At 57.7% G+C, this 115,343-nt stretch carries 101 protein-coding genes and 2 pseudogenes (1 of these 103 running past the window's edge); 48 read left to right on the top strand and 55 right to left on the bottom strand.

All coding sequences use genetic code 11. The features are described from left to right. Both H6G07_RS20900 and H6G07_RS20895 read right to left on the bottom strand, forming a co-directional pair. On the bottom strand, positions 1–636 hold the 5' portion of the coding sequence (locus H6G07_RS20900) for a pentapeptide repeat-containing protein (RefSeq protein ID WP_073610167.1). It extends 381 nt beyond the left edge of the window; the window shows 636 of its 1,017 coding nt (coding positions 1–636); it begins with the start codon at positions 634–636; the stop codon falls past the left edge of the window. 74 nt (positions 637–710) lie between these two features. Next, complete coding sequence (locus H6G07_RS20895; RefSeq protein ID WP_073610168.1) at positions 711–1,478, bottom strand: hypothetical protein; 768 nt, start codon at positions 1,476–1,478, stop codon at positions 711–713. 287 nt (positions 1,479–1,765) lie between these two features. On the opposite strand from H6G07_RS20895, the gene H6G07_RS20890 reads away from it, so the two are divergent. Continuing rightward, entirely contained in the window at positions 1,766–2,527 is a 762-nt protein-coding gene (locus tag H6G07_RS20890) for a pentapeptide repeat-containing protein (RefSeq protein WP_073610169.1), read from the top strand. A gap of 115 nt (positions 2,528–2,642) precedes the next feature. Here H6G07_RS20890 and tpiA read toward each other — a convergent pair whose 3' ends face one another. Together tpiA and H6G07_RS20880 are read right to left on the bottom strand one after the other, a co-directional pair. Continuing rightward, positions 2,643–3,374, bottom strand: coding sequence for a triose-phosphate isomerase (gene tpiA / locus H6G07_RS20885; protein ID WP_073610170.1), 732 nt, complete (start codon positions 3,372–3,374; stop codon positions 2,643–2,645). 189 nt (positions 3,375–3,563) lie between these two features. Next, the gene (locus H6G07_RS20880; RefSeq protein WP_073610171.1) at positions 3,564–5,714 is read right to left on the bottom strand and encodes a polyribonucleotide nucleotidyltransferase; all 2,151 of its coding nucleotides are present in this window, start codon (positions 5,712–5,714) and stop codon (positions 3,564–3,566) included. A gap of 194 nt (positions 5,715–5,908) precedes the next feature. Here H6G07_RS20880 and H6G07_RS20875 point away from each other — a divergent pair, with 194 nt between their 5' ends. Next, a complete protein-coding gene (locus H6G07_RS20875; protein ID WP_073610172.1) occupies positions 5,909–6,898 on the top strand; it encodes an NAD-dependent epimerase in 990 nt (329 codons plus the stop codon). Here the strand turns inward: H6G07_RS20875 and H6G07_RS20870 are convergent. The 9 genes and pseudogenes from H6G07_RS20870 to H6G07_RS20830 all read right to left on the bottom strand — a co-directional run bounded on the left by H6G07_RS20870 (position 6,895) and on the right by H6G07_RS20830 (position 19,311). Next, positions 6,895–7,095, bottom strand: a complete 201-nt coding sequence (locus H6G07_RS20870; RefSeq protein WP_073610173.1) for a hypothetical protein — start codon at positions 7,093–7,095, stop codon at positions 6,895–6,897. The genes H6G07_RS20875 and H6G07_RS20870 overlap by 4 nt on opposite strands. A 200-nt stretch (positions 7,096–7,295) precedes the next feature. Beyond that, positions 7,296–8,306, bottom strand: coding sequence for a low-complexity tail membrane protein (locus tag H6G07_RS20865; RefSeq protein WP_084173442.1), 1,011 nt, complete (start codon positions 8,304–8,306; stop codon positions 7,296–7,298). Between the two features lie 64 nt (positions 8,307–8,370). Next, positions 8,371–11,448, bottom strand: a complete 3,078-nt coding sequence (infB, locus tag H6G07_RS20860) for a translation initiation factor IF-2 (protein WP_342351402.1) — start codon at positions 11,446–11,448, stop codon at positions 8,371–8,373. A 334-nt stretch (positions 11,449–11,782) separates the two neighbouring features. After that, positions 11,783–12,055, bottom strand: coding sequence for a YlxR family protein (locus tag H6G07_RS20855; RefSeq protein WP_073610176.1), 273 nt, complete (start codon positions 12,053–12,055; stop codon positions 11,783–11,785). A gap of 273 nt (positions 12,056–12,328) precedes the next feature. After that, positions 12,329–13,567 (bottom strand): annotated as a pseudogene (gene nusA, locus H6G07_RS20850) (transcription termination factor NusA); the annotation flags it as partial. Between the two features lie 81 nt (positions 13,568–13,648). After that, a complete protein-coding gene (gene rimP / locus H6G07_RS20845) occupies positions 13,649–14,119 on the bottom strand; it encodes a ribosome maturation factor RimP (RefSeq protein ID WP_073610178.1) in 471 nt (156 codons plus the stop codon). A 225-nt stretch (positions 14,120–14,344) separates the two neighbouring features. Next, on the bottom strand, positions 14,345–15,925 hold the full coding sequence (locus tag H6G07_RS20840; protein ID WP_073610179.1) for an ArnT family glycosyltransferase: 1,581 nt from the start codon (positions 15,923–15,925) through the stop codon (positions 14,345–14,347). Next, positions 15,918–16,550: a hypothetical protein gene (locus tag H6G07_RS20835; RefSeq protein WP_073610180.1), complete on the bottom strand. Its 633-nt coding sequence runs from the start codon at positions 16,548–16,550 to the stop codon at positions 15,918–15,920. Before H6G07_RS20835 ends, H6G07_RS20840 begins: the two co-directional genes overlap by 8 nt. Positions 16,551–16,719: 169 nt before the next feature. Beyond that, positions 16,720–19,311 (bottom strand): U32 family peptidase, encoded by a 2,592-nt coding sequence (locus H6G07_RS20830; protein ID WP_073610181.1) that lies wholly within the window; start codon positions 19,309–19,311, stop codon positions 16,720–16,722. A gap of 230 nt (positions 19,312–19,541) precedes the next feature. On the opposite strand from H6G07_RS20830, the gene H6G07_RS20825 reads away from it, so the two are divergent. Then, the gene (locus H6G07_RS20825) at positions 19,542–20,483 is read left to right on the top strand and encodes a phosphoribulokinase (RefSeq protein WP_073610182.1); all 942 of its coding nucleotides are present in this window, start codon (positions 19,542–19,544) and stop codon (positions 20,481–20,483) included. 119 nt (positions 20,484–20,602) lie between these two features. Here H6G07_RS20825 and H6G07_RS20820 read toward each other — a convergent pair whose 3' ends face one another. Beyond that, positions 20,603–20,965, bottom strand: a complete 363-nt coding sequence (locus H6G07_RS20820) for a hypothetical protein (RefSeq protein ID WP_073610183.1) — start codon at positions 20,963–20,965, stop codon at positions 20,603–20,605. 347 nt (positions 20,966–21,312) lie between these two features. On the opposite strand from H6G07_RS20820, the gene larB reads away from it, so the two are divergent. Next, the gene (gene larB, locus H6G07_RS20815; RefSeq protein ID WP_073610184.1) at positions 21,313–22,107 is read left to right on the top strand and encodes a nickel pincer cofactor biosynthesis protein LarB; all 795 of its coding nucleotides are present in this window, start codon (positions 21,313–21,315) and stop codon (positions 22,105–22,107) included. A gap of 63 nt (positions 22,108–22,170) precedes the next feature. Here the strand turns inward: larB and H6G07_RS20810 are convergent, their stop codons facing one another. After that, complete coding sequence (locus H6G07_RS20810; RefSeq protein WP_073610185.1) at positions 22,171–23,424, bottom strand: HhoA/HhoB/HtrA family serine endopeptidase; 1,254 nt, start codon at positions 23,422–23,424, stop codon at positions 22,171–22,173. A gap of 307 nt (positions 23,425–23,731) precedes the next feature. On the opposite strand from H6G07_RS20810, the gene H6G07_RS20805 reads away from it, so the two are divergent. From H6G07_RS20805 to H6G07_RS20770, 8 genes are all read left to right on the top strand, one after another. Continuing rightward, positions 23,732–24,673 carry a M23 family metallopeptidase gene (locus H6G07_RS20805; RefSeq protein WP_084173444.1) on the top strand — a complete coding sequence of 314 codons (942 nt, stop codon included), beginning with the start codon at positions 23,732–23,734 and terminating at the stop codon, positions 24,671–24,673. Positions 24,674–24,821: 148 nt separating this feature from the next. Next, entirely contained in the window at positions 24,822–25,628 is an 807-nt protein-coding gene (locus tag H6G07_RS20800; protein WP_073610186.1) for a hypothetical protein, read from the top strand. 20 nt (positions 25,629–25,648) lie between these two features. After that, the gene (locus tag H6G07_RS20795; protein ID WP_073610187.1) at positions 25,649–26,569 is read left to right on the top strand and encodes a histone deacetylase family protein; all 921 of its coding nucleotides are present in this window, start codon (positions 25,649–25,651) and stop codon (positions 26,567–26,569) included. Between the two features lie 26 nt (positions 26,570–26,595). Then, the gene (gene trhO / locus H6G07_RS20790; protein ID WP_073610188.1) at positions 26,596–27,465 is read left to right on the top strand and encodes an oxygen-dependent tRNA uridine(34) hydroxylase TrhO; all 870 of its coding nucleotides are present in this window, start codon (positions 26,596–26,598) and stop codon (positions 27,463–27,465) included. Positions 27,466–27,479: 14 nt separating this feature from the next. Beyond that, positions 27,480–28,148: an alpha/beta hydrolase gene (locus tag H6G07_RS20785; RefSeq protein WP_073610189.1), complete on the top strand. Its 669-nt coding sequence runs from the start codon at positions 27,480–27,482 to the stop codon at positions 28,146–28,148. Positions 28,149–28,235: 87 nt separating this feature from the next. Continuing rightward, entirely contained in the window at positions 28,236–28,448 is a 213-nt protein-coding gene (gene isiD / locus H6G07_RS20780; RefSeq protein ID WP_073610190.1) for a protein IsiD, read from the top strand. Between the two features lie 133 nt (positions 28,449–28,581). Next, positions 28,582–29,799, top strand: a complete 1,218-nt coding sequence (gene coaBC, locus H6G07_RS20775) for a bifunctional phosphopantothenoylcysteine decarboxylase/phosphopantothenate--cysteine ligase CoaBC (RefSeq protein WP_338420721.1) — start codon at positions 28,582–28,584, stop codon at positions 29,797–29,799. 72 nt (positions 29,800–29,871) lie between these two features. Continuing rightward, positions 29,872–30,873, top strand: a complete 1,002-nt coding sequence (locus tag H6G07_RS20770; RefSeq protein WP_073610191.1) for a class I SAM-dependent methyltransferase — start codon at positions 29,872–29,874, stop codon at positions 30,871–30,873. A gap of 71 nt (positions 30,874–30,944) precedes the next feature. Here the strand turns inward: H6G07_RS20770 and H6G07_RS26745 are convergent, their stop codons facing one another. Beyond that, the gene (locus tag H6G07_RS26745) at positions 30,945–31,070 is read right to left on the bottom strand and encodes a hypothetical protein (protein WP_277882094.1); all 126 of its coding nucleotides are present in this window, start codon (positions 31,068–31,070) and stop codon (positions 30,945–30,947) included. 121 nt (positions 31,071–31,191) lie between these two features. On the opposite strand from H6G07_RS26745, the gene H6G07_RS20765 reads away from it, so the two are divergent. The 4 genes from H6G07_RS20765 (at position 31,192) to gltX (ending at position 36,885) form a co-directional block, all read left to right on the top strand. After that, positions 31,192–31,551 (top strand): hypothetical protein, encoded by a 360-nt coding sequence (locus H6G07_RS20765; protein WP_073610192.1) that lies wholly within the window; start codon positions 31,192–31,194, stop codon positions 31,549–31,551. Positions 31,552–31,797: 246 nt separating this feature from the next. Next, a complete protein-coding gene (locus H6G07_RS20760) occupies positions 31,798–33,201 on the top strand; it encodes an LCP family protein (RefSeq protein WP_338420720.1) in 1,404 nt (467 codons plus the stop codon). 72 nt (positions 33,202–33,273) lie between these two features. After that, positions 33,274–35,046: an N-acetylmuramoyl-L-alanine amidase gene (locus tag H6G07_RS20755; RefSeq protein WP_073610194.1), complete on the top strand. Its 1,773-nt coding sequence runs from the start codon at positions 33,274–33,276 to the stop codon at positions 35,044–35,046. Between the two features lie 399 nt (positions 35,047–35,445). Continuing rightward, positions 35,446–36,885 (top strand): glutamate--tRNA ligase, encoded by a 1,440-nt coding sequence (gene gltX, locus H6G07_RS20750; protein WP_073610195.1) that lies wholly within the window; start codon positions 35,446–35,448, stop codon positions 36,883–36,885. On the opposite strand, the gene H6G07_RS20745 is transcribed toward gltX, so the two are convergent. Continuing rightward, the gene (locus tag H6G07_RS20745; RefSeq protein ID WP_073610196.1) at positions 36,859–38,061 is read right to left on the bottom strand and encodes an MFS transporter; all 1,203 of its coding nucleotides are present in this window, start codon (positions 38,059–38,061) and stop codon (positions 36,859–36,861) included. The genes gltX and H6G07_RS20745 overlap by 27 nt on opposite strands. A 317-nt stretch (positions 38,062–38,378) precedes the next feature. Here H6G07_RS20745 and ftsH2 point away from each other — a divergent pair, with 317 nt between their 5' ends. From ftsH2 to H6G07_RS20730, 3 genes are all read left to right on the top strand, one after another. Further along, a complete protein-coding gene (ftsH2, locus tag H6G07_RS20740; protein WP_073610197.1) occupies positions 38,379–40,265 on the top strand; it encodes an ATP-dependent zinc metalloprotease FtsH2 in 1,887 nt (628 codons plus the stop codon). 69 nt (positions 40,266–40,334) lie between these two features. After that, positions 40,335–41,414 (top strand): glycosyl transferase, encoded by a 1,080-nt coding sequence (locus H6G07_RS20735; RefSeq protein WP_073610198.1) that lies wholly within the window; start codon positions 40,335–40,337, stop codon positions 41,412–41,414. A gap of 264 nt (positions 41,415–41,678) precedes the next feature. Beyond that, positions 41,679–42,890 carry a PD40 domain-containing protein gene (locus H6G07_RS20730; protein WP_139297139.1) on the top strand — a complete coding sequence of 404 codons (1,212 nt, stop codon included), beginning with the start codon at positions 41,679–41,681 and terminating at the stop codon, positions 42,888–42,890. On the opposite strand, the gene dusA is transcribed toward H6G07_RS20730, so the two are convergent. Further along, positions 42,873–43,919, bottom strand: coding sequence for a tRNA dihydrouridine(20/20a) synthase DusA (gene dusA / locus H6G07_RS20725; RefSeq protein WP_073610200.1), 1,047 nt, complete (start codon positions 43,917–43,919; stop codon positions 42,873–42,875). The two genes, H6G07_RS20730 and dusA, sit on opposite strands and share 18 nt — an antisense overlap. A 190-nt stretch (positions 43,920–44,109) precedes the next feature. Here dusA and H6G07_RS20720 point away from each other — a divergent pair, with 190 nt between their 5' ends. Then, a complete protein-coding gene (locus tag H6G07_RS20720; RefSeq protein ID WP_073610201.1) occupies positions 44,110–44,397 on the top strand; it encodes a YkvA family protein in 288 nt (95 codons plus the stop codon). A gap of 172 nt (positions 44,398–44,569) precedes the next feature. Then, entirely contained in the window at positions 44,570–44,932 is a 363-nt protein-coding gene (locus H6G07_RS20715) for a DUF2237 family protein (protein WP_073610202.1), read from the top strand. An 88-nt stretch (positions 44,933–45,020) separates the two neighbouring features. Here H6G07_RS20715 and H6G07_RS20710 read toward each other — a convergent pair whose 3' ends face one another. Both H6G07_RS20710 and nadC read right to left on the bottom strand, forming a co-directional pair. Then, entirely contained in the window at positions 45,021–45,347 is a 327-nt protein-coding gene (locus tag H6G07_RS20710) for a heavy metal-binding domain-containing protein (RefSeq protein WP_073610203.1), read from the bottom strand. Between the two features lie 13 nt (positions 45,348–45,360). Beyond that, the gene (gene nadC / locus H6G07_RS20705) at positions 45,361–46,239 is read right to left on the bottom strand and encodes a carboxylating nicotinate-nucleotide diphosphorylase (RefSeq protein WP_073610204.1); all 879 of its coding nucleotides are present in this window, start codon (positions 46,237–46,239) and stop codon (positions 45,361–45,363) included. Positions 46,240–46,742: 503 nt separating this feature from the next. Here nadC and H6G07_RS20700 point away from each other — a divergent pair. The 3 genes from H6G07_RS20700 (at position 46,743) to H6G07_RS20690 (ending at position 50,818) form a co-directional block, all read left to right on the top strand. Further along, positions 46,743–47,024 (top strand): 4a-hydroxytetrahydrobiopterin dehydratase, encoded by a 282-nt coding sequence (locus H6G07_RS20700; protein WP_073610205.1) that lies wholly within the window; start codon positions 46,743–46,745, stop codon positions 47,022–47,024. Between the two features lie 435 nt (positions 47,025–47,459). Next, entirely contained in the window at positions 47,460–48,935 is a 1,476-nt protein-coding gene (locus H6G07_RS20695; protein WP_073610206.1) for an iron uptake porin, read from the top strand. Positions 48,936–49,330: 395 nt separating this feature from the next. After that, the gene (locus H6G07_RS20690) at positions 49,331–50,818 is read left to right on the top strand and encodes an iron uptake porin (protein ID WP_073610207.1); all 1,488 of its coding nucleotides are present in this window, start codon (positions 49,331–49,333) and stop codon (positions 50,816–50,818) included. A gap of 88 nt (positions 50,819–50,906) precedes the next feature. On the opposite strand, the gene H6G07_RS20685 is transcribed toward H6G07_RS20690, so the two are convergent. Then, positions 50,907–51,323, bottom strand: a complete 417-nt coding sequence (locus tag H6G07_RS20685; protein WP_073610208.1) for a gamma-glutamylcyclotransferase family protein — start codon at positions 51,321–51,323, stop codon at positions 50,907–50,909. 202 nt (positions 51,324–51,525) lie between these two features. Between H6G07_RS20685 and H6G07_RS20680 the strand changes: the two genes are divergently transcribed. From H6G07_RS20680 to H6G07_RS20670, 3 genes are all read left to right on the top strand, one after another. Continuing rightward, positions 51,526–52,503, top strand: coding sequence for a UDP-glucuronic acid decarboxylase family protein (locus H6G07_RS20680; RefSeq protein WP_073610209.1), 978 nt, complete (start codon positions 51,526–51,528; stop codon positions 52,501–52,503). Positions 52,504–52,628: 125 nt separating this feature from the next. Beyond that, a complete protein-coding gene (locus H6G07_RS20675; RefSeq protein ID WP_073610210.1) occupies positions 52,629–54,017 on the top strand; it encodes a UDP-glucose dehydrogenase family protein in 1,389 nt (462 codons plus the stop codon). A 233-nt stretch (positions 54,018–54,250) separates the two neighbouring features. After that, positions 54,251–55,081 carry an SWIM zinc finger family protein gene (locus H6G07_RS20670; RefSeq protein ID WP_073610211.1) on the top strand — a complete coding sequence of 277 codons (831 nt, stop codon included), beginning with the start codon at positions 54,251–54,253 and terminating at the stop codon, positions 55,079–55,081. Here H6G07_RS20670 and hpsJ-B read toward each other — a convergent pair. The 3 genes from hpsJ-B to H6G07_RS26525 form a co-directional block, all read right to left on the bottom strand. Next, positions 55,078–55,860, bottom strand: coding sequence for a hormogonium polysaccharide biosynthesis protein HpsJ (hpsJ-B, locus tag H6G07_RS20665; protein WP_073610212.1), 783 nt, complete (start codon positions 55,858–55,860; stop codon positions 55,078–55,080). The genes H6G07_RS20670 and hpsJ-B overlap by 4 nt on opposite strands. A 218-nt stretch (positions 55,861–56,078) precedes the next feature. After that, on the bottom strand, positions 56,079–57,848 hold the full coding sequence (locus tag H6G07_RS20660; RefSeq protein WP_073610213.1) for a peptide ABC transporter substrate-binding protein: 1,770 nt from the start codon (positions 57,846–57,848) through the stop codon (positions 56,079–56,081). A gap of 187 nt (positions 57,849–58,035) precedes the next feature. Beyond that, entirely contained in the window at positions 58,036–58,974 is a 939-nt protein-coding gene (locus tag H6G07_RS26525; RefSeq protein ID WP_073610214.1) for a DUF6492 family protein, read from the bottom strand. A gap of 275 nt (positions 58,975–59,249) precedes the next feature. Here H6G07_RS26525 and H6G07_RS20650 point away from each other — a divergent pair, with 275 nt between their 5' ends. After that, the gene (locus H6G07_RS20650) at positions 59,250–60,653 is read left to right on the top strand and encodes a hypothetical protein (RefSeq protein WP_139297140.1); all 1,404 of its coding nucleotides are present in this window, start codon (positions 59,250–59,252) and stop codon (positions 60,651–60,653) included. 109 nt (positions 60,654–60,762) lie between these two features. Here H6G07_RS20650 and hetR read toward each other — a convergent pair whose 3' ends face one another. Next, positions 60,763–61,701: a heterocyst differentiation master regulator HetR gene (gene hetR / locus H6G07_RS20645; RefSeq protein ID WP_242026909.1), complete on the bottom strand. Its 939-nt coding sequence runs from the start codon at positions 61,699–61,701 to the stop codon at positions 60,763–60,765. A 341-nt stretch (positions 61,702–62,042) separates the two neighbouring features. Continuing rightward, on the bottom strand, positions 62,043–62,333 hold the full coding sequence (locus H6G07_RS20640) for a hypothetical protein (protein ID WP_073610217.1): 291 nt from the start codon (positions 62,331–62,333) through the stop codon (positions 62,043–62,045). Between the two features lie 509 nt (positions 62,334–62,842). Here H6G07_RS20640 and H6G07_RS20635 point away from each other — a divergent pair. Then, positions 62,843–63,973, top strand: coding sequence for a pyridoxal phosphate-dependent aminotransferase (locus H6G07_RS20635; RefSeq protein WP_171973073.1), 1,131 nt, complete (start codon positions 62,843–62,845; stop codon positions 63,971–63,973). 102 nt (positions 63,974–64,075) lie between these two features. After that, entirely contained in the window at positions 64,076–67,120 is a 3,045-nt protein-coding gene (locus H6G07_RS20630) for a bifunctional diguanylate cyclase/phosphodiesterase (protein ID WP_073610219.1), read from the top strand. Here H6G07_RS20630 and H6G07_RS20625 read toward each other — a convergent pair. The 3 genes from H6G07_RS20625 to H6G07_RS20615 form a co-directional block, all read right to left on the bottom strand. Beyond that, a complete protein-coding gene (locus tag H6G07_RS20625; protein WP_073610220.1) occupies positions 67,086–67,328 on the bottom strand; it encodes a hypothetical protein in 243 nt (80 codons plus the stop codon). The two genes, H6G07_RS20630 and H6G07_RS20625, sit on opposite strands and share 35 nt — an antisense overlap. Before the next feature lie 117 nt (positions 67,329–67,445). Then, on the bottom strand, positions 67,446–68,045 hold the full coding sequence (locus tag H6G07_RS20620; RefSeq protein ID WP_073610221.1) for a superoxide dismutase: 600 nt from the start codon (positions 68,043–68,045) through the stop codon (positions 67,446–67,448). Positions 68,046–68,176: 131 nt separating this feature from the next. After that, positions 68,177–68,608: an FKBP-type peptidyl-prolyl cis-trans isomerase gene (locus H6G07_RS20615; protein WP_073610222.1), complete on the bottom strand. Its 432-nt coding sequence runs from the start codon at positions 68,606–68,608 to the stop codon at positions 68,177–68,179. A gap of 219 nt (positions 68,609–68,827) precedes the next feature. Between H6G07_RS20615 and H6G07_RS20610 the strand changes: the two genes are divergently transcribed. Genes H6G07_RS20610 through H6G07_RS20600 form a run of 3 tightly spaced genes read left to right on the top strand, consistent with a single transcriptional unit; the run spans position 68,828 to position 71,167 of the window. Then, positions 68,828–69,745 (top strand): TIGR02587 family membrane protein, encoded by a 918-nt coding sequence (locus tag H6G07_RS20610; RefSeq protein ID WP_073610223.1) that lies wholly within the window; start codon positions 68,828–68,830, stop codon positions 69,743–69,745. Then, the gene (locus H6G07_RS20605) at positions 69,745–70,176 is read left to right on the top strand and encodes a TIGR02588 family protein (RefSeq protein ID WP_073610224.1); all 432 of its coding nucleotides are present in this window, start codon (positions 69,745–69,747) and stop codon (positions 70,174–70,176) included. The genes H6G07_RS20610 and H6G07_RS20605 overlap by 1 nt, the downstream gene beginning before the upstream one ends. A gap of 58 nt (positions 70,177–70,234) precedes the next feature. After that, positions 70,235–71,167 (top strand): DMT family transporter, encoded by a 933-nt coding sequence (locus H6G07_RS20600; protein ID WP_073610225.1) that lies wholly within the window; start codon positions 70,235–70,237, stop codon positions 71,165–71,167. A gap of 60 nt (positions 71,168–71,227) precedes the next feature. Here H6G07_RS20600 and H6G07_RS20595 read toward each other — a convergent pair whose 3' ends face one another. The 5 genes from H6G07_RS20595 to rsmA form a co-directional block, all read right to left on the bottom strand. Continuing rightward, entirely contained in the window at positions 71,228–71,671 is a 444-nt protein-coding gene (locus H6G07_RS20595) for a DUF29 domain-containing protein (protein WP_073610226.1), read from the bottom strand. 56 nt (positions 71,672–71,727) lie between these two features. Continuing rightward, the gene (nth, locus tag H6G07_RS20590) at positions 71,728–72,447 is read right to left on the bottom strand and encodes an endonuclease III (RefSeq protein ID WP_073610227.1); all 720 of its coding nucleotides are present in this window, start codon (positions 72,445–72,447) and stop codon (positions 71,728–71,730) included. Positions 72,448–72,609: 162 nt separating this feature from the next. Next, entirely contained in the window at positions 72,610–73,701 is a 1,092-nt protein-coding gene (gene rseP, locus H6G07_RS20585; protein WP_073610228.1) for an RIP metalloprotease RseP, read from the bottom strand. Positions 73,702–73,801: 100 nt separating this feature from the next. Further along, positions 73,802–74,746: a 4-(cytidine 5'-diphospho)-2-C-methyl-D-erythritol kinase gene (gene ispE / locus H6G07_RS20580; protein WP_073610229.1), complete on the bottom strand. Its 945-nt coding sequence runs from the start codon at positions 74,744–74,746 to the stop codon at positions 73,802–73,804. Positions 74,747–74,752: 6 nt separating this feature from the next. Beyond that, complete coding sequence (gene rsmA / locus H6G07_RS20575) at positions 74,753–75,583, bottom strand: 16S rRNA (adenine(1518)-N(6)/adenine(1519)-N(6))-dimethyltransferase RsmA (protein WP_073610230.1); 831 nt, start codon at positions 75,581–75,583, stop codon at positions 74,753–74,755. 220 nt (positions 75,584–75,803) lie between these two features. Between rsmA and H6G07_RS27260 the strand changes: the two are divergent. The 4 genes and pseudogenes from H6G07_RS27260 to H6G07_RS20560 all read left to right on the top strand — a co-directional run. Continuing rightward, positions 75,804–75,935, top strand: a pseudogene (locus tag H6G07_RS27260) (cold-shock protein); the annotation flags it as partial. After that, complete coding sequence (locus H6G07_RS20570; RefSeq protein ID WP_244901955.1) at positions 75,915–76,388, top strand: sunset domain-containing protein; 474 nt, start codon at positions 75,915–75,917, stop codon at positions 76,386–76,388. The pseudogene H6G07_RS27260 and the gene H6G07_RS20570, both read left to right, overlap by 21 nt. Positions 76,389–76,443: 55 nt before the next feature. Beyond that, the gene (locus H6G07_RS20565) at positions 76,444–76,773 is read left to right on the top strand and encodes a DUF433 domain-containing protein (protein ID WP_073610231.1); all 330 of its coding nucleotides are present in this window, start codon (positions 76,444–76,446) and stop codon (positions 76,771–76,773) included. After that, the gene (locus H6G07_RS20560; protein ID WP_073610232.1) at positions 76,770–77,120 is read left to right on the top strand and encodes a DUF5615 family PIN-like protein; all 351 of its coding nucleotides are present in this window, start codon (positions 76,770–76,772) and stop codon (positions 77,118–77,120) included. The genes H6G07_RS20565 and H6G07_RS20560 overlap by 4 nt, the downstream gene beginning before the upstream one ends. A gap of 38 nt (positions 77,121–77,158) precedes the next feature. Here the strand turns inward: H6G07_RS20560 and H6G07_RS20555 are convergent, their stop codons facing one another. Both H6G07_RS20555 and H6G07_RS20550 read right to left on the bottom strand, forming a co-directional pair. Continuing rightward, complete coding sequence (locus tag H6G07_RS20555) at positions 77,159–78,625, bottom strand: DUF3747 domain-containing protein (RefSeq protein WP_242026908.1); 1,467 nt, start codon at positions 78,623–78,625, stop codon at positions 77,159–77,161. Positions 78,626–78,842: 217 nt separating this feature from the next. Then, positions 78,843–79,883, bottom strand: a complete 1,041-nt coding sequence (locus tag H6G07_RS20550; RefSeq protein ID WP_073610233.1) for a fatty acid desaturase — start codon at positions 79,881–79,883, stop codon at positions 78,843–78,845. 588 nt (positions 79,884–80,471) lie between these two features. Here H6G07_RS20550 and H6G07_RS20545 point away from each other — a divergent pair. Beyond that, entirely contained in the window at positions 80,472–80,999 is a 528-nt protein-coding gene (locus H6G07_RS20545; protein WP_073610234.1) for a pentapeptide repeat-containing protein, read from the top strand. Between the two features lie 251 nt (positions 81,000–81,250). Here the strand turns inward: H6G07_RS20545 and H6G07_RS20540 are convergent, their stop codons facing one another. The 3 genes from H6G07_RS20540 to H6G07_RS26740 all read right to left on the bottom strand — a co-directional run bounded on the left by H6G07_RS20540 (position 81,251) and on the right by H6G07_RS26740 (position 83,639). Further along, positions 81,251–81,715 (bottom strand): carboxypeptidase-like regulatory domain-containing protein, encoded by a 465-nt coding sequence (locus tag H6G07_RS20540; RefSeq protein ID WP_073610235.1) that lies wholly within the window; start codon positions 81,713–81,715, stop codon positions 81,251–81,253. A gap of 331 nt (positions 81,716–82,046) precedes the next feature. Then, on the bottom strand, positions 82,047–83,390 hold the full coding sequence (locus H6G07_RS20535) for an acetamidase/formamidase family protein (protein WP_073610236.1): 1,344 nt from the start codon (positions 83,388–83,390) through the stop codon (positions 82,047–82,049). Positions 83,391–83,516: 126 nt separating this feature from the next. Then, positions 83,517–83,639, bottom strand: a complete 123-nt coding sequence (locus H6G07_RS26740) for a hypothetical protein (protein ID WP_277882093.1) — start codon at positions 83,637–83,639, stop codon at positions 83,517–83,519. 224 nt (positions 83,640–83,863) lie between these two features. Between H6G07_RS26740 and H6G07_RS20530 the strand changes: the two genes are divergently transcribed. Then, on the top strand, positions 83,864–85,789 hold the full coding sequence (locus H6G07_RS20530) for an APC family permease (protein ID WP_073610253.1): 1,926 nt from the start codon (positions 83,864–83,866) through the stop codon (positions 85,787–85,789). A 29-nt stretch (positions 85,790–85,818) separates the two neighbouring features. On the opposite strand, the gene H6G07_RS20525 is transcribed toward H6G07_RS20530, so the two are convergent. The 8 genes from H6G07_RS20525 to H6G07_RS20490 form a co-directional block, all read right to left on the bottom strand. Beyond that, entirely contained in the window at positions 85,819–86,142 is a 324-nt protein-coding gene (locus H6G07_RS20525) for a YnfA family protein (RefSeq protein ID WP_073610254.1), read from the bottom strand. Further along, entirely contained in the window at positions 86,142–87,542 is a 1,401-nt protein-coding gene (locus tag H6G07_RS20520; RefSeq protein WP_073610237.1) for a cytochrome P450, read from the bottom strand. The genes H6G07_RS20525 and H6G07_RS20520 overlap by 1 nt, the downstream gene beginning before the upstream one ends. Before the next feature lie 151 nt (positions 87,543–87,693). After that, on the bottom strand, positions 87,694–87,897 hold the full coding sequence (locus H6G07_RS20515) for a heavy metal transport/detoxification protein (protein ID WP_073610238.1): 204 nt from the start codon (positions 87,895–87,897) through the stop codon (positions 87,694–87,696). Between the two features lie 191 nt (positions 87,898–88,088). Then, entirely contained in the window at positions 88,089–89,105 is a 1,017-nt protein-coding gene (locus H6G07_RS20510) for a formamidase (RefSeq protein ID WP_073610239.1), read from the bottom strand. 123 nt (positions 89,106–89,228) lie between these two features. Next, a complete protein-coding gene (locus tag H6G07_RS20505) occupies positions 89,229–89,714 on the bottom strand; it encodes a PIN domain-containing protein (protein ID WP_073610240.1) in 486 nt (161 codons plus the stop codon). Continuing rightward, positions 89,707–89,961, bottom strand: a complete 255-nt coding sequence (locus H6G07_RS20500; protein ID WP_073610241.1) for a UPF0175 family protein — start codon at positions 89,959–89,961, stop codon at positions 89,707–89,709. Before H6G07_RS20500 ends, H6G07_RS20505 begins: the two co-directional genes overlap by 8 nt. Before the next feature lie 48 nt (positions 89,962–90,009). Beyond that, a complete protein-coding gene (locus H6G07_RS20495; protein WP_073610242.1) occupies positions 90,010–90,330 on the bottom strand; it encodes a branched-chain amino acid transport AzlD family protein in 321 nt (106 codons plus the stop codon). Between the two features lie 45 nt (positions 90,331–90,375). Continuing rightward, positions 90,376–91,110, bottom strand: a complete 735-nt coding sequence (locus H6G07_RS20490) for an AzlC family ABC transporter permease (RefSeq protein WP_199312295.1) — start codon at positions 91,108–91,110, stop codon at positions 90,376–90,378. 75 nt (positions 91,111–91,185) lie between these two features. On the opposite strand from H6G07_RS20490, the gene H6G07_RS20485 reads away from it, so the two are divergent. Beyond that, positions 91,186–92,379 (top strand): NAD(P)/FAD-dependent oxidoreductase, encoded by a 1,194-nt coding sequence (locus tag H6G07_RS20485; RefSeq protein WP_073610243.1) that lies wholly within the window; start codon positions 91,186–91,188, stop codon positions 92,377–92,379. A 54-nt stretch (positions 92,380–92,433) separates the two neighbouring features. On the opposite strand, the gene H6G07_RS20480 is transcribed toward H6G07_RS20485, so the two are convergent. The 6 genes from H6G07_RS20480 to H6G07_RS20455 all read right to left on the bottom strand — a co-directional run bounded on the left by H6G07_RS20480 (position 92,434) and on the right by H6G07_RS20455 (position 100,523). After that, on the bottom strand, positions 92,434–93,942 hold the full coding sequence (locus tag H6G07_RS20480; RefSeq protein ID WP_073610244.1) for a diguanylate cyclase domain-containing protein: 1,509 nt from the start codon (positions 93,940–93,942) through the stop codon (positions 92,434–92,436). Next, entirely contained in the window at positions 93,935–97,069 is a 3,135-nt protein-coding gene (locus H6G07_RS20475; RefSeq protein ID WP_073610245.1) for an ATP-binding protein, read from the bottom strand. The genes H6G07_RS20480 and H6G07_RS20475 overlap by 8 nt, the downstream gene beginning before the upstream one ends. Positions 97,070–97,365: 296 nt before the next feature. Beyond that, positions 97,366–98,325: a sulfotransferase domain-containing protein gene (locus H6G07_RS20470; RefSeq protein WP_084173448.1), complete on the bottom strand. Its 960-nt coding sequence runs from the start codon at positions 98,323–98,325 to the stop codon at positions 97,366–97,368. 140 nt (positions 98,326–98,465) lie between these two features. Then, complete coding sequence (locus H6G07_RS20465; protein WP_084173450.1) at positions 98,466–99,179, bottom strand: DUF5602 domain-containing protein; 714 nt, start codon at positions 99,177–99,179, stop codon at positions 98,466–98,468. A gap of 276 nt (positions 99,180–99,455) precedes the next feature. After that, entirely contained in the window at positions 99,456–99,938 is a 483-nt protein-coding gene (locus tag H6G07_RS20460) for a hypothetical protein (RefSeq protein WP_073610246.1), read from the bottom strand. Between the two features lie 132 nt (positions 99,939–100,070). Continuing rightward, positions 100,071–100,523, bottom strand: a complete 453-nt coding sequence (locus tag H6G07_RS20455) for a cupin domain-containing protein (RefSeq protein WP_073610247.1) — start codon at positions 100,521–100,523, stop codon at positions 100,071–100,073. A 462-nt stretch (positions 100,524–100,985) separates the two neighbouring features. Here H6G07_RS20455 and H6G07_RS20450 point away from each other — a divergent pair, with 462 nt between their 5' ends. The 3 genes from H6G07_RS20450 (at position 100,986) to H6G07_RS20440 (ending at position 106,847) form a co-directional block, all read left to right on the top strand. Further along, on the top strand, positions 100,986–105,059 hold the full coding sequence (locus H6G07_RS20450; RefSeq protein WP_190740762.1) for a WD40 repeat domain-containing protein: 4,074 nt from the start codon (positions 100,986–100,988) through the stop codon (positions 105,057–105,059). Between the two features lie 73 nt (positions 105,060–105,132). Further along, positions 105,133–106,236, top strand: a complete 1,104-nt coding sequence (gene mtnA, locus H6G07_RS20445) for an S-methyl-5-thioribose-1-phosphate isomerase (protein ID WP_073611303.1) — start codon at positions 105,133–105,135, stop codon at positions 106,234–106,236. 11 nt (positions 106,237–106,247) lie between these two features. Continuing rightward, positions 106,248–106,847, top strand: coding sequence for a class II aldolase/adducin family protein (locus H6G07_RS20440; RefSeq protein WP_073611304.1), 600 nt, complete (start codon positions 106,248–106,250; stop codon positions 106,845–106,847). 172 nt (positions 106,848–107,019) lie between these two features. On the opposite strand, the gene H6G07_RS20435 is transcribed toward H6G07_RS20440, so the two are convergent. Then, positions 107,020–107,595 (bottom strand): HD domain-containing protein, encoded by a 576-nt coding sequence (locus H6G07_RS20435; protein ID WP_073611305.1) that lies wholly within the window; start codon positions 107,593–107,595, stop codon positions 107,020–107,022. Between the two features lie 399 nt (positions 107,596–107,994). Between H6G07_RS20435 and xdhA the strand changes: the two genes are divergently transcribed. From xdhA to H6G07_RS20410, 5 genes are all read left to right on the top strand, one after another. After that, positions 107,995–109,455, top strand: coding sequence for a xanthine dehydrogenase small subunit (gene xdhA, locus H6G07_RS20430; RefSeq protein ID WP_084173729.1), 1,461 nt, complete (start codon positions 107,995–107,997; stop codon positions 109,453–109,455). Between the two features lie 120 nt (positions 109,456–109,575). Continuing rightward, entirely contained in the window at positions 109,576–111,900 is a 2,325-nt protein-coding gene (gene xdhB / locus H6G07_RS20425; protein WP_073611306.1) for a xanthine dehydrogenase molybdopterin binding subunit, read from the top strand. Continuing rightward, positions 111,843–113,102, top strand: coding sequence for a DUF262 domain-containing protein (locus tag H6G07_RS20420; protein WP_139297230.1), 1,260 nt, complete (start codon positions 111,843–111,845; stop codon positions 113,100–113,102). Before xdhB ends, H6G07_RS20420 begins: the two co-directional genes overlap by 58 nt. 9 nt (positions 113,103–113,111) lie before the next feature. Further along, positions 113,112–113,687, top strand: coding sequence for a HEPN domain-containing protein (locus H6G07_RS20415; protein ID WP_073611307.1), 576 nt, complete (start codon positions 113,112–113,114; stop codon positions 113,685–113,687). A gap of 25 nt (positions 113,688–113,712) precedes the next feature. After that, entirely contained in the window at positions 113,713–114,696 is a 984-nt protein-coding gene (locus H6G07_RS20410; RefSeq protein WP_073611308.1) for an XdhC family protein, read from the top strand. Positions 114,697–115,038: 342 nt separating this feature from the next. On the opposite strand, the gene H6G07_RS20405 is transcribed toward H6G07_RS20410, so the two are convergent. Further along, a complete protein-coding gene (locus H6G07_RS20405) occupies positions 115,039–115,236 on the bottom strand; it encodes a ChaB family protein (protein WP_277882096.1) in 198 nt (65 codons plus the stop codon). Positions 115,237–115,343: the final 107 nt, after the last annotated feature.

Genomic DNA, 115,343 nt, shown 5'->3' with positions numbered 1-115,343 from the left:
GCGCAGATTGGCCCCGATCAGATTGGCCTGGCCCAGGTCGCTATGTCGCAGGTCTGACCCGCGCAGGTCGGCTAGCATCAGCGTGGCCTGACGCAGATCAGCGTAGCGCAGGTCGCTATCGCCAATCAGAGCGCTGAGCAGGTTGCTGCGTCTCAGCACCGCGCCAAACAGCTGGCTATTCACCAGTAGCGCCCCGCTGAGGTCAGCAGCGGTTAAGTCGGTGCCCCCCAGATCGCGCTCTCGCAAATCTTTGGTCGCCAGGGCAGCCCCCGGTGCTAGGCTCCACATCCGGGCCTGCCCAGGGTTAAACCCTTCAGGAAACTGGGTTTGAGCATTGTAGAGAGCACCTTCTAAACGCGCATTGTCAAGGTCGGCTCCGGTGAGCACAGCCTCCCGTAGATCGGCCCAACGGAGGTCGGCTCCCACCAGTTTGGCGTTAGAGAACTGGGTCTGCTTTAGGTTAGCCCGACGAAAGTTAGCCTGGGTGAGATTTGCCCCGCTAAAATCAGCCCCCCAGAAATCGACCCTGGCTAAACTCCAGTGGTTGAGGTCGGCTCCAGCTAGATTTATGCCGGTAAAGTCTCGCTCCCCCTCCACAAAGGCCGTCCAAAGATTTTCTAGCGTTTTGAGATTCATGCCTGCGTATTGCTCAACATTGCCTAGGAACATCGTTAGTGATCAACCGACTTTTGCCTATTGGGCTTGCACCCCTAGCTCGTGGCTAAACGCCCTAGCCAAGGAACGGCCTGCTGCGGTCGTTCGGACTGATGGATCCAAACCACATAGCCGTTGTCATCCCAGGTGGCAAGGGCGCGTTTGCCTTGCTGATGGAGTTGTTGTACCAAGGTTCGAGCTTTGTCTAAATCGGGGCGGTTGCGGTAATAGCGGTAGTACTCACCCTCAATGGCAAGGGCCAAACTGCGACACTGATCGGCACCTTGAATGTGGTAAAGCACCTGCTCATCCATAGGGCTAGACATCAGCTCCCCATTGGCCTGGACATCAGGGGTAGCCGACAGCAGACTATCCCAGTCAAGGGTTAGGGCCGCGTTAGCGGTAGTTGCAGTCAGCGCGGCGGCGTGGCTGACTGCAGCCGGGTCAGGAGAAGGCGATTGGATGGGATCGGCGGTAGGCAGGCGATCGCCCCCAAAGTCCTCCTGCTGGTCATCCGCTAGCAGAACCTGATCGAGCAACCCCTGATGGCGCTGCATTCGGCCCTGCCGAACACGCATGGCCTTAGCGGTACCGACTCCGATCGCAACGCTCGACAGGATGGCAAAGCCAATGTAGCGGATCGAAAATTCCTTGTGCTGATTGGTGATCAGAGCTGAGTCGACCCAGTAGCTGAGGGGCTGGGGTAGCTGCTCCGAGAGCTGGACGGCGCGATCGGAGGCCATCGGCCAGGTAAGCGCCGCAAACCCAGCACTAGAGGCTAGCAGCGCTGGCAAGACAATACGACGAAAGGGAGAGTTATTCATAACAGAGAACACACTGAGGTGAATAAATCACCCCCCAGGAGATCTCCTTCAGAATACGCAATAGACCAGCAAGGAACTGCGAATTCACCGATGGTACTCTGTGATACTTTGATGAAACCTTAGGACTATGTCCGTATAAATACGGACATGCTGGCTATCTGCTTGAAAAGCTAGGATCCTTTACAAGGAAAGGCTTAACTCCTATCAAAACTTGATGCGATCGCTCCTGATCGGTGCTTTTGCCTTTGAGTATTGGAACACCAATACCCAGCAACCCAGTTCAAACTATGCGGTGGAACATTTTTGTCAGCCTGCTCGTACTTTTAACCGCTGTAATCCCCACCGCCTGGCGTGTAGCAGATGAACAACTCAGCCGTTATCAAACCCTAGAAGCCGCAGGGGATGGCGGCACAGAGACCGCATCCACAGCCCAGACCGTGGACTCTCCGCGCGATCGCCGCTGTCAGCAGTGCGATTTAGCCGCCGCCGATCTCAGCAGTCAAGACCTCAGCCGCAGAAATTTTCGAGAGGCCAATATGACCAGAGCCAACTTGACCGGCACTCAATTGATCAACGCCGTCCTGCACAGAGCAAATCTCACCCAAGCCACCCTCCATCAGGCCAACCTTCAGGGGGCAGACCTTTCCGAAGCTAATCTGTTGCAAGCCGACCTCAGCCAAGCTCAAATGTTACACGCCAGCCTTGTTAAGGCTAACCTTACCAACGCGTCCCTCACCCAGGCGGAGTTGCGCGACGCCGCCCTCTGCTCAGCCCAAATGCACCAGGCTGATCTGTCAGAGGCCAGCCTCTACGGGGCCGTTTTGCGCCAGGCCGATCTGTCAAACGCCGATCTACGCGGGGCAGACCTCCGCTACGCCGACCTCTACGAAGCCGACTTAACCAACGCCAATCTCACCGGGGCGCACCTAGAGTTTGCCACCATGCCCGATGGCAGCACCTACAACCAGGGCTACGTGCAGCCCATCAACCCTTCCCAAGGCTGCGACCCCAACCCTTCTGAAAGCGTCGCTGATCAACCAGCAACCTAAAGCTATCGACCCAACCAATGCCCTATCTGACCAGAGATTGACTTAAGCTACCGCCAACCGTTCTCTGCCCAACTCCCAAACCTGTTTTTACCAGCATGACCGGAAAAAGCATGAGCTAAGGGCATTGAAAGTTGACAATACGGGCAAAGCTTTCGGGTTCTAAGCTAGCACCACCCACCAGGGCACCGTCAATCTCAGGCTGAGCCATCAGCTCATCGACGTTGCTGGGTTTGACCGAACCGCCATACTGAATAGTGATATTAGGATTTTTCAGCAGCTTGCGAATGCCCCCAATCACCTGGTTAGCATCAGCGGCTTCGCAGGTGTCGCCCGTGCCGATCGCCCAGATTGGTTCGTAGGCAATCACCAAATTGTTTTGGTCAACATCCACCAGGCCCTTCTCAATCTGGGTGGTAATCACCGCCTCAGTTTCGCCAGCATCACGCTGACTCTTGGTTTCACCGACGCACAAAATTGGGATCAGGCCGCACTTCTGTGCCGCTTGCAGGCGCAGGTTAACCGTTTCATCGGTGTCGCCAAAGTACTGGCGGCGCTCGCTGTGGCCCACAATCACGTAGCGCACCCCTAGCTCTCGCAGCATATCCCCCGAGATTTCGCCAGTAAAGGCTCCCTCCGGCAGCCAGTGAATGTTCTGAGCACCCACCCTAATTCTGGCTCCGTGCAGACTTTTAGACAGGGCTCCCAAGGCCGTAAAGGGCGCGCATAGAACTATTTCACGCCCATCGGGGGTATCGGCGAGTTGTCCAAGAAAATGACGCAGAAAGTCCAGGGTTTCGCCCTGGGTCTTGTACATTTTCCAGTTGCCAGCGATAACGATTTTGCGCACGGTGTTTTGAGGTTAAAGGCTAGATATACAAAATTGCATCCCTGCATCGTACTAAGAAAAGAACCCCCGAATCAATTGTTGCAGCGTACAACGTTTGATTCAGGGGGCAGGGGGAAGATAAGGGAGATAGAGAGGATAAACAGGAGAATCTCCCCTATCTTCTCCGTTCCCATCCCCTCATCTCGATCTTTACCGCAGCGCAGCAGCTTCACGAGCCGCAGCTGCTTCGTCGGGGTGAATGTTGAGGCGGGTCAGGTTGACACGACCACGACCATCAATTTCACGCACTTTGATGATCACCTCGTCGCCGACATTGATTTCGTCTTCGACCTTAGCTACCCGATAGTCGGCCAGTTGCGAAATGTGAACCATGCCCTCCTGGCCGGGCATAAATTCCACAAAAGCCCCAATGGGGATAACGCGGGTCACTTTGCCCACAAACACATCACCGGCAGCAGGCTTAAAGACGATCGATTCGATTAGGGCTTTAGCCTGAAGGGCTTTTTCACCTTCGATCGCCGAAACAGTCACGGTGCCATCGTCGTTGATGTCGACTTTAGCGCCGGTTTGCTCGGTAATCGCCTTGATCTTCTTACCGCCGGGGCCAATCACCATGCCGATCATCTCAGGATCGATCTTAAAGCTGATCAGGCGTGGGGCGTAGGGCGACAGCTCTGCCCTCGGCGTGTCGATGGTGGCCAGCATTTTCTCAAGAATATGCAGGCGGGCGGGCTTAGCCTGGTTGATGGCGTCGGCAATCACCGATAGGGGCAGGCCGGTGATTTTCATATCCATCTGTAGGGCGGTGATCCCTGTGTCGGTACCGGCGACTTTAAAGTCCATATCGCCTAAAAAGTCTTCGATACCCTGGATGTCGGTGAGAATACGCACCTCGTCGCCTTCTTTGATCAGGCCCATGGCTGCCCCACTGACGGGCTTAGTGATCGGCACGCCAGCATCCATCAGCGACAGGGTAGAACCACACACCGACCCCATAGAGGTCGAGCCGTTGGAAGACAACACCTCCGATACCACCCGAATCACGTAGGGGAAGTCTTCCTTGGAAGGTAGCACTGGCACCAGAGCACGCTCGGCGAGAGCGCCGTGGCCAATTTCGCGGCGACCGGGCGATCGCATTGGCCGCGTCTCACCCACCGAGTAGGGGGGGAAGTTGTAGTGGTGCAGATAGCGCTTCTCTTCATCGGGGTGAAGGTCATCCATCATTTGGGCATCGCCGGGGGTGCCCAGGGTGGCGACCGACATCACCTGGGTCAGGCCCCGCTGAAATAGCCCGGTACCATGCACCCGCTTGGGCAGCAGCCCTACTCGGCAAGAGATTGGCCGCACCTCATCGAGCTGACGACCATCGACCCGCACCTTGTCAGCGACGATTTGCTGACGCATCAGCTTTTTGGTGATCGATTTGTAGGTGTTACCCAGGGCTTTACCGTTCTCGGCCACCGCCACCTTGATCGGATTTTCGTCCTCTAGGGCGTCAACGGCAGTGGCTAGCTCAGCTTTAATGGCGTCGAGCTTTTCATCGCGCTCGGGCTTGGTGAGGCTAAACTGCTTCAGCACGTCTTTGATAGCGGCGGCAGTTTTTTCTTCGATGAAAGTAGCCAGGGTGGGGTCGGTCTCGGGCTCTTGCTCGGTGACGATCTCAATCCCTAGCTCTTTGATCAGCTCTAGCTGGGCTTTGATCAGGTCTTGGACAACTTCATAGCCAAAGTCGATGGCCTCAATCACATCGGCCTCGGGGAGCTGGTTAGCGCCCGCCTCTACCATGATCACGCCGTCAGGGGAGCCCGCCACGATTAGGTCGAGATCGCCGGTTTCGACCTCTTTATAGGTGGGGTTGATAATGAAATCGTCGCCCACTAGACCCACGCGCACAGCGGCCATGGGGCCGTAGAAGGGGATCTTGGCCAGCAGCACTGCGATCGACGCGCCGGTAGCGGCCAGCACATCGGGGGGTACCTGCTCATCCATAGCCAGGGTAGTGGCGACAATTTGAATGTCGTCGCGCAGCCACTGAGGAAACAGAGGTCGCATGGGGCGATCGATCAGGCGACAGATCAAAGTAGCCCGCTCAGGGGGACGGCCCTCCCGCCGCAAAAACCCGCCAGGAATACGTCCGGCAGCATAAAGTCGCTCTTCGTAATCAACCAGCAGAGGCAAAAAATCGATGCCTTGACGTCCTGCTGAGCGGGTTGCGGTCACCAAAACCGCAGTTTCACCCGACTGTACCAATACTGCGCCCCCCGCCTGGGGAGCCAACAGCCCACCCCTCAGGTGAATATCGCGACCACCGAAGGAGATTGTTTTTTCAAATTCTTGCATGTACGACTACGTCCTTTCTCTCTTACCATTCTTCTTGGTTTCTTTGGCATGATCCTAGCACCGATGACGGCAATGGCTTGTTGCCTGGGCCGCCAGAGGCACAATTAGGCAAAAGACTTAAGATTTTGGAGCGCTTTGGGTATCCTACTGGCGTTAGTTTGAATGCAAATTTCTGGCCCTAGGAGGCTACGGTCATCGCTGTACTGGTTACTGGGGTAGCGGGGTTTGTGGGCTCGTTTGTCGCCCGGCGGCTGTTGGAAAGCGGTCACCAGGTCTATGGCATTGACAACCTCAACGACTACTACGACGTTGGATTGAAACGCGATCGCCTCGCCCAGCTCACCTCCAACGATGGCTTTACTTTCGAACAGCTTGATCTGTTCGATCGCGTGGGTATGCTGGCCCTATTTCGCAGTCACCAATTTCAGTACGTCATTCACCTGGCGGCCCAGGCAGGGGTGCGCTACTCGCTGGAGAACCCCTTCGCCTACTCTGACAGCAACCTGTCGGGGTTTCTCAACCTGCTGGAGGGCTGCCGCATGATGGGGGTTAAGCACCTGGTGTTTGCCTCATCCAGCTCGGTGTATGGGGCTAATCGCAAGGTACCGTTCTCGGTGGACGATCGCGTTGACCATCCGGTATCGCTCTATGCCGCCACCAAAAAGGCCAACGAGTTGATGGCCCACGCCTACAGCAGCCTGTACCAAATCCCTACTACGGGTCTGCGTTTTTTTACGGTGTATGGCCCCTGGGGGCGGCCCGATATGGCCTACTTCAAGTTTGTGGAAGCAATTTTAGGCGATCGCCCCATTGAGGTGTTCAACCAGGGCCAGATGAAGCGCGACTTTACCTACATTGACGACGTAGTAGAGGGGGTTGTGCGAGTGATGACCCACATTCCTACCTCAAGTAAAGACCCTAACAGCGATAGCCAGGCTCCCTACAAAATTTACAACATTGGCAACCATCAGCCAGTGGAGCTGCTGCGCTTTATTCAGGTGATCGAAGCAGCCCTTGGCAAGACTGCCAAAACCGTTCTATGCGGCATGCAGCCTGGAGATGTGCCTGCCACCTATGCCGATGTCAGCGATCTGATGGCAAATGTGGGATTTGCCCCCAGTACCCCCATCGAAGTGGGCATCGAGCAGTTTGTGGCTTGGTACAAGCAGTACTACAGGGTTTAGTAGGCCAGGGTTTCTAAGGTTTCGCGCAAGTAGCGACGCACGAGCTGATCAAGCGGCGCGGTCTCGGCCTCAGCAGTAGGAAGCTCACCCTTCCAGCTCTTAAAGCCGGAGCTGCTGGCGATCGCAGACTTGAGGCTAAACCAAATGCGGGCGTGTTCAGAAAGCTGCATGGGGTTGACGGAGCGAGTTGCGGCCATAGCTGCCTCTAAAAAGTTCGAATAACTGTCAAAACCTTAGGTCTTTCTACCGCTCAGGGCCACTCGATCAGTCGGCGAGTCAGCAAAAACTCTGATCACTAGAAGACTAACTATAAGATAGCGCAATCGTCCCGCTGCGATTGTGCCAAGGGCCACAGTACTGGGAATTGACAGGAGTCTATGGTCGGCACGCCAAGGCCCTAACGAGCCTTAGGGTAGATGTCGGCGATCGCCGTCAAGGGCTGCGAATAGTCCGCATCCTCTAGGTGGGTTACGTTGTCGCTCAACTCCTCAACTTCTGGGTGGCTCAAGGGCCTGTCATCAACCATAGCGTCACTATCGACGAGGAAATCTACGGGCTCTACTGTAACGGAGTCATGGAGAGCTTCAAGGTCAACAGGGTCTGCGATCGCCTCTGAAGAGGCAGACACATCCGACGTATCGGCATGGGCCGAAGCTTCCGCTGGGTCTGCTTCAACCGCAGGCTTCAAAGGCACGTCGGTTTCAGCTATCGCTTCAGCAACGCCACGGCCATGCTCCGTATCTGATGGCTCAACAGGCAAAACTTGAGGAGGCTCAGCAGTTTCCACCATGGCTGGAGCAACAATCTTGGGCCTCGCCCGATTGGTTAAGTCGGGCAAAATCTTACCGACCGTCAGCCCAATCCAGGTGAAGTCAGCGGCAACGTTCTCAGCAGCATAGGGGGCAACCCTAGCCATGACCCGATCGGGCGTAGCCAAGACCTGAAATACGGCTACGGGGATCTGCAAGAACAGATTAGCCATCAGGAAGCTTAGGGCGGCGATCGCCACCCCACCCAGCCGTCCCCAATCGCTAAAGGGAGTTAAATCACGGGCCAAAAAGGCCAGCGGGTAGAGTTTTAGCAAAACCCACACCAGCGGCACCGGCACCAGCAGCGCTCCCAAACGCACTCGCCACCGCCGAAACTGGTTCAGCAAGCGACGCTGATCGTCTTGCAGCGCAGCGGGCTTCAACGCTAGCCCTGGCAAACTAAAAATATAAAACGGCTGCCGCAGCTGCATGATCAGCACCGGCAGCACACCTAACGCCACAATGACACCCAGCTCTAGTTCTGGCAGGGTGGGGTTACCCACCGCCAGCCCGAGCAGGCACAGGTCGATCCACAAAGGTACAGTAGCCAATCCGGCCAGGTGTACCCATAGGTACGGATCGCAGCGCCAGGATGCCATTGTCTACTCCGTTGTTCTACACTGCTGTCTCGCAGGGTTCCCAGTTAGGGAACCCTGCCCTTGCCTAGGCCATCGCCAAGGTGCGACGCTTCGTGACCATCTTGAAGGCATCGATAATGTCGCCTTCTTTCCAGTCGCTGAAGTTGTCGATGCCGATGCCGCACTCGAAGCCGGAGGCCACGTCTTTGGCATCTTCTTTCATGCGCTTGAGGGAGTCGAGCTTACCAGTATAAACAACCTCGCCACCGCGCACTACTCGGAGGTTGCAGTTGCGAGTCACCTTGCCCGAAAGCACGTAACAACCGGCAACCGCACCCTTGCGCACGGGGAATACCGCCCGCACTTCCACCTGACCCAGGGTCTCCTCGACCATTTCGGGGTCGAGTAGGCCTTCCATAGCGCCCTGGATATCATCGAGGAGGTTATAGATCACCTCGTAGTCGCGCACGTCTACACCCAGGCGATCGGCAGACTGCCGCGCTCCAGGCGCAAGAGTAGTGTTGAAGCCGACGATTACCGCGCCACTGGCAGCAGCCAGGTCGACGTCAGTTTCGCTGATTTCACCAGGGGCAGCCAACAATACCCGAATCTGCACCTCGTTCTGCGGTAGCTGCTGAAGCGCCGCCAAAATTGCTTCGATGGAACCCTGTACGTCGGCCTTGAGCAGCAGGTTGAGATCCTTAAGATCGCCCTCCTGAACCTGGGCAGAGATGGTGTTGAGGGTAACACGGCGGGAGGCCATCGACTGCTGTAGACGCGACTGGCGCTGCTCAAGCATGCGCTTGTCGGCCACTGCTCTAGCGGTCTTCTCATCGGAGTAGACCTCAAACTCATCGCCAGCAGCGGGGACATCGTTGAGACCTAGTACCTCAACTGCAAAGGAGGGGCCAGCAACTTGAACTCGCTTGAGGCGATCGTCGAGCATGGCCTTGACCTTGCCCAAGATCGGACCAGCCACCAGCGAATCGCCCACCCGCAGCGTACCGTTCTGGATCAGCAGGGTAGCCACTGGGCCACGGGCTTTGTCGAGGTTGGCCTCAATCACAGTACCGCGAGCTAGACGGTCAGGATTAGCTTGGAGATCCTCGATCTCAGCGACCAGCACAATCATCTCCAGCAGGCTGTCGAGATTTTCGCCTGACAGGGCACTCACCGGCACCATGATGGTGTCGCCGCCCCATTCCTCAGGCACCAGCCCATGCTCCATTAGCTCTTGCTTGACGCGATCGGGGTTGGCTGTCTCTTTATCAACCTTGTTGATGGCCACAATCAGCGGTACCTCGGCGGCCTTGGCGTGGCTAATGGCCTCAATAGTTTGGGGCCGCACACCGTCATCCGCCGCCACCACCAGAATGGCGATGTCGGTCACTCGGGTACCCCGCGCCCGCATGGCGGTAAATGCCTCGTGGCCAGGGGTGTCGAGGAACACGATCTGATGGGACGTGCCCGCATGATCGACATCGACATGGTATGCACCAATGTGCTGAGTGATGCCGCCAGCCTCGCCCTGAGCCACCTTTGTCTTGCGGATGGAGTCGAGCAACGTGGTTTTACCGTGGTCAACGTGACCCATGATGGTAACCACCGGAGGCCGCCGCTTAAGACTCTCAAAGTCGGCTTCGTCAATCATTTCAGTGACCTTTTTGGCCTCTGACTCGACTTCGCTGGTTTCGACCATGACCTCAAACTCTTCAGCCACCATTTTGGCGGTTTCGATATCGAGGGTTTGGTTAATATTGGCAGCGATGCCTTTGAAGAACAGAGACTTGATCAGCTCTGTCTCAGGCACCATAATTTGCTCGGCCAGCTCATGGACGGTTAGTCCTTCGGAGAGCACGATAAACTCGGGACGCTCCTGGGTGGGCTGAGCCTCACCCCGGCGACCGCGACGGGAGCGACCACCGCCACTACTACTGTCACGGTGCTGGGGCTTGTGGCTCTTCATCGTCGGTGACGACGGCCTACCACTACTGGGACTCTTGGGTTTGGGTGGACGCGCTAGTGAGATGCTCAGATTTTGGGCATCGGTAGCCTGCTCTCCATCTTCGTCAAGCTCATCGACTAGCACGTCGAGATCTTCATCGTCTTCACCCAGCACGCCTTGGCCTCGACGCTTGGTCTTGCCGACCTTGCTGGCTTTTTCGCGCATCTTTTGATCATCGTCTTCGTCTTCGCGCTCTTCGCGCTTATGACGAGGCGGCGAAGGACGACGCGGTTGATCGTCAAGACCACCGACCCCAAGCACGGAAATTGAGTCATTGCCGGGAGGGGTTTCGTTGCGGGCAGCCGTTTCGGCTCTGGCCGTTTCGGCGTCAGAATTGGGCCGCCGCAGCTTGGGTTTGGGCTTTAGACGGGTAACATCTTCGCCCGCATCGATTTCGCGGATGGGAATGGTGGGACGCGGGGCACCAGGGCCATCAGCCGAACGACTTTCGGGGCTACGGCTCTCGGGGCGGCGAATAACAGGGCGGGGCGGACGAGCGCCCTCTGGCACGATTACCTGGCGATCGTCACTGTCGGTACGACCCCGAGATACAGGCCCAATCAGCTCTGGTCTTGGCTTGACCGACGGTGGAGAGACCGCTACAACGGGCTCGACTGCAACCGTCTCAACCTCTTCGACAGGGGTTTCAACAGGAGCACTCACCCCAGGACGATTGAGGGATACTGGCGGCTTGGGTTTAACCTCTGCCTGATCGGCTCTAGGAGTTTCCCCAGGACGACTAGGAGGCTGAGAAAGACTATCAGGACGCGTTGGCCGACTGGCGCTAGGGGCAGGGGCACTCGGGGAGGCAACGTTAGGAGTAGGAGCGCCTGCCTCAGTGTCGGCCCTAGGAGTAACCCGGTGGCGACGAATTTCTAAAATTTGCTGTTTGCGTTCAGGTCGATCGCCATTTTTGACCGGGGCCGCTGGTCGAGGCCGACTGGCAGAGCGATCGGGCGCATTGGGCCGAGTGGCACCGCCACTGGCGCGAGACTGACGAGCCGCTGAACGAATTTGATCAGCTTCTGACTCTGCGATGGTGCTGCTGTGACTCTTCACGGCAATGTCGAGGCGACTTGCGATCGCCAAGATGTCTTTGTTATCCAAATCCAATTCCTTCGATAACTCGTAAATTCTCACTTTGCCGTTCATCCACATCTCCCTACGCTAGTCAAGCTTGTTACTTACATAAACCAACCTGCTTCGTCCAACAAAACGACATCAAACCATTCTGACGAATACGTTAGCCCTAGCATGGCATTGTAAACCAAGGCTAGGTGGACATGGGACCTCAAGCAAGTTTACTGACGCCCTAGGGGGGCCAGTCAGATACCCATACTATGAGTGTAATCAGTTGCTTCCCCAATGAACAGAATCTCAGAGGGATCGCGTCTAGAGACGATTCAGTTGCAAAAATTTTTGGTTAAGCCTCCTGATGGCACATTTCCCCTTTAATCCTCTTGACTCAAGCTTAGTAGCCAGGCACAAACGGTTATGTCGCGATGGAATCAGCCATTTTGCTCTCTAGCTGGTTCCAAAGGTTTTGGTAAATTTCCTCTGGCACGTTGGCTTTTAGAGCCCGCCCCAGTCGACTTTTTTTCTGCGCCTGGCGCAGACAGTCGGCCTGAGGGCAAAGGTAGGCCGATCGCCCCATGCCGTCGCTGAGCCGCACCGAGCGATCGGGATAAACCCGCACCACGCGCCAAAAATCGGCCTTGGGCCCAACCCGCCGACAGCTAACACAGCGCCGATAGTTGGGTTGCATGGAAGCTTTCTCCAGAATTTATTCCTCCTCTGCGATCGCCACTGGGCTCTCGTCTGCCAGGGGTTCTTCCTCTTCAAAATCGGTGGCTAGTTCAGCCGCCTCAGCTTCTTCAAAGTCGGGCTCTTCAGCAGCGGACTCTGGATTGGCGTCATATTCAGCATCGGCGAGAGGTGCAGCTTCTAATTCATCCTCCTCAAAAGGTGCTTCATCGACCTCTAGGCCCGCTGCTCTAGCCTCAGCCGCTGCCCGTTCTGCCGCCGCCTTCGCTTTCCATTCTGCTGCCTCAGCTTCCTCCGCTGCCAGCTCTGCGGCTTCGCGAGCGGCCTCTTCGCGAGCCGCCGCTATTTCGGCAATCTTGCGATCCTCATCATCATAGTCATACTTGCCCGAGTCTTTGATGTCGATCTTCCAGCCGGTGAGACGGGCCGCTAGGCGAACGTTTTGGCCCTCTTTGCCGATCGCCAAACTGAGCTGGTCTTCGGGCACCAGCACGTGTGCTTGGCGATCGTCGGGGTTGACTAGGCGCACCTCATCCACACGGGCCGGGCTTAGAGCGTTGGAGATGTAGGTGGCCGGGTCAGGCGACCAGCGAATGACGTCAATTTTTTCGCCCCGCAGCTCGTTGACCACCACCTGAATGCGCGATCCCCTGGCACCAATACAGGCACCGACTGGATCCACATCTCGCTCAAGAGTATCCACAGCGATCTTGGTGCGGGGGCCAACGGAACGCGAGGGGGGGTTTGCCTCCCTCGCGACGGCCACAATGCGGACAATTTCATCCTCAATCTCGGGCACTTCGTTGGTAAACAGCTCGACCACTAGCGCTGCGTCGGCCCGCGACACCAGCAGCTGCGGGCCACGGTGAGAGCCTTCGGAGACTTTTTTGAGCGCCACGCGGAAGGTGGCGTTAGCCCGGTAGTTGTCGTTGGGGAGCTGATCGCGCTTGAGCAGCTCAGCCTCAACCTCGGGCTGGCCCACACCGCTAACGACCGCCATGATCACCGACTGGCGCTCAAACCGCAGCACCCGCGCCGATAGAATACTGCCTTCGAGGTCTTGGAATTCTTCTTGAACCAGCTTGCGCTGCTGGTCGCGCAGCTTTTGGGCCAGCACCTGCTTGGTTTGAATGGCGGCCATGCGGCCAAAGTCGCGCTGGTCGGGGGTGACATCGAGCACCACGGTGTCACCAGCTTGAGCCTCGGGAGCGACTTCGCGCACTTCTGACAGGGAGATTTCGTGGTCTTGGCTAGTGACTTCGTCAACAATGGTCTTGGTGGCCAGCACCCGGAAGCCTTGGTCGTCGTAGTCGTCAACATCTAGCTCAATGTCGAAGTTATCGAAGTATTCTTCGTCGAAGTGGGTGTCGATTTCGCGGGTGCGGCGGTAGCGCTCGTAGCCCTTCAGCAGCGCCTCTCTCAGGGCATTTTCAACCGCGTGCTTGGGCAGGTTGCGCTCGTGGCTAATGACATCGATCATCTCCTGCAGCTTGGGCAAACTTACTAACGACATAACCACTCACCTCAGGACAACAAATCTTTTAAGTAACAAATCTGTGACGATCGCAAAACCTAAACGCAGCGCGTGTGCTCCCTAGTCGGGGCTTTGGTCACTCAACTCCACCGTCTGCACCAGGTTGCGAGGCAGGGAAATGGATTTTCCTTTTTGGCTGAGCACCACGGTCTCATCGTCGCGGCGCACTAGCTGGCCCACCCACTGTTTTTTGCCCTTGTGCGACTCAGTTAAGGCGACTTCGACCATGAACCCCTTAAACACCACAAAGTCGCGATCGCTTTCGAGGGCAGCAGAGACTCCTGGGCTTGACACTTCCAGAACGTAGGCATCGGGAATGATGTCGCTGGTATCGAGTACGGCTTCGAGGGCCTGGCTCATTTTTTCGCAGTCATCCAGGCCAGTGTCTTCATTTTCTAGACTGCGCACGTCGATGCGTAGCACGGGAGGAGACTGGTTGGTGTGAAAAACCGCTTCAACCACTTCTAGCCCTAGCTCTTGGGCAACAGGGGCCACCAGCTCAAGCACTTGGGGAATAAGGGGATGTACCATTTAACCCGCAAAAGAATGCCAATAAAAAAGTGGGCCTCGACCCACCTCCCAAAACATTGCTGCTAAAGGAGCCCAAACCCGAGGGCTTGAGCTTCCCCATTCTAGCTGATTGTGACGGCGATGGGGTAAGCAGAGGCTGCGATTGGCCCAGGGAAGGGGTTACGGGAGATTTACCTAAATGTTTTTGGACAAATGCAGGGAGCAAGATTGGGGGATGGATTCTGTCTACTCTGGGAGGCACTGTTCTCCGTTGCTGGTAAACGCCAGAGGATAGTCTGGGGTCAGGGGATAGCCCTCTGGCCCAGCCCTAAAGCCATAGCCCCGTACCATTTCATAGGTTTGCAGCACCTGGCCAAACCGACGCACTTCTAAAGTTGCTGGCGGGTCTACGCGATCGAACATGGCCAAATGGGTGGGGCAAATCGGGTGCCAGGTTTCGCCCAGTAGCACAGCGTCGCGTCCCTCTAGATCGGGAGCGTTGTACCAAAAGTCAAACTGATCGAGCCGACCTGAGATAGCTAGCACGTCCGGGTTGTTGAGAGCATAGGCCAAGGCCGAGGCCGAGCGATAGTCAGTGGTGAGCAGTAGGGGATCGTCGAGATCGTCAGCCTGGGTCGTTACGGCTTGGGCAACCTGGGGCCAGCCGTAGAGCGCGGCACCATCGGGATCCACTGAGCCAAAGAACGTTCCCAAGGGGATGACGGTGTAGTAGGCGACTAGGGCTGTGGCGGCGAATAGGCCCAAACCTTGGGCGATCGCCAACTGCCCAGCCCGCACTGGCTTTGACCACTGGGGCCGATAAAACTGATCGCTCAGCAGTGGGAACAGTAGCGGGTAAGCCAAGATATTCCAATAAAACAGCGCAACGGATACGGTGGACAGAGCTGTAAAAGCCGCAGTGGAAAGACCAAAAATCCAAATCGCCAAGGCCGGATAGCAGGAGGCGCGAGCCATAGCCGTCTTCCCCCGCTGCCTGAGCAGTCGAATAATGCTCCAGGACTGAATGGGGCCGAGAATCAGACCACACAGGGCCAAAAACACCACGGGCTGAAGCAAGTTGAGGTTAAGCCCACCTCCGGCGGTGCGATCGCGGTAAAACCGAAACGAAAAGAAGTCGTGCTGAACATTCCAAATCAAAATCGGCGAGAGCACCAGCAAGAGTAGGCCCAGGGCCAGGTAGAGACGGCGATCGCGCAGCACTTGCCAGCGTCGCCTATCCGCCAAAATCATCGCTAGAAACCCCAGCCCTACAAAGACTGCGTTGTACTTACACAACCCTGCCAGGCCGAGAAAAATGGCGGCACCGTAGAGATCCCGCCCGCTGCCTTGGCTGGGATTCTCAACTACGCTATCCACGTAGCGGACAAATAGAAAGCTGCTGACCACCGCCCAGGTCACCAGCCAGTGGTCGTGCCAGGCCAGCCCCAAATACCAAAAAAACAAGGGTGACGACAACCCCAGCAGGATGACTAGCCAGAAGCGATCCCTGGCTTGGTCGCCATAGAGATAGCGACAGATGTGGAAGACCGTGAATCCTAACACTCCGCTGCTGACTAGGTTAGGCAGGCGCAGAACAACCGCAGAGCGCCCTAGCCCTGAGGCAAATACCCCCTGTACCCAGGCGTGAAAAGGCGGGTGGTCGTAGTACGAAAAGCTCGGTCGTTGCCCCCACAACCAGTAGTAAGCTTCGTCGGGATTAGGGAAGGCTGTCAGCCAAAACACCACCCGCAGGGCCAAAAACCCCAGCAAAACCCAGCGTCCCCAAGCCCACACCGGAGACTGAAAGAAAGCCCAGCGCTTACTCATCGGGGGATTCTAGGGCGCTGGTGTCGATGTCGTTTAGCTCGGGAATGTCGCCAATGTCGAGGGTGCTGGGATCTTCCCCAACCAGTTCAGCCTCAACGTCAGAGGAGAGTAGCACGGTAGGCAAACCGGCTCCCCGCAGACCTTGAAGAATGTGCCCTGGCGTTTCAGGAAACACCACAAACAGGGGAAGGGTCTTGTCGGTGCCGTCGCTAAGCAGGTGCTCATAGCGCTGGGGCAGCAGCCACTCATAGCCGCGATCGACCAAAATCTGCGTGTGCCGCCAGCGCATCAGCAAGTCTGAGAAGTCCTCTTGGGGGCGGTGAATGTAGACAAAAATCTCAACCCCGGTCTTGATCTTCCACTCGGGATCGCACATCAGCAGGGCAACATCGCAGGGCAGCGTCACCACCGAACCGGGGGCGATGCTCTGGCTGTGGGGATTGAGGTGTACCCCGTCACGGACGCGCACGTTCGGCAGCGGCAGCGTAATTACACTCTCATCAGGGCGTCGCATGCTGGGCACGGCCTCGAGGTAGGGACGATGGTGCTTGAGCAACTCCAAAGCCCCTTCGTGGTCGGTACAGACCGAGAGCAGCGTTTCGTACTGAATAGGTTTAATCGCCATGCTGCCTACAGAGAACTACGGGTTAGGGTCAGTATGCCCTGCATTTTATCCAAACTGGGCGGGCGACACGGCAGGCTAATCGAACGCCTACCCGCGGTGGCCAGTTCTAAACAGCCGCAAAGAACCTCACACCCAGGACATCAGCTTTCTGTCGCATTAGCCTTGGCCACTAGCCTCGGGCTGAGCTGGTTTTAGAGTCTAAGGGACCACGGGTAACCCCGAGCTTACTCTGCAGGTGTAGGGTACGCCAAAGCTGGCTACCGCTGATGTCTCCTCTCAAAAGCTGACGATATTGAGCGATCGCCCTCTCCACCTGCTCCGGGCTTTCATCCAAAAACTCCAGCCGAAAGTGCCGCGCTCCCGCCTGCATGAGTCGCTGGGCGTACTCGGCTCCGGTCTGGGCGACGCCGTTGAACACCGTATTGCGGCAGCCCGCGTCGGCCAGCAGAAGGTGCTCGGTGCCAACCCGGTCGCGCAGTTTGACCTGCTGACTCTCACAGGGGCGGCCGCAGTCGCGAAAGTCTTTGCCATCGGAGAGAAAGGCGCAGAAGACGCAGTGCTCCATGTGAAACATGGGCATGTGCTGGTGCAGGGTAATCTCAAACCACGACGAGGGGGCCGATCCCAGCAACTCTACTAGCTGGTCAGCATTGAGATCGTAGGAGGCCGTCACTCGCTTTAGCCCATAGCGGCTCAGCAGATAGTCTGCTGTAAGCGCGTTGGCCACGTTTAGCGAAAAATCCCCTACACAGCGCTGGTCGGCAAAATAGGCCAGGTGGTCATAGTTGCGCACCAGGTAGCCGTCAGCTTCAGACCGCTTTACCTGATCAAGAATATAGGTTTCTAGCGGCTTGGTAATACGGGGCGGAGCTACCCAAATGGTCTGGGACTCGCTAACTCGATGGGATCGGAACCAATCCACAGCATCGCGGTAGGTGGCGGGGTTCTCGAACTCGCAGTAGACGGTTTCAATGCCGGCCTCGGTAGCAGCGGCGAGTTGGGGGCGAGTGCGAACGAGGACAGTTAGGGATGGGGAGATGGAGGGGTGGAGAGATGGGGAAGCTAGATTCTCGCTGGGGGGCGTCTTGGGGGTCGGCAGAATGTCTTGTAAGGCGGCGTCGACATTGAGGTGCCAAGGGTTGGGGCGTGAGCGCAGCTCCTCTAACCCTTCCACCAGCTCTCGCCGCAGCCGGTTTAGCTCGCTGACGGGGATCATCACATTCCCCTGGAGATGATTGCTCAGGTATTTGAGATGGAATGGGGTGTTGCCCAGACGGCCTAACTGCTGCTCTAGGCGATCGCCCGTCAGCGGCTTTGAATGAGCTTCTACCAAGGCCATAGTGGAAGTTGTCTGGGCAATGTGACCCTGACTGTCGCGAGCGATCGCCACCAGTTCCTGCCCCACCGCGCCATGCACCTCAATAGTGATGGGTCGCGTGAATTTGGGGCGATCGCCGCTGTAGGTCTGCTGAAGCTCTTTATCCAGGGCCGGATCGCTGGTTTTCCAAAGCTTGTCGCCGGGGTGGATGCGGCGCAGATTGAGCGCGTCGCGGCCAAACATGAGCCGAGTTTCTGAACCGACCTGATCCACCTGATAAATGCGGCCACCCTGCTCCTTTTCGGCAGGGTGGCCGTCGTCAAACACTACGCCGTCACCCGCCTTGATCGGAGCCTGGGCTTTCAGAAACACAGCATCGTCGGTGATGCGGGTGATGTCACCTAGATACACTCCGCGCTTTTTGCCAAAGCGAGCGTGGACGAGGGTTTGGTTATCGATGCCCTCGAACCAGCCGGTGTAGAGGCCACGGGAGAAGGCCATTTCGAGCTGGTAGCGTTCCTCCGATGATGGAGGAGTAGGGAGATGGGGAGATGGGGAGGATAGGTTAGATGCGGCGACAGCCAGGCGATCGAGGGCTTGGCGGTAGACGCGGGTGACGTTGGCGACGTATTCAGACGCTTTGAGTCGGCCTTCAATTTTGAGGCAGCTAACGCCGGTTTGCACCAGATCGGGCAAGACATCGAGGCCAGAGAGGTCTTGGGGGCTGAGTAGGTAAGCGCGATCGCCCAAATCTACCCGTTCCCCATCGGCTATGAGCTCGTAGGGCATGCGGCAGGCCTGGGCACATTCGCCTCGATTGGCCGATCTGCCGCCCAGGGCTTCGCTGGTGAGGCACTGGCCCGAGTAGGCCACACACAGTGCGCCATGGACGAAGACCTCTAGGGGGAGGGCGATGTTGCGATCGCCCATCTGCGCCTGAATTTTGGCAAGGTCTTTAATCGAGCACTCCCGCGCCAGCACCACCAGCTGACAGCCGAGATCGCGGGCAAACTCAACCCCAGCGACACTGGTCACCGTCATCTGCGTTGAGCCGTGGATGGGAAAATCGGGCGAAAGATGACGAATGAGCCGACAAATTCCAATATCCTGCACAATAACCGCATCGACCCCAGCCACAATCATCGTTTTGAGATATTGCGCGGCCTCTGCTAGCTCTGAGGGAAATACCAGCGTATTCAGCGTAACGTAGCCCTTCACCCCACGCCGATGGAGAAAGGCCATCAGGTCGGGTAGATCGGCCTCGGTAAAGTTCTCGGCTCGCATGCGGGCGTTGAAGCGATCGAGGCCAAAGTAAATGGCATCGGCCCCGTTTTCGACCGCAGCTTTGGCACAGTCCCAGTTGCCAGCTGGGGCCAGCAGCTCAGGCAGAGCGGGTGACGCGACGGGGGCATTAAGACTGGCAGCGGGGTCAAGGGCAGGCATAGACTTAGACTCGCAGGGCTAAATAGTGGCCCCCAAAAAGCGGCCAGCGACACCATTCTATTCTTACAAATTCCAGACGATTGAAAGCTTAGTTGGGCTATGAATTGCCGCAGGGGCGATCGCCCAATTGTTCTGAGGCCATTACACAGAGCAATAAATATTTGGTGATGATCCCGCTGGTTCCTACAATGGGGAAATTAACTACTGGTTGCAAAACCCTGGAGAAATCTATGAGTCGTCCGATAATCCTCGGCATTGTGGGTGACAGCGCGGCGGGTAAAACCACTCTGTCGCGGGGCATTGCGCAGATTTTAGGCGAAGACGACGTTACCATCATCTGCACGGACGACTACCACCGCTACGATCGCAAACAGCGCAAAGAAATGGGCATTTCGGCCCTGCACCCCGACTGCAACTACATCGATATCATTCAGCAGCACCTAGCACTGCTGCGCACTGGGCAGCCCATTCTCAAGCCTATCTACAACCACACGAGCGGCGAGTTTGACGCCCCCGAATACATTGAGCCTAAGCGCTTTGTCATCGTCGAAGGCTTGCTCGGTTACTCGACCCGTGCCTGTCGCGATGCCTACGACGTTAAAGTCTATCTGGCCCCGCCCGAAGATCTGCGCGCCAATTGGAAAATCAAGCGCGACACCCGCAAGCGCGGCTATACCCCCGAAGAGGTGATTGAGCAGATTAAAGCCCGTGAAGAGGACTCCGAAGCGTTCATTCGTCCCCAGCGGCAGTGGGCCGATGTGGTAGTTAGCTTTTACCCCCCAGATGGCAACAGCAGCGGCGACGAACTGCTGCTCAACGTGCGTCTGGTGATGCGGCCCACCATTCCCCACCCCGACTTTACCCACCTGCTAGAAGATAAAAACGGTGGCTCTCTAAGCGACGCGGTGCGCATGGGCCTCGATCGCGACATGGGCAAGCCCGTAGACGTGCTCGAAATCGACGGCCACGCTACTGAAAAACCCGTGCAAGAGCTAGAGCGTACCCTATGCAGCGAAGTCCCCTACCTGGGCAAGTTTTGCAGCATTGAAGGCAACACCGACATTGGCAAAGTGGTGGGCACCACGGGCGAAACGCTGCAAAGCTATCCCCTGGCCCTGACCCAGCTGCTAATTACCTACCACATGCTCAAGGCCGCCAAAGTTTCCGAGTAGGGGCAAAGGGCAGTTCGCCCACCCCGAGATCCCCAATTGCAGCAGCATAGGGGGTTGCCAAAAAACAGCCGATTGCTCTGCCTCTGCTTAGCGATCGGCTATTTTTTATCATGTGCAACCTACTGTTGCGATAGCGCTTCGCCCTGCGACAGTTCACCCAGCATCATTTGAATAAAGTTGGAGGCTATCTCTGCTGACTGGTCGTGGGTGGCAAACACGATCGCCAGACTATTGGTGTCTCCAGCTCCATAGCAGAGAACTCGAAAAGAGCCATCCTCGAAATAACCCGTGCGATCGATGCTGCCCTGGTCAGACTCGACCCCCAAGCTGTCAATCAGCTGGTCGGCCCGCGTCAGGCAGCCTGCCACATCGGTGTCGAGTAGCTGGTCACCGCTGGCAATTTCGGGGCGAGCATTGGCGGGCTGAATCAGAGCGGCCAAGCCAAGGCCGGTAAGGGCGATCGCATATAGATGCCGTTTCATAGGAATTAAAACTAGGGTTAAGTACAGCTGCCGCCCCGCTTGAGGGTGCTCCGCCGCCACCAGTGCTGGTGGCGGCAGATTGTTTCACGGCCTGATCAGTTATTACAGAGTGCCCTGCCCCTTTCCGGATGCGATCGCGCAAAAAAGCGCCGGAGCTAGTAGCTCCGGCGCTTGGGGTGTTGAGGAGTGAACGATTAATTAATAATGTAGGGGCCTGGTATGTCACCGAGGTAGCCGAGGTATGACAACCCTGTGACATTTTTCGCTCCCCTTTTTTAGCGCCATGGTCTAGGCTGATCTTTCCAGAGCCTTCTGGCCTTTGCCCTTTACCTTTCCCCGCTGCCTCCGTGACCCAGCCCGACGCCCTGCGCCATCTACTCAACGCCGTTTCCCAGGGGCAGCTCAGCCCCGATGCCGCCTTTGACCGGCTCAAGTACCTCGACTTTGAGCCGGTTGACGACTTTGCTAAGGTCGACCACCACCGCACCCTGCGCACCGGCTTTCCAGAAGTGATCTGGGGGCCAGGCAAAACCCCCCACCAAATTGTGCAGATCATGCGCAGCCTGCATCAGCACAACCCAGTGGTCATGGCTACCCGCATCGAACCTGAGGTTTTTGCCCAGGTGCAGCAGCAAATTCCGGCAGCGCGGTACTACGACATGGCCCGCATCTGCGCCCTAGTGCCCTTGGGTTGGGCAGCCCAACACCCCGGTACCATTGGCGTGCTGACGGCAGGAACTGCCGACCTGCCTGTGGCCGAAGAGGCTGCTGTTACCGCCGAACTGAGCGGGTTTATGGTCAAGCGCCTGTGGGATGTCGGAGTAGCCGGGCTACACCGCCTGCTGCGCCACCGCCACTTGATCCGTGACATGGATGTGCTGATTGTAGTAGCGGGCATGGAGGGCGCACTGCCTAGCGTCGTGGCGGGCCTAGCCGATTGCCCCATCATCGCAGTGCCCACCAGCATTGGCTACGGAGCCAGCTTTAATGGCCTCTCGGCCCTGCTCACCATGCTTAACTCCTGTGCAGCGGGCATTGGCGTGGTCAACATTGACAATGGCTTTGGCAGCGCGGTGCTAGCCGGGCAGATTTTGCGTACCGGGGCGAGGGTAGGGAGTGAGGGTGTAGGGGGAAAGTTTTGAAGTTTGAATTTTAAGGTTTGAATTTGCGCCCTCCACCAACTCAAAACTCAAAGCTCCCACTGACTAGCGCAAGTCGGGGGGCATAGCTGCGGGTTTGACATCAATGGTTTGGTCGCGGCCATCGCGGTGAATGTCGAGCTTGAGGGTGCCGCCAATTTCGGTCGCTTCTACCCGAGCCTGCACGTCTGGCGGGCTATCGACTGGGTCGCCCTCAATGGCGCAGATGACGTCCCCGATCTTCAAACCTGCGGCTTGGGCCGGGCTGTCGGGCAGCACCCCGACAATGAGAACGCCGGGCTCATCGTCGTTGTCGATTTTAAGATTGAGCTGCTCTTCTTCGTTGAGGCGATCGACCATCTCGGCGGAGAGTTCGACCATTTGAATGCCGAGGAAGGGGTGCAGCACTTCCCCGTTGGTGAAGAGCTGATCGGCGATGCGTTTGGCGGTTTCGATGGGAATGGCAAACCCTAAACCCTGGGCGTTGGCGCGAATAGCGGTGTTCATGCCGATCACTTCGCCCCGGTCATTGAGCAGGGGGCCGCCGGAGTTGCCGGGGTTAATGGCGGCATCGGTTTGAATAAACTGCACCCGCTTATCGGGAATGCCCACCTGGTTGCTGCTGCGCCCCAGGGCACTGATGATGCCAGCGGTGACGGTGTTGTCGAGGCCAAGGGGGTTGCCAATGGCGATCGCCCACTGCCCCGGAGCCAGGTCTTGGGTGCTGCCAATCTGCACGGTAGGCAGGTCGGCGGCTTCAATTTTGACCACAGCTACGTCGGTTACCGAGTCAACTCCAACCACCTTTCCTTCAAAGTCACGCCCGTCGCGCAGGGTGACCTGCACCGTTTTGGCTCCCTCAACCACGTGGGCATTAGTCAAAATCTGGCCATTAGCGCTAAGAATGAACCCTGACCCAGTCCCCTGCTCTAGGCGATCGGGCAGCTCGGGCGGGGGCATTTCTTGCTCGTCAAAGAAGCGGCGAAAGAAGGGGTTGTTGAAAGCATCGGGAGAAATTTCGGGCACGGTGCGCTCGGCGTCAATGCGCACGACTGCTGGCCCCACCTGCTCTACCGCCAGGGCAATAAAGTTTTGGTTGTCCCCCATCGGGTCGGCGACTCGGGGGTTGGGGGCGGCCTGGGCCACGGTCGTCAACGATGTCTTGACCGCTGGGGGAGTCTCAGCTGCGGCCTGCTGTGCTGTAGCCAAACTCGCCTGGCTGACGTAGTAGTGACCGGCCCAACCCGCACCACCACCTACGGCCAAAGCGACTGCCACCAACGCGAGCTGCTGAGAAAACTGCTTTGGTAACGAGTCCATGCTGAATGCCCTCTGCTACTGTGCCTGGTGTGTCTTACCGGGTACGACGAACTGGCCTTGCGGCGGCTGCGAGCCAACTCAAAATCACGTAACGCTGACGATAATTTGACTGTCTGGCTCTACTCTACCGAATATTCTACGGAGCAAATAATTTCCGGATGGGGTTACCTGCGGCTAGAAAACCCAGGTATGCCCCCTGAACAACCGGGGCTGTCCTGCCTATTATAGAGGCTGTACCCCTCAAGGATGGTCGGGTTCACCTGTAGAACCAAAATCAACGTTGACTACCTCGCCACATTTGCTTTTCATGGTGTTTTACGATTTGCTGAAACCTTCGGCCACCTGCCGGTTAGACACTGCCAACCAGCTGAGGCCATTCAAACGCCTCGCGGTACTGGTGGGGCTGGCCGTTGCCCTGCCGTTCGGAGGGCTAACAGCACCGGAGGCGATCGCCCAGACCGGCTCTGCCGCTTGCTCCCAACCCGCCCTATCGCGCTTAACCCGTCACCGGGTGGCCCAGGGTGAAACGCTGGCCGTCATTGCCCAACGCTACAGCCTGTTGCCAGCCACGATTATGGGGCTCAATCCTGCCGTTCAGGAGGGGACTGTCAGGCCTGGGCAAGAGCTGCTGATTCCGCCCTTCAATGGCATTCGGGTCAGCGTTGCCCCGGGCCAGACCTGGCAGCAGGTCGCCCGGGCCTACAACAGCCGACCCGATGTGCTGTTTGAGGTAAACGGCTGCGTCAGCACCATACCGGCCACCATTTTTCTGCCGGGGGTGAACTGGTTCCCTGGGGTGGCGACCACAGCGGCCACCGCCGCCCCAGCTACGCCACTTCAGGGATATCCGCTGCCCCAGCGATCGCAGGTAATCGTCAACTACGGCTGGCAGCCAGACTCAGCCCAGGGCAAGCTGGTGTTTAACACTGGGGTCGCCCTGGCTAGCGCCGCCAGCACCCCGGCCCTGGCCGTAGGGGCCGGCACCGTAGCCTTTGCCGGTACCGATGCCACCTACGGCAATCTGGTGGTCATCAACCATGCCCAAGGACTGCAAACCCGCTACGCCAATTTGGCAGCGCTGAACGTGCGGGCTGGACAGACGGTGCGCCAGGGCGATCGCCTCGGGGCGATCGCCACCCCTGAGGGCGGCGACGACGCGTTCCTGTTCTTTGAGGTGCGGCTTAACTCCACCGCAGGCTGGGTCGCCCAAGATCCCCAAGACTATGTGCCGACCATGGTGCTGCGCTAGAAAACCGCCTGGGGTGGGCAGGCTATGGCAATAGCATGATGCCAAGCTCACCCAAACCCTAGCGCCGACTGGCAAGAGCACCTACAATTGGCCGTAAGGGTGCACCGGCAACGCTGAGTTTTGTGCACCGATGGCCACCAGGTAACCTATGGCACAGCATTTTTCTGGACAGCCTTCGCCCCATTCTCCCCAACCCTTTTCTGAAGCCCGCGACCCTGCTGTCACGTCGGGGCTGTTTTGGTCAAGACTGCTAACCTACCGGCCCTTATTTTTGCTGGGCGGGCTCTGGTTGACCCTGGTGTGCGTGTCTGCGATCGCCTACCACGGCCTCATGTTCAACGAGCCCATCGAAGATGTCGCTCCCGAAGCGCCCCTAACGGTTTTGTCAGTTCCAGCCGACGATGCTGCCCCTGCCCCAGATATTGCGCTTGGGCAAGAAGCTTCGCCCCAGCCTGGGGTTGCCCTTTGGGGCCTGCTGAGCCTGGTGGGACTATGTGCCTTCGGCTCCTTTGTGCTCACCCAGCAAATCAAGGTCTCAGCTCGGGCCACCAAGCGCAAAAAAGCCCGTCCGCGCCCGATCGCTAAAGCGTCTACGCCGGTGCAGCCACCCCACCCCAAGCGTTTGGCCCCCTACTTGCCCCAGCGTGATGGGGTCGTAGCCCCCGGGGTTAGACTGGTAGAAACCCCCATGGTTGAGCCGCACTCAGCATCGGTACCAGCGCGACCTAGGGCTGGTACTGTGCCGCAGTTCAAAGCGGTGCCTCAGCCAGGGCGTTGGCGCGACCTCCCTCGAGGGGAATCGCCCCAGCCTTCGGCTCCTAAAGTTGCGCCATTGCCAACTGCCACTCCGGCGGTGGTGCCCCCCGAGGCTGACCTGCCCCTCGATTGGACTGAGGGCAGTGTGGCCCATGCTCTAGATATGCGGCAGCGGCGATCGCTGTCGTCCTTAATGTAAGCATTGTTTGCTTTGGGGCTTTGAGTCAGCTTCCGGTTATCTATCACTCTGACTATGTGGCTCCTCTGCCCGACGGGCATCGCTTTCCGATGCCCAAGTTTCGGCTGCTGCGCGATCGCCTGCTGCACGACGGCATCATCACCCCCAACCAAATCTACCAGCCCGGCGAGCCGCCTCAGACCTGGCTGGAGTTTGTCCACCATCCAAACTACGTCAACGCCTACCGCCAGGGCACGCTGGATGCCAAAGCCCAACGGCGCATTGGCTTGCCCTGGAGCGCCGCCCTGGTTAAGCGCACCTGCACGGCAGTAGGGGGCACCATTCTCACCGCCAAGCTGGCTTTGGAGCACGGGCTGGCCTGCAATACGGCGGGGGGCACCCACCACGCCTTTCCCGACTACGGCTCGGGGTTTTGCATTTTTAATGATCTGGCGATCGCCACCCGCGTGCTGCAAGCCCAGGGCCGCGTCAGTCGCGTGCTGATCCTCGATCTAGATGTGCATCAGGGCGACGGCACCGCCTGGATCTTCCGCGACGACGCCAGCGTTTTCACCTTTTCCATGCACTGCCAGGAGAACTTTCCGGCCCGCAAACAGAGCAGCGATTTAGATGTGCCCTTAGCCTTGGGCATGGAAGATGATGCCTACCTAAACTGCCTGGCGCGGCACGTTCCCGATTTGCTGGCCCAGGTGCAACCTGACCTCGTGTTTTACGACGCTGGGGCCGACCCCCACAAAGACGACCTGCTGGGTAAGCTGGCGCTGACCAACACCGGGATTTATCGGCGCGATCGCTTCGTACTCGATAGCTGTGTGCAAGCGGGCTATCCTGTCGCCTGCGTCATCGGCGGCGGCTACGGCCAATCCATGGATGACCTGATCTTTCGCCACTCGCTGCTGCACAGAGCCGCCGTCGAGGTGTACCAGGCCCACCGCCTATAATTGAAACTTTGTAGCGTTGTTAGGCCATGAATTGGGCGATCGCCACCTTCTACAAATTTGTCACCCTGAGTGAACCAGCGGCGCTGCGTCGGGAGCTTTTAGAGCTATGTCAGAGCTGGGGGCTGCGGGGCACAATTTTGCTGGCTTCAGAAGGACTGAACGCCACCGTAGCGGGCGATCGCCCCAGCATTGATGCCCTGCTAAACTGGCTCCGCTCACATCCCGAAATTGGCCCCTTCCCTCATCAAGAATCCACCACGGCAGACGCGCCCTTCGAGCGTATGAAGGTAAAGCTTAAGCGGGAAATCGTCACTTTAGGACATCCCGAAGTCAACCCTGCTCAGCAGAAGGTCGGCACCTATGTCGAGCCACGAGATTGGAACCAGCTCATTGCCGATCCTGAGGTGATGGTGATTGATGCTCGCAACAACTTTGAGGTCGAGCTGGGCACCTTTAAGGGCGCGGTGAATCCCCAAACCCACTCTTTTAGAGAACTACCAAATTATGTAGACACCCACCTCGACCCAGCTCAGCACAAAAAAGTAGCAATGTTCTGCACGGGCGGCATTCGCTGCGAAAAAGCTACCGCCTACCTGCTAGACCAGGGTTTCGAGCAGGTCTATCACCTCCAGGGCGGCATTCTCAACTACCTCAAAACAATACCGACGGCTGACAGCCTGTGGCAGGGCGACTGCTTTGTGTTTGACGAACGGGTGGCCGTTGACCACCGTCTGCAGCCCAGTGAATACGAGCTCTGCTTAGGCTGTGGCCATCCGGTAAGCGCGACGGAAAAAGCCTCATCCCATTACGAGGCGGGCATTAGCTGCCCCCACTGCTATGCTGCTCTTACCCCTGTCAAACGGGCTCGGCTAGAGGCTCGTCTGCGCGATCGCTAGCTCTAAGGAAATCTATGCTGCCCACAGACCAACCGCTTCAGGCCCTGACCTATGGCCCCACCGATGGCACCGCTGACTGGTGCCTGGTGGCTCTCCACGGCTGGGGGGCCAATGCCGCCGATCTGATCGGGTTAGCCCCCTATTTAGAGATAGCCAACTTCTCAATGGTCTTTCCCGATGCGCCCTGGCCCCATCCCCAGGCTCCAGGGGGCCGCATGTGGTACAGCTTCCCTAACGGCTATGATTTTCGTCGTCCCTACGATTTTGAGACGCAATCTGATTTAAAGACCAGTCGAGAGCGGCTCAAAATCTGGCTGTCAGTGCTGCCTCAAACCACCCAAATCCCCCTAGAGCGCACCATCTTGGCCGGGTTTTCCCAAGGGGGCGCAATGGCGCTAGACGTGGGGTCGCAGCTGCCTCTAGCCGGGCAGATTATTCTCAGCGGCTACCTGCACAGCGCCGCCCAAGCTCCAGTGAGCCCTCGGCCGGTGATGATGGTACACGGCACCTTTGATCCAGTAGTGCCGATCGCCAAGGCCCAGCAGGCTAGCGCGGCCCTCACCGCCCTCGGCCAACCCGTGACCTGGCAGGAAATGGCCATGGGGCATGAAATTCCACCCCAGGTAATGGGTCTAATTGCCGGGTTTTGCGAAGATTTGCGGCAGGCCAGCGGGAATCCCTAACCAAACCTTTATCCTAAAGGGAGAGTGAATTGACCCTGGCTGCACCCGCGCGGCTCTGAGGCAAACGTCACCAAGGGGGAAAAGACTATGCTGAGCCTACACGTTTCACCGCAAACCGTCTCAGATATGACACCGGACACGGTGGCTGAGCTGGCTACTCGCCTAGAGACCGATGCCTACGAGAATGCCTTTGAGGGGCTGCAAGACTGGCACCTACTTCGAGCGATCGCCTTTCAGCGACCCGAGCTAGTTGAATCCTACGTCTATTTGCTCGACCTCGAAGCCTACGATGAGTCGTAGACCATTGGCGGCTAAATCCTGCCTAGATTCCCCCACTCCATAGGGGCAAACGGTTGTTTGCCCCAGCAGAGGTGTCGTTCTTAAAATCGAGATGACTGGCGTCGGGTTTGGGATGGCAAGTAGTTCTACAGCCGTGGACGCTCCTCGCCGAGTGCTGATCGGCATTAGCGGCGGTATTGCTGCCTACAAGATCTGCTCGGTGATTTCGTCGCTAGCCAAGGCAGGCCTGGCGGTGCGTGTTGTGCTGACCCAGCAAGGGCAGGCCTTCATTCCGCCCCTGACGGTGGCAACGCTGGCTCGGCACCCCGCTTACACTGACGAAAATTTTTGGCAGGCAACCCAGGGACGGCCACTGCACATTGAGCTGGGCGAATGGGCTGAGCTGCTGGTGATTGCACCCCTGAGCGCCAACACTTTGGGTAAGCTGGCCTACGGCTTGGCCGATAACTTGCTAACGAATACCGTGCTGGCCTCGACCTGCCCAGTGCTGCTGGCTCCAGCGATGAATACCGACATGTGGCAGCAGCAGGCAGTGCAGCGCAACTGGCATCAGCTACTTCAGGATCCGCGCTACCACAGCCTTGAGCCAGGCAGTGGGATATTGGCCTGCGATCGCATTGGCACCGGGCGCATGGCCGAGCCTGAAGACATTCTCACCCACATTCACTCGCTGCTGCACAGCGGCGGACGGCGCGACCTGAGTGGCAAGCACCTGCTGATCAGTACCGGCAGCACGCGCGAGTTTTTGGACCCCGTGCGCTTTATTGGCAACCCCGCTAGCGGCAAAATGGGGGTGGCGTTGGCCCAGGCTGCCCTTCACCGTGGTGCTACCGTCACCCTCGTTCATGGGCCAATGGATGAATCCCTCAAAGCCCGCCTAGGCGGCATTCAAACCATAAGCATCACCACGGCTGAAGAAATGCACCGGGCGATGCTGACCAACCTACCCCAGGCCGACTGGATTGTGATGGCGGCAGCGGTGGCCGATGTGAAACCGGCAACCCAGGCATCCACCAAGCTTGCCAAGGCCGATCTACCCGAGGCACTGCCTCTGACCCAGGTGCCCGACATCGTGGCTGATCTGTCCCAAAAGCGATCGCCCCACCAGCGGCTGATTGGCTTTGCGGCCCAGACCGGCGATATTGTTTCCCCAGCGCTGGATAAGCTACAGCGCAAGGGGTTAGATGCGATCGTGGCGAACCCCGTCGATGTGGCCGGGAGTGGGTTTGGGGGCGATCGCAACCAGGCCGTCCTGCTAACTAAAACCGGCGATCAGCTCACCATTTCCCCCTGCACCAAGTTAGAGATGGCTCACCAAATCTGGGATGCCCTGCTTCAAGCCGGATTCTAGCTGCGCTAGATCCGGTGGATTCAGCTACCCCTCACCTTCTAAAATGGGGGCTGTTCTGACACTGCGGCTGCTATGACTGCTACCTCTGCCCCTAACCTGCTCTCTAGCGTGGTCAATCAGGTGCTCGCCGTTAAGCCCCTGTGGAACTTTGCCAAGGGTCGCGCCCGCCACATGATGGTGACGCGGGCCGAGACCATCGGCGTGCCCTGGCGAGAACGGGTGCAGGCATTGCGGAGCCGTCGTACCGGGGTTGGGGATGCCGAGGCTGGGCCATCGACGGTTGAAACCGGGGAACTGTCGCCCCTCTGGCAGGCCGATTTGGAGTCGATCCAAAATCCTCACCTCGTCTACCCCAGCTACTACACCACCAGCTTTCACGCCTACGACGAAGGCAACCTGGGCTGGCAACCCGCCATGGAAGTCGAGGTAGCGGCCCAGGCGGTGCATGCCAAAATTTGGCCCGAGGCCGGGGCGGCGGGCGACGATCGCCTTCGCCAGAGCTACCACGATGTCCTAATTGCCCAACTGCCCCAGGCCCCAGAGGCCGTTGTCGATATCGGCTGCGGCGTGGGCATGAGCACCGAAGCGTTTCAGACCACCTTTCCCCAGGCCCGCCTGACCGGGGTAGATTTATCGCCTTACTTTCTCGCCGTGGCCCAGTATCGGCAGCACGAGCGGCAGGTAACCGGGAAGGTTACCTCGACGACAACGCCGATCACCTGGCACCACGGGGCAGGCGAAGCAACTGGGCTCCCCGCTGCCGCCTATGATCTGGTTTCGATCTGCCTGGTCTGCCACGAGCTACCGCAGTCGGCAACCAAAGCCGTGATGCAGGAGGCGCGCCGGCTGTTGCGCCCCGGCGGCCACCTGGCGATTATGGATATGAACCCCCGCTCTGAGGCCATTCAAAAGCTGCCGCCCTTTGTCTTCACCCTGCTCAAAAGCACTGAGCCCTATCTGGATGACTACTTCACTCTAGATATGGAGGCAGCCTTTGAGGCCGCTGGGTTTGAGCGGCCTACGGTCACCTTTAACAGCCCCCGCCATCGCACATTCATTGGCAAGGCGCTTTAGGGCCATAGTGGGAAGGCTGAAGGTTCTGCACGGGCTAGCTTTCTAGCTGACCAACGACCTACCGTGCAGCCTCAAATCATCCATTCTGCCTGGCGAGGAGGATGGTCTGAGGGCGATCGCACCGGCAGACCTGCCCAGTACCCAGGGCAGTTAGGCAGAGGTTGATGCGATCGCAGCCCCAGCGTCAATATCCCCATGGTTGCGACCCAGTCAAAGCACTCGCTCTGCCCCAGGCAGGTACGCGTGTGCTGGTCGCTTGGGGCATAATCTGGACAGACCCTGCAACAATCCCTCCCTTCTGTCCAGGGCTCAGTACCTATGAAAAAAGCCAGTCCCGCCTCGGGGGAAACCCTTGAGCGCTTGAAATTGAGCCTCTACCTGGTGCCTATTTTTGGAGTCGTGCCCGCCCTCTACAGCCTGTGGCAAAAGCAGGGTAGCCGCCAAGAGCTAGCAGTCAGTCGGCTGGTGATTACTCTGGCCTTCACCTGGGTTATAACCTACGGTTTGCTCAGCGCTGGCAGCCATCTGGCACCGGGGCTGTCGCTGCGGCTGCTGATCAGCAACACCTTAGTGACTACTGGCTATACCCTGACCAATCTCATCTTGATGGTGCGTCTATTGCAGGGCAAATCGGTAAACCTGCCAGGGTTTAGCCAATGGAGTAAGCGACTGCCCTAGGGGCATGCGTATCGACGCGGCCTCCCCAGCGGCAAAATTTCTAGATCAGGAGAACGCGCCAGGCCTGATCCTCAGGGCCATCCCATGGGCCGACGAAAAATTAACCTAATTTGCTGGGTTCGTGCCATATTACGTGGGTCGCCTGACTAAATTGCTGTTAACATGCAGCTAAAAATTTCGCAGAGTCATCCCCCCACGGGGCTGTAATCTCCCACACCGTTCATTTTTATTGCCCCGAGGTCCCTGGTGTCTCAACGTCATCCCCAACATCTCAAAGCTCGTTCACCCCAGGGGCATCCACAAAAAATGCCGGTTCAACAGCGACGGCGCATGCCTCGCATCCTCAGCGTGGGCATTGCCCTGGCCTCAGTGGCGGGCATATCTGGGGTGGCTGGAGCGCTGCTGGCAGTTTCGCTGTCGGCATCACCACTGATGCAGCAAGAGCTAAGCGCTGAAGAATCGGGAGTGTTTAGCCAAGACGCCGCCATTGCGTCGAGCGGCAACCTGCGACTGCCGCGCCTGACTCGTCCGGTTAACATTCTGGTCTTGGGCGTTAAGGTGCTGACAACAGACGTCAACGAGGTGCCGCCAGAACTGCAAGACGTGGGCTACCACGCCCTGGTCAACTCCTTTGACGGGCTCTCAGACTCAATGCTGCTGCTGCGGTTTAACCCCCAAACCGAGCAGATGGTGGTGCTGTCGCTGCCCCGCGACACCCGCACCTACGTGCGCGGTCGGCTGACTAAGCTCAACGAAGCCAATCGCGATGGTGGCCCAGCCCTGGCCGCCGAGTCGGTCAGCGACCTGTTGGGGGGCGTAGCCGTCGATCGCTACGTGCGCATCAACGTGCAGGGGGTCGAAAAACTGATCGATGCCCTGGGCGGAGTCACGGTCAACGTGCCCGCCGACATGAAGTACCAGGACGATAGCCAGCACCTCTACATCAATCTGAAGGCGGGCGAACAAAAACTCAACGGCAACCAGGCGCTCCAGTTCTTGCGCTTTCGCTACGACTCCCAGGGCGATATTGGCCGCATCCAGCGCCAGCAAATGTTTATGCGGGCCCTAGCTGAGCAGACCCTCAACCCGGCGACCATTGCCCGGCTGCCCAAGATTTTGTCGGTGATTCAGGAAAACGTTGACACCAATCTGTCGGTGGAGGAACTGTTGGCTCTGGTGGGCTACGGCGCCCAGATCAACCGCTCCAACGTGCAAATGCTGATGCTGCCAGGCACCTTTAGCAGTCCCCAAGACTTTGCGGCCAGCTACTGGCTGCCCAGCTATAACGACATCGACGGCATGGTTGACCAGTACTTTGGCTTTGGCACCCAGCGGGTGGCCACCACCAGCGACCCCAGCCAGGTACGAGTCGCCATTCAAGACAGCACCAATGACCCGGTGGCGGTGCAAGCCCTCACCCGAGCGCTGCGTGAAAGCGGCTACTCCAATATCTTTATCGACGAAACCCTGAACGCCCCCCTGCCCATTAGCCGCATTGTGGCTCAACGGGGCGATGGCGCGACCGCCGAAATGGTGCACCGCTTTCTGGGGATTGGTGAAGTGCGGGTTGAGAGCACCGGTGCCCTCAATTCCGATATCACCATTCAGCTGGGCCAAGACTGGAACCAGGGGCTAGGCGAATCGCTCTAGGCGCGCCCAGGTTGGGAAAACGCCGCTGGCGGCGTAGACTGGCGGGGTAGCGATCGCATCGGATGAATACCTATGGCGCAGTGGGTTTGGGGCGCAGCCGCGCTAGCCGGTCTCAGCACAGTGAGCACTACCACCCTGGCTCAGGCCCAGACCACCCTCCAGGTGGTCTACCCCCCCGATGGCCACCAGACCACGGCCGAGCAGATCTTTTTTATTGGCACCGGTGCCCCCGATCAGCCCGTGCTGCTGAATGGTGAACCGATAGAAGGGCGCAGCGCAGCGGGCCACTTTGCCCCCTCTCGGCCCCTGACCCCTGGCCCCAACACCTTTACCCTCACCCAGGGCGAGCAAACCTTATCAATTATGGTTACGCGGGTGGCCAGCGGGCCAGTGCTGCCAGAAACCTTGGGCTTTGCCGAAGGGTCGCTGCTGCCAGGGGCAGATATTGCTCGCCAGCCAGGGGACTGGGTGTGTCTGGGGGCCGTGGCTCCTGCCAATGCCACGGTGACAGCTGCCCTGGCAGGGCAGCTGTATACCCTGCTGCCCCAGGGCGATCGCGCCGACCTGCCCCCCAACTCAGCCGTCCTCACCGACCAGGCTAGCCCCATTGCCACCGCTGGCCCCAGCCGCTACGAAAGCTGCTTCATGGCCGAAGAACCGGGCGATTTTGGACAGCCCGTCTACCGCCTCGCCCAGGGTACAGCCGTAGTGATGGATGCTGCCCCCGGTTCTGTGAGTATTTTGAATCCCAATGCGATCGAGGTTGTCGAAGTTACCGCCGCCGCAGGCGTGACCCGTACCGGCCCGACTACCGACTACTCGCGCCTCACCCCCCTGCCCCAGGGCACCCGCGCCAGAGTCACGGGCCGCGAGGGCGACTGGCTGCGCCTCGACTACGGCGGCTGGATCCGTGCCGCTGAGACTCAGCCGGTGGCGGGGGCGTCGGGGGTGCGATCGCTGATTCGCGGCGTCACCTCCCGTCAGATTCCCGGCTGGACAGAAATCTACTTCCCCCTGCAAGTTCCCGTCCCCGTCAGCGTCGAGCAAGGCACCGACACCTTCACCCTCACCCTGCACAACACCGTGCCCCAAACCGACACCATCTACGTCACCGACGACGGGCTGGTGGAGCGCCTAGACTGGAACCCCGTCCTGCCTGACCAGGTAGAGTACCGAATTCACCTTAAACCCGACCAGCAGTGGGGCTACAAGCTGCGCTACGAAGGCACCACCCTGGTGCTATCCCTCAAGCAGCCCCCCAGCCTGCAAGCGTCTGGCCCCCTGGCGGGCACCACCATTCTGGTAGACCCCGGCCACGGCGGCGACGAACCCGGCTCGCGCGGCCCCAACGGCACCCCCGAAAAAGATGTCAACCTGGCAGTCTCGCTACTGCTGCAAGCCGCCCTAGAAGCCCGAGGTGCCCAGGTGATTATGACCCGCACCGACGATCGCACCGTCGGCGTCAACGATCGCCCCGCCCAGATCGCCCAGGTCGAACCCACCCTCGCCCTCAGCATTCACTACAACGCCCTCCCCGACAGCGGCGACGCCCAAAACACCGCCGGCATCGGCGCCTTCTGGTTCCACACCCAGGCCCACAGCCTGGCCCAATTCCTCCACGACTACCTCGTCACCGAACTCGATCGCCCCTCCTACGGCGTCTTCTGGAACAACCTCGCCCTCACCCGCCCCCACGTCGCCCCCTCCGTACTGCTAGAGCTAGGCTTCATGATCAACCCCAATGAATTCGAGTGGGTGACGGATCCGCAGGAGCAGGCAAAATTGGCAGAAACCCTGGCTGAAGGAGTGGAGCTTTGGGTGCAGCAGACGGGGGGAGGGGAGTGAGTAGGCGAATAGGTGAGTGGATGGGTGGGCGAGTGGATGGGTGGATGGGTGGATGAAAGGTAATGAGGTGAAGAGATAAGGGGGGGGTGAGAGCATAGGGAAGAAGACAAGAGGGCTGAGCAACTCAGGATTGATTCGCTTCCAGACCCATTTGCAGAACAGGTGTTTAAACCGATGATCAGCCCATCCTTTCCGTGAGGTCAAGGACGACGGAACGTCCTTGTCGATGGGGGTCTGGGGCCAGCGAAATGGCCCCAGCGGTAGATCTGGCTTTCGCTCAAGGTTGTGCGCCGCGCCTCACCTATTGCCGAAGTTTAGGATCCCATTCTCAATGCGATCGCCCCACCCCCTAAAATAAGAGACTGTCCAGAAACCTTTGTCGAAAGTGCAGGAAACCCCATGACCGTCCGCGTTCGCCTTGCCCCCAGCCCCACGGGAACTCTGCACATTGGTACCGCCCGCACCGCTGTGTTCAACTGGCTCTTTGCCCGCCACGAAGGCGGCCAGTTCATTCTCCGCATCGAAGACACCGACGAAGAGCGATCCAAACCAGAATTCACCGACAACATTCTCGCCGGGCTCAAGTGGCTCGGCATGGAGTGGGATGAAGGCCCCTTCTTCCAGTCCCAGCGGCTCGACCTCTATCGTCAAGCCATTCAAACCCTGCTCGATAAGGGCCTCGCCTACCGCGCCTACGACACCCCCGACGAGCTAGACGCCATGCGCGAGACTCAAAAAGCCAGAGGCCATGCCCCTCGCTACGACAACCGCCACCGCGATCTCACCCCCGATCAGCAGGCCGCCTTTGAGGCCGAGGGCCGCCCCGCCGTCATCCGCTTCAAAATTGACGACAGCCGCACTATCACCTGGAACGACATGGTGCGCGGCCCCGTCACCTGGCAGGCCAGCGACCTAGGCGGCGACATGGTCGTCGCCCGCGCCTCCTCCGCCACCACCATTGGCCAGCCCCTATACAACCTAGCCGTGGTCGTCGATGACATCGACATGGCCATCACCCACGTCATTCGCGGCGAAGACCACATCGCCAACACCGCCAAGCAAATTCTGCTCTACGAAGCCCTCGAAGCCGCCGTGCCCGCCTTTGCCCACGCACCGCTAATTCTCAACCAGACCGGGCAGAAGCTCTCCAAGCGCGACGGCGTCACCTCCATTTCTGACTTCCAGAAGATGGGTTTTGTGGCTCCGGCCCTGGTCAACTACATGACCCTGCTGGGTTGGTCAGCCCCCGACGCCACCGAACAGTTCACCCTGGCCGAAGCCGCCCAGCAGTTCAGCTTCGATCGCGTCAACAAAGCCGGAGCCAAATTTGATTGGGATAAGCTCGACTGGCTCAACAGCCAGTACCTCCACGCGATGGAGCCTAACGCTCTGCTGGAGCTAGCCCTGCCCTATCTGCAAGAGGCTTACGCCCTTGATGCGGAGGCCGATCACAGCTGGCTGTTGCCCCTAGTGACAATGCTCGGCCCCAGCCTCACCCGCCTGACGGACGTTGTAGAGCAAAGCCGCTTTTTCTTCACCGAAACCGTGGAGTTCGCCGATGACGCCAAAGCCCAGGTGCAGCTCGACGGTGTATCCGCTGTGCTGGAGGGCATTCTGACGGGGCTCACCGAAAAATCCCCGGCCACTATCGACGAGCTAAAAGCGTTGGTGGATGAGGTCACCAAGGCCCAGGGCGTAAAGAAAGGACTGGTGATGAAATCGATGCGCGCAGCGCTGATGGGCGCACTTCAGGGGCCAGATCTGATGGAATCTTGGCTGATTCTGCGCCAGCGGGGATTTGACGTACCCCGCTTACAGGGGGCGATCGCGCTGGTCTAACCACCGCCAGTAGGCCATGATGCTCAGGGTAATGGCTCCCAGCGTTAGCATGAGCAGCCCGGCCAAGCCGTAGGTGGCCGCCAGACCAATTCGCTGACTCAGAGGCTGGCTCACCAGCGGCGACACAAACTGGCCTAGAAAAAAGCTAGTCGTCAAGCCACCCAAAATTCGCCCCCGCAGGGCAGCGGGGGTGAGTGAGGTCAAGCCAACCGTCATGTTGGGGGTAAAGAGGCCGAGGCCGAGACCGGCGATCGCCAGCCCCACCAGCACTCCCCCATAGCTCGATGCCTGGCTGATCAACAGGTAGCCCACCCCGATCAGCCCGAAGGCCAAAGCATAGAGTGCGATAAACGTGAACCGCGACTTGAGTGTTTGGTAGCTGAGCGAGCTACTGGCAGCGGCTAGGGTGGCCAGGGCGATCGCAAGCCCGCTCTGCGACCCACTGGCACCGCTCAGCTGCTGCAGGTAGAACGGTAGCTGCACCGGAATCATGTAAAACACGATTTGGGTCAGTAAGGCGATCGCAAAGGTCGTGATCAGCAACACCCACGGGACGGGTTCAGGGTTGGCCGCAGCCAGGGCCTTCGCCTGAGCGCGGCTGACCCGCACCGGTTCGGGCAGCACCAGCAGCACCAGCGGCAGCATCAGCCAGGCTGTCGCATAGATCAAGAACGGAAACCGCCAGCTAATATCGGCCAGGTAGCCACCCAGGGTGAGAAACAGCACGCCGCCCAGCGCCATAAACGCGGCCTGCACCCCCAAAAACTGGGCGCGCGCGGCTCCTAGGTAATAATCGGCAACCAGGGTGGTAGCGGTGGTCATAATGCCCGCCACGCTCAGGCCCAGCACCAGTCGCCCGACCAAAATCCACCCGATATCGTTTAGAAAAAAGCCCGAACTGCCCGCCAAACCGTAGGCAAACACCGACAGCGACAGCCAGCGCTTGCGGCCAAAGCGATCGATAATCGTGCCTGCGATTGGGGCGCCCAGAGCGATAAACAGGGCTGGCACCGTCAGGACCAACCTCACCCAATAGTCGGCGTTGGGCACCTCGGCAAAGTGCGATCGCATCGCGGGCAGGGAGGGGGCGATCGTAGCTCCTGCCATCACCGTCAGGGTACTGACTAGCAGCAGGGTAGCTTTCACCCCCAACGTCTCGGGATGACGGGGTTTCATCGCAGGGCTCCTCAGCCGCTAAACATTTCTCAACCCAATAACCAGTTAAAGTAACGATAGAGGAGAAGCCTAGCTAACGCTACGCACCTTAAGGTTAGTAGCCCTGGGACAATCAATTTGACCGGGGATTTGCCCGAGTCCCGTGGCTTACGTTACATTAAGTAAAGATTTATCTCATATTTCTTTTCCCGACTCGAGATTCCGCCCCCGGCAACACCCTGTTACCAGGCATGATAGACGTAGGGCCAAACTCGGTCACCATCCGTTAACTGAACATCCGTTAACACTGTGCACGTTAGTCAATAGAGGCCATAGGTATGAAATTTTCGTGGCGAGTCGCCTTACTGTGGACCCTGCCCCTGCTGGTAATTGGGTTTTTCTTGTGGCAAGGAGCATTTTCGTCGGCTCCGGCCGATATGGGTCGCAACGCGGCCAACACCCGCCTCACCTATGGTCGCTTTCTCGACTATCTTGATGCCGGGCGGGTGACAGCTGTAGATCTCTACGACGGCGGTCGAACCGCTATTGTCGAAGCCGTTGACCCTGACCTCGACAACCGCGTCATGCGCTGGCGGGTCGACCTACCGGGCAACTCCCCCGACCTAGTGAGCCGTCTGCGCACGGCCAACATCAGCCTTGACTCTCACCCCCCGCGTAACGACGGCGCTCTGGTGGGCGCCCTGGGCAACCTGCTGTTTCCGCTGCTGCTGATCGGCGGTCTGTTCTTTTTGTTTCGCCGCTCCAATGGGGCTATGGGTGGCCCGGGCCAGGCGATGAGCTTTGGCAAATCCAAGGCCCGCTTCATGATGGAGGCCAAAACCGGCGTCATGTTTGACGATGTGGCCGGCATTGACGAAGCCAAGGAAGAACTCGAAGAAGTTGTCACCTTCTTGAAGAAGCCTGAGCGCTTCACCGCCATTGGGGCTCGCATTCCCAAGGGTGTGCTGCTGGTCGGCCCTCCCGGTACCGGTAAAACCCTGCTGGCCAAGGCGATCGCAGGTGAAGCTGGCGTGCCCTTCTTCAGCATCTCCGGTTCTGAGTTTGTCGAAATGTTTGTCGGCGTCGGCGCATCCCGCGTGCGCGACCTGTTTAAGAAGGCCAAAGAAAACGCCCCCTGCATCATCTTTATCGATGAGATTGACGCTGTCGGTCGGCAGCGGGGTGCAGGTATCGGCGGTGGTAACGACGAGCGAGAGCAGACCCTCAACCAGCTGCTCACCGAGATGGATGGTTTCGAGGGCAATACCGGCATCATCATCATCGCTGCCACCAACCGGGCAGACGTGCTCGACTCAGCGCTGCTGCGCCCCGGTCGCTTTGACCGTCAGGTGATGGTCGATCCGCCCGACATCAAAGGCCGCATTGAAATCCTCGAAGTCCACGCTCGCAACAAAAAGCTGGCCGAAGACATTTCTCTAGAGACGATCGCCCGTCGCACCCCGGGCTTTACCGGGGCTGACCTGGCCAACCTGCTCAACGAGGCTGCCATTCTCACCGCTCGCCGTCGCAAAGAGGGCATGACCATGGCCGAGGTCGATGATGCCGTTGACCGCGTCATCGCCGGTATGGAAGGCACTCCCCTAGTTGATAGCAAGAGCAAGCGGCTGATTGCCTACCACGAGATTGGCCATGCGATCGTTGGCACCCTGGTCAAAGACCACGACCCCGTGCAAAAAGTCACCCTCATTCCTCGCGGTCAGGCTCAGGGTCTCACCTGGTTTACCCCCAGCGAAGAGCAGATGCTGATCTCTCGGGCTCAGATTCTGGCTCGAATTACCGGGGCACTGGGCGGTCGCGCCGCTGAGGACGTGATTTTTGGCGATGCTGAAGTCACCACCGGGGCCGGCAACGACCTCCAGCAGGTGAGCAACATGGCTCGGCAAATGGTCACCCGCTTTGGCATGTCCGACCTAGGGCCGCTGTCCCTTGAGAGTTCTCAGGGTGAAGTGTTCCTCGGTCGCGACTGGCTCTCTCGCTCAGAATATTCTGAGGAAGTGTCGTCTCGCATTGACGGCCAGGTGCGCACTATTGTGGATCACTGCTACACCAACGCTAAGCGCATCATGGAAGACCACCGCGCCCTGATCGATCGCCTCGTCGATCTGCTGGTCGAGCGTGAAACCATCGACGGCGAAGAGCTGCGCCAGATTGTCTCTGAGTACACGGTGGTGCCCGACAAACAGCAGTTTGTGCCCCAGCTTTAGGGTCTAGCTGTTGAGATGATTGAGGCTCGTCCCTAGGGACGAGCCTTTTTAGTTGGAGAAGAATTGTCTATGCCTCGCCCTGTGCTCTACGTAGCGATTACTAACCACGGCTTTGGCCATGCCACCCGGGCCGCCGCTGTTGCCGCTGCGGTCAAAGCGCTACAGCCCAAGGTGGATTTGGTACTGGCTACCACCGCTCCCCAATGGCTGCTCGACGAATACCTGCCAATGCCCTATGAGTATCGTCCGGTAGCCTTTGATATTGGCGTGATTCAGCCCGATAGTCTCACCATGGATTTGCCGGCCACGCTGGCTAAGCTCAAAGATATTCAGACTCACCAGCGGTCAACCGTAGCGACAGAGGCCGCCTACCTCAAGCAGCGCGGGGTAAATCTGGTGCTGGCCGATATTCCACCGCTGGCGACGGCGATCGCCCACGTCGCCAACATCCCCTGCTGGATGGTCAGCAACTTTGGCTGGGATTTTATCTACCGAGGCTTTGGCTCAAAGTTTGAGCCGATCGCCAGCTGGATTGGAGACTGTTTTGGTGAGTGCGATCGCCTCTTCCGCCTGCCCTTCCACGAACCGATGGCCGCCTTCCCTCTCGTGGAAGACGTCGGGCTAACTGGAGGAACCCCGCGCTATAGCGCTGAAGCGTTGAGGGCACAGTGGAACCTGTCTCATCCCAAAGAACGCACGGTTCTACTGACCTTCGGCGGGTTAAGCCTCCAGGCCATTCCCTACGATCGCCTCACCCAGTTCCCCGACTGGCAGTTTCTCACCTTTGAGCAAGACGCCCCTGCCTTGCCCAATCTGTTTAAGGTACCCAGGCAGGGCTACCGCCCAGTGGATGTCATGCCCCTGTGCAGCCGCATCGTCTCCAAGCCAGGGTTCAGCACATTCTCCGAAGCCTGCCGCCTCGATCTGCCCATTATTACCATCACCCGAGAAGACTTTGCGGAAGGCCCGGTGCTCGTCAACGGCCTGCAAGATCACAGCTGGCACCGAGTCCTCACCCCCGCCGAATTTTTCGACGGCGACTGGGCATTTTTAACCCAGCCCCTCGACCCACCCCGCACTACTCAATTCCTCGCCAAAGACGGCAACCATCAGATCGCCACAGCCATCGTCGATTACCTCATTGGCTAAATCGCTGGCTACAGGGAGAAGAGATCAAAAAAATGAAAAACAGGCTGATGACATTCATGAGCTGACGAATAAATACAGCACCGGAGTCAGAGCCCGCCTAGCTTGCCCAAGGGCAGCAGGCCCAACCACCCAACAATCAATCACCTCTGGCATCTTAAAAACGACCGATGCTGGGGGCGATCGCCCGGTGTGATTCTAGAATCTGGCTCCAAGCCTCCAGCCCATGGCTATGATGACGATGGGAACGCTCAAGGATATGAAACCGTGATTCAACCCTCTGTGGCTCTATTCACCACCGCAATTGTGGCGTTTGCCATCACAGCAGCGCCAGCGGCAGATCTCTCCTTTGCGACCCCCAACGGGCTGTTTCGCCTAGAGCCCGACAGCGGCGATCGCAAAGCCCTGCTGCCCGAGGGCGATCGCCCCTTCAATGCCTTGGCCTGGTCTGGTAACGGCGAGCGGCTCGCCATCGTCCAAAACTACGGCGAAGTCTATCGAATTGAACCAGGTGCAGCTTCCCCCACATTGGTGTTTTCTAGCGACTGTCAACGGCCACCCACGATCAATTTGGCCTGGCAGCCCGATGGCGAAACCCTGGTGATAAAGCAGCGCTGCCCCGCCCCCATCGCCGGTGCCCCCGCTGAGCTAGATCTATTCCTCAGCCGCCCCACCGGAGAGGTGACTGCCTTTAATTCCTTGCCCGACAGTCCAGAGTCAGACATTTTTTTAGCGCCCGATGGCAGCCAGATCGCCTACGTGACTGGCCAACACATCTTCATCGCCGGGCTAGACGGCAGCCGCCCTCGCCGCATCACCGAAACTCCCGGCATCTACGGTGCTGCCGGGAGTCCTTTGGCCTGGTCGCCCGATGGCACCCGGCTAGCTTTTTACGAGGGTAACTATCCCTTTCAGCGGCTCAATGTAGTGAGGGCTGACGGGGGCGATCGCCGCGTGCTCACCCCCGAAGCCAACTTCCAGATTTACCGCAGCATTGTGCTGTGGTCGCCTGACAGTCGCTACATCGCCCACTATCGACCCCACAACCCACCCCTTAGCAATCAAGAAATCATTGCCCTAGTCAACGTCAACACCGGGGAAACCCAATCCCTTACCCGGCCTGGTTTCTACGACGCCCTCAGCTGGGCTCCCGATGGTCAACAGCTCGCCTTCGCCTCAGGGGCTCAAGCCGGTCGGCAAACCCTGTTTCGCATGGATCTAGTCAGCCAAGAATTTACGGCTTTAACCAATCAGCCCCTGCAAAACATCCTCGATAGCCAGTGGTCTCCCGATGGCAACTGGATTGCCTTCACGGCCACCCCGCCAGATGACCCGCTAGGTACCCAAGTGCTGCACCGCGTTCACCCCGATGGCACAGCACTGTCTCCCCTAACCGCCATTGACGAATACGTTTACCCCTTCGCCTGGGTGCCCACCCCTGCCGAGACCAATACCCAAGGCCTAAACGAGGCTCCCTAGCTGGGCCTGAATTTCGCCCTGTCGCTGCACCGCCGTTAAAGCCTGCCGGACAACCTCAACCCCGGCTCCAGGCTTAGACGACTCCTCAGTTAGCGTTTGCTTCCACAGGCGGCTGCCGGGCTGCCCCGCAAACAGCATCAGCAGGTGGCGAGTAATTTTGTTGAGCTTCAGCCCCTGGCGCACCCAGTGGTCAATGTAGGGCAGCATCGCTTCGGCCACCTGCTGGCGGCTGAGGGGATCCTCACGGGCGGCAAAAAAGCCCTGATCGACCTGGCTAAAGAGGTAGGGATTGTCGTAGGCAGCCCGGCCAACCATGACCCCGTTAACCTGGGCAAGCTGTTCTGTCACCTGGTCAAGACTGGTCAAACCGCCATTGATCTCAATCCACAGGTGGGGAAAGTCTCGTTTGAGGCGGTGCACGTCGCCGTAGCGCAGGGGCGGCACCGTGCGGTTGTCCTTGGGGCTGAGCCCCTGAAGCCAGGCTTTGCGAGCGTGGACAGTAAAGTGGCGGCAGCCGGTCTGGGCCACGGTATTCACGAAAGTGGCCATGTCTTCATAGCGATCGCGATCGTCGATCCCAATCCGGTGTTTGACGCTGACGGGCAGCGGACTGGCGGCCATCATAGCTGCAACGCCCTCGGCAACGCGCTCAGGCTGGGCCATTAGACAGGCCCCAAAGTTGCCGCTGCGGACGCGATCGCTCGGGCAACCCACATTCAAATTGATGGCATCGTAGCCAAAGTCGGCGGCAGCGCGGGCCGAGATTGCCAGCATCTGCGGGTCGTCTCCCCCTACTTGCAGCACCAGCGGCGACTCACTGGGGGTAAAACCCAGCAGATGGTCGCGATCGCCATGCAAAATTGCTTGGGCCGTCACCATCTCGGTATAAAGCAGAGTGTGCCGAGTGATCTGCCGCATGAAGAAGCGGTAGTGGCGATCGGTGCGATCCATCATCGGCGCAATGCTGAGGGGCACCTCAATGATCGTCGCCCTTTCTGCTAGGTCGGTTGGTTTTGTCTCTACGGTCATAGAACCGCACATTGCTGTCGTTATTGCTCCCGTAGTCTAGCACTCTGTCTTTGCGTACCCAGAGTTGGCTGCGGCTAGGGCCAAGAATTTTGAGGGGCGGTTCTCCACTGTATTTAGATCAGTTTTCTACACTAGGGCATCGCCTGTTTTTTTGACACCATTTAAACATCCCGTTCAGGTAAATGGCTCAATGAACAATGCGATCGGCTCCTTTTATAACTGGTATAGAGCAACCCTGCGCAACACCAAATACCGCTGGCTCTTGGTTTTAGGAACCATCATTTACTTGGTTTCTCCCCTGGATATTGCCCCCGACTTTTTGCCAATTATCGGCTGGGTCGATGACGGTCTGTTGGCTACCCTACTCGTTACTGAGTTGTCTCAAATTGCGCTGGAGCACCTCAACAAGCGCAAGCAGTCTGGCACTAGCACAGCTAACGACACTACCGTTGAACCCATCACTACTATCGATGCGTAGGCTGAGTCAGGTCAGCCCCTGTCAAATTCTTTACCCTCAAACCTATCTCCCCGAGATGTCGCTAGCGACATCTCTTTTTTTTGGAAGCTTCACCAGGGCGAGTTTTGAGGTCTTGCGGTAAATTAAAAGCGAGTCACGATTCGCCTTCTAGCTTTTGAGGTTAAGCAATCCCATGACCACTGCTACCAATGTCTTGGGGACTCCCCTCGCCCCCTGCTGCACCTCACCCATGACCGGCTTTTATCGGGATGGCTGCTGCAACACTGGCGCGGGTGACATGGGAGTTCACGTGGTGTGCGCCCAAATGACCCCTGAGTTTTTGGCTTTCACCAAGGCCCAGGGCAACGATCTCTCAACGCCGATGCCCGCTTTTCAATTTCCAGGACTCAAGCCGGGCGATCGCTGGTGTCTGTGCGCCCCTCGCTGGCAAGAAGCCTTAGAGGCCGGAGTCGCACCCCCGGTGATCCTAGACGCCACCCACGCGAGTGCCGTTGAGCACGTTTCTTTGGCTGACTTGAAAAACTACGCCCTCTGAGGAACTAATCAGGCATCCAATCCTCAGTGCCGCTCTAGGCTAAACCTAAGGATGTAGTTAGGGATCAGGTGCTTAGGCCAAAAACGTCTCATCCCAAGCGCACGGCTGTACCGCTGGCAGCTACCATCAGCATGTTGCCGCCGTTGTTAATCTCCAACGATTCGTAGTCGATATCTACGGCAATAATGGCATCGGCTCCTAGCTCCTGAGCAGCCTGCATCATTTCCTTAATGGCGGTGTTGCGGGCCTGGCGCAGGGAATGTTCGTAGGCACCCGATCGCCCGCCGACCACATCGCGAATGCCCGCGAAAAAGTCCTTAAAAATATTTGCCCCCAAAATCGCCTCGCCATTCACCAGCCCGCAGTATTCAACTACGTGGCGACCGTCAACATTAGGCCCAGTAGTTAAGATCATGGGTTGCCTCGGGTTAAACCACTTCAGAACTTGTCACTTGCATACTAATATCTAGCCACGGAGCCCGGGTAACGGGGGCACTGCTGGAAATAAAATCTACCCCTGTCGCCGCGATCGCCCCTAAAGTCTCTAGTGTCACGTTGCCAGACGCCTCAATCTTGACCGCTGGCTTTTGCTCACGAATGCGCCCCACGGCTGTCTTCATCAGTTCTGGGGGCATGTTGTCGAGCATGATGATGTCTACGGGGCAGGCGATCGCTTCCTCGACCTGCTCCAAATTGCTCGTTTCCACCTCCACCATCATTGGGTAGGGAATTGCTGATCGAATCTGCGCCACAGCCGCCCGAATGCCCCCGGCGGCAGCGATATGGTTGTCTTTAATCATCACCGCATCATCCAGCCCCATGCGGTGGTTAATGGCTCCACCGACTCGGCTAGCGTACTTTTCGAACTGGCGGAGACCGGGGGTGGTCTTGCGGGTATCGACGAACTGGGTCGGGCTATGGGCCAGTTGCTCTACGTACTGCTGAGTAGCGGTGGCAATGCCGCTCAGACGCATCACCAGGTTTAAGGCCACCCGCTCTCCGCTCAGCAGCACCGCCAGAGAACCGCTGATTTTGGCCACAGTGGTGTCTTTGGGGCAGAGGTCGCCATCGTTCACCAAAGGCTCAAAGTTGACCTCACCATCTAGCTGCTGAAAGAGGCGGCGGGCAAAGGGCAGCCCAGCCATCACGCCGGGGGCGCGGGTAACCCAAACAGCCTGCCCTGGCCGCTGGGCAAAAGCTCCCAGTCCAGCGGTAGTCCAGTCACCACGGCCAATATCTTCTTGCAGCCAAGCTTGTAGGCACTGATCTAAGGCAATTTCAGGAATCGGAAGCGGGTTGAGGGACATAGGTTATGGACTCTGGAAGGGCGTTGAGGGCCAGCGCTGTTAGATTAGACCTCGACAAAGCTCGCAATTTCTGCCACAGCCAGAAATTATTGTGCTAACTTACGAGTAATGCCGCTGTTACGGCAGCAACTCTACAGATTTTACCGTTTAGGATTCAGGAGGTGATGCCCATGCAAGAGAGTAGTAAACGTGTGGGTCTTCAGGTTGAGATCAGCCGGCTGTGCGCCGGGGCTGTACTCTAGCTTCAGTGTTGGTTGCTTTGGCAACTAGCTAAGCTCTCGAAGCTGGCTGAGTAGGGTTCCTCCCGGCAGTCAGGTTCAACCTAAGATCCAACTAGACCGCCCCTGCTTAGGAAGACTTTCTTCCCCTGGCAGGGGCGGATAGCTTTTAAAGGGGCAAACCTTCACGAGACAACGCCGATCCTTCCTTGCAAGCATCACGGCATCTAGGGAATTGCCAATCCGCCCTTTAGAATCAGGGGGAAATTTATCTGGTTCATCACCGTGGCTACAGTGCTTAGCGATCGCGACATTCAAACCAAGCTCAGCGGACTCCCCGACTGGAGCCTCAGCGGCAAGACCATCACCTGTACCCGCACCTTCAAAGACTTTGTGGCGGCTGTTGCCTTCGTCAACCAATTAGTTGAACCCGCCGAGTCGGCTGGGCACCACCCCGACCTAGAAATTTCCTACAATCGCGTGGTCATCAGCCTCTCCACCCATGATGCCGGAGGGCTGACCGAAAAAGACTTTGCCCTGGCCCAGGTTATTTCTAACCTAGGCTAGCTCGGATCAGTGCTCAGGTATAGTGTCTCAATCGCACCTTCGAAGAGAGGATCCACGCACTTAGCTAACTAAGTACGTGGATCCTCTTTTTCGTTTTAGTTGATACCGCCCGATCGCGCATCCGTCGCCTTGTTCTAGGCTAAATCTTCTTCAGCAAAGCCAGTTTACCGCTGGTAAACGCTGCGATCGCCCCCCTCTACCGATCAATTTGTCCTAAATCAACCCAAAACCTCAGATTATTTCTCCTAAAGCGGCCCTAAACAGGCTCAGGTCACTTGCGCGTGATGAACGGACGCCCGCGTCAAATTTCTTCGATTTTGTATCGCCGTATATTTTGTTTATCCCGAACATAACGTTAAATAGTCCGGGGATCATGTTGCATTTGTAACAGATCCGCTTTTGCATATGCTTAACGGTGTGAGGAGAAAAGACTGAATGACTAAGTTATTTTGGCAATCTTTGCTAGCTGTGCCCGCTGCCCTAGGTGCAGCTGTGGCCGTCTCTGGTTCCGCGATCGCCGCTGAAGCCGCTACCCCCCTGGTCAGCGACTTCGACCAAGACTCTGTTCAACTGGCTCAAATCACCAGCGTTTCAGAACTGACCGATGTGCTGCCCTCCGACTGGGCCTTCCAGGCGCTACAAAGCCTGGTTGAAAACTACGGTTGTATTCAGGGCTACCCCGATCGCACCTTCCGTGGTCAGCGCAGCTTGACTCGCTTCGAGTTCGCTGCTGGTCTCAACTCTTGCCTAGACGTGATCGCCACCCTGATCGCCCAGTCCGGCATCAACCCTGAAGACCTCGCTACTATTCGTCGCCTGCAAGAAGAGTTCCAGGCTGAACTGGCTACCCTGCGCGGTCGCGTCGATGCTCTCGAAGCTGAAACCGCTACCCTCCGCGCTCAGCAGTTCTCTACTACCACTAAGCTTCGGGGTCAGGCCGACTTCCACCTAGTCACGCCCTTCGATACCATTCCGGGTCAAACCAGCACCAGCGTTGCCGCTCGGGCGCGTTTAAACTTCGACTCTAGCTTTACGGGGCGCGATCGCCTGCGCATTCGCCTGCAGTCCGGCAACGGCAACGCCATTCAGCCCCAACTACGGGGTCTAGCCAACGCTAGCACCAGCGGTGCTGACTACAACGTGGGCGTTGACGACTTCTACTACCGCTTCCCGTTGGGTAACCGCATCACTGTGACCGCGTCCGCTCGAGGTCTTCAAGGCGATGACTGGGTAACCAGCACCATCGTGCCCTTCGATGGCCCCGCTGTGGCCGACGCCGGTGGTCCTCAGTTCTACCAAAGTGGTGGGAGCAGCTCCAATGGTGCAGGTCTGGGTGTAAACGTCAACTTTACTGACAACATTGCCCTTGACTTAGGCTACACCGCTGGCGGCCCCGATGCTTTTGATCCCGCTGTCGGTGTTTTTGGGGCGCGCAACCAGAGCTACATCGCTCAACTCAACTTCCTCACCGATGGATTCTTTAACGCTGCGGTAGCCTACCTTCACAATGATCGGTCGGAAATCTTTGCGCTCAATAGCACGGGCTTAGCTGCCCCTCGGGGTGGTGTTGATACCTTTGCTGGCCTACTAAACCTGGACTTTGGCGGGTTCTTTATTGCTGGACACGGCGCTTACCAAAGCTTTAATGGCGGAAACGACTTTAGCTGGAACGCCGGGGTTGGCTTCAACGATTTCTTGGCTGAGGGCACCCAATTGGGTGTATACGCTGGCCAACTGCCCCAGTTGGCCAACAACACCAACAACCCCTTCATCGTTGAAGGCTATTACCGAATTCCCTTTAACCAGTTCTTGACCATCACTCCTGCGCTGATCTACGGCGATGCCAAGTTGAGCACCCAAACCGATAACACCGGTTTCTGGGGTGCTCTACGCGCTACCTTCACGTTCTAAAGCAGCTTGGGCTCTGGGGTTTTTAACATATCCCCAGAGCCCTTTAATTTCATCTAGTTACCAGGTTCCAAGGGTTTGTTGCTAGCCGAGCATTGCCCACTGATGAAAATTCTCTCCCCACTCTCTTTACAGGGGTTTATTCGCTCTATGGTTTGGGAACCTTAGAGCAGCAGCTAACGTCTCTGTGTTGGTAAGTTAATCTCGGTCATTCTGGCCAAAACTTATCTAGCCGACACAGAGTATATCTGCTATTGTTGGTTTTGGATGTACGTTAAGGTTAAGCTACCTTGGCCTGTTCATGGCCTAGGCAAGCACCTTATAGATAGGGATGGCTTTTGCCAAACCTGCTGGTAGGTACACAATAAGCCTTAATTAAGGTGTGAGGAGAATATCGAATGGCTAAGTTATTTTGGCAATCTTTGCTGGCTGTGCCCGCTGCCCTAGGTGCAGCTGTGGCCGTCTCTGGTTCCGCGATCGCCGCTGAAGCCGCTACCCCCCTGGTCAGCGACTTCGACCAAGACTCTGTTCAACTGGCTCAAATCACCAGCGTTTCAGAACTTACCGATGTGCTGCCCTCCGACTGGGCCTTCCAGGCACTACAAAGTCTAGTTGAGAACTACGGTTGTATTCAGGGCTACCCCGACCGCACCTTCCGTGGTCAGCGCAGCCTGACTCGCTTCGAGTTCGCTGCCGGTCTCAACTCCTGCCTAGACGTGATCGCCACCCTGATCGCCCAGTCCGGCATCAACCCCGAAGACCTCGCTACCATCCGTCGTCTGCAAGAAGAGTTCCAGGCTGAACTGGCTACCCTACGCGGTCGCGTCGATGCTCTCGAAGCTGAAACCGCTACCCTGCGCGCTCAGCAGTTCTCCACCACCACCAAGCTGGTTGGTCAGGCTGACATGCATCTGACTACCCCCATTGATATCGTAACTGGGGAATCAAGCACCAGCGTTGCTGCTCGGGCTCGCTTGAACTTTGACTCCAGCTTTACGGGCAACGACCGTTTGCGCATCCGCCTTCAGTCAGGCAATGGCAACGCGGTTTCCGAACCATTCCTGGGTGGTTTGGCCAACGCTGGCAACAGCGGTCCTGACTACAACGTGGGCATTGACGACTTCTACTACCAGTTCCCTGTTGGTAGCCGTTTGACCGTAACCGCTTCTGCCCGTGGCTTGGCTGGCGATGATTGGGTTACCAGCACTATCGTGCCCTTTGACGGTCCTTCCGTTGCTGATGCCGGCGGTCCTCGGTTCTACGACGTTGGTGGCGGTGGCACCAACGGCGCTGGTGTTGGTCTGAGCTTTGCTCTCACCGACAATATCGTTTTGGATGCGGGCTATACTGCTGGCGGTCAATCTGCTTTTAATCCTGCATCTGGTATTTTCTCGGGCGACGGCGCCAGCACGCAGAGCTACATCGCTCAGCTTAGCTTCCTGAGCGACGGCTTCCTAGATGCTGGTATTGCCTACCTGCACAATGACCGGTCTGATTCCTTTGCGCTTAACGGTACAGGCATAGCTGCTCCTCGTGGCGGTACTGATACCTTCGCCGGTCTGTTGAACCTTGACTTCGGCGGTTTCTTCGTTGCTGGTCATGGTGCCTACACTTCCTTCAACGGCGGCAACGACTTTAGTTGGACTGCTGGTGTAGGCGTAAACAATTTCCTGGCTGAGGGTGCTCAACTAGGTGTTTATGGCGGCCAATTGCCCCAGGTAGTTAATACCGCTAATAACCCCTTTATTGTTGAAGGCTATTATGAGATTCCCTTCAACCAGTTCTTGACCATCACCCCTGCTGTCATCTACGGCGACCTCAATTCCGCTGCTGCTGATGACGAGATCGGTCTCTGGGGTGCTCTGCGCGCCACCTTCCGTTTCTAAGTTCTCATAACTTAGTCACAACTTAGCTAGTTTTAACTAGCGTCAAGGCTCTGCCATATTATTGGCAGAGCCTTTTATTTTGAGACATTCACAAAATCAAGGCCTCTGTCCAGTAGCCCTGGGGTAACCACAGTCCTCCGGAGCTATTCACCTGTTCTAGGCTCATGGTGTAGACCCAGGCTCTCTCCAATCGGCACTGGTTCAAGTCATAAATTGTTTGCAAGCTGCGCTGATACTCACTACTCTGGGGGCGATCGGAGTAATATTCTTCAAAAGCATCTATGGCCACCAGAGCATCCGTGTTGCCCAACGTTAGCAAAACCCCTTGTACCCAACCAGGTTCTGTGGTCATAGCTGGGTAGCCTAGGGATAGATGGTAGAGCCGTCCTATTGTCTGCGCCGGTTGGGCTGCGATCGCAAAGGGTTCACAAAGGCTGGCAAACGCTCTTTCACCAGGTTTGAGGGTGCCATAAACAAACAAATAGCAAAGAGCATCACTAGACATAGAGTTATTCAAATGAGCGCACAGCTTGCTCAACCTGAGTTAGAGACAGCCGTTTAAAATAAAAAACTTTATAAAGCATTAGCAAACTAATCAAAATTAGAGCAATGGGGTTTTGATATCCGGATACTTTACCCTGGGAAAAGTAAGGGTAGATGCAAGCTACACCCCCTAGTTTATAAAATCTCTCTCTGGTTAATTGCCCATGAGAATTCTCGTAACCGGCGGAGCTGGGTTTATCGGCTCCCACTTAATTGACCGTTTGATGACCGAGGGTCACGAAGTCATCTGTCTAGATAATTTCTATACGGGTCACCGGCACAATCTACTGCACTGGCTCGATCACCCCTACTTCGAGGTCATTCGCCACGACGTAACTGAGCCGATTCGGCTTGAGGTTGACCAAATTTATCATCTGGCCTGCCCTGCCTCTCCGGTGCATTACCAGTACAACCCGGTCAAAACCATCAAAACCAACGTCATGGGCACCCTAAATATGCTGGGCTTAGCTAAGCGAGTTAAAGCTCGCTTTCTGCTAGCCTCGACCTCCGAGGTGTATGGCGACCCTGAAGTACATCCTCAAACCGAAGACTACCGGGGCAACGTCAACCCCATTGGCATTCGCAGCTGCTACGACGAGGGCAAGCGCGTCGCTGAAACCCTGTCCTTTGACTACCACCGTCAAAACAACGTCGATATTCGAGTGGCCCGAATTTTTAATACCTATGGGCCTCGCATGCTTGAAAACGATGGCCGTGTAGTCAGCAATTTCGTCGTTCAGGCCCTACAGGGTATTCCGCTGACTGTGTACGGTAGCGGTTCGCAAACGCGGAGTTTTTGCTATGTGTCTGATTTGGTGAACGGCTTGATGCGGCTGATGAATGGCGATTACATTGGCCCAGTCAATTTGGGCAACCCCGATGAGTACACCATTTTACAGCTAGCTCAAACCATCCAGGCTATGGTGAACCCAGACGCTGATTTGATTTACAAACCCCTGCCCCAGGATGACCCTCAGCGCCGCAAGCCGGATATCACTCGGGCTCAAACGTTCCTCGACTGGAGTCCTACGGTGCCTCTTCAGGAGGGACTCAAGCTCACCATCGACGATTTTCGCAGTCGTCAGAGCCCATCAGGAACAACTGCGGTTGTATCACCGACACTGCACTCTGTGACCAACTAGCCTTTGCAGGTTAGGCCACAGTTAGGAGGCCATAGTCTAGCTGTGGCCTCGGGTTCGTCAAGTCAAGAGCATTAAGCTGAGAGCTTAACGGTTATCGAGTGTTCATAAAGTAAGGGATATTTTTTATGCGGGTATGTGTAATTGGTACTGGTTATGTAGGCCTGGTTACCGGGGTGTGCTTGGCTAATGTTGGCCACGACGTAGTGTGTATTGATGTCAACGAGGAAAAGGTTAAGCTCATGCAGTCGGGGCAGTCGCCCATTTTTGAGCCAGGGCTGGCTGAGATTATGAAGTCGTCAATGGCGGCAGGCCATCTCCAATTTTCCACTGATCTAAAAGCTGGCGTCGAGCACGGCGACATTCTATTTATCGCGGTGGGCACCCCAGCACTGCCTACGGGAGAGAGTGATACCCGTTATGTGGAGGCAGTAGCTCGGGGCATTGGCACTCACCTCAACGGCGGCTACAAGGTGATTGTGAACAAATCTACGGTACCTATTGGTTCGGGCGACTGGGTACGCATGATTGTGTTGGATGGCGTAGCCGAGCGCCAGCCGGTATCCGTGCCTGCGGGGGGTATTCCTGAGACAACCCACCCTGAGGTCACCGCCGACTTCGATGTCGTTAGCAACCCAGAGTTTTTGCGCGAGGGCTCGGCGGTATACGACACCTTCAACCCCGATCGCATCGTGCTGGGCAGCAACAGCCCTCGGGCGATCGCCGTGATGAAAGAGCTCTACACTCCGATCATAGAACGGCGCTTTGCCGAAGACCCCAGTGCCGAACCGGTGCCTGTGCTGGTGACTGACATCAGTTCGGCTGAAATGGTCAAATATGCCTCTAATGCTTTTTTGGCGACCAAAATTAGCTTTATTAATGAAGTCGCCAATATCTGCGATCGCGTTGGGGCCGACGTGACCCAAGTCGCTCAGGGCATTGGTCTAGATTCTCGCATCGGCAAAAAGTTTTTGCAGGCGGGCATTGGCTGGGGCGGGTCGTGCTTTCCCAAAGATGTATCAGCCCTGATCCACACCGCTGATGACTACGGCTATGAGGCTCAGCTACTCAAAGCCGCTGTGGAGGTTAACAACCGCCAGCGTCAAATCACCCTCGAAAAACTTCAGCAAGTGCTCAAGATTCTCAAGGGAAAAACCGTCGGCCTGCTGGGGCTCACGTTCAAGCCTGATACCGATGACATGCGCGATGCGCCAGCGTTGATTTTGATTGAGCAGCTCAATCGCCTAGGCGCCAAAGTCAAAGCCTATGACCCCATTGTTTCCCAGAGCGGGCTGCGCCATGGGCTGACGGGTGTCATCGTTGAGACTGACGCTTCGCATCTAGCCGATCACTGCGATGCCCTAGTCTTAGTCACCGACTGGCAACAGTTCAAACAGCTCGACTACGCCGCCATGGCCCAGCGAATGAACAGCCCCATCGTCATTGATGGCCGCAACTTCCTCGACCGTGAGGCCATGGTACGAGCTGGGTTTCAGTACTTTGGCATCGGTCGCTAATGCGTAGCTGTCATGTCTATCGCTCTAGAAACTTAGAGCGATAGGCATGGCTTTAACGATGGCAGCTATTCCACAAATCAGTGAACTCTGGGGCACAAGACCTGAGGTTTTGGGGTTCCAGCAGCAGAACATCCCCAACAACCTACTCTCTCACAGTAGGTTGTTGGGTTAAGTCTGCGAGGCTAGCTCGACTGGCCTTAAGATGAACAGATAACCCATTATGCTGCCCTGTTATGACTGCCTACGCGTCTGCTTCAAGCTCTGCCTACGCTTTAGAAGACGAAGCCTGGTGGGTACAGCGCTGGGTGGAGTTGTTGAACACCTACCGCTTCAAGAAGCGCCTAGAGCGGGGACGCATCTACGCTCGAGAAGGCCACATTCTCAGCCTGGAGTACAAGGGGTCCAAGGTCACGGCCCTGGTGCAAGGCACCGCTGAAGAACCTTATAAGCTTTCGATCTGGCTCGACGCGTTTACTGACGAAGACTGGAACTACGTCATTGATTCACTTTCGGAGCAGGCAATTTATTCTGCTCAGCTGCTGGCGGGGGAAATGCCGGCTGAAATTGAGGCTGTTTTTACCGCCAACGGCCTCAGCCTCTACCCATTTAACCTGTCAGAGGTGCATTCTAAGTGCAGTTGCCCTGATCCTAAAAATCCTTGCAAGCACATTGCAGCGGTGTATTACCAGCTAGGAGACTTTTTTCGCGAGGACCCGTTTGTGCTGTTTCAACTGAGGGGTCGCAGTCGCGACAGTATTTTAGACGCGCTACGGCAGCGACGGCAGAGTACCGCTACGTCTACCGAAGTACTCACCCCTGATTCAGAATTGGGCACTCAGCCAGAGACTGGGAAGGCCACTAGTCAAATTGATCTCCAGAATTTTTGGGCCTATGCGGAACCCCTAGACTCAGAGCTGGTGGTGATTACCCCTGCCGAAACGACGGTTCTAGATGTGCTAGGTAAAATACCGCTTCCCCCTGAGGATGCGCCCGCAGTGATGGGCCACCTCAAGGAGATTTACCAGACCGTAGCTCAGCGGGCGATGATGAAGGCCCTAGGCTAGGCAGCCCGAGTCAGCGATAGCAGCCGTCGTAACCCCAGCCAGCCAATGATGGAGTAGCCAGCAGCTAGGAGCAGGCTAATCACTGAGACGCGAATGCCAGAGCGCCAGGCCTCAACCCTAACGCGCTGCTCGGCTTCCGCCCGGCGGGTGCCGATTTCGGTCTCAATTTGCTGCTGGGCTTGGTCGGCCCGCTGCTGCAAGAACTGGGTGAGCCCCTCTGGATCGTTGCGGTACTGCTCAATATCGGCAGGCAGCTGGCCGCTTTGAATCGCTTGGGATAAAAGTTCGTCGTTTTCGAACAGCGCCCCTAGCTGGGTCTGTTGCTGGCTAAGTTCGGTAGATAGCCGTTGTTGCAGCTGAGTTGCAGCTTCGCCAGCTTCGGTGCTGACCTGGGCTAGAGCCGCCTGACTGGAGAGGCGCACGGCGTTGAGGTGCAGTAGTATCAGCAACAAGTAGACCAAACCTAGCACGCTAGCCAAAGCACAGACCCAAAACCGTAGATCGGTGGTCAGATTCTTGCGCTGCCCCCCCTTACCCACAGAACTGTCGAGCCAAAACCCGGTCAGCAGCAGAGCCATGCCTATCAGGGGGACAATGCCGCGATCGACAAGCTGAGTGGTAGTGGCCAACTGCCACTGCACATTGGTGAGATTGGGCGGAATCAGCAAGATCAGAAAGTCGAGCAGGGCTGACAGAATGGCGATGGCACCGGCTACCTTAAGGGCGATCGCAGCCAGAGGAGACACCGTGGAGCTGGTGACAGCGGGTTCAGAGGTCATAGGAAGGGTCGGTCGCTTGTTACAGTTAACCATTCTGCCTTGACCCGGCCAGAAAACCACATATTCGCTATAAAACCTTGAGCTTTGCTGGCTTCAATCTATGCTCGTCTAGTCGTCTGACGGCCAAGGTAAGGCATCGAGTTCGATCGCGATCAGTTCCAATCACCGCGCAATCGAAGCATGGAGAAATCGATCGCTGCGATCGCGCCCGCTTCAGGCTATTGCTCTGGTTGCGCGGGCTTTGGGCTCCAGTCAGCGATCGCCCAGGTGCTGGCATCCCAGGGAGTGAATTCGACTCCGGTGAGGCGATCGCTGACCGCATTGGTCATCGCCCGGTGCACCACCGGAATAACAGCGACATCCTGGGCCAGCAGCTCATTCATCTGCTGAAACAGTGCGGCGCGGCGATCGGGGTCGAGTTCTTGGCGGGCTTCCTCCCAGAGGCGATCGTACTCCGGGTTGCAGTAGCGGGCGTTGTTGGGCTCCTGCCATTGGTTGGCCTGGGAAGCAATTTTGTCGCAGGTCCACCAACCCATATAGATGCTGGGGTCGGGGCTTTCGTTGCCAATGGAGTACACCTGCATGTCGGCATAGAAATGGTTGAGACTGCCGGTGTCCTCCGGGTTGCCTGAGAAAAATTCGTCCATGCGCACTCGCGCAATCTGCACATCTACCCCCAGCTCTTGCAGACTGTCGCTGACAATGGCCTGGGTCTTTTGACGCACAGGATTGACCGCCGCCTGAAATAGCACCTCTAGGGGAACGCCATCTTTTTCACGCAGGCCATCACCGTTGCTGTCAACCCAGCCCGCCTCATTGAGCAGTGCCTTGGCCTGCGCCAGATTGTAGCTATAACTGATGTCTGGCGATTGATAGTTGGCAGGGGCCACCAGCAGTTGGGCGGTTGGTTTGCCAGAGGTGCCGTAAAGCTCCTTGGCAATGGTGTTGCGGTCTACAGCTAGGTTAAGCGCCTGGCGCACTCGCACATCGCTGAAATAGGGGTGCGGAATCTCGGGGCTAGAACGCTCCCCATCCTCAGTGCGGGCAAAGGGATTGGAAAAATTCAGCATGATGCGCTCTACCTGGGAGCCAAACAGGTGAGTGACGTGACCACTGGCGTCGGTTTCTAGCTCGCTAAGGGCCTCCGCTTCAACCTGAAGGTTGTGGGCAAAGTCGGCGGTGCCAGCCTGCAATACCTCGCGCGCGGCGGCATAGGGGGCGAGACCGCCTAGCAGCTCTACGCGCTTGAAGGCAGGTCGTCCGCCCCAGTAGCTCGGATTGGGCTCGTACACCACGGTGCCCGACTCAAACCCCACCACCTGGTAGGGGCCGGTGCCCACGGGCTGGAGGTTAGCCAGTGCGTCGCGGGCGGTGGGGCCATTGAATTCTGCAAAGATATGGCGAGGCAAAATCAGCCCGGTTTGGCCAGTAAACGGAACCGACCAGGCTGGGGTAGGGGTGGCAAAGGTGACTTTTACGGTGTAGTCGTCGATCGCCTCTACGCTTTTTACACCGTCATAATATTGAGCGGTTGCTGCCGCCACCACAGGATTGCGAATAAATTCGAAGGTAAACACCACATCGGCAGCGGTGAAGGGTTCGCCATCGGCCCAGGTGATATCGGGGCGCAGCGTCCAGGTGACAGAGGTGCCATCGGCGGCTATGCCCCCGTTCTCGGCAGTCGGAATTTCGTCGGCCAGAAAGGGCACCAGCTCGCCTGCCTCGTTGTAGCTGGCTAGGGGTTCGTAGACGATGCGGGCCGCCTCAAAGTCTTGATAGCCACTGGCTAGGTGAGGGTTGAGGGTTAGCACCGAGCGACTGTAGAGCAGGCGCAGAGTTTCTGGGTCACGATTTGGCACGGCGTCATTTGCCTCGATCGCAGCGGGCGGAGCAGTGGCCAAGTCGGTAGATTGGCTAGTGACGGTGGCAGCTAGGGCGATGCCAGCGGCAACCACCAAAAGTGCAGTGCGAAACCCTGATCTGATCATTTATTTACGGTATGGAACCCCAAAACGACAGTGTTACCCATTACCCCCGCCCTTCATAGTAGACAATTTGGGTGGTGAGTCTGGGGGCGAGCGCGGCAGTAGAGAGCAATGTTTCGCCTCTATCTCTATGTCTATCAAAGGCGGGGGCAGAGTTCCCGGAAGCTTTAGCCCAATCTTGAGCAGAGCGTCAAACGGGGAAATCCAGAGCGAGGTTGGAGGGCAAATTCGGCTGGTCAGAGCAAGGCGTGGCGAGTGCGGTACTGTAGCGCTGCAGGTGGTGACGGTAGCGATCGGGAGCAATTTGCGCCTTCGCTGAGATCATCACGGCAACATGGTGGGCCTGCACAGCGGCAAAGAACTCGGCTAGCTGATGGTCATCTAGAGGGCAAGGCCGCCAGTATTCGTGACACAGGGGAGACCAGTCGTAGACGTGACCAGCCGCATCGCCCAGCACCTGATCGACAAATACCCCGTAGAGAATGTACTCCGACAGAGTTTTAGCTCGGGCCAAGGTTTCTAGCCAAGGGCGACCTCCCACTTGCTCTAGGCGATCGCACAGGGCGATCACGTTAGCCTGCCGCCAGCTAATCAAATTGCCAATATAGTTGGGGCGCGTGACCCCGTAGCGGTAACCCTCTAGCCCCAGCAGCCGGTAGGCCGCCTCGTACAGTGGTTCAAAGTCAGGGCTATAGAACTCGGGCACTCGAAACAGCCGCGTTTGGTTGGGCTGGGCAAAGTTTGTCAGATCAAAGGGGCGAACAAACACCACATCAGAGTCAACAAAAACCGTGACGGCCTCAGGGGCGCGTCGGGCAAAGGTTAGCTTGACCAACTGCTGTAGCACCCAGTTGCGAATCGGCGGGGTCTTTAAGCTCAACCAGGCGCGGCTGACCAGGGGAAAGCGACGAATCCAGGGGGGCAGCAGCGACTCAACCGTCAAAATTTCGGTGTTGGCGTTAGCCAACGACTTAAACATTGAATAATCTCGCTGATCGACAATCACGTAGTGGCGCATCGGGGTCTGACTAAGCTGACCAACACTGTCGACTAGCAGTTGGCAACGGGTGAAGTCAGGGCCGTAGCTGAGGGTAGCCAGGGCAAGGGATGGAGACACAGAGGTCGGCATTAGCAGATGCTCAAAAGGTCGACGCTAGCAGAGGGAACACAACCTTAGCGGTGCACCTAGGTAGAGCACAGCAGCATTTTTACCCAGCTCTAACTCTAGGGATAAAAGAAAAAGCGAAGGTAAAGGATAAACTGAAGTCATAAAAAGACATGTTGTAATTGAAGAGTCAATAAAAAAGTGAATAAATTGGCAGAATTAGCTACTCTTAGGGGTCAACAGCCCCCTAGTGGTTGAGTGTTGAATGTGAGACGACGCGACCAGGATCAGGCAACCTTATGACTGACACTACGGCTTCAAGCGCTTCCCCAGAGCCCCAGAGTAACCCTTTGCTCTATAACGCCGAGGAGGCTCTAGACCAGCCCTTCCCCCCAGCTAGCAATGAATGGGAAGCGGTCACCTTTCCTGGTCAAATGCCCTTAGACCATGCCGTAGAGCTGGCTGAGGTCTATGGTTTGTTTTCACCAACCGCAGCCGATAGCTCAACGGAAGCTGCGCCCCCTGCCGAGCCTGCTCCCGAAGATCTAGTGCAGCTAATTCAAGATCTCAACCAGTGTAATGATGCCCTTCTACTGCGCGTCACTGAACTCGAGGAAGCTTTGGAGCGATCGCAGGTGGCCCTTCAGGCTGAGATCGAGCGCACTCATCCACTGGGCGGTCTTCCGGTAGGGGCCACACCCGGCCCCGTACAACAGCAAATTGCCCAGCTGCTCAGCGAGCTTGACATCGCTAACGATGGCCTACGCCGCACCACAATTCACAACGAAACCCTCCAGGCTGAGCTGGAGTCTAACCAGCAGCGGGTCGCCCAGCTCGAACGAGAGTGCACCCTTTTGCAGCAGCGCTTCGGTGAAAAAAACACCGCCCTACACCAGGCGGAAGAAACCTGCCGCGATCTCAAGGCGCGGCTGCATCGGCAGCAGCGCTACACCCTCCAGTTTAAAGCGGCCCTGGAAAAGTGTTTGAATATGGCTCCGGCCACTGGCTCGGCCATTCCCAGCTCAACTGCGGTGCAAGGACAGCTACTAAGCCCTACTGTCCTTGAGGAAGCCAACCAACCAGTGGCTATGCCGCGATCGCAGCAGATTCAGCCCTGGTCAGCCAGTCAGGGCAGCGTTACCGACAATCCTAGCCTGACCCACCTACTGCGGGGGCTGCGCAGCGCTGGGCCTAGCTCAGTACCCGCTCCCACGGCAACCCAGCCCGAGCGGTTGCCGTCGCCCGAGCCGAGCACGGCGATCGCCCCAGATCCCCTGCCGACGGTTCCTGCGCCCCCATTGCCTTTAGCAGACCCCAACCCCGCCCCTGTGGCCCTTGACCCCTGGCTGGAGGCGGCTGACCTACCCACAACCACCACTGAGACAGAGGCCGCGTCTCTCTTTACCGAGCCATCGCCCTGGGGAGAGCCGGTGGCTGCGGTGCCGCAGCCCGCTCCCGCGTCTAGCCCCGCTGCCACAACTGTATCTGCAGAACCCGTGCAAACGCCGCAGCCCGCAGCCCCAGCCCCCAGCCCTAGCCAGCCAGCGGCTTCCAGCCTGCCTAGCTACAGCTATGCAGTGACTGCCCCCAAGGCGTCACCGTCACCCCTGGTCTACCCGCTGCGATCGCAGAAAAAGATTACCTCTATTTCCGCCGTCGAGTTACCTAGCTTTGGCCGGGCGGTGCGGCGACGTACGGTCTAACCCAATAAACAACCAAAAAGCGACCTAGTGTTAAGGACTAGGTCACTTTCTGGTTACACCTGGTGCTCAAGAATCTTGCGATCGCCGAGCAGGCTACTGGATGGACAAACTACTTAATATGGTGGCCAATCACCATTTGCAAGAGAGTGGGTTCACCGCCCGGCTGGTGATGCTTATCGGCCCAGGTGCGAATCACTTCGTCTAGCTCTTGGAGCGCGGTGTCGCGGGCGGCGGCGGGAATATCTAACTCTTCTAAAACCCGCATCGTGCCAGGAATGCCGTTGGCCCACTCGCGCATCATGCGAAAATACTGGGCTGTATCTTCGACCATGGCGTACATGCGCTCTTGGTCATCGACCGGGGCGTAGGAAGAGCGGGCCAGCCCATAGTACGAAGCTCCCCAGGAGGCATCAATGCGCGCCACGGTACCCGAATAGATCAGCCGCCGCCGAATGTGCTCGGCCAAAGCCTCACTCAGGGGTACACGATGAGCTACAGGCAGGTCATCCTGCGACTTTTCGTGGAGAATTTCAATCAGCTCTAGAAACTGAAACGAGTTGATAATCCGGGCATCGGGGCAGGGATTGGGCAGGCGGCTCTCCAACAGCGCTTTTTCGTCGCCGGTTAGAGAGGTGCCCGAGACCCGCGACTGCCCCGGCTGCCAGGGGTAGCGCCGCAGCCACATATAGGGAAATTGGATCAGATAGCGAGGTTCTTGGGAACCCAGCATTTTAAGCAGTTTGCCCTCGGTGAGAGCCTGGCGCATTTCTTCGACAATAGCCTTGACTCGTTTGGGCTCAATGTGGTGCAAGTGGCCTGTCATACGCAGGTTTTCACCCTGCTCTAGATAGGTCATATAGATGGCACATTTAGCCGCCGTGGCCGCCGCGTCTAGAAAGGCTCCGTGGCGATGTCCCCCGGTGCGCATAGCGCTAAAGGCGATGTATAGCAATATCTGATCGATGGCGCTGGGGCTGAGGCGGCGAATCAGGGCTTCGTCTTCTACCGCTAGGGCAGACAGAGACATAGAGACAAGAGGTTCGGCCATCGGACTTGGGAAACTCAGAACGACAGGCGGTATCGCAGCCCACGCTGTTAAGGGGGCAAAACCGCTAAAAATTGTCAGAAATAGCAGATACAGCTTAATTTAAATGCTCTGCAAAACGATGCACCATGAAAAAGGCAATATAAATATGTTTAATTGTTTGAAGCTTTGACGAGGGTCAACGGCTGAGCCGTCAGCCCGAGAAGTTACACCTGATTACGTTTAAGTGTGACTCAAAACCTGCCAAAGTGACCCTCATTACCAGGTTAAATTCATCGAGTCAGTGGAGCAGGGTTCACAGAAACCCAGCACATCACCTAGCAGTCTCTAGGTCGGCAAGAAAGCTAGGTAGTGCGAGCTTTAGTGATGCGGCCACTACCGCGATAGGCAACGGGGTTCTCTAAGCTAAAGGAAGGCTGGGGAGGGGTTGGGTCAACCCGACCACTGCCGCGAAAGCTGAGCCAGCCTGCGATCGCAGGCATCCGGCTAAGGCGACCGCTGCCGCGATCGTCCTCAGTCCGAGCTACGGCGCGCAGGCTAGCTCCAGAACTAGTTTCGAGCCCGGTGGTAGAGCCCAAAGGAACAGCAGTAGCCATAACTAGGCCCAGGCTAGCGGCGCAGGCCAGACGAGTCATCAAAGAACAGGGTAAGGAAGGGTGCATAGGACGTGGCCTTGTTAGCGCTTCTAGTCCTAGTTACAAACCTGTCCCGCCTCAGTCAGGAAAATCTTTATGCGTAAATCTGCGGATTTCTCAAATTTAGTAGTTTCTAGCACGACTTTGTTCTAAAGCAGGCGGTCTGTCGTGCCGTCCACAGTCATTTGAGCGGCGAGTTTGAGGCTCTAGACTAGGCCTAAAAACCGCTAGGGCGGTTGGCAGACGGGTTAACCGCCGCTGCTTTTTAAAGGCAGGAAGCAGCGGCAACGGTCGTCATGCTCCCCTTGCTTAGCGATCGCCCCAGCGGAAAAACCCTCGACAGCAATGGTCAGAACCGACCAAACGATCTACTCTATGGGGAATGTAATTATGTCCCGGTTAGAGGCCCAACGAACCACCGTTCTGGGGAAGCCGATAGCCATGTTCGTTGAGGTCTGGCCGTGCCCCGATTAGCCCTGGCAAACCGCGTAACCTGCGTCACCCCGTCAATGACCCTGGCCATTGCGGCCCGGGCCAAGGCCATGAAGGCCGAAGGCCTGCCGGTGTGCAGCTTTAGCGCTGGCGAACCCGACTTTGACACCCCTGACCACATCAAGGCAGCGGCTAAGGCCGCCCTCGATGCAGGCAAAACGCGCTACGGCCCGGCGGCGGGCGAACCGGCTCTGCGCCAGGCGATCGCCCAAAAACTTCAGCAGGACAACGCCCTCTGCTACGGCCCCGAGAACGTCATCGTCACCAACGGCGGCAAGCATTCGCTCTACGGCCTGATGATGGCCCTGATCGAACCCGGTGACGAGGTGATTATTCCGGCCCCCTACTGGCTGAGCTACCCCGAGATGGTGAAGCTAGCGGGGGGCACGCCGGTGATCGTGCCGACTACCGCCGAGCAAAACTACCGCATCACCCCTGAGCAGCTGCGTCAAGCGATTACCCCCCAAACCAAGCTGTTTATTCTCAACTCCCCCTCTAACCCCACGGGGATGGTCTATTCCCCCGCCGAAATTGCCGCCCTGGCGGCGGTGGTGGTCGAGGCCGATATTTGGGTGGTGTCAGACGAAATCTACGAAAAAATTCTCTACGACGGGGCGACTCACCTCAGCATTGGGGCCGTGTCGCCCGAGGCCTTTGAGCACACGATTATTAGCAACGGGTTCGCCAAAGCCTACTCAATGACCGGCTGGCGGGTGGGCTACCTGGCAGGGCCAGCGGAGCTGATCAAGGCAGTGGCCACGGTGCAGAGTCACAGCACGTCGAACGTGTGCACCTTTGCTCAGTACGGGGCGATCGCCGCCCTCGAAGGCCCCCAAGACTGCATTGCCACCATGGGCCACGCCTTTGCCGAGCGGCGGCAGGCCATCATTGAGCGATGCCGCACCATCAATGGCCTACGCTGCGGCGAGCCCGAGGGGGCTTTCTATCTCTATATCGATATCAGCGCGCTGGGCATTCCCTCCCTCGACTTTTGCACCGCCCTGCTCGACGAAAAATATGTAGCGGCCATTCCGGGGATCTCCTTTGGGGCGGAGGGCACCATTCGGGTGTCCTATGCCACCGACCTGGAAACCATTCTGGAGGGCATGGATCGGCTAGAGGCCTTTGTGGCAGGGCGCTTGGGCTAAGGGCATCGACCTCACACCTCACCCATTCGTAAATTGTGATGTCGATCGCTAGTTTTGTCCCCCGACAGGAATACTAATAGGACTGTTGGTAACACATGCTACATGGGGCGTCGTATTCCCGCATTGCCAAATCGAGGCACGTTTAGCCGCCTACCGCTGCGACTGCTGATTGTTGTGCCCTTTGTGCTGCAAGTTTCCGTAGCGGTGGGACTGACGGGTTGGCTTTCGTTACGTCACGGGCAGCGAGCGGTGAACGAGGTGGCCAGTCAACTGCGCTCCACGGTTTCCCATCACATTCAACATGAGATTGAAACACTGCTGGCCACCTCCCATTTGGTCAACCAGCTTAACTACGATGCCATTGCCCTCGGCCAGGTTGACCCCACCGACTCAGAGGCGCTGTTTCGTCACTTTATGCGGCAGTCTCGCAGCTTTCCCCACATCGATTCGATCATGTTTGGTAGCGCCAGCGGCGAGTTTGTGGGCCACACCAACCTGGGCCAGCAGGCCCACCAGCGGATGCAGGGCGGCCCTGCCCTCGGCAACCACATTCAGTTTGTGGAGGTCGATCAGGCCACCGGTCAGGCAACCCGCATTGTCTCATCTACGCCCAATTGGAATACTCAAACCCGGCCCTGGTATCGGGCGGCTGTGCAGGCCAAAGGCCCGGCCTGGGGAGAGATCTTTCCCTATCATGCCTACCCAGTGCTGGCGATATCGGCCTCTCGGCCCGTGTACGGCGATCGCGGCGAGCTGATTGGGGTACTAGGCAACAACTTCTTTCTCACCCATATCAGCCGCTTTCTACAGGAAATATCGATCGGTGAGCACGGTCAGGCTTTCATTATGGAGCGCTCTGGTCTGCTGATCGCCACCTCTAATGACGCCAAGGCTTACAAAATAGTGGACGGTCGGCCCCAGCGGGTCTACTCAGTTACCAGCCCAGACCCTCGCATTCGCGCTAGCGCACAGCTGCTGCTCAACCAATCGGGGGGTGACTGGCAGACAATTCAACCGCAGCAGACGGAGTTTTGGCTCGATCGCGAGCGGCAGTTTATGCAGGTGGTTCCCCTCAGCGATGGCTATGGCCTCGACTGGCTAATCGTGGTGATTATGCCTGAAAGCGACTTCATGGGGGAAATCGAGACCAGCCGCCGCAACACCATTGCTCTCTGTGCATTAGCGCTGGCTGGGGCGATCGCCTCGGGCCTCTACACTAGCCGCTGGATCACCCGCCCGCTGAAAGCCTTTAGCTCGGCCTCTCAGGCGATCGCTGAGGGCAACCTGCACCAAACCATTGGCCGCACCGGTCTGCAAGAGCTAGAGGGGCTGGCCGTAGCCTTTAACCGCATGGCGGCGCGGATGGAGTCATCTTTTAGCGCCCTGCAACGGTCAAAGGTTGAAGTCGAGCGGGCCAATGCCGAAATTCAGCAGCAGGCAGCGCTATTTCGCCTGATGGCCGAAAATATGAGCGATCTGATCTGTTTGCATGGGGTCGATGGCACCTACCTCTACGTCAGCCCGTCGGTGGAGTGGCTGCTGGGCTATAGTCCCGAGGCTCTGATCGGGCTACATCCCTGTAGCCTAGTGCACTCTGACGACCGCGTGAATTACCAAATGCACTTGCAAACCTCGCCCCTCGGGCAGACCTCAGACCCAGCCCCCGTGGTATATCGAATGCGCCATAATCAGGGCCACTACATCTGGCTAGAGACCTTTACACGCTCTATTGTCGATTCTACCGATGCGGTGGTGCAGCTCCAAACATCCTCCCGCAATGTCACTGACCAGGTGAGACTGCGCCGCCAGCTCGAGCACGATGCCTGCCACGACAGCCTTACCGGATTGCCTAACCGCAAGCAGCTGCAAGAACGCTTAGAGATGGCCTTGAAGCGGGCACACCAGCAGAGTGAGTACCGCTTTGCTCTACTGTTTTTAGATATTGACCATTTTAAGGTGGTCAACGATAGCCTAGGCCATCTGATCGGTGACGAGCTGCTAATGGAGGTGGCCAGCCGCCTCAAAGCGGTGCTGCGCCTTAGCGATCTGGCGGTACGTCTAGGGGGCGATGAGTTTATTGTGCTGTTGGAAGGTATTAGCCATGTTGAGATGGCCCAAGCCATAGCCGAGCAGCTATTAGAGACGCTGCGCCAGCCCTTTCAGCTCAGTAGCCACCAGATGTTTGCCACCGTTAGCCTGGGACTGGTCATGGGTGATGCCCGCTACCAGAGCGCCCTAGAGCTGATTCGCGATGCCGACACGGCCATGTATCGGGCCAAGGCGGGGGGCCGCGATGGCTATCAAACCTTTGACAGCGGTATGCACGATCGCGCGATCGCCCGCCTCACCCTCGAAACTGAGCTGCGCCGAGCTTTGCTCAACCACCCCGAAGAATTTGTGCTCTACTACCAGCCCATTGTCGATCTGCAAACCGCAGCGGTAACTGGGTTTGAGGCTCTGGTGCGGTGGCAACACCCCCAGCGGGGCCTGATCATGCCGGGAGAGTTTATTTCAGTCGCCGAAGAAACCGGCCTGATTGCGCCCCTGAGCTACTGGCTGCTAGAGCTAGCCTGCCGACAGATGGCCGTCTGGCAGAGCACCCACTATCAGGCCAAAGCCCTTACGGTCAGCGTCAATCTATCGGCGCTACAGCTGCACAATACCGGCCTGCTCGATCGGGTCGATGAGATCTTGAATAAAACGGGGCTTTTGGCGCACAGCCTGGTGCTAGAGATTACCGAAAGCATGCTAATCGACAATATCGACGACACTATTCGCGTGCTCAACGGCCTGCGGCAGCGGGGTATTGCCCTCAGCATCGACGACTTTGGTACCGGCTATTCTTCCTTGAGCTACCTGTACCGCTTTCCCATTAACAGTCTGAAGATCGATCGCTCCTTTGTCGGCCAGATGAACACCAGCCCGAGCCACGAAACCATCGTCCACACCATCATTAATCTGGGGCGACAGCTGGGCTTTCGGGCGATCGCCGAAGGTATCGAAACCCCCCAGCAGGTCAGCACCCTCAAGCGATTGGGCTGCGACTACGGCCAGGGCTACTGGTTTGGCAAACCCCAGTCCGCTACTGACCTAGAGGCTTGGCTGACCCAGTCTACTGCCCACTACCGCCCATACCCGGTGAGCTAAGCCGCCGATCAACCCACTGTCTGGCCTTGTAGATGGCCTCAGAGCGGCTGACGACCCCTGGCACCGCTACCGCACAGCCCGTGTCGTAGGTGGCCCATACTGCATAGAACGGCACGCCATCCTCGGTACTTTGGTCAAGCTCTAGGCGAAACCCCCGATAGTCAAAGGACAGCACCACGTGAGGAAAGTCTGGGTCGGCGAACAGCATAGGGAAGAGGGGGTTAGGGTGCAAGGGGTCAGATGCAAGGGGCCGACCTTAACAAAAAAGGAGGCGGGGTAACCCACCTCCCATGAGTCGCGGAGCACGACTGTAGTGTTGCCCCGTCTAGGCAGCAGCTAGGTTGCTGGCGGCAAAATCCCAGTTGACCACGTTCTTTAAGAAGCTATCGATATAGTCAGGGCGCTTGTTTTGATAGTCGAGATAGTAGGCATGTTCCCACACATCCATAGTGAGCAGGGGCACCTGCCCAGCGGTGAGGGGGTTGTCGGCGTTGAGGGTTTTGGTCACCTTAAGGGTGCCGTTGTCGAGCACTAGCCAGGCCCAGCCGCTGCCAAACTGGGTGGCCCCAGCATTCTTAAATTCTTCGACGAACTTATCGAAGCCGCCGAAGTCAGCGTCAATTTTGCTGGCCAGATCCCCAGCGGGAGTGCCGCCACCACCGGGCTTCATCGAGTTCCAGTAAAAGGTGTGGTTCCAGGCCTGAGCCCCGTTGTTAAACAACCCCTGCTGAGAACTGTCGCCCGCGATCGCCTTGATCACATCTTCGATCGGCTTGCTGTCGTGGTCAGTGCCTTTGACCGCATCGTTGTACTTGCTGACGTAGGCCGCGTGGTGCTTATCGTGGTGAAATTCGAGGGTGCTCTTAGAGACGTAGGGCTCTAGAGCGTCATAGGCGTAGGGGAGAGGGGGCAATTCGTAGGCCATGGGGGCTCCTGGTTAAAGGCCAGTGGCATGATAAATCGCCCCTCTGATAAAAACTATTCCCCCTAGGGTGGAGGGAGATAGCAATGGCCAAGCCTCTCAACTCGGTCTCAAGGCAGAAATTTATCTCCGGCTCAACCCTGAATTGCCACCAGCTCAATATCAAAGATTAGGGTTTCTCCCGCAAGAGGATGGTTGGCGTCGAGGGTGACATCGGCCTCAGACAGATCAGTCACCATCACCGGCACCATCTGCCCCTCAGGCCCCTGGAGCTGAAGCTGCTGACCCACATCGAGGGGAATCTCGGCAGGAATGTGGTGGCGCTCGACCACCATCACCATCTCGGGCTGGTGGGGGCCGTAAGCGCTTTCAGCCGGAATCACTTCGGTTTTGGCGTCGCCCGGGGCCATGCCCACCACCGCCGCCTCAAAGCCGGGAATCACCTCGCCGTTGCCAATGGAAAACTCTAGGGGGTCGCGATCGCGCGATGAATCAAACACAGTGCCGTCTTCGAGCCTGCCGGTATAGTGAATCGAGACGCTGTCGCCGGGTTTAGCCTGGGTCATAAAACCATCCTTGAATGAGAGCTTTTCTATAGGTCGCGGACTGTTCTCTTCACGCTAGCGGGCATTTTGTAGAACCCCAGCAATACTAGAGATTTTCCTAAGGTTTCAGGCAGAAAACCTTAAGCAGATAGACCTGATCTCAGCCATTTTGAAGCGTCAAACCCTTACTATGCTGTAGATAGGTCTGATCCATCTGGCCCGTATTGAGGACAACCCGCGATGGTCGAGTCTGTAGACGACACCACACATCTGCCCTCTGCCAACATCTGGCTTATAGAATTGCAGGCCATTCTCCAAGGGGCAGTGGGGGGCTTTTTGTTCGGCATTCCGCTGCTGTACACGGTGGAGGTATGGGTGATCGGGGCCGCCACCGGGCCTCGCTGGCTGCTGACGGTGCTCGCCACCACCCTAGTTGGTGTCGGGCTGCTCACCCAGGTCGAAGGGTTTCGCCAGACTCTCCACCTGCACCCCCTAGAAGCCTTACTCGAAAGCATTGAGGCCGTTGCTATTGGGGTAGTCTGCGCCGCCCTGGCCTTGGTGCTGCTGCGCCGCATCACCCTCGACATTCCCCTGTCGGAGGTATTGGGCAAGGTGGTGTTTGAGACCGTGCCGTTTGCTCTGGGGGTGGCTTTGGCGCGCTCCACCTTGCAGGGCAAGCAACGGCGCGATTCTGGTACGGATCGCGTGCGCCGCACGATCGCGCCCCTCTCTCGCCGGCTGGCCTCGCCTACCCTGGCCAACCTGCGCGATGCCCTAGTCGATTTTGACGCCGCCCTGATTGGCGCGGTGCTAATTGCTTTTAGCATTGCCCCTACCGAAGAAGTGCCTCTGCTGGCCGCCTCCCTGCCGCCTCTGTGGCTGCTGCTGATCATGGGCGCATCGCTGGGCCTCTCCTACGCCATTGTGTTTGCCTCGGGCTTTACCGATCGCGCCGAGCGGCGGCAGCGGGGTCTGCTGTTTAGCCCCGTTACCGAAACCCTGGTGGCCTATCTCGTGGCTCTACTGGCATCGATGGTGATGCTGGTGCTGTTTCAGCAGCTCAACCCCAGTGACCCTTGGTCAGAATGGTTGAGCAATACTCTGGTTTTGGGCCTGCCCGCCTCCATTGGCGGGGCCGCAGGGCGTATCCTGATCTAATGGATTTGCCCAACTACCCCGACCAACCACCTCCAGATACAACTGGGCGCTTTACCCAACGATCCGCAGCCGAGTGGGTGACGTTTATCGCGGCTTCCCTCATTTTGCTAGGGTTAGTGGGGCTAATTTTCTTCGACTGGCAGACTAACCAAAATCGCCCACCCGCCTTTTCGGTGGCGGTATCAGAGGCGGTGCGCGTCACCGATGGCCGCTACTACGTGCCCTTTGCCATTACCAATACCGGCGGACGGATTGCCCGCATGGTGCAGGTGACCGCCGAGCTACATGTCACCGGGGTTGACGACGAAACCGGCGAGCAGCAGATCGACTTTCTCTCGGGTCACGAAACCAAAGCGGGTAGTTTTGTTTTTACCCACAATCCCCAGGGGGGGGATCTGATGGTGCGGGTGGCCAGCTATCGACTACCGTAGAATGCGTGATTAAGGGCGCTGGCATTGGGTCATCCCTCAAGCGTGACTAGGGGGATGCATGCTCGGCTATGTCTTAATTTTGCTGGCGACCATTTGCTTTGGAGCCCAAAACCTGATCACTCGGGTTTTGTTTACTCCGTCTAACCTGTTTGGGGTGCTGGAGACCGGCGGTTTTGTGGAACCCACTCTGCCCAACTCATTTTTGCTGATGTTTATGCGTATGGCGGTGGGGGTGCCGCTGATGGCGGTGCTGCTGCCGCCAGTTTACCCGCCTATGTGGAGCGATCTGCGACGCTTAGGGTCGGCAGACTACCGCCGCGAACTCTATCTAGCCCTGGTAGGCGGGGTGCTGATGTTCTCGTATCTGGCGCTGCTCTACGTGTCGGTGGGGCGGATTGCAGCAGGCATTGCGCTAACGCTGTTTTTCACCTTTCCGGTCTATACGGCGGTGCTGGACTGGTACTGGTTTGGCCACCGCCCCAGCACTGGCCGCTGGGCAATTTTGGCGCTGATTTTGCTGGGTAGCGCGCTGACCATTCCCATGACGGGGGCAGCGATCGCAAGCTGGGTCGGCATCGTCTTTGGCCTGGCCTCGGGCGTCGTCTACGCTTTTTACACCGTAGTGGCTCAAAAAGCGTTTGAGACCTTTCACCCGGTGCCGTTTACGGGCATGAGCTTTGCGGTGACGCTGGTGCTGTCGGCGGCTAGCCTGCTGCTGTGGCCGGGAGATTTGGTGGGGCTGCTGTGGCCCGCGCTGTGGGTAGGGGGTCTGCTGTCGGCGATCGCCACCCTGACCGGCCACGTACTCAACAACCTCGGCATTCGCAGCGTGGGGGCCACCGCTGCCTCTATGCTCGGGGCTGCCAACCCAGCTCTCACTGCCGTGCTGGCCTGGGGCATGCTGCAAGAGCAGCTTTCTGTGGTGCAGGGGTTAGGGGTGCTGCTAGTCACCGTCAGCGTGGGTCTGCTCAGCCTGACTAAGCCTTCGTAACCAGGAAACTGATCGGACAACTAAAGGCAGCGATCGCCTCGGTACCACGGACTTCCTTACCTAGAGGAAATCTAGGTCGTCAGGAAATTGGTCATCCAAGAGTTGCTCTAGGGTAAAAGGGCATTGATCCGGTAGGGTTTTGGGATCGAGGGGTGTTTCTCTCCCAACCAACAGCAAACCCAGTTGATAGCCCTTGACAACAGCTTCGTCCTGAAAGCTTTTTAGGCTAGGGTTTTGGTCGAGCAAATCTAGAATTTGCAGCCGCTGCTCTTTGATCGTGTATCTCCAGCTTTTGCTGCGCTGGCTAGGCTGATACTGCCACTTCAACAGATGACCAAGGAGGACTCCCAACCGATTCTTGAGTTCTTGCTTTTGCTGTCTTCCCAAAGACTCGACTTCCTCAACTAAATTCGCCAGATCGAGGTGGTCAATCTTACCCAGCCGCAAAAAATTGGCCTGTTCCTGAGTCCAAGCGTAAAAGTCTGTGGTGTAGAGGTCAGCCATAATGAAACCTCCGAGGCCTGCATAGCACAATCTTGCCGCATCTAACCTCAAATATCCTAGGACTGAACCACCTCTTGTATAGGGCTGACTTGTACAGGGCCAACTTGGATAGAGCCAACAATCGGAACAACCTTGGCAGAGGGGCAGAGATCGGCCAGCTCGCACATGCTGCATTTGGGGTTGCGAGCATTGCACACCGCCCGCCCGTGGTACACCAGCCGAATTGACCAGTTTTCCCAGTCGGGTTGGGGCAGCAGCTTCATCAAGTCGCGCTCAATTTTGACCGGATCAGCGTGCTTGGTCAGTCCCAGAAGATTTGTGATGCGCTTGACGTGGGTGTCTACTGTCACCCCAGCATTGATGCCAAAACCGTGAGCCAGCACGACGTTGGCGGTTTTGCGAGCCACCCCCGGCAGGGTGACTAAATCATCCATGCGGGGAGGGACTTCGCCGTTGTACTCGGTAATGATCCGTTGGCAGGCGGCGCGAATGTTTTTGGCTTTGTTGCGATAAAAGCCGGTAGACTTCACCAGCTGCTCTAAATCAGCGATATCGGCCTCGGCAAAGGCGTAGACATCGGGATAAGCGGCAAACAGGGCCGGGGTGACCAGATTAACCCGCTCGTCAGTGCACTGGGCCGCCAGCATGGTAGCGATCATCAGCTGCAAGGGATTGGCAAAATCCAGGGAGCAAGGGGCCTCGGGATACAGCCGCTTGAGGCGTAGAAGAATTTCTAGCGCCCGCTGTTTCTTAGAGGCTCGCCGCTGGTTAGGCATAGGGCAATGGGGGAGGTGGAACGAAATATTGAATTTTGAGTTTTCGAAAATGAGGATTTCTTTGAGTCCCACGGTTTGCCGGGCTGAGAAGGCTGTCTCACTTGATCGAAAGTGAATAACTAATGCTCAACTCAAAACTTAGAACTCAAAACTCGACATTTTCTAGCGCAGGTTTTGGAAGATTTCGAGCTGGGTGGTGTCGCGGACGATGAGGAATACGCCGAGGCCGAGCAACAGGACTAAGCCGGTTTGCATGACGTTCTCTTGGAGGCGCTCGGGTAGGGGCTTGCCGCCGCGCAGGGCTTCAATCAGCAAAAACGCTAGCTGACCACCATCTAAAGCAGGCAGGGGCAGAATGTTGATAATTGCCAGGTTGATGCTGATAATGGCGGTGAAGGGGAACAGCATAGCGGCGCTGTTCTTAGCTAGCCCTGCCCCCTGCTCAACGATTTTGACTGGCCCAGCCACCTGACTAGCCATTTCGCCAAAGTTAGTTACCAGCTGCACAAAACCTTTCACGGTACGCACCAGGGTGTCTTGAAACTGCTGCGCCGCCAGACTAAACACTTCAAAGGGGTTTTTGGGACGACGGTAGCCGAAGTCGCCATTGGGCTGAAGCTGCACGCCGATTACAGCCGTGCCGTCAGGGCCAACTACGGGAGTGACTGAAACATCTAGTTCGCGATCGCCCCGCTGCACCGTAAGCTGTACGGGCTGGTTAGGGCTTTCCTTGATGAGCTGAATGAAGAAGGGAATGCTCTCTTCGCCGGAGGCCAGAGGTTCGCCGTTGGCCGCCACCAAAATATCCCCGGCGCGAATGCCCGCTTGACCGGCGGGGGAGCTTTCAGCAATCACCTGGGGCACCAGAATACCGGGTTGGGGATTGAAGGTTTCGGGAATGCCCACGGCGGAAAACTGGGCTACAAACACCAGGTAGGCAAACACCAGGTTGGCAATTACTCCGGCGCTGATTACGATCGCGCGATCGAGGATGGGACGGTTCTTGAGTAGGTCAGGATCGTTGGTGGGAATGTCGCTGTCGGGGTCGTCGTCGGGGAAGCCGACAAAGCCGCCCAGGGGAATGGCCCGCAGGGAGTATTCGGTTTCAGCGCCCTGGTATTTCCACAGGATGGGGCCAAAGCCAATGGCAAAGCGGTTGACGTGAATGCCCTGTAGCCGAGCGGCTGTGAAGTGCCCCGCCTCGTGAACGGCCACCAGTAGGGCTATGACCGCGATCGCAGCTAAAACCGACATAGACAAACCCGATAGGTTAAGAACAGTCTCCCTATTCTAGCGTTGCTTCTCCCCGCTCACGGTGGGCACCACCGCCGCCGCCCCATTCTCAGCCTTTTGGTTAGCTAACGAGCTGCACTCCGCTGGGCAGAAATTGAGCCGTCCAAACGCCCAAATCTGAGTCGGGCAATGCCGTCCGCAGCTTGGTCGCCAGCTCCTTGGCCTCGGCCTCAGACCCAGCCAGGGTAAAGACTGAGGGGCCAGATCCCGACATCAGGGTGCCCAGTCCACCGAGGTCGGCCATGGTGGCTTTGAGGGCAGCGGTTTTGGGGTGGGCCTCTAGCACGATTTTCTCGAAGTCATTGCAGAGGTGCTGACCTACAGCGATCGCATCTCGACGGGCCACCGCCCGCACCATCTCGCCCGATCGCACCTGGGCCTGCCGCTCTTGCCAGCCTTTGGCATCGGTAACATAGGTGTCGCCATATTCGGCCCGGTAGGTTTTGTAGGCCCAGGGGGTTGAGACAAACTCAGACTCGTACTTGGCGATCACCAGGTGCAGGTTGTCGATGCCAGGGAGCGCATCGAGCTGTTCACCCCGTCCGGTGGCGATCGCCGTCCCCCCCGACACGCAGAAAGGAATATCGGAGCCTAGTTCAGCCCCCAGCTCTTGCAGTTCGCTCTGGGTGAGGCCCAGGTTCCACAACAGGTCGAGCCCCACCAGCACCGCCGCCGCGTTGGATGAGCCACCTGCTAGCCCGGCCCCTACCGGGATCTGCTTCTCGATGGTGATTTCGACGCCGCCCAGCTTGGCCATGGCACCGGGATATTGCGACATCACCAGGGCCGCTGCCTTGTAAGCCAGGTTGGTTTCATCGGCGGGCACCAGGGGGTGATCGCAGCGCACGCGGATCTCATCGACACCAATGCTGCGCACGGTGATGCGATCGCACAAACTGACGCTCTGCATCACCATGATCAGCTCGTGAAAGCCGTCGGGGCGGCTGCCCACAATTTCGAGATAGAGGTTGATTTTGGCGGCGGCCAGCAGAGTGTAAGAGCGCATAGAAAATCAGCGGGGGTGCTTCAGGATTGTATTACTCAGCGCCACCCACTGTTCGACGCTGAGGTCTTCGGCGCGGGCGGTGGGCTCAATGGCTAGCGCCGTCATCATCGCTTCTAGGTCATCGCGATCGACTACACCCTTGAGGTTGTTGCGCAGCATTTTGCGCTTGCTGCCAAAGCCCAGCTTGACCAGGCGATCGAACCCAGCCAGATCATCCGATGGGGTAACGGGTGGGCGGGGAGTGAGTTTGACCACCGCCGAGTCTACCTGGGGCGGCGGCTGAAAGGCGCGGGCGGGCACCGGGCACACCAGTTCACAATCGGCCAAATACTGCACCCGCACCGACAGCGCCCCAAAGGCTTTGCGGCCAGGGCGAGCGTAGAGCCGTTCAGCGACTTCCTTCTGCACCAGCAGCACAATCACGTCATAGGGTGCCGGGTTCGGTGCAGCGAGAGTCCCTAGCAGCTTTTCCAAGATTGGCCCGGTGATGTAGTAGGGGATGTTGGCGACAACTTTGTTGGGCAAGCCAAAGTCAAAGTATTTGTCCCGCGAGGCGGCAGCGATGTCGAGTTCGAGAATATCGCTTGGCACCAGGCGAAAGTTATCGTGCTTGGCGAACTGATGGTTGAGTTTGCGGATCAGGTCGCGATCGATTTCTACCGCCACCACGGCGTTGGCCAGGGGCAGCAGCCAGCGGGTCAGCGCTCCGGTGCCAGGGCCAATTTCAAGCACGGTGTCTTGGCGGGTGACGGCGGCAGCCTCCAGCATGCGGTGGAGCACCTTCTCGTCGGTGAGCCAATGCTGACCAAAGCGCTTGCGAGTGGGTTGAGAGAACATGGCGTCTTGCAATAAATTGAACGGTCAGGTCGCTTATTCTCTCGGCAGAGACAGGCATGTAGACGTGAAAAACTGAACGCTATAAGTTCAACTGGCCCTAGGGCTGTCAGCCCAATCACCTACCTAGGGAAACCTACAAACTAAAGAACCCCGACGAGGTGATTGCATGGCACCTGTTCCTGACAAAGGGCAACTGACTTCTTGAAAGGATGACAGAGGCTTTGGCTTTATTAAACCTGAAGGTGGTGGCAAGGACGTTTTCTTACACATCAGCGCTCTGCCAAGAGACTGTCGCCGTCCACAGGTCGGAGATACGATCTTATACGAGAAAGTGACTCAACCCGACGGCAAGGTACGGGCTGCCAGAGCCTCGATCGCAGGTGTCGTGCCCGTCTTACAACTTACTATTAAACCAAGCCCAACAGCCCGCCCTCTGCCCACTAAGCGCAAGCCAAAACACAAAAGCTGGATTGAATCTCTCGCCGGTATTGTCGGGCTCGTGATTGTCGCAGCCTTTACCATCCCATCTGTGTATAAAAGCGTCTGGACTCAATTTGACGCCACTCCTCCTGGCTCACCCAATACGCCGTCAGAGACTACCACTCCTCCAAAACCCATTGAAGCGGTAATAAATCCTGATTGCATTGTCAAAGGTAATATCTCGATTTCAACGGGAGCCAAGCTGTATCACCTTCCTGGCATGGAGGATTATGAGGGGACAGAAATCCATCTCGATAAGGGAGAACGGTGGTTTTGCACCGAGGCGGAGGCGATCGCGGCAGGCTGGCGCAAAGCACCCAGGTAGGTTCGCACCTAAATAGCCCGGTTACACTTAAATCTAAGTGAAGTTCAAGAAGCCTATGCCAGTCGTTACGGCAAAATCTTACGTCGAGTATCGCAACGAAGCCTACTGGATCGAGGGCACTCGCATCTCTCTAGATTCTGTTGTCTACGCCTTCCGCGATGGCTTGGCACCCGAAAGCATTGTTCAGTCATTTCCGCTGCTGACTTTGGAGCAGGTGTACGGGGCGATCACCTTTTATTTGGCCAATCGTGCTGAGGTTGACGCCTACTTGGCGGTGGAGCAAGCTGCCTTTGATGCTATGCCCCAGCCCCTACAAGCTTCTGACCCTAGTTTGTACAACAAGCTCTTAGCAGCTAAAGCCTCGCAGCAGCAGGTAAATTCTTGACCGTTCGCTACCAAGCTGATGCCGATTTGAATCAAGCGATTGTGACTGGGGTGCTACGGCGAGAGCCTGCGATAGATTTTCAAAGCGCCTTTGCTGCTGAGCTGGATGGTGTCGTGGATGCAGAGGTATTACGATTCTCGGCGCAGCAAGGGCGGATTCTTGTTAGCCACGATCGCAGGACGATGCCCTTGGAGTTTGCTGCATTTGTCACCAATCAGCCAAGTGCTGGCGTGATTATCGTTTCCAGAAGACTACCGTTTGAAACGGTGATCGAGGAGTTGCTGCTGATTTGGGCCGCCTCCAATGCTGAGGAATGGGTCAACCGCATCGCCAAGCTACCCCTTTAAAGCGCCTTTCTCATCCCCCTCCCCGTCTCCACCTTCAATTACCGCCCCAAATAGTTCAGAATCCCCCGCGCGATGCCGTCGGCGATTCGATTCACCGCAGCGGGGTCGCGGAAGCGGGCGGCGTCTTGGGCTCCGGTGACAAAGCCGGTTTCGACCAGTACCGAGGGCATGGTGGTGTAGCGCAACACGTAGAAGCGGGCGGTGCGCACGCCGCGATCGCGCATATCCGTATTCCCCAAAACACTGGCGTGAATGCTGCGGGCCAGCCGTTCACCGCTGGAGAAGTAGTAGGTCTCTAGCCCGTTGACCTCGGGGCGGCTCATGCTGATGGCATTGGCGTGGATGCTGACAAATACGCTGGCTCCGGCCCGGTTGGCGTACTGGGCGCGGGCGTCTAGATCGACAAAGACATCGCTGCTGCGGGTCATCAGCACCGTAATACCGGCGGCGGCAAGCTGCTGCTGCACCCGGTTTGAGATGGCGGTGTTGATCTGCTTTTCTTGTAGGCCGCCAATACCCACGGCACCGGGGTCACGCCCGCCGTGGCCGGGGTCGATCACCACCACCACCGACCCCTGGGGAATTGGCGGCAGGGTGGGGGTAGAGGCCACCGCTGGGGCTGAGGCCCCAAGAATTTTGGCGGGTAGGCTAGCGGCGACCAGGGAGTTGTAGACTTCGTCGGCCCGCTGGCGATCGCGAAACACCCCCACCTGCACTACCTCTTGCCCCTCGGCGGTGGTGCGAAAGGCTTCGGGTTCTACGGCGCGCACCTGTTGTAGGGTGTTAGGTCCAGTAATCGGCACCACGACGCGAAAGTAGTTGCCAGTCGCCACTGTGCTGCTGGGCGGCGGCGATGTCATGGGCGGCGTGATAGGCCGGGCGGCGGGCAGCGTATTGGGGGTCTGGCTCAGGGGTGCGGCACCAGCGGCTAGTCGCACATCTAGCGGCGCGTCGTGGGTGAGGTAGATGTGGCCGACGGGCTGGCCGTTGTAGGTGCGGCGGGTCATTTGCCAGCCGGGGTTGAGCTGAATTTTGAGGAATCCGCTGGTGCGACCGTTGGTGCGGCCAATTTCAATGGGCGGGGCGGAACGATCGCGCGTCGGTCGAGCAAACAGCACCAGGTCATTCTGCCGGGGGGAAACCTCTAGGCGGTAGTGCACCCCCAGGTCTTGGCCGTTGATGCGCACTGAGTAGCCGTTGCCGTCGGTGCTGCGATCGCAAGCCCCGGTAAAGTCAAAGTTCAACAGCAGCGGGTCAACGGTGACGGGGCCACCCGCCTGCCCCTGCTCCTGCCAGCACTGCCGCTGGTTGGGCACCTGGGTCAAAATCATCAGGCTATAAAAGGCCCCATTGCGCACCGGGCTGGCGATCGCTACTGCCAAGTTGGGGTCGATGGGCTGCTGGTCAAACTGCTGGGCTCGCGCCATGGGGGCCGCAGCCAGCCCCGTGAGCACCACAGCAGCAGTAGTCAAAAACGTTTTTAGCGGGTGAGACAGCAGGGCCATAGCAGTTGGTGCAGCGGTGTGAGGAGTTAGGGGTTAGAGTCGAGCGTGGGCAAGACTCCTAATGCTACCCACGATTGTCGCGATCGCAACCACCTCCTGCGCGTTTGAGGTGTCGCAGTTTACCAATTGGCCCCACCCCAAACAAAACCGGCCCAGGAATGCTGAGCCGGTAACGCAGGGCTAAATTGCCCCGACAAACCTGGTTTTCATCAATTCTCTACTGCCCCAGCTCCCGAAACGTTTCGTAGGCCCGCTCGGGGTGGTAGATATGACAACGGCTGGTGATCGTCTGCATCAGCTCCCAAGAAAACCTAGTTTCCTTCATGAGGGGGCCCCAGTTTTCCTTTAGAGCTGCGTAGGCAGGTCGCAGGTTGTAGGACGGAATCCCGACCGAAACATGGTGGGGAACATGGACGTTAATGTCGTGGCACAGCACCTCAATCCACTTGGGATAATCGCAGTGCAGCGTGCCTGAGAGCTGCGACTCCACCTCATTCCAGGTGTCGCCGTAGCGAAACTGAATCTCAGGGATGGTGTGGTGTACCAGCGTAAACGTACTCATCCAGAAGTGGTAGCCGAGCCAGGGCATCAGCCAAAATTTCACGACGCCCCAGGGGCCAGCGAAGTAAAACAGCGTGGGAAAAAACACCAGGGCAAAGACCACCACCGCTGCGATCGAGCGCTTGACCTTGCCGTGGTCACGGGGTTCAAAATTGCGCAGATCAAAGTGCAGTGCTCCCCAGTGAGCCACCGACGCCAGCCACCACAGCCAGCTCCGCATAGACCGATATACGGCCTGCAAGAAGCCGCCCGCACCGGAGTATTCTTCCTTGCTCCACGGTGCCCAGGCGTTGTCGATTTCCATATCGTTGGTGTGGCGGTGGTGAATGTCGTGCAGCAGACGCCAGCTATGGAAGGGATAAATTAGCGGCAGAAACATGATGTGCCCCAGCCAGTTGTTGACCCAGCGGCGGTTAGCGAAGGAGCGGTGGCCGCAGTCGTGACCGACCACAAAAAAACCAGTCAGGGCAGTGCCGGTCAAAAACCAAGCAAACGGCAGCAAAAACCAGGGGGAAAAGGCGATCGCCCCATAGCTCAGGGTCACGGCTCCCACGCTGAGCGCTACAGCAGCCCAAGCTTTGCGTGGGTCTTTTTGAAAATAAGCTTTAGGAATAGTTTGAATAACCTGCTTTAGGGTCAGGTCGCTGTACGGGTTTACATCCGCAGCTCGAGCGGATGGCTCAAAAATTGCAGTCAAGGACTAGTCTCCACAAACGTTAAGGTGCGCACATCAGAGCTGGACTATTTTGCCCAAAAAAAATCTGTTCACCCCGTAGGGAACCGAACAGAGCCTAAGCTTGATTGCAAAATCGAGATATTAACAAGCCGAAACTGCAATAACTCTGATAACCGCCGCAAACAGCTTAATGGGGGCAAAGATTGGCCCTTGAGAATGCTTATAATTCCTTAACATTTATACCACATCCCGCTTCGCTTACTGATCCCGTCCTGCTTACCGATTGAATCTGAGGTGCGTTGGCGAGTCTGCCACCCAGGGGCGTTGCATTCTATAAACCAACCCGTCGAAGGCCTGGGCCTTGGGCGACAATAAAACTAGCCTTGACGGCTGGCGGCATCTGAGCTGGCGGCATTTTCAGGGGTGTGATGCAGAGTGCGATCGCCGTTGGCCGGTTCCGAGACTTACCCAAGCTTGCCCCATAGGAGCGCCAGGGTGAGCCGGGAGCCTACCCCATCTTGAGACAGACAAGGTCAGGCTGATCCACGCTTCACCCCGACAACGTGGGCCGTCAAAGCTTCTGTAGCCCAATTGTGGAGGCTGTGTTCTATGGATATTCAACAGTTTTTGCACGAATACAACCGAGGCGATCGCAACTTTTCAGGCGTTCGCCTCCATGGGGTCGACCTGCGCGGTGCCACCCTCAGCGGCATCGATCTCAGCGGGGCCGACTTATCTCAGGCTGACCTCAGCGGGGCCGACCTCTCGCGGGCCAACCTAGAGCGGGCCAACGTGACCGACGCCGACCTGGTGGGAGCCGACCTCAGTGGCGCCAATCTCAAGCACATCAATTTAATTGGGGCCGACCTAGAGCGGGCCAACCTGGTTGGGGCCGACCTCAGCTATGCTGACCTGCGCACGGCTGATTTAGAACAGGCCGATCTACAGGGCGCAACTCTGCGCGAGGTAGCCCTCAGCGGTGCTAACCTCTCCCACGCCAACCTAGCCAATGCCTGGGTTGAAAACACCGATCTCCCCTCAGCCGAACTGGATGATACCAGTGGCAATTGGGTCAGGTCATCCGACGCTGGCGATGCTGCGACAGGCTCTCGATGGGTCTCGTGGGGGCTGCACTAGCGACTGCCTCCAACTCAGTTGCCTTTTACTGCATAGAGATACTCAAAACAGAAACCGGGTTCCGGCGTCAGAGTTGATACTCTCTGGCAGAAACCCGGTTTTTCTGCCATCGCTCGTTGGCTCGTTACCTAGGGCTAGACGCTAGGTGGCATCCCGGAGCAAAAGCAGAAAAGGCCCATAGCAAAAACCTCCGATATCCCAAGGTTGAGGGATATCGGAGGCCAGTTGTTTTGAGTGTTTAAGGAAACGGTCTAGCGACGGCGGCGGGTAAACCCTAGCCAGGCCAGCGCTCCACCAATCGAAATCACCAGCGGCATAAAGGCAGCGGCAGCGCGGTAGTGCACATCTTCGGTCGAATCGAGGCTAATGCCATCGTAGATGATGCCCTTATCGCCCACAGGCACTGTCCAGTAGTCGGCGTGGCTCTGGGTGTCGTCTTCAATCGAGACTTCCCAATCGCCCGCGATCGACTCGTCAGGCAAAAAGGAGAATCGGCCCTCGCGATCGGTGGTGGTCGTCATCCAGGGTTCGTCGGGGTTGTTGGGGGCATAGATGTTGACCGTTGCCCCCACAAAGGGCTCGCCCGAGCTGAACAGCGACTGAAACTCTAGCTGATTGTCGAGGGTGTAAAAGGTTTCAACCTGGTGCGCATCGGCCTGGGCCGGAAACCCCACCAGCGCCAAACACATCACCAGAGCAACAAGCAACCGTTTCATAGCACAAGCAATCCGTAATTCGTGTGGCCTTTATTCTAGCGAGACTTATGGCGAGCTGAAGACCAAACGCCCAAGTCAGACAGACGACGACATCCAATACGCGGAGTTCAAAAGGCAACGTTCAAAATGGAAAAATCCTTAGGTACGGGTATTTCAGGCATTTTTGAATAGTAGAGGCATTTCTACTGCAGCGTACTAGGAGAGTCAAACCGCCAGGCGCAAATTAGGTGGAACGACAGGTAGCCCAACACCCAGTTTGGGCTGGCTGGACTGTGCCGCACCACCAATCTCCAGCTACGGTCATTGCACTCAGACTGAGTAGCGCTCGACCTTAGACACCGGGCAGCACCGCTTTTTTAATCACGCCGTGGACGCCCCAGTTGCCATCGACAATTTGGGTGACGCCAAAGTCGGTCGCTACCGACATCAGGCTAATCGCTTCGTCTTCGCCCATGCCCTGGGTGGTCATGAGAAAGTGGCGCATTTTGTGAAAGGCATCGCGCATGGCTTTGTCGATAGACGACTGGCCGAAGATGTCTTTTTGGGCCGTATCGCCCAGTTCTTCGAGGTAGTTGGCGTAGCTAAAGCCGTGAACAACGTACTCTTCGTCATTCTCTAGTAGAGGGTAGTAGAGGTCTTCGAGGATGGTGCCCGCCAGGTCGCTCTGCTTGTGTACCGTGACCTGAATTTTGCCGGTGAGGGAGGTTTCGATCGCCGTGCCCGCCAGCTCAGAGTCACCCTGGGCCGCGTGGGGGTCGCCCAGCGACAGCAGCGCCCCTTCGACGGCAATGGGGTAATACATGGTGGCCCCTTCGCCAATCCGCCAGTTGTCGATGTTGCCGCCAAAGTAGCTGGGGGGCACCGAGTCAACGAAGTCGGCCTCGCGGGGGGCCAGGCCAATCAGGCCAAAGTGGGGGCGAATGGGCACCTTGACGCCCTCTAGCACCTCGTAGTTTTTGTCGATGGTGGCCGGGTCAACGGGCACACCGGGGTAGTCGATGGTTTCGTGGACGACGCCAAAGGGATCGGTTTGGGGCGTCCAGCGAAAGTTGTAGAGGGCGGTGGCGTAGTCTTCGGCTTCGGTGGCGTCTAGCTCATAGATGGTGATCACTTCGCGGGGCTTGGGGTCTTCGATCATGTCGTTGTAGTGGAAGCCCCACCAGGCGGCGGCGTTGCTGCCAAAGGTGCGCCCCTGGTACTCGGGGTTGCCGCTGGGGCGCGGTGCCACGTCTAAAATTTTGACTTCGAGCACGTCGCCGGGTTCAGCTCCGTTGATGTAAATTGGCCCGGTCAGCACGTGTACACCCGCCCCTTCGCCCGCGCCCGTGGTGTAGACCTCGGGGTCGGTGGAGCCTGCGCCCCGGCGATCGACCCCTTTGCCCTCGGGCGTCCAGGCGAAGACGCTTTCGGCACCGGGGTCGCCCATGACCATGAGCGAGGCGTCGTCATTGGCGTGGTGGGTGAGGGTCTCGACGGTGACAATATCGCCGGAGTTAATGGTGAGCTTAGGCTCCAGAGATTGGCTGAAATAGCCCCAGTGCACGGTGTCGGCATTGGCGGCGAGGTAGTGCTCTTGGGGGGTCTGGGCGATCGCGCGATTGATCATCAGCCCACCCAAGCCCAGGGCCACGGCTAGGCCCAGCCCCAGCAGGCCAAAACGCCATTGTCTAATCATTCCAAAACTCCTCACTTGTGACCCGGAACAACTTAATCGACGTGGCTACGATGCTACGGGGGGGGATGGGCAGGGGTTGTAGTCTAGGGAACATTTCAAAGTAAAGAATTTAGGCGGGGGGCGGCATCAAGGGGCGATCGCAGAACCATCGCCCCCCAATTGGCCGATCGCACAGTAGAGTCTTACCGGATGGCGGGCTACGGGCGGCGGCGGCGGATTGCTGGCGATCGCCCTCACAACCATCGTCAAAACTAAGATCGGCGGAGGCGATCGCTCAAACCCCAGGCGTAACTGTCCCGAGGTTGAAGGGCTGGCATATCGGCGATCGCTAGTTTTTCTGAGCCGCCCTGGGCACCCCACTAGCGATCGCTACACCAGTAAACCCCCTATACCGTTGTTTAAGGGTACCTCTAAGCGGTTGACTGATAGTTAACAGATCAATGTCATGCCACTCTCCCGGAGGAATGCCGCAGATGGTTAAACGAGTGAGGCCATCGGTTAGATACCGTCGGCTGCTGCACTGGTTGGTTGAGGCCGATCGCTCCGGCAAAAACAGCCACGCTGTGAAACACCCCTGGTGGCAGGTTATGTGTCTGACCGGGGTTGATTACTTCTCCACGCTGGGCTACCAGCCCGGCATTGCGGCCCTGGCAGCGGGGGCGCTATCGCCCATCGCGACGTTGATTCTGGTGTTGTTGACACTGTTTGGGGCGCTGCCCATCTACCGGCGGGTGGCCTCCATGAGCCCCCACGGCGAGGGGTCGATCGCCATGCTAGAGCATCTGCTGCCCTGGTGGCAGGGCAAGCTGTTTGTGCTGTGCCTGCTGGGGTTTGTGGCGACTGACTTTATCATCACCATTACCCTCTCCGCTGCCGACGCCACGGCCCACATTGTCGAAAACCCCTTTGTCCACGATTTGCTGCACGGGTACGAAGTGCCACTGACCATCTGCCTGATTGCCTTCCTGGCCGCCGTCTTTTTGAAGGGGTTTCGGGAAGCGATTGGGCTAGCGGTTTTTCTAGTTGCGATCTATCTGCTGCTAAACCTGGTGATCATTAGCGTGGGGGGCTACCAGATTTTTACCCATCCCACAGCCATTAGCGACTGGTGGAGCCTAATGTTTTCCAGTCATGGCAATCCGGTGGTGCTCCTGGCCGTGTCCGCGCTGGTGTTCCCGAAATTGGCGCTCGGTCTGTCTGGGTTTGAAACGGGGGTAGCGGTGATGCCCTTGGTCGAAGGCGACCGCGGCGATACCGACACCGCGCCAACTGGCCGCATTCGCAACACTCACAAGCTGTTGACCACCGCAGCGGTAATCATGAGTTTTTTCCTGATTACTAGCAGCTTGGTCACGACGCTGCTGATTCCACCGCCGGAATTTCAGGCGGGAGGAGCCGCCAACGGACGAGCGCTGGCCTATCTAGCCCACGAATACCTGGGGGATGGGTTTGGCACCCTCTACGACCTGAGCACGATCTCCATTTTGTGGTTTGCCGGAGCCTCGGCCATGGCCGGGTTGCTCAGCATTGTGCCCCGCTATCTGCCCCGCTACGGCATGGCCCCTAGCTGGACCTTGGCCGCCCGACCGCTAGTGCTGATTTTTACGGCGATCGCCTTTGCGGTCACGATTATTTTTCGCGCCAGCGTTGAGGCCCAGGGTGGGGCTTATGCTACAGGGGTACTGGTGCTGATGAGTTCGGCGTCGTTGGCGGTGACGTTGGCGGCTCGACAGGCGCAATCGCGGCGAGGCATCGTCATCTTTGGCACCATTACCCTGGTGTTTTTCTACACCACCATTGTCAACATTTTTGAGCGCCCCGACGGGGTCAAAATCGCTGCCTTCTTTATTGGCACAATTATTTTTACCTCACTGATTTCGCGTGTTTGGCGCTCCACTGAGCTGCGGGTTGACCAGCTTGAAATGGATTCCATCGCTCAGCGCTTTATTCGAGAAGAAAGCGAACATACCATTCGCATCATTGCTAACCGCAAGCAGGCCGGGGATGAAAAAGAATATTCCCTCAAGGAAACCGAGGTGCGGGAAGACAATCATATTCCCTCGACCGAGCCGATTCTGTTTTTGGAAATTGAGGTTTCAGATGCCTCAGACTTTATGGAGACCGTGCAAGTAGAAGGGGTGCAGGTAGGCAATTACCGCATTTTGAGGGCCAAGGGATCGGCGGTGCCCAACACCATTGCCGCTATCTTGCTCCACATCCGCAATGAAACCGGCCATTTGCCCCACGCCTACTTCGGCTGGATTGAGGGCAACCCCATTCAGTATCTGCTGCGCTTCATTTTGTTTGGCGAAGGCGATATTGCCGTGGTCACTCGGGAGGTGCTGCGCAAAGCCGAACGATCCCCCAGACGCCGTCCGATCATCCATGTAGGGGGGTAGGGATCGCTGGATTGCAGATCGGATCGCTGCTAGCTGCGAGGGGCATACATCATCACTAAAACACCGAGCAGCACTACCCAGCCCCCCAACAGATCAAAGCGATCGGGTTTTACCTGATCAACCAGCCACCCCCAGGCGATGGAAAGCACAATAAATACGCCCCCGTAGGCGGCATAGGCCCGACCAAAATGTGTTGGTTGCAGGGTGGGCACTGCGCCATAGATGCCCAGGATGGCCACCCCAAGCACCGCTAACCAGGGGCTCTTGCCCTCGCGCAGCGCCAGCCACACCAAATAGCCCCCGCCGATTTCGCACAGGCCCGCGAGGATAAAAAACAATAGAGATTTCGCCATCATGGCTGGCGCTGCCCAGGTTGGTTGGCGGCAGTCTGCGTTAAAGCGGGGGCGCGTTTTTTGAACACAACCTTCAGCCCCGATCGCGGCCTCAGGGTTGGAATCGGCGTCATCTCTAGATTCTGACCGGGCACCACCTCCCAGGTGTAGTAGCGCAGCAGGTGAGCCGCCACCAGCTTGATTTTGAGCTGGGCGAAGGCCAGGCCCAGACAGATGCGGGGGCCACCGCCAAAGCCCACCAGGCTAAAGTCGGCCCGCTTGTGCTCGGCCCGCTCTGGGCTAAAGCGATCGGGGTCAAAGCGGTCGGGGTCGGTGTAGAGGGTGCGATCGCGGTGGGCAGCGTCGATTCTATACAGCGCCATCCAGCCTTTGGGCACGCGGTAGCCGTTAAACTCAAAGTCTTTGACCACACCACGAAAGCCTCCGGCTACGGGCGGGTACAGACGCTCCACCTCTTTGACAATCTGATCGAGGTAGGGCATCTGCCGAATCTGCTCTAGGGTGACGCGGTGGTCAAAGACCAACCCAGAAGGGCCATCACTCGCCTTCATCAGTCGCGCCTGTTCCTGCCGCGCCTGCTCCCACACCTCGGGGTGCTGGGCCAACGACATCACCAGCGAGGTCAGCATCGAGGTCGTCGTTTCGTGGCCCGCAAACAGCATCAGCAGGGCCTGGGCTTTAATTTCTTCTAGGCTGAGGCGGTTGCCGTCTTCGTCTTCGCTCTGCACTAGCAAGCCCAGAGCATCGTGGGTGGGATGGGCCTGGCGTTCTTTGACCACCTGCTCAATGTGGTTGAGCAACTTATCCCGTGCGCTAACGGCTCTGCCGAAGGGCGTCCAGCCCCAGCGAATCGGCGGGGCAAACAACCCGTTGGTTAACTCAGTAAACCATTTCGACAGTTGGGCGGTTTCGCTACCGGGTTCGCTACCCAACAGCAGGGTGCTAGCAATATCAAAGGTGAGCTGCTTAAGCTGATCAAACCAGGTAAACTGGCCCAGGTCTTCCCACCGCTGGGCGTAGCGATCGGTGAGAGACTGCATAGTGTCTACGTAACCAGCCAGGGCGAGGCCGTGGAAGGCGGGCATCAACAGCTTGCGGTTGCGGCGGTGCTCTTCACCCTCCTGCAAAAACAGCGACTCGCCCAAAAGTTGCTTAAACGTACCAGGCCACCCCTCCCGCCAGGAGAAGCTATCCATGTTGGTGGACAGCACAAACTGGTTGGCCTCTGCCCCCATTAACACCACTGTGGGACGGCCCAGTAGACGCGTCTTGAAGATAGCCCCGTACTTGGCCTGGCGCTTTTTGGCAAACTCGCGGTCAAACAAAAAATTGAGGGTTTCGCCCACCACCGGCAGGCCAAAACTTCCGGGGGGCAGCGGAGCGGGGGTAGAAGCAACCATGGGCAGCGGTGGAATGCAGTGGTCGAAGACCGATCGCGAAGACTGGAATCAAAAACCAGTCTCCAGGATCAACGCATCTAGAATAGCGCGGAGCTGCGATCGCACGCCCTAGGCCGTCTCTGTTATCACCCCAAACAGAACGCTTCCCGGCCTAGCTAGCAGACGTTATTTTGTGCCCAGCGGCAGTAATAAGTTGCTTAAAGGTTTCTTCTGAGGCAGCGGAGTCAATCGTGACGGTTTTAGCCTCGGGATTGATATCAACATTGGCCTCGGGTTCAGAGGTCAAAATCAGATCTTTTAGCTCTTGCGCCGATTTCTGATCGCCCAGCGTCGAAACTTGAAACTTCAAGGACATACTGATTTCTCCACTTTGCTTACGCACACACTGTAGGAGGCGCGTTGCCATACTGCCGTCTGTAGAAGGGCAGAAGTCGAGGGCTGAAGCGAGAGGGTTGAGTGAGGCGATCGGGGTGTGAGGTATTGAGTTTGTGGCAGACCTTGCGCCCTACACCTCACACCCTTTTGGGATAGAAATTGACCGCTGCCCTAGTTCAAGACCGGCGGCAATTCTTCACCCTTGTAGTCGCGCGTGGGCACCGGGAAGCCGCAGGAGGTGCCGTCCTGGTGCACCACCTCATCATCCCAGGGCAGACGGTAGCGCTCTTTGACCATGTCTTTCATATAGGTATAGGGGCAGTCTTGGGCACCGCCTTTGACCGCCACATAGCCGCGATGGCCAAACTGGTAGATGTTATTCTCCACGCCCCAGTGAATACGGGCCTCGCGCACCAGGTCGGGGCGCACTTCAGCGGTGATGATTTCGTCGGGGCGGTGGCTGCCCATGACGATGGGCGTGCCGTCAAAGTTGACGATCATGCCCTCGCCCATGGAGTCGAAGCTGCCGTCGCTGCCACACATGCACACCGAGGCCGTCACCATCAAATTGCAAAAAGCATTGGCCTGGTTAGTGATCTGCCACGAGTGGCGAATGGGGGCGGTATAGCCCGCCGTACGAATCATGATCTCGGCCCCTTTGTAAGCGCACTCACGGGCCATCTCGGGGAACATGCCGTCGTGGCAGATGATCAGCGCCAATTTGCTGCCGTTGGGGCCGTCACAGACAGGAATGCCCACGTTGCCAGGCTCCCACGGCTCCACAGGAATCCAGGGGTGCAGCTTGCGGTAGTAGAGCTTGATTGTCCCTTGGTTATCGATGATCAAGCCGCTGTTGTAGGGGTTGCCCTCGGGGTTGTACTCCATGATCGAGAAGCAGCCCCAAATGTCGTTGTCGATGCAGGCCTGGCGAAAGGCGGCGACTTCGGGGCCATCCAGGCTACACATGATGGCGGGGTTGGTGTCCATCGATAGCCCGTGGAGCGAATATTCGGGGAACACCACCAAATCCATCGAGGGCAGGTTGCGGCGGGCTTTGGCAACCATCTCACAAATGCGCTGGGTTTGGGCAGCGAGGTCGTCGGGGGTGACGACATTGGGCAGTTGCAGCTGCACCATGCCCAGCACGACGCCGTTGGGCGATTTATTTAAGCCGCCAAGTCCACTCATGTATTACCTCTCTGGAACAACCTGACTCGAAAGTCGAAGAGCACTATAGGGCGATCGTGTCAGGGCAATAGTGTTCGATATTACGCAATGACGGCCTTCTTTTTGCTGTCATTAGGTAGCTATCTAGCTCTCGTCAGCTAGGGCAAGCACCCGCTGTAGAATGTCTGCGGAGAGCCACATGCCAGCATCGCCAAGTCGATAGACAAAGGGCTTGATAGATTCGGTTAAGCCTTGAGATTTAGCTTCTAGCAAAATCTTGAGCGTTCCCCAGACTTGCAGCCCGTGAGCCTGAGCGGTGCGCCGGGCGAGGTTGTCATCCAGCAAAACGAATTTGTTTGGATGCTCTGCGGCCAAGGACATAGCGGCAAGTTCGCCCAAGCCTAAATCTAGGGCTTGCCAGTCAGCGGGTGTAGAGACAGGCTCCACCACTTGGAGCCAAGAGAAGTCCCTTGGAATTGGAACGTCATAGCCCTTCTCTTGGCCAGCTTTGAGTTCGAGCACCACTGCGCTTGGAATCCAAACCTCGTTGAAAAGCTGAGGCAGCCAGTTTAAGGCTTCTATGCGATAGAGATAGAGCAGAGGAGATGTATTGGAAATAGCTTCAGGCAAGGCTTTCCTCTAGGTCCAGTAGCTCAGATTCGAGCGGAAAAACCTTGTACTCCTTGAGGTTTAGCAAAAACTCAACCCGTGACATACCCGCTAGCTCGGCAGCTCGACCAGACGACAAACGCCCTTGTGCATAAAGCCTAACCGCCGCTAAAACCTTTAGCTCCTGGGCAAAGGTCGCCTCATCAAGGCCTTCATCCGACAGAAAAACTGCCTCGGGAATGTCAATCACGATCTGCCGAGTTGCCATAGCTGACGTTCCTGATCGACGCGCTGATCGCAGTGTTGAGCCTTAATTTTAGCTCACTAGCCATTGCCAACCCCAGAAGGTGGCCATGCCGCCCGCAATGGTCAGCAACAGGTTTTTGCGCCATAGGGCAAGGATAACGGAGGCGATCGCCCCTACCAACCGCGCATTCTGCCATCCCAGCGCTAGCGTTGAACCATCGGGGAAGACCACTGCGGGAACGACGATCGCCGTCAGCACCACCGGGGGCACGTAGCCCAAGGCATGCACCAGCGTCGGCGACAGTTGAATGCGCCCGCTAAAGGCCAGCAGCACGTAGCGAATTGCAAACGTTACCAGGGCCATGGAGGCGACGAGGAGCCAGTCATTCATAGAAAATTTTGGGTTTTGAATTTTTAGTTTTGAGTGGGGCGGGCGTTATCCGTTGCCCTGCGCCCTTGGCAGCCGGGTTTCGAGGTAGAAGCCGGTGGTGACGCCTGCGATCGCCGCCACCATTAATCCCAATTTATGCGGCAACCCGTTCGCCAGCACGGCCACGATCCCGGCGACGGCGATCGCCCCCACCATCGGTCGGGTCGTCGCGTAGGGCACGATCATGCCAATAAACGTCGCCACCATGGCAAAATCTAGCCCCCAGGCCGCCGCGTTGGGAATGAGCTGTCCCACCGTTAGCCCCAGCCAGGTGCAGAGAATCCAGTTGCCGTACATGGTCACGGCTGCGCCCAGATAGTACCAGTGCTTGTGGGGGCTGAGGTCGGGCTGCCCGTAGCGGCGAATGGCTACGGCAAAGGCTTCATCCGTTAAGAAAAAGCCAATCAACACCTTCCATCGCTGGGATGCCCCCTGTACGTAGGGCAGCAGGCTGGCGGCGTAGAGCATGTGGCGCAGGTTCACCACCACTGTAGTGAGCACAATCAGAGGCAGGGTACTGCCCGCCGCTAGCAGCCCTAGGGCAATAAACTGCGACGAACCGGCAAACACAAAGGCCGACATGCCCAGCGTCGCCCCAAAAGAGAGGCCGCTGCCCTGGGCCAGGGTGCCAAAGATAATGCCAAAGGGAATCGCTCCCACCACCAGGGGAATGATGTCTCGCGCCCCCGCGATCGCCTCTTGGCGGGGAGAGCGCACCCCAAAGTCTGACGCTATAGCCAAAAGAAATCTCCGCAAAGCAGGATGACTCTTTCCATTTTGAGTTAGAAGGTAGAGGAGGTATCACGGCTTTTGACTATGGCAGACGCTCCCCAGCAAATTTGTATTCTCGGCGGCGGCTTTGGCGGCCTCTACACCGCCTTGCGCCTCAGCAATCTGCCGTGGGAGGGCACCCCACCGACGATTACGCTGGTTGACCACCGCGATCGCTTCCTTTTCCTGCCCCTGCTCTACGAGCTGGTCACCGACGAACTGCAAACCTGGGAAGTCGCCCCGCCCTACACCGAGCTGCTGGCCGGGACTGCGGTGCAGTTTCGTCAGGCAGAAGTCACCGGCATTGACCTCGACCAACACCGCGTCAGCCTCAGCGACGGCATGACGCTCACTTACGATCGCCTCGTTCTGGCACTGGGTGGCACCACCCCTATGCACATGGCCCCCGGCGTGGCCGAGCACGCCCACGCCTTCCGCACCCTAGAAGACGCTTACCATCTGAAGGAAAGGCTGCGCCTGCTTGAAGCCTCCGACGCCGAGAAAATTCGCGTGGCGGTGGTGGGCGGCGGCTACAGCGGGGTTGAGCTAGCCTGCAAAGTGGCAGAACATTTAGGGGAACGGGGCAGGGTGCGCCTGGTCGAAAGCACCGACACGATTCTCCGCACCTCGCCTGAATACAACCGCGAGGTAGCCCAAAAGGCGCTCTCTGACCTGGGGGTGTGGATCGATCTCGAAACTACCGTAGACAACGTCACCGCCGACACCATCAGCCTCACCTTTCGGGAGCAAACCGACATTTTGCCGGTCGATCTGGTGCTGTGGACGGTGGGCACTCAGGTCAACTCCGTGATTGCCGACCTGCCCCTCAAGCACAACGATCGCCAGCAGGTGGTGGTGCAGCCCACCCTAGAGGCAGTGGATGCCCCCGGCGTCTACGCCCTAGGCGATGTGGCCGACTGCCGCGATGCCGACGGTCAGCAGGTGCCCACCACGGCCCAGGTCGCCCTACAACAGGCCGACTTTGTCGGGTGGAATATCTGGGCTGCAATCAGCGATCGCCCCCAACTCCCCTTCCGCTACCGCCACATGGGCGAAATGCTCACCCTCGGCACCAGCCGGGCCACCCTCACCGGGTTGGGCATTCAGCTCGATGGCGAACTGGCCCACGTCGCTCGCCGCCTGGCCTACCTCTATCGCATGCCCACCTTCTCGCACCAGGTGCGCGTCGGGCTGAACTGGATGAGCAAACCCCTGCGCGATGCGTTGGCAGCTAAATAGACCACAAATGTGGTGTAGCCGCTGGGCTATGGGGACATGAGCCTGCTCTAAGGTTCATGCATTGGAATGTTTGAAGCGAGGCAATGGCTCGATCGCACCAGCACCGACTACATTTGGGGCAATCACGTATTGGTCGCGCCCGGCTTGTTTGGCAGCATAGAGGGCCTGATCGGCCAGGGCGAGGGCGGTAGTAGCCTTGGTAGACTGCTGAGGCACTGCCGCATAGATGCCAAAGCTCAGGGTGAGTCGGTGCGTGGGGGCATCAGCGATCGCCAGGGTGGCGATCGCGCCCTGCATCTGCTCAACTACTTCAATGGCCCCCACCAGCTCAGTATTGGGCAAGAGCACCACAAACTCTTCGCCCCCGTAGCGCGCCGCCAGATCGGCGGGGCGTTTGAGGCAGCGCTTGAGGGCCTGGGCTACCGCCAGCAGACAGGTGTCGCCGCTGGGGTGGCCATAGGTGTCGTTAAACAGCTTAAAGTAGTCGATATCACAGAGAATCAGAGCCAAGGGTTGTTTTTCCCGCTGTAGGCGTCGCCATTCTCGTGATAGCTGCCGGTCAAAGCAGCGCCGATTGGCAATTTGCGTCAGGCTATCGGTGTTTGAGATGCGCTCTAGCTCCTGATTGGCCGCGCTCAAGCGCTGATGCAGCTCGGCATGTTGAATCGAGATTTCGAGCTGCTGCACAATTAGGGTCAAGGTTTCGACCTCTTGTTGGGCCCAGGAACGGGCGCAGGGGTCATTTTGCACCACCAGGCCACCCCACAACTGGCCCTGTTGGTGAATCGGCAGACACAGCTCTTGGGGAACGTTGGCTCGGCAGGCCGCCGCCCCGCTGGAGGGAATCAGCGGAGCCGCTTCAATCAGGCAAATCTGCTGCTCGGTGAGCGTAGGCAACACTCCCGCGCAGTGCTCTAAATAGGGGCAGCCTAACCCCTGGACGCAAAGCTCTGAGGCCAGACCGTCGCCCGAGAGCGCCAGCAGTTTGCAGCCGTGGGGATTACAGGAGCGGTAGACCATCACCCGACGCGCCGTCAGCAATTGCTGAATGGCCTTGACGGTGTTGTTGAGAATGTCTTGCAGATGGATCGAGGCATGAATGTCCTGCACAATCTGCCGAGAAATTGCCTCCCACTGGGCCTGAAACTGAGCCTGTTTGCGCAGCTGGCTCAGCTCTAGATGGGTGCGAATGCGGGCCAGCAGCTCGATCGCATTAAAGGGTTTGGTCACGTAGTCAACTGCGCCACACTCAAAGGCCTGGGCCAAATGCTCAATTTCGTGGCTGGCCGTCAAAAAAATAATCGGGATGTGGGCCGTCGCCGGGTTCTGCTGGAGCCGCTCGCACACGTCGATGCCGCTCATTTCTGGCATCATCAGATCGAGCAAAATCAGGTCGGGTTTGATGTCTTCTAGCCGGTCTAGCACCTGCTGCCCACGGGTGGCAAAGGTGGTGCGATAGCCCACCGCGTTGAGCACCTGCTGCAAAATTTTGAGATTGGCGGGCACGTCGTCGACGGCCATAATCAGGCACTGCTCGGGCTCAAACGCCGGGGGATTAATCATGCAAGGGAGCCTCACCGAAAGTCGCGACCTGTTGAGTTAGCGTCTCTAGCAGGGGCGCAAACGCATTCACGGTATGGGGTAAATGTTCCCAATCAAACTGTTCTAGCTGCATGGTCAGGGTGGTCAGGTAGTCAGACAGCGGTGGGTAGGGGTAAAGGGCGATCGCCCCTCGCAGCCGTTCGACAAAGGTTTCGAGCGATCGCGTTTCTAGGGTTTGCCGCAGCGGTTGCCAGCAGTCAGTGGCGATCGCCTGGAGCTGGATGTGCAACGCCAACAGGCGCTCTGGGGTCGGGGCCGTTGGCGCTGCCGCACCGGGGCCAGCGGCGATCGGGTTGGATGCGATCGCCGCCGACCCAGCACTAGCGCGATCTTCTACCCCTGGCAGCGCCCCAGCGCCCACCACGCGCTGCATCAACTCTAAGAGCTGCTGGCGCTTGACGGGCTTGTGCAGCAGTCCGTCGTACAGGTCGCTGGCGAGCATGGTCTCGCCCTCGTAGCTGAGCGAAGCCGTGATCAAAATAATTGGAATCGAGCGAGTCAGCTCATGCTGCTTGAGGGCCAGAGCCGCCGCCTGACCATCCATCAGCGGCATGCGCAGATCGAGCAAAATCAGGTCGGGCAGGTGGGTCTGCGCCATTTGCACCCCCTCCAGCCCGTTCTCGGCAAACAGCAGGCGATGGTGGGTATTGCGAAAGTAGCCCGCGATCAAATCTTGGTTTGAGCGGGCATCGTCTACCACCAAAATTTTGAGCGGTGCCCACTGGTTTAAGTCAGTTTCGGCCTCGATCGCCGTCGGCTGAGAGCTACCCTCCGGGGCGATCGCCACCCGATCAAACTCACAGGTAAACGTGCTGCCCCGCCCTAGCTGACTCTCGACGGCAATGGTGCCGCCCATGAGCTGGGTGAGCCGATAGGTGATCGCTAGCCCTAACCCCGTGCCGCCAAACTTGCGATCGCTCTGGCCGTAGCTCTGGGTAAAGGCATTAAAAATGCGCTGCTGATCGGCCTCGGCAATGCCAATGCCCGTATCGGCCACAGAAATTTTTAAATTGACCGAGGATTCACCCGGCACCGTCGGCAGCCTCGCACAGGCCACCTCGATATCGACATGGCCCTGCTCGGTAAATTTCAGCGCATTGCCCACCAAATTAAATAAAATTTGCCGCAGCCGCACCTCGTCCAGCCACAGCGCCTTGGGCAGCCCCGTACCCAAAATCATCCGCAGCCGAATGCCTTTCTGCGCCGCCTTCTGCTGAAAAATGTGCTGAATATCTTGGATCAGCAGGGTGATATCCGTCGGCTCCAGCTTGATATCCATCTGGCCCGCCTCGATCTTAGACAGGTCGAGAATGTCGTTAATCAGCGACATCAGAGTCTTGCCGCTAGACGAAATCGCCTCTAAATAGTCGAGCGCCACCGGGTTTTGAATAATGGTTTGCAGCAGATCGGTAAACCCCAGCACAGCATTCATCGGCGTGCGAATCTCATGGCTCATGTTGGCCAAAAACTCGCTCTTGGCCCGGTTGGCCACCTCAGCCCGTTCTGCCGCCTGCTCTAGGGCCACATTCGAAAAGTTCAGCACGGCCAGCATGAGGGTGCTGCGCAAATCGGCTGCCGCTTCAAGTTGCCGATTTGACCAGACCACCGATCGCCCCCGCACCAGCTCTTTCCACAGGTCAAACGAATGGCGGGGGCAGAGCATCGGTTCCCCCGCCTCATCAAGGGTGACGCTGGCGCTCAGCTCGCCCGCCCAGTGCACCGTTTCAATCTGCTCAGGGCGAAACAGCAAAATGTGGTATGACACAGGCCGAGGCTGCTGCAAAAAGATCGAGATCGCCAGCACTCCAGCCAGCTTTACCGACCACTGCTCGCTTGGAGGGTAGGCCTGCGCCAGCGCCTGGGTGGCAAACACCTGGTCTTCGCCCTGGCCGGCCAGCCAGTCAATTAGGGCTTTGACCTCAGCCTGGGCCGGAGCAGACCCCACCAGGGCATAGTCCTGATCTAAAACCAGAGCGACCCCCTCGGCCTCAAACATATCCAGCAGCAGGTTGGCGTTGGTGGTGAGGGTTTTAAGCACCGCGTCTTCGGTTTCGTTAATGGCGATGCCGAGCTGCCCTAGCAGGGTTTTGTTTTGGGCCTGATAATAGCTGCGCTCTTGCTCTTGGTGCCGCATCAGCTCCAGGCTGGCCACTTTGACCAGCATCGTAAACGCCATGCGGGTAATCTTGGGCACCGGCTTGGGCTGGTAGTGATGGCAGGCCACCAGCCCCCACAGTCGACGATCGTCGGTGAGCGAGAAGGTCATGGAGGTGCTGACGCCCATGCGGTGTAAATAGTCGATGTGCGGTGGCGATACCCCCCGTAGCTCGGCGGCACCCAGATCTAGAGGGCTTTGGGTCAGGGAGTTTGCCTCGGGCACCAGCGGCACAGGCACATAGTCAAGGTCGGGAATATAGCGAAGCGGGTTGGCGTAAAAGAGCGATCGCGCCTCGCGGGGAATATCGGTGGCCGGGTAGTGCAGCCCCAGATAGCTCTCGTGGTGGTTGCGGTTGACCTCCGCCACCACCACCCCGCTCTGATCGGGCTGAAAGCGATACACCATTACCCGATCAAACCCCGTCAACCGCTGAATTTCGCGGGCAAAAATCTCGACCAGTGACTGCAAATCTGAGGCAGTGCCAAAGGCGGCGATCGCCGTGTTGATTTGGCAGCACAGCTCCTCCGACGTGGGTTCATCGGCGGTCTGCGGCTCTAGCTCCATCAGCAGAGACTCTGACTGCCAGTGCAGGCTGACCGCAAACAACTGCCCGGTGGTCGGGTGGGTCAGGGTGAGGTAGGCCGCCGCCTGATTTTGGTCGAGGCAGTGGCGCAGCAGCTCTACATCGGTGGCCGCAAAGGCAACGGTTAAGGGCTGCCCCAGCAGCGCAGCCGGAGGTTGGTGCAGCAGATCCTCGACATTGGCGCTCACCTGCAAGATCGTCAGCTCTGGGTAGCTCAGGGAGAGCAACAGACCGTGGGGCTGAATGTTCTGGATAAAGCGAATCGGGTAGGGATTGCAGACCTCTAGGGCCAGCAAATCGTCATTGTTGAGCGATCGCGGGGGTCTACGGTCAAGAGTTTCAGCCATGCCATCTAGCCGAGAAAGTGCTAACAGCCAAAGGCCGTCAGCGTTTACATCGAGTCCAGCTGAGGGTTGCTAATGCCTAACCAACAGATCCTCGTTATACCGTTCATAATGCCCGTAACGAAGGTGCCACGGCGCTAAATTAACCCGCTTGAAGTAATTCGAATTGTTCGATCGCAGCGTTGACAATGGCACCTTTGTTGTACCCCAGGCGGTCTATCATCCCCACAGCAAAGCCACCCCAGCAGCATGCCTAGGGTGGCCTCGACCTCAAGACCTGAGTTGCTAGAGCATAGAGTCTAAACGACAGGCAGTTCACCGTTGGACAGCCAGTAGGCGCAATCGCCGCCGAGCTGAGTCTGGGCCACATCCTCATACCAGTCAATATCTTCAGCGGTGAGACTGTCGCGCCAGCGGCCATTGGTGCCCTGGTGGATAAAGGTGGTGGCCCCACCCACAAAGATCTGGCCGCCCAGGGGCGCGACCTGTTCAGCATGGCGCTTCATATAGTCAAAGGTGCAGTGCTCCACAACGCCGTCCCACTGAGCCTCGTCAATGGGAATGTCGAGAAATTCGGCAATGCGGCGCATTTCGCCGGGCAGATCGGCCTTGAGCTGAGCGTAGTGCACCAGCAGCACGTTGGGCAGGTGGCGCACCTGCCACCACGATCGCATGTTCTCCCACAGCGACCAGAAGGGGTAGCCATCGCCCTGCAACCAGTCCTGAAAGTACTGCCGAATCGAGCTAGTCGGTGGTTCTAGGGGTGGCCCCACCCGCCCAGGGGTGTTGTTTAACAGGTCGTAGAACAGGTCATTGGCGTTGGCGTGGTGGTTGTAGAGGCTCCAGAGCACGTCGCGGCCATCGCGGCCAATGTAGATATATTTCGCCTTGGGAGAAAAAACCAGGGCATCTACCGGCAAATGGGTCTTGAGAAAGCGGCGATGGGTCTGCGCTTCCACGGCGGCCATTTTCTCTGGCGCGGGCGGCACCCGCAGATCCATCCAGGGCGACATTTCGCCCACGCTCAGACCCTCCTGGCCGTTAAAAATCAGCTGGGAGACAATCTGCTGCATCCAGGTGGTGCCCGATTTGCCGTAGGTGGCAATCACAATGTCGTCGTCGCGGAACTGAAAGTCGTTCCAAATGGTGGAATCGAAGTGATGGCTATGCAGTTCGCGGGTCTTGACTGGCCAGTTTCCCCAGGCTCGATTGGGGTTGGCCACCGAGGGCTGAGCGGGCTCGCTGATCGCTGGGGTCATCACGGGTCTCCTAAAGGAAGCGGTGAAATGTAGTGGGTGTTACACAGCTCAAGTAGCTACAAGAGGCTGGGCAGGCTTTCCAGACAGGCAGTTATTTCGTTTGGGAAAGCCCGTAGCATTCTCAAACGAAATAACTGTTCCTATGGCTGCCAAAAATCGGTCAGCGCCACGGTGTAAGTCTGAGTGACTTCGTTGTAGGTGATGCGGTAGCGGGTGGGGTAAAGCCCTGGCTTGGCATAGCTTTGGGGGAGAGCGAAATCCCCTTCAAAGTCTTGCTGGCTGGCGAGAAAGTCGAAGGACACCATGGGCTCGATAAAGGCGATCGCTCCCTCATAAAACCCGTAGATCAGCGTGTGGTCAAAGCCGTGGGGGTGGCCCTGAAACTCCGCTGCCGTGGGGTCGGCCCAGTGGGCACCCATGCGGGGTTCAGCACTGTCGGGAGCCATCACGTAGCCTGCCGGAATATACTCTGGGGCCGGAGTTTTGTAGGCTTTCTCCAGGTCGGCCCCCTGGGCGGTAATGGCCTCGCGCTCTTCAGGGCTGATGGTGTAGGCGTGAATATCGAAGTGGGCATCGCCGTAGATGGGCTCAGGGGGGTGACCGTGGGGCCGCCAGTCAAGGGCAATGTGGTCGATCGCCGTCGATTCAGCCTGAAAGGGCAGCGGCAAGAGGAGTTCGGTGCCATCCTGGGGCAGCCCGGCCAGGGCCGCCGCCGTGAAGATCACCCCCACCTCTTGGGGATGGTTTTGGTCATCCAGCGCCACATAGGAGCGCACCGTGCCGTTGCCCAGGGGCTGGGGCTCGCCTTCGATCACAGCGGGCTGGGTGGTGTCGTCTTCAGAGGCCGAGGCCATGCCTGCGATCGGCTGGGGGTCGCGTTCCAGGGTTAGGCTTGAAACTTGAGAGTAGCCATTGGCGGAGAGCAGGACTAAAGCAGCAGCAGTGCTGTAGAGCAGAGTTTAAAAGGGACGCATGGGGGCTCCTTGGGGGTGGATGGGTGGGAGGGTGGATGGGTAGATGGGTGGATGGGTGGGGAGGGGATTTGCTGCTTGGGTTTGTAAGACATCGGCTCCTGGCAGACTCATCCACCCGTCTACACCATTTACCCTCCCACTCCCTCAATCGCTGGACTAGCGGGCCGTGGCGAGGGCGAACTGATCGACTAGGGCGGGCAGATGCTCGGGGCTGAAGACGGCCTGGTATTTGGCAGCCATGGCTGGGGTGAGCAGCTCTAGCATGAGCCGGTTTTCGACCCAAAATTCGACCACGTCAAATAGGCCGTCGCGGTCGGCAAAGAGCACCCGCCAGCCTTCGCGATCGCCAATTCGCTCAATTTCTTCAAGGCTCATGGGCACCGAAATAGCGGCGTGAAACGCGGAGTACTGAGACGACTGCGGATTTAGCTGAAACCCTGCCTGCCCCTGGTGACTGTCGGGGAAAATTTCGGATCCGGTGGGGTAGACCTCGATCGCGGTGCCAAAGTCATCCGCCGCCAAGGTGATGTAGCTGCCGGGGTTTGGCGGAAAGGGAATCACGTAGCCCTGAAAAATTTCGGCCATGACGGTGGCCACGTGGAGTGGGTCGTTAGCGCTGACAGAAATGTGGTGAATCATCGAAATCTCCTGGGTTTGTAGAGCAAAAGAACGAAAATTTAAGAACGAAAAATGAAGGCAATGCGCGGCAGGCTTGACATCTGACCTTTTGGGTCGTTCTCACTAGACTTCACCTGCTGAGCAGTGGGCGAGTTAGCGCAGTTGCAGGCCGTATTTGGCGCAGATTTCTTGCATGGTTTCCATGTCGGTTTCGAGGTCGGAGACGCGATCGCCCACTTCGAGATAAAACGCTTCGGCGGAGGCGGGGGCGATCAAAAGCAGGGCGCGCGCCACCGGGGAGAGAATCTTGAAGCTGTGCACCGCATTGGCTGGCACATGGGCCACACTGCCCACCGTGCAGACTTGCTGCTGGTTGCCAATTTGCACCTCTAGCTCCCCTTCGAGAATGTAGAAGGTCTCTTCCCAGGGGTGGCTGTGCAGAGGGGCACCCGATCCAGCGGTATCGGTAAGTTCAGCTAGGGCGTAGTAGCCGTTGGTGTCTACGGTCGTGACTTTGCGAACCACAGTGTGGGTCAGCATTTGATAGGCTCGACCCTCATCGGCACCTAAGAAAACCGGGCGTTGGCGTTGCAGGGTAATGGTCATGGGGGGTTCTCCTTACAGCAAGTCGTGAAGGCGGTTCTGCAACCTGGGCAGCGGCAGCACCGCCAGGGGCATTCCCGATCGGGAATGGGAAGCAAAGCATTGAGTCAGCCAGGGAAAGCAACCTTTTCACGGCCAGTTGCTAGCCCCTGGTTCACTCAACTTGGCTGGTGTTCAACCATGTCCCCAATATCGTCAGAAAGCCCCGCTGTCACCAGAGAAGATACGGATAGTTAGGCAACTACTTAGCCCCCTCAGTTAAGCGTCAGTTTTGAGTTAGTCGGGTTCGCCCAAGGGGCGGCTCATCCAGGGTGGTACGAGGGTCAAGACCGGCCCTAGGCCATCGCCCTAGCCCAGGCTTAACTCGAACTTATCTCGGTTAACTGACGTAAAATAAGTAACATTCTTGGGCTTGCTGTTGACCGTATTGCTGACCTGTCATTCTTTGACCCACCTTGACCCGCTATGCCCGCCAAAAAGAGCCGTCGCCGGGGAGTTGTTTTATCACTAACGGGCCAGCGCAAACTAGATGCAGCCCGCCGCCAACTGGAGGCCACCCTCAACAACGGCGATCGCTTCACCCTCGAAGAAATTAGCGATCGCACCCGCCTCGCCCTCAGCACCGTCACCCGCGTACTCGACCGCCAAAACGGCGTCGACAAACAAACCCTCGACCAATTTTTCGCCGCCTTCGACCTGCTCCTAGAGCGCACCGACTACCAACACCCCAACCCTGGCGAGCCCCTCCAATCCGAAAACCCAGCGCCATTCCACCCCCTCACCCCCTCACCCCCTACCCCTCACCCATCCACCCCTTCACCCCCCACCCCCCTCACCCTCGACTGGGGCGAAGCCATCGACGCCTCCCTCTTCTACGGACGCACTCGTGAACTAGATACCCTGGCGGAGTGGATCGGGCGCGATCGCTGCCGTCTAGTCGCTATCCTCGGCATGGGCGGCATTGGCAAGACCGCGCTGTCGGTGAAGCTGGCGCAGCGGTTGAGTGAGTGGGAGGGTGAATGGGTGAATGGGTGGGAGGGTAGATGGGTGGATGGGTGGATGAGTCAGCCAAAAGCCGATGCCTTAGAAAACCAGGCAGCAAATTCCCTCTCTACCTACCTACCCTCCCACTCGCCTACCCCCTTACCCTCCCACTCGCCTACCCCCTTACCCTCCCACCCATCCACCCCCTACCCATCCACCCTTCCCCCCTTCTCCGCCATCATCTGGCGCACCCTCCGCAACGCCCCACCCCTGGAGCTGCTGCTGAGCGATCTGATTCAGGTACTCTCGGGTCAGCAGGAAAGCCCTTCGACGCTGGCGATCGCGCCCCTGCTCTCTCGATTAATGCACTACCTGCGGCAGCAACGGTGTCTGCTGGTGCTCGACAACGGCGAAACCCTGCTGCAAGAGGGCAAATTGACCGGGGCATTTCGTGAAGGTTACGAAGCCTACGGTGAGCTGCTGCGCCAGGTGGGTGAGCTGCCCCACCAGAGCTGTGTGGTGCTAACCAGCCGCGAAAAGCCCTCAGTGCTGGCAGACATGGAGGGGGCGACGCTGCCGGTGCGATCGCTCACCCTGCCCGGCCTGCCACCAGCGGATACTGACCAGATTTTTGACGCGATTGGGCTGTCGCGATCGCCCCAGGGTCGCGATCGCCTGATCGACAGCTACAGCGGCAACCCGCTGGCGCTCAAGATCGTGGCCACCTCCATCCGCGAGCTGTTTGGCGGCGATGTCGATGCTTTTGTTCAGGAAGAAACCACCGTTTTTAACGGCATTCGCCGCCTGCTCGACCAGCAGTACCAGCGCCTTGCGCCCCTGGAGCAGCAGATCATGGCCTGGCTAGCGATCGCCCGTGACTGGGTGACGATCGCCGATTTGCAGACCGACATTGTGCCCGCCATTCCCAAGCAGCGCCTGCTCGAAACCCTGGAGTCGCTGGCCCGGCGCAGCCTGATCGAGCAAAAACAGGCCCGCTTTACCCAACAGCCCGTGGTGATGGAGTACGTGACCGAGCGCCTGATTGATCAAATCAGCGACGAGATCATCGCCATGCCCCAGATAGCCCCAGCAGAGGGGCTACTGATTGACCGCTACGCCCTGGTCAAAGCCACCGCCAAAGAATACATTCGCGACAGTCAAACCCGGCTGATTTTGCAGCCCATTGCCCAAAACCTCTGCGCCCGCTTCAACTCGACCGCTGCCCTCGATCGCCAGATGCGGCAGCTCTTGGCCCTGCTGCGGCAAACCTTTACCCAGAGCTATAGCTACGGGGTTGGCAACCTGCTCAACCTGATGTGCCACCTCAAGCTCGACCTCACTGGCTACGACCTCTCGGGGCTAACCATTCGCCAGGCCGGCCTGCAAAAGACGCCCCTGCACCGGGTTAACCTGGCCCACGCCAACCTGATGGCCTGCCGCTTTGCCGAGCCCGTGCCCCACCCCAACGCCTTAGTTGCCAGTGCCGACGGTGACTTCATTGCCATGGGCGGCGAAGACGGCATGGTGCAGGTGTGGCAAGCCTCTACCGGGCTGCCAGTCTTCATCATGCAGGCCCACAGCACCTACATCTTTGCCCTGGCCTTTAGCCCAGATGGGCAAGTGCTGGTCAGCGGCAGCATGGATACAGGCGTCAAATTTTGGAATATGGCCACTGGCCACTGCCTGCAAACCTGGCACTACGACCACCCCTGGGGGCTGGCCTTTAGCCCCGACGGCAATGTGCTAGCGGGCAGTTTGGGCGACACCAGTCGCTCCATTCTGCTGTGGAACTGGCGCACGGGGGAGGTGCTGCGATCGCTCACCGGCCACAGCGGCCCCGCCAACGGCATTGCCTTTGCCCCCCACCCCATCGCCCTGGCCCCCGGCGAACCGCCCCGCCACATCCTGGTCAGCTGCGGCCAGGACGGCCTGGCCAAAGTTTGGGATATCGACAGCGGTGAATGCCTGCACACCATGACCGAGCACATGGGCATGTGCTGGGCACTGGCCATGCACCCAGCGGGTGATCGCTTCGCCACCTCCAGCTTTGACCACACCGTCAAAATTTGGGATATCGCCACCGGCACCTGCCTCCACACCCTGCGCGGCCACACCGCCGAAGTCTGCGGTGTTCACTTCAGCCCCGACGGCCAGTTGGTCGCCACCGCCAGCAGCGATCGCACCCTCCGCCTCTGGGATGTCGCCACCGGCCAGTGCCTCACCGTCCTCACCGGCCACACCGACAGCGTCTGGGGCGTCGCCTTCATCAACGGCAACACCCCCGACGGCCAGTGGCTTCCCGGCCAAGCCCTCGTCAGCATCGGCATCGACCAAACCATCCGCTTCTGGGACGTCAGCCACCCGGTTTTTCCCACCACCACCATCCAAGCCCCCACTCCACTCACCTCCCCACCTCTTCCACCTTCCTCACCCCCCTCATCCTCCCCATCTCCCCCACCCCCTCACTCCCCCACCCCCTCACCCATCCACCCTCCCACCCTCCCACACCCCCACTCCCCCACCCCCTCCGGCCACTGCCTCAAAACCATCCAAGGCGGCAGCGCCGGTCTGCGCTCCATCGCCTGCCACCCCCACCGCCATCTGATCGCCAGCGGCGGCCTGGGCGGCAGCATTCGCCTGTGGAACGAGGCCGATGAATGCGTGCAAACCTTCACCGGCTACGAGGGCAGCGTTTGGAAGGTGGCCTTTCACCCCAGGGGCGACCTGCTGGCCGGCGCCAGCCTCAACGGCGAAGTGCGGATTTGGGAACTGGCCACGGGCCGCTGCCGCTACATCCTGCGCCGCGAAAACAACTCCTGGATTCAGGCCTTTGGCTACACGCCCCAGGGCTACCTGATCAGTGCCACCAGCTCCGACGCCACCATTCGCTACTGGGATAGCGACACGGGCGAATGCCTGCGCAGCATCGTGCTCAACCCCGACGCCTATCTTCTTGGTATGGCCATCGATCCCCAGGGTCAGTACTTCGTCACCGCGGGCAACGATGGCGCTCTGCGCTGGTGGGATGTAGAAACCGGGGCCAGCCTGCGGGTGGGCGGCGGCAAAGAGGGCCATACCTGGGGTGTGGCGATTCACCCCCACGAGCCGCTGCTGGCTACCGTGGGCAATCTGTTCGATATCAAGCTCTGGCATAGCGAAACCGGGGAATTTCTCCGCAAGCTGGAGGGGCACACCGGCATTCACGGCGGGCTAGTCTTTAGCCCCGACGGGTCGCTGCTGGTAAGCGGTCGCAGCGATCGCACCATCCGCGTCTGGGATGTCGCCACCTGGGATTGCCTGCGGGTGATCGAGGGCCACACCTCCATCGTCACCGCCGTTCTCTTTCTGCCGACCCCCGCCCCCGGTAGCCGCTACCCCATGCTGGCCAGTTGCAGCCTCGACGAAACCATTCGCCTGTGGAATATCGAAACTGGGGAATGCCTCGCCGTGCTGCGACCCGATCGCCTCTACGAAGCAATGAATATCACCGGCATCACCGGCCTCTCACCCAGCGAAATTGCCATCCTCAAAAGCCTGGGCGCGGTGGAAGGATGAGCCGTCCGCTACCATACCTACCGCTGCGGTCTGTCATAATAAACAGTGGAATTTTGGGGGCTAGAACGGGCCTGTGAAAATTAACGGCGAGCCGACAAGAAGCATTCGTTTACACCCAGATAATCCTCGCGTGGTGCAGGTGATTGACCAGCGTCAGTTGCCCCACCAGCTCACCTGGATGGATCTGGCTTCGGTGGATGAGGCGGCCTACGCCATCAAAGACATGGTGGTACGCGGTGCCCCGCTAATTGGGGCCACCGCCGCCATGGGCATGTATTTGGCGGCCCTCGACGCGGTTGCTGAGCCAGACTTTCGCGGCGTTTTGACCCAGGCCGCCCACAGCCTGGGCCAAACTCGCCCCACGGCGGTCAACCTGCACTGGGCGTTGACCTCTCAGATGGAGGCCCTAGAGCAGGTAGCAACAGCCTCAGAAGCAGTCGATCGCCTGCGGCAAAACGCCGAGGCCATCCTCACTGCCGACGAAGAACAGTGCCGCCAGATCGGGCTGCACGGGGTGCAACTGATCGAAGACATCTATGCCCGCACTGGGCAGCCCGTCAACATTTTGACCCACTGCAACGCGGGCTGGCTGGCCTGTGTCGACTGGGGCACCGCCACCTCTCCCATTTACCACGCCCACGATCGCGGCCTGCCCGTTCACGTTTGGGTCGATGAAACCCGCCCCCGCAACCAAGGGGCCAAGCTCACCGCCTGGGAACTAGGGCAGCATGGGGTGCCGCACACCGTCATCCCTGACAATGCCGGGGGCCATCTGATGCAGCACGGCCTGGTCGATCTGGCGATCGTGGGCACCGATCGCACCACCCGCCAGGGCGATGTCGCCAACAAAATTGGCACCTACCTTAAAGCTCTAGCCGCCCACGACAACGGCGTGCCCTTCTATGTGGCCCTGCCCTCCTCTACCATTGACTGGACCCTGCGAGATGGGGTGAAAGAGATTCCCATCGAGCAGCGCAGCCAGGATGAAGTGAAGTACATCGATGGGCTATCTCCCCACGGCGTCACCTCGGTGCTGATTTGCCCCGAGTCTTCCCCCGCCGCCAACTACGCCTTTGATGTCACCCCCGCTCGTCTAGTGACGGGCTTGATTACCGAACGGGGCATCTGTCCAGCCTCGGAGGCTGGGCTGCTGAGCCTGTTTCCAGAGATGGCCTAAGGGCGATCGCCATGACGTTTGACGAAGGGGTAATTAAGTACGTCAGCGACTGGACAATCGGTGCGCCCCTAGAAGCAGCGGAGCTGGCGGAATTGATAGAGTGGCGCGATCGCATCTGGCAGGCCCAACTCATTGGCCTTTACCCCAACGGCATTGGCTATGGAAATATCAGCGTCAGGCGATCGACCCGCAGCTTTGCCGTGTCGGGCACCCAAACCGGGCACCTGGCTCAAACCACTCCCCACCACTACACCCTCGTTGACGCCTGGGATATCGATCGCAACACCCTGCACTGCACCGGGCCAATTCAGGCCTCGTCTGAATCGCTCACCCACGCGGCCCTCTACGACTACAGCAGCGCTATTCAAGCAATCATTCACGTTCACAATCGCCCACTGTGGCAGCGTGGCCAGGCAGTACTGCCCACCACCGCCGCCAGCGTTCCCTACGGCACCCCGGCGATGGCCTACGAAATGATGCGGCTGTTGGATCATGACGACCTGATGCAAACCCGCATTTTGATCATGGCAGGGCACGAGGAGGGGGTGTTGGTATTTGGCCCCACCCTGGATGCTGCGGCCCAGGTGCTGTACCAGCATATAAACAACTAGTGTTTCGTCACATTTGAGGAGGTGAAGAGAGTCGGTGTGAGGCCGTTTGTAGGGTGCATTCGCGAAGCAATGCACCGCACGCAAGGAACAGGCTAGCAGTAGCCACGATCTCAGCTTCTAGTCTTAACAGACCACTAGCAGCCCCCGTCCCTTACTCCTCAGGCCGCTTGATCTACGCGGCCGCCGTTGCCAACGCCTGTCGTCCCTGAGCCATGATCTCGTCATAAACGGCTTCTAGGACTGGGTTGCAGCCCCGGCACCCGGCCACCACCCGATCGGCCCAGTCCAAATATTCGCGCTTCCGCTCTAGCGACCAGCCGTCGGGGGGCGAGGTGGTGATGTTTTGCACATTGGCGGCTTTGTCGGCAATTTTGAGCTGCTTGGCCTGGGGCGACAGGTGGGGAGAGTGCTCCACTTGCTGTTGTTTGCGCTCTGCCTTGGGCAAAGATTTATCGTCAGTGACTTCTTCCACCACTCGCCGCACCTCAGGGCCAAAGTGGCGCTCGATTTCCTCAGGGGTGGTGTCGGTGTCTTCTACCGTGTCGTGGAGAATGGCAGCCTGTAGGGTCACCAGATCGGTCACGCCGCCCTTGCTGGCTAGGAGTTGCGCGACCCGAATGGGATGGTTAATGTAGGGCGAGGCTGCTTTATCTTTGCGGCGCTGGTCGCTATGTTTGGTGGCTGAAAAGTGCAGGGCCTCTAGCAGAGCTGTGGTAGCAGGGGCGGAAGCCAAAGCAGATGAAGTCATGGTTGTGCAGAAAATCGCTTTTGTCTAGCATGACCGATCGCGATGGGCAACGACATCAATTTGGGATGTGGCCAGAGGGCTAGGCACTCGCAGAATTAGACAAGCGCACCTTACCGGGTTTGCTAATCGCCATTTTGGCATTGCGAGTCCTTGATTTAATCAACTCTACCCGCAGAAATCACAACGCCAACCAGTCGGCTGCGATTCCGGGACGGATCGCTCCGCGAATCGCCACCTGACGCACCGGTTCAATCCCCAGCTCACGCAATCAGGCTTCAGTCAGCGTCCGAAACTCAAATTAAATTTAGTCAATTTGTCATTTTGTCTACTAAATTGTCGCTAAGTTGAACACTAATCTCATGGCCCGTGGATATACGTTTTTAGCTGCCTAAAGCACCTGTGACTCAACAACTCGACATTCAACTCAGTTTTACGGTTAATGGAGAGCCTGTCTCTGTTAAAGACGTTTCGCCCGCAATGACGTTGCTGGAGTATCTGCGCCTGAGCGGGCGATCGGGCACCAAGGAAGGCTGCGGCGACGGCGACTGCGGTGCCTGCACTGTAGCCCTGATTGGCGAGGGGGCCAACGGCCAACCCCATTACCAAGCGGTGAATAGCTGCCTGATTCCCCTGGGGGCGATCGCGGGGCGGCAGGTCTTAACCGCCGACGGCATCACCCAAGGCCACATTCCTAAAAATGCCTTTGTTAAGGAGCCCGTCACCGCCGACCAGCTTCATCCTGTGCAGGCGGCTATGGTCGAAACGGGCGGCTCTCAGTGCGGCTACTGCACCCCCGGCTTCGTCATGAGCTTGTTTGCCGCCTACTACGATGGCACCCCCAACGACCTCTCGGTGGAGGGCAACCTCTGCCGCTGCACGGGCTACATCCCCATTCGTCGCGCCGCTCAACTGGTAGCCGCAGCGGCACCCCAGGATACCTTTGCGGAGCAGTTGGTGTCAGCATCCACCGTGCTTTCGCCCCTGGCCTACACCACCCAAAACAACGGCCCCAGCGAGCAGTTTTACCGGCCCACTCAACTGTCAGAGGTGCTGAATTTGTTGCAGCAGCATCCCGACGCCACCCTGGTCGCTGGAGCAACAGACCTGGGCTTGGAAATGAGCTGGCACCGGCAGCACTACCCCACATTGATCTCTTTGGAAGCGATCGCCGAACTGAAGCAGATCCACCAAACCGAAGACTATGTCGAAATTGGTGCGGCGGTGCCCCTTAGCCACATTGAGGCCAACCTACACAGCATCTTCCCCAGCCTGGATGAAATGATCCACTGGTTTGCGGCCCGACAGGTGCGCAACCGGGCCACCCTGGGCGGCAACATCGGCACCGCTTCCCCGATTGGCGACCTGCCTCCAGTACTCCTATCGCTGGATGCGGTTTTGAAGCTAGCTGGCCCTGGGGGCGAAAGAAGGCTGCCTTTAGCCAACTTCTTTACCGGCTACCGCCAAACCGAATTGCAGCCGGGAGAGGTCATTGTTTCAGTGCAAATTCCCAAAGCCCTTACTCTTGGGACAGAGCGCCGACTGAGCCAGTCCTACAAAATTGGCAAGCGCGGCACCGATGACATCAGCATTGTGGCGGCGGCTTTTGTGGTGGATGTGGATAGCGGCAATCAGATTCTCCATGCGCGGTTGGGCTATGGCGGGGTGGCGGCGACTCCGGCCAGGGCGATCGCCGCCGAATCCTTCCTAGTCGGCAAGCCCTGGAACGATGACACCATTCAGGCGGTAAAACCCATTCTTCAGGCGGCGTTTACCCCGCTCACCGACCTACGCGGCAGCGCTGAGTACCGCAAGCGCTTGGTGGTGAATCTGTTTGAAAAGTTTTTTGTGGAATTTTCTTAAGCCTGAGCATCTGCTGTGGTGCATCGCTTTGCGGATGCACCCTGCGGTTGACAGTTTTTTGCAGACGGAGACAGCCAAAATCCCCCATCTAAAATCCAAAGTTTCCAGCGAGGTATCACCATGAGCCCAGTCGGCAAGCCCAAAAGTCACGAAAGCGCCGTGGCTCACGTCAGCGGCACAGCCGTCTACACCGACGACCAGCGCCAACCAGCGGGGATGCTGTCGCTGTATCCGGTGCTCTCACCCCACGCGCGGGCGCGAATCACCAAGCTAGATGTGGCCCCAGCCATGGCGGTAGCGGGCTGCGTTACCGTGCTCACCGCTGCCGATGTGCCAGGGGAAAACAACACTGGCGTCATCGTCCCCGACGAAGTGCTGTTGCCAACGGATGAAATCAGCTACTACGGCCAGGTCGTCGCCTGGGCCGTAGGTGAAGACGAAGCCGCCGCTAGAGAAGGGGCAGCCAAGATTGTGGTGGAGTACGAGCCATTGCCCGCGATCAAGACGGTGAAGGAGGCGATCGCAGCCCACAGTTACCAAGACGCTCCCCAAGTCATTCGCCGGGGTGACCCCGATGCGGCGATCGCCGAGGCTGAGCATACCTTTAAGGGCGAAATTGAAATCGGCGGCCAAGACCATTTTTATCTCGAAACCCAGGTCAGTTGGGCCATTCCCGATGGCGAAGGCAACCTCCAGCTCTACACCTCCACCCAGCACCCCACCGAAACCCAGGAGATCGTCGCCCGCATTCTCGGCCTGCCCAAAAACCGGGTGGTTTGCACCTGCCTGCGCATGGGCGGTGGCTTTGGCGGCAAAGAATCCCAGTCGAACCCCTTTGCTGCAGCCGCAGCCCTGGCTACCTACAAGACAGGTCGCCCCGCCCGCTGCCGACTGCGCCGCCACCACGACATGCTGATCACCGGCAAGCGCCACGGCTTTTTGGGTGAGTATGAAGTCGGTTTCACCAGCGACGGTACCCTGACGGCGATGAAGGTGGTGCTCACCGCCGACGGCGGCTGGAGCCTTGATCTGTCGCCCCCGGTGCTGGGCCGGGCCATGCTGCATGTGGATAACGCTTACTACGTGCCCAACCTGGTGGTCGAAGGGCACATCGCCAAGACCCACCGCGTGTCGAACACTGCCTATCGCGGCTTTGGTGGCCCCCAGGGCATGATCGTGATTGAGGAGGTCGTGGACAGAATTGCCCGCACCCTCAACCTGCCCCCCGACGTGGTGCGCGATCGCAACTTTTACCACGGCGAGGGCGACACCAACCGCACCCACTACGACCAAGACATCGTTGACAACCGCATCGCCCGCGTTTGGCAAGAGGCCAAGGTGAATGCCAACTACGACGTGCGCCAGACCGAAATTGCTGCCTTTAACGAAACCAGCCTCTACAGTAAGCGTGGTCTGGCCATCACCCCAGTCAAATTCGGCATTTCCTTCAACAAAGTCACCTACAACCAGGCCGGGGCGCTGGTGCTGATCTACACCGACGGCAGCATTCAGCTCAACCACGGCGGCACCGAAATGGGTCAGGGGCTGCACACCAAAATGATTCAGGTAGCGGCCAAAGCCCTGGGGGTGACGAGCGATCGCCTACGCATGATGCCCACCAGCACCGACAAAGTGCCCAACACCTCAGCCACCGCCGCCTCCAGTGGCTCAGACCTAAATGGTCAGGCGGTCAAGAATGCCTGTGAGATTTTGCGCGATCGCCTCGCCGCCGTCGCCGTGCACATGCTGAATCTCGACGCCCCCGAAGACATGGTCTTCGAAGACGACTGGATCTATTGCCGCACCTACCCTAGCGCCCGCATTGCCTTCGACGAGGTGGTGCAGCAGGCCTACAGCGAACGGATCAGCCTCTCCGCCACCGGCTTCTACCGCACCCCCAACATTTTTTGGGATGCAAAGCTCGGTAAAGGTCGTCCTTTCTACTACTTCGCCTACGGCGCAGCGGTCTGTGAAGTCGAGGTCGATGGTTTCACCGGCACCTTCAAACTGCGCCAGGTTGACATTGTTCATGACGTGGGCGAATCCCTCAATCCTTTAGTAGATAAGGGCCAGATCGAAGGGGCGTTTGTGCAAGGCATGGGCTGGCTGACCATGGAAGAGCTGGTGTGGGACGCGGAAGGCCGCCTGCGCACCTTTGCCCCCAGCACTTACAAAATTCCTACCATCAGCGAAGTGCCCGAGCAGTTTACCGTACACCTGCTGGAGCGCGCCGCCCAGGATGGCGTGATCTACGGCAGCAAAGCCGTGGGCGAACCACCGTTTATGCTGGCGATCGCCGTGCGGGAAGCGATTCGCGCGGCGGTGGCCGCCTTCGGCAATGCCAACTATGTGCCTCTGGCGCTACCGGCAACCCCAGAGGCAACGTTGTGGGCGATCGAGGCGGTGAAGGCGACGGTGGGGCAGGGGCAATTGGTAGAATTATAAGTATGGTTTTAGCTGACAATAATAAACTAATGGCTCAAATGACTATGTTTGATGAAATAGAAAGTGTAGGGCAAGAAAATGAAGACGATGTGATTGTCAACTTGGCTGATTTTCAGCAAGCTGTAATCTGGGGGACAGATTGGACAACAGACACAATTGTCAATCAGTTAAACAAAGGGAATATAGATCTTGATCCTAAGTTTCAAAGACGAGAAGCATGGACACCTCCTCGCAAGAGCCGTTTCATTGAATCGCTTATCCTAGGACTTCCCATTCCTCAAATTATCCTTGCAGAAAGAAAGGACAAAAAAGGAACGTATATTGTTATTGATGGGAAACAGAGACTTATTAGCATTCGGCAATTTTTTTCTAAGCTGCATGATGAAGAGTTTCCCAGGCTGAAGCTAACAGGCCTTAATTCACTATCCATACTCAACCAGCTCTCATTCATTGACCTTGAGGGAAATCCTGTTCTTGAAGATTACGCTACTGCCATTGAAAATCAGACGATCAGGACAATTGTAATTAGAAACTGGCCAAATGAAGAATTTTTGTATAACGTTTTTTTAAGATTAAACACAGGTAGCTTACCTCTTGCCCCCCAGGAGCTAAGGCAAGCACTTCATCCTGGAAAATTTATTGACTTTGCTGATGAATTTTCGATTCAAAGCAATCAAATACAGAAAATTCTCAATATCAAGAAACCTGATTATAGGATGAGAGATGTCGAATTAGTGATCAGATATTTTGCCTTTAAATACTATGCTGAAGAGTATACTGGGAACCTGAAAAATTTCTTTGATACGACGGTTAAGAAACTCAACAAGTCTTGGAAAAAAAGAGAGAATGAAATTGAGAATCATGCGCAGGATTTAAATAGTGCAATCGACTTTACATATGCCATCTGGGATAAAAATGCTTTCAGGAAATGGAAGGATGGTAAATATCAAGGTCGATTCAATCGTGCAGTTTTCGATATCATGGTCTACTACTTCTCTGATCACGCTGTTAGATCTGCGGTAGAAGACTATACTAAGATCGAGTCAAAATTTAGAGATCTCTGTAAAGATGATGTTGAATTTTTGAACTCTTTTGAGACATCAACTAAGAACTTACAACCGACCAATAAGCGTTACGCTACTTGGGGGCAAGCGCTCCGAGAAGTAACAAATTATGACGTCATAATTCCCAAGATTGACTAGAGAGTCACGATGGCCAATTCGCAGAGATATATTCAACTTGAGAATCGCATTAGAGTGATCGAAACATTATATCTTCCTTCCGTAAGGCCTTCTGGTAATTACACAGCAAAAGAACAAGACGATATCAGAGCATATCTTCTCTTAGTACATGCAGAAATTGAATCTTATTTTGAAGAAATATCTGAAAAGAAGGCGAAAGAAGCATTTCGAAAGTGGAAAAACACCAGAGTGAAAAGCAATGTACTTCTTTCTCTAGTGTCTTTCCATGAAAATAAGATTTCAGAGCCTGATATAGAAACAAGGGTTAATAAAGCCCTCTCATCATTTATTCATGGGCTACGTCAAAACCACGGAATAAAGGAGGCTAATGTGCTAGCAATGCTATTGCCGGTCGGCTTTGAGTACTCAGAAATCGATACTACCTGGCTGAATACTATTACATCTTTTGCGACAAGCAGAGGAGAAATAGCTCATACTGCGGCGAGAGTTCAACAACCTCTAGATCCATCAACGCTAAAAGCTACTGTTCAACAGATATTAAGCGAAATAAAACTAATCGATGAAAAGCTCAAAAAACTAAGGTGACTTCCAATTTACAAGCTTTAACTTCATGCCCAACTGCTTTCAACAACTGGCGCAGGCTCTTGCCTATGGCCCGGCGGTTCTTGCCACCGTTACCAGCGTCAAGGGTTCCGTTCCCCGCGAAGTGGGAGCCAAGTTAGTCGTTGATGCTACTGGTCAGGCCTTTAACACCATTGGTGGCGGTGCCGGAGAAGCCAAAGTGATTCGTCAAGCCAAGGAGGTGCTGCAAACTGGCGAAAAGCAGTTTGTGGACATTGACCTTTCTGGCGCTCCCCAACGACAGACTCAAGGAATCTGTGGGGGCCACATGCGGGTGTGGCTCGAACGATGGCAGGGAGAAGCGGCAAAATCCTTAGTGCAAAGGATTTTGCACCGGCTCCATCAGGGGCAGTCGGCAACGCTGGTAACACCCTTAGACGGGGTTCACAATCCCTACCTAGAAGACAAGCGTGTTTCCATAGATGCGGCGATCGCCTTTGTCGAAACCCTCGAACCGCCGCCCACGCTGCTGATCGTCGGGGCCGGTCACGTGGGCATTCAACTCGCTAAAGTCGCTGCTCTAATCGGTTTTCAAATTGTGGTGCAAGACGATCGCCCCGATTGGGCCAACGCTAAACACTATCCCCAAGCCAACCAGGTTTTGATAGGAGAAATTGGGGCTGCGATCGCCACCCTCGCCGCCCACCAAAACCTCTACGCTGCCCTGGTCACACGCGGTTACACCTACGATCTCGACGCCCTTCAACAGTTGCTTCAGCGTTCTATTCCCTGCCGCTATATCGGCATGATCGGCAGCGAAAAGCGGGTGCGCCAGGTCTATGGGGCGATCGCACAGACCGGCATTGCTAAAGAAAAATTAGCCCATATCTATGGCCCCATTGGATTAGATATTGGAGCACTCACCCCCGAAGAAATTGCGGTCAGCATCGGCGCTGAGCTGATTTTGGTGCAGCGGGGAGGGACGGGGCGATCGCTCTCCGAACGACTACGCGAAAGCCTGCTTAACAACTGAAATCGATAAACCATAGATTGTATAAATTTTGTCCGGCTCGCCAAAGCCTACAGCACTAACGGCGATCATCTTTAATATGTTAGCTCTTTTTCAGCTCAGGAATGTCGAAGATATATTTGATAATTTAACCAGGAAAAATCCAAATCAGGACAGTCTAAAACGCCAGATTCATAGCTATGAAGCTCTTTTTATTTTCGTTCTTTTTCTCAAGATAAGTGGGCACTGCTACGAATTTAATCTTATTCACAGCAGTGCCCACTTTATGTTTAATAGCTCCAGCCAAACGCCGATTTAAAAGGTATCTACGCCACAATTAGTGCATAGCGCTAACCTTAAACCAGCTTAGTTGCCGGGCATTGTACCTGTTTGGCTTCTAGAGTCGCGGTCTTCAGCTCTGAAATACCACGCACCGTTGTTATCTTGAGCAAAGGTGTTTTTCACCGAACTCCAAGCCACGTCGCGGGCACCATCTTCGCTAAAACCATCACTCGAAGCAGCATTAAAAGCTGCCATAAAGATCTGCTTAGCCTCTTGGGGCAGCGACTTATACCAAATCCGAATAGCATACCCCCGAAATAATTAGGCTAGTCAAGCGGGCCACCAGTGATAGTTGGTCAAGGCTTTAATCTCGGCTTGCATCGACAGCA

Origin of the sequence: Phormidium tenue FACHB-1052 (assembly GCF_014696675.1) — a bacterium.
Classification (GTDB): Bacteria; Cyanobacteriota; Cyanobacteriia; order Phormidesmidales; family Phormidesmidaceae; genus Nodosilinea; species Nodosilinea tenuis_A.
Note: the sequence above shows the minus strand (reverse complement) of the source record. Positions and strands in the feature narration are given on the sequence as shown.

Excerpts from the sequence above, each read along its gene's own strand:
- H6G07_RS20895 (WP_073610168.1), bottom strand. The coding sequence starts at position 1,478 with ATGAATAACTCTCCCTTTCGTCGTATTGTCTTGCCAGCGCTGCTAGCC.
- H6G07_RS20890 (WP_073610169.1), top strand. The coding sequence starts at position 1,766 with ATGCGGTGGAACATTTTTGTCAGCCTGCTCGTACTTTTAACCGCTGTA.
- H6G07_RS20880 (WP_073610171.1), bottom strand. The coding sequence starts at position 5,714 with ATGCAAGAATTTGAAAAAACAATCTCCTTCGGTGGTCGCGATATTCAC.
- H6G07_RS20870 (WP_073610173.1), bottom strand. The coding sequence starts at position 7,095 with ATGGCCGCAACTCGCTCCGTCAACCCCATGCAGCTTTCTGAACACGCC.
- H6G07_RS20865 (WP_084173442.1), bottom strand. The coding sequence starts at position 8,306 with ATGGCATCCTGGCGCTGCGATCCGTACCTATGGGTACACCTGGCCGGA.
- infB (WP_342351402.1), bottom strand. The coding sequence starts at position 11,448 with ATGTGGATGAACGGCAAAGTGAGAATTTACGAGTTATCGAAGGAATTG.
- H6G07_RS20855 (WP_073610176.1), bottom strand. The coding sequence starts at position 12,055 with ATGCAACCCAACTATCGGCGCTGTGTTAGCTGTCGGCGGGTTGGGCCC.
- rimP (WP_073610178.1), bottom strand. The coding sequence starts at position 14,119 with ATGGTACATCCCCTTATTCCCCAAGTGCTTGAGCTGGTGGCCCCTGTT.
- H6G07_RS20840 (WP_073610179.1), bottom strand. The coding sequence starts at position 15,925 with ATGAGTAAGCGCTGGGCTTTCTTTCAGTCTCCGGTGTGGGCTTGGGGA.
- H6G07_RS20835 (WP_073610180.1), bottom strand. The coding sequence starts at position 16,550 with ATGGCGATTAAACCTATTCAGTACGAAACGCTGCTCTCGGTCTGTACC.
- H6G07_RS20830 (WP_073610181.1), bottom strand. The coding sequence starts at position 19,311 with ATGCCTGCCCTTGACCCCGCTGCCAGTCTTAATGCCCCCGTCGCGTCA.
- H6G07_RS20825 (WP_073610182.1), top strand. The coding sequence starts at position 19,542 with ATGAGTCGTCCGATAATCCTCGGCATTGTGGGTGACAGCGCGGCGGGT.
- H6G07_RS20820 (WP_073610183.1), bottom strand. The coding sequence starts at position 20,965 with ATGAAACGGCATCTATATGCGATCGCCCTTACCGGCCTTGGCTTGGCC.
- H6G07_RS20810 (WP_073610185.1), bottom strand. The coding sequence starts at position 23,424 with ATGGACTCGTTACCAAAGCAGTTTTCTCAGCAGCTCGCGTTGGTGGCA.
- H6G07_RS20805 (WP_084173444.1), top strand. The coding sequence starts at position 23,732 with ATGGTGTTTTACGATTTGCTGAAACCTTCGGCCACCTGCCGGTTAGAC.
- H6G07_RS20800 (WP_073610186.1), top strand. The coding sequence starts at position 24,822 with ATGGCACAGCATTTTTCTGGACAGCCTTCGCCCCATTCTCCCCAACCC.
- trhO (WP_073610188.1), top strand. The coding sequence starts at position 26,596 with ATGAATTGGGCGATCGCCACCTTCTACAAATTTGTCACCCTGAGTGAA.
- H6G07_RS20785 (WP_073610189.1), top strand. The coding sequence starts at position 27,480 with ATGCTGCCCACAGACCAACCGCTTCAGGCCCTGACCTATGGCCCCACC.
- isiD (WP_073610190.1), top strand. The coding sequence starts at position 28,236 with ATGCTGAGCCTACACGTTTCACCGCAAACCGTCTCAGATATGACACCG.
- H6G07_RS20770 (WP_073610191.1), top strand. The coding sequence starts at position 29,872 with ATGACTGCTACCTCTGCCCCTAACCTGCTCTCTAGCGTGGTCAATCAG.
- H6G07_RS26745 (WP_277882094.1), bottom strand. The coding sequence starts at position 31,070 with ATGGGGATATTGACGCTGGGGCTGCGATCGCATCAACCTCTGCCTAAC.
- H6G07_RS20765 (WP_073610192.1), top strand. The coding sequence starts at position 31,192 with ATGAAAAAAGCCAGTCCCGCCTCGGGGGAAACCCTTGAGCGCTTGAAA.
- H6G07_RS20755 (WP_073610194.1), top strand. The coding sequence starts at position 33,274 with ATGGCGCAGTGGGTTTGGGGCGCAGCCGCGCTAGCCGGTCTCAGCACA.
- gltX (WP_073610195.1), top strand. The coding sequence starts at position 35,446 with ATGACCGTCCGCGTTCGCCTTGCCCCCAGCCCCACGGGAACTCTGCAC.
- H6G07_RS20745 (WP_073610196.1), bottom strand. The coding sequence starts at position 38,061 with ATGAAACCCCGTCATCCCGAGACGTTGGGGGTGAAAGCTACCCTGCTG.
- ftsH2 (WP_073610197.1), top strand. The coding sequence starts at position 38,379 with ATGAAATTTTCGTGGCGAGTCGCCTTACTGTGGACCCTGCCCCTGCTG.
- H6G07_RS20735 (WP_073610198.1), top strand. The coding sequence starts at position 40,335 with ATGCCTCGCCCTGTGCTCTACGTAGCGATTACTAACCACGGCTTTGGC.
- dusA (WP_073610200.1), bottom strand. The coding sequence starts at position 43,919 with ATGACCGTAGAGACAAAACCAACCGACCTAGCAGAAAGGGCGACGATC.
- H6G07_RS20720 (WP_073610201.1), top strand. The coding sequence starts at position 44,110 with ATGAACAATGCGATCGGCTCCTTTTATAACTGGTATAGAGCAACCCTG.
- H6G07_RS20715 (WP_073610202.1), top strand. The coding sequence starts at position 44,570 with ATGACCACTGCTACCAATGTCTTGGGGACTCCCCTCGCCCCCTGCTGC.
- H6G07_RS20710 (WP_073610203.1), bottom strand. The coding sequence starts at position 45,347 with ATGATCTTAACTACTGGGCCTAATGTTGACGGTCGCCACGTAGTTGAA.
- nadC (WP_073610204.1), bottom strand. The coding sequence starts at position 46,239 with ATGTCCCTCAACCCGCTTCCGATTCCTGAAATTGCCTTAGATCAGTGC.
- H6G07_RS20695 (WP_073610206.1), top strand. The coding sequence starts at position 47,460 with ATGACTAAGTTATTTTGGCAATCTTTGCTAGCTGTGCCCGCTGCCCTA.
- H6G07_RS20690 (WP_073610207.1), top strand. The coding sequence starts at position 49,331 with ATGGCTAAGTTATTTTGGCAATCTTTGCTGGCTGTGCCCGCTGCCCTA.
- H6G07_RS20685 (WP_073610208.1), bottom strand. The coding sequence starts at position 51,323 with ATGTCTAGTGATGCTCTTTGCTATTTGTTTGTTTATGGCACCCTCAAA.
- H6G07_RS20680 (WP_073610209.1), top strand. The coding sequence starts at position 51,526 with ATGAGAATTCTCGTAACCGGCGGAGCTGGGTTTATCGGCTCCCACTTA.
- H6G07_RS20675 (WP_073610210.1), top strand. The coding sequence starts at position 52,629 with ATGCGGGTATGTGTAATTGGTACTGGTTATGTAGGCCTGGTTACCGGG.
- H6G07_RS20670 (WP_073610211.1), top strand. The coding sequence starts at position 54,251 with ATGACTGCCTACGCGTCTGCTTCAAGCTCTGCCTACGCTTTAGAAGAC.
- hpsJ-B (WP_073610212.1), bottom strand. The coding sequence starts at position 55,860 with ATGACCTCTGAACCCGCTGTCACCAGCTCCACGGTGTCTCCTCTGGCT.
- H6G07_RS20660 (WP_073610213.1), bottom strand. The coding sequence starts at position 57,848 with ATGATCAGATCAGGGTTTCGCACTGCACTTTTGGTGGTTGCCGCTGGC.
- H6G07_RS26525 (WP_073610214.1), bottom strand. The coding sequence starts at position 58,974 with ATGCCGACCTCTGTGTCTCCATCCCTTGCCCTGGCTACCCTCAGCTAC.
- H6G07_RS20650 (WP_139297140.1), top strand. The coding sequence starts at position 59,250 with ATGACTGACACTACGGCTTCAAGCGCTTCCCCAGAGCCCCAGAGTAAC.
- hetR (WP_242026909.1), bottom strand. The coding sequence starts at position 61,701 with ATGGCCGAACCTCTTGTCTCTATGTCTCTGTCTGCCCTAGCGGTAGAA.
- H6G07_RS20640 (WP_073610217.1), bottom strand. The coding sequence starts at position 62,333 with ATGACTCGTCTGGCCTGCGCCGCTAGCCTGGGCCTAGTTATGGCTACT.
- H6G07_RS20635 (WP_171973073.1), top strand. The coding sequence starts at position 62,843 with ATGACCCTGGCCATTGCGGCCCGGGCCAAGGCCATGAAGGCCGAAGGC.
- H6G07_RS20630 (WP_073610219.1), top strand. The coding sequence starts at position 64,076 with ATGGGGCGTCGTATTCCCGCATTGCCAAATCGAGGCACGTTTAGCCGC.
- H6G07_RS20625 (WP_073610220.1), bottom strand. The coding sequence starts at position 67,328 with ATGCTGTTCGCCGACCCAGACTTTCCTCACGTGGTGCTGTCCTTTGAC.
- H6G07_RS20620 (WP_073610221.1), bottom strand. The coding sequence starts at position 68,045 with ATGGCCTACGAATTGCCCCCTCTCCCCTACGCCTATGACGCTCTAGAG.
- H6G07_RS20615 (WP_073610222.1), bottom strand. The coding sequence starts at position 68,608 with ATGACCCAGGCTAAACCCGGCGACAGCGTCTCGATTCACTATACCGGC.
- H6G07_RS20610 (WP_073610223.1), top strand. The coding sequence starts at position 68,828 with ATGGTCGAGTCTGTAGACGACACCACACATCTGCCCTCTGCCAACATC.
- H6G07_RS20605 (WP_073610224.1), top strand. The coding sequence starts at position 69,745 with ATGGATTTGCCCAACTACCCCGACCAACCACCTCCAGATACAACTGGG.
- H6G07_RS20600 (WP_073610225.1), top strand. The coding sequence starts at position 70,235 with ATGCTCGGCTATGTCTTAATTTTGCTGGCGACCATTTGCTTTGGAGCC.
- H6G07_RS20595 (WP_073610226.1), bottom strand. The coding sequence starts at position 71,671 with ATGGCTGACCTCTACACCACAGACTTTTACGCTTGGACTCAGGAACAG.
- nth (WP_073610227.1), bottom strand. The coding sequence starts at position 72,447 with ATGCCTAACCAGCGGCGAGCCTCTAAGAAACAGCGGGCGCTAGAAATT.
- rseP (WP_073610228.1), bottom strand. The coding sequence starts at position 73,701 with ATGTCGGTTTTAGCTGCGATCGCGGTCATAGCCCTACTGGTGGCCGTT.
- ispE (WP_073610229.1), bottom strand. The coding sequence starts at position 74,746 with ATGCGCTCTTACACTCTGCTGGCCGCCGCCAAAATCAACCTCTATCTC.
- rsmA (WP_073610230.1), bottom strand. The coding sequence starts at position 75,583 with ATGTTCTCTCAACCCACTCGCAAGCGCTTTGGTCAGCATTGGCTCACC.
- H6G07_RS20565 (WP_073610231.1), top strand. The coding sequence starts at position 76,444 with ATGCCAGTCGTTACGGCAAAATCTTACGTCGAGTATCGCAACGAAGCC.
- H6G07_RS20555 (WP_242026908.1), bottom strand. The coding sequence starts at position 78,625 with ATGGCCCTGCTGTCTCACCCGCTAAAAACGTTTTTGACTACTGCTGCT.
- H6G07_RS20545 (WP_073610234.1), top strand. The coding sequence starts at position 80,472 with ATGGATATTCAACAGTTTTTGCACGAATACAACCGAGGCGATCGCAAC.
- H6G07_RS20540 (WP_073610235.1), bottom strand. The coding sequence starts at position 81,715 with ATGAAACGGTTGCTTGTTGCTCTGGTGATGTGTTTGGCGCTGGTGGGG.
- H6G07_RS20535 (WP_073610236.1), bottom strand. The coding sequence starts at position 83,390 with ATGATTAGACAATGGCGTTTTGGCCTGCTGGGGCTGGGCCTAGCCGTG.
- H6G07_RS20530 (WP_073610253.1), top strand. The coding sequence starts at position 83,864 with ATGGTTAAACGAGTGAGGCCATCGGTTAGATACCGTCGGCTGCTGCAC.
- H6G07_RS20525 (WP_073610254.1), bottom strand. The coding sequence starts at position 86,142 with ATGGCGAAATCTCTATTGTTTTTTATCCTCGCGGGCCTGTGCGAAATC.
- H6G07_RS20520 (WP_073610237.1), bottom strand. The coding sequence starts at position 87,542 with ATGGTTGCTTCTACCCCCGCTCCGCTGCCCCCCGGAAGTTTTGGCCTG.
- H6G07_RS20515 (WP_073610238.1), bottom strand. The coding sequence starts at position 87,897 with ATGTCCTTGAAGTTTCAAGTTTCGACGCTGGGCGATCAGAAATCGGCG.
- H6G07_RS20510 (WP_073610239.1), bottom strand. The coding sequence starts at position 89,105 with ATGAGTGGACTTGGCGGCTTAAATAAATCGCCCAACGGCGTCGTGCTG.
- H6G07_RS20500 (WP_073610241.1), bottom strand. The coding sequence starts at position 89,961 with ATGGCAACTCGGCAGATCGTGATTGACATTCCCGAGGCAGTTTTTCTG.
- H6G07_RS20495 (WP_073610242.1), bottom strand. The coding sequence starts at position 90,330 with ATGAATGACTGGCTCCTCGTCGCCTCCATGGCCCTGGTAACGTTTGCA.
- H6G07_RS20485 (WP_073610243.1), top strand. The coding sequence starts at position 91,186 with ATGGCAGACGCTCCCCAGCAAATTTGTATTCTCGGCGGCGGCTTTGGC.
- H6G07_RS20480 (WP_073610244.1), bottom strand. The coding sequence starts at position 93,942 with ATGATTAATCCCCCGGCGTTTGAGCCCGAGCAGTGCCTGATTATGGCC.
- H6G07_RS20475 (WP_073610245.1), bottom strand. The coding sequence starts at position 97,069 with ATGGCTGAAACTCTTGACCGTAGACCCCCGCGATCGCTCAACAATGAC.
- H6G07_RS20470 (WP_084173448.1), bottom strand. The coding sequence starts at position 98,325 with ATGACCCCAGCGATCAGCGAGCCCGCTCAGCCCTCGGTGGCCAACCCC.
- H6G07_RS20465 (WP_084173450.1), bottom strand. The coding sequence starts at position 99,179 with ATGGCCTCGGCCTCTGAAGACGACACCACCCAGCCCGCTGTGATCGAA.
- H6G07_RS20460 (WP_073610246.1), bottom strand. The coding sequence starts at position 99,938 with ATGATTCACCACATTTCTGTCAGCGCTAACGACCCACTCCACGTGGCC.
- H6G07_RS20455 (WP_073610247.1), bottom strand. The coding sequence starts at position 100,523 with ATGACCATTACCCTGCAACGCCAACGCCCGGTTTTCTTAGGTGCCGAT.
- H6G07_RS20450 (WP_190740762.1), top strand. The coding sequence starts at position 100,986 with ATGCCCGCCAAAAAGAGCCGTCGCCGGGGAGTTGTTTTATCACTAACG.
- H6G07_RS20440 (WP_073611304.1), top strand. The coding sequence starts at position 106,248 with ATGACGTTTGACGAAGGGGTAATTAAGTACGTCAGCGACTGGACAATC.
- H6G07_RS20435 (WP_073611305.1), bottom strand. The coding sequence starts at position 107,595 with ATGACTTCATCTGCTTTGGCTTCCGCCCCTGCTACCACAGCTCTGCTA.
- xdhB (WP_073611306.1), top strand. The coding sequence starts at position 109,576 with ATGAGCCCAGTCGGCAAGCCCAAAAGTCACGAAAGCGCCGTGGCTCAC.
- H6G07_RS20415 (WP_073611307.1), top strand. The coding sequence starts at position 113,112 with ATGGCCAATTCGCAGAGATATATTCAACTTGAGAATCGCATTAGAGTG.
- H6G07_RS20410 (WP_073611308.1), top strand. The coding sequence starts at position 113,713 with ATGCCCAACTGCTTTCAACAACTGGCGCAGGCTCTTGCCTATGGCCCG.